Origin of the sequence: Mesorhizobium sp. M8A.F.Ca.ET.181.01.1.1, assembly GCF_004792025.1 — a bacterium.
GTDB lineage: Bacteria > Pseudomonadota > Alphaproteobacteria > Rhizobiales > Rhizobiaceae > Mesorhizobium.
This window is the reverse complement of record NZ_SRTV01000002.1, coordinates 340066-452629: the sequence shown is the minus strand read 5'-3', so window position 1 is coordinate 452629 and position 112564 is coordinate 340066. Positions and strand designations below refer to the sequence as shown.

General features: G+C 63.5%; 108 protein-coding genes and 1 pseudogene (2 of these 109 running past the window's edge). 40 read left to right on the top strand and 69 right to left on the bottom strand.

The window, feature by feature from the left end:
• Positions 1–43 carry the beginning of a hypothetical protein gene (locus tag EN824_RS10525; RefSeq protein ID WP_127278656.1) on the bottom strand. The gene continues 359 nt to the left of window position 1, outside the view, so 43 of the gene's 402 nt are visible here — the first part of the coding sequence; the start codon lies at positions 41–43; its stop codon lies beyond the left edge, outside the window.
• Between the two features lie 71 nt (positions 44–114).
• A complete protein-coding gene (locus EN824_RS10520; RefSeq protein WP_127278655.1) occupies positions 115–801 on the bottom strand; it encodes a D-lyxose/D-mannose family sugar isomerase in 687 nt (228 codons plus the stop codon).
• A gap of 178 nt (positions 802–979) precedes the next feature.
• Here EN824_RS10520 and EN824_RS10515 point away from each other — a divergent pair.
• A pseudogene (locus tag EN824_RS10515) lies at positions 980–2029 on the top strand (D-TA family PLP-dependent enzyme); the annotation flags it as partial.
• Positions 2030–2041: 12 nt separating this feature from the next.
• Here EN824_RS10515 and EN824_RS10510 read toward each other — a convergent pair.
• The 8 genes from EN824_RS10510 to hutI form a co-directional block, all read right to left on the bottom strand.
• Entirely contained in the window at positions 2042–2803 is a 762-nt protein-coding gene (locus EN824_RS10510; RefSeq protein ID WP_135863963.1) for a heme ABC transporter permease, read from the bottom strand.
• 99 nt (positions 2804–2902) lie between these two features.
• A complete protein-coding gene (locus EN824_RS10505; RefSeq protein ID WP_127278652.1) occupies positions 2903–4675 on the bottom strand; it encodes a glucan ABC transporter ATP-binding protein/ permease in 1773 nt (590 codons plus the stop codon).
• A gap of 372 nt (positions 4676–5047) precedes the next feature.
• Positions 5048–13633, bottom strand: a complete 8586-nt coding sequence (locus EN824_RS10500) for a glucoamylase family protein (RefSeq protein WP_135932206.1) — start codon at positions 13631–13633, stop codon at positions 5048–5050.
• A gap of 289 nt (positions 13634–13922) precedes the next feature.
• Positions 13923–14501 (bottom strand): HutD family protein, encoded by a 579-nt coding sequence (locus EN824_RS10495; RefSeq protein WP_135932205.1) that lies wholly within the window; start codon positions 14499–14501, stop codon positions 13923–13925.
• 11 nt (positions 14502–14512) lie between these two features.
• Positions 14513–16183, bottom strand: a complete 1671-nt coding sequence (gene hutU, locus EN824_RS10490) for a urocanate hydratase (RefSeq protein ID WP_135932358.1) — start codon at positions 16181–16183, stop codon at positions 14513–14515.
• Positions 16184–16211: 28 nt separating this feature from the next.
• Positions 16212–17027 carry an N-formylglutamate deformylase gene (gene hutG / locus EN824_RS10485; protein ID WP_127869666.1) on the bottom strand — a complete coding sequence of 272 codons (816 nt, stop codon included), beginning with the start codon at positions 17025–17027 and terminating at the stop codon, positions 16212–16214.
• The gene (hutH, locus tag EN824_RS10480) at positions 17024–18559 is read right to left on the bottom strand and encodes a histidine ammonia-lyase (protein WP_135928972.1); all 1536 of its coding nucleotides are present in this window, start codon (positions 18557–18559) and stop codon (positions 17024–17026) included. The genes hutG and hutH overlap by 4 nt, the downstream gene beginning before the upstream one ends.
• On the bottom strand, positions 18556–19788 hold the full coding sequence (hutI, locus tag EN824_RS10475) for an imidazolonepropionase (RefSeq protein ID WP_135928973.1): 1233 nt from the start codon (positions 19786–19788) through the stop codon (positions 18556–18558). The genes hutH and hutI overlap by 4 nt, the downstream gene beginning before the upstream one ends.
• Positions 19789–19885: 97 nt before the next feature.
• Between hutI and EN824_RS10470 the strand changes: the two genes are divergently transcribed.
• Positions 19886–21241, top strand: a complete 1356-nt coding sequence (locus EN824_RS10470) for a formimidoylglutamate deiminase (protein WP_135932204.1) — start codon at positions 19886–19888, stop codon at positions 21239–21241.
• Positions 21242–21252: 11 nt separating this feature from the next.
• Positions 21253–21993 (top strand): histidine utilization repressor, encoded by a 741-nt coding sequence (hutC, locus tag EN824_RS10465; protein WP_135932357.1) that lies wholly within the window; start codon positions 21253–21255, stop codon positions 21991–21993.
• A gap of 181 nt (positions 21994–22174) precedes the next feature.
• Here the strand turns inward: hutC and EN824_RS10460 are convergent, their stop codons facing one another.
• Positions 22175–22519 carry a RidA family protein gene (locus tag EN824_RS10460; protein WP_135883628.1) on the bottom strand — a complete coding sequence of 115 codons (345 nt, stop codon included), beginning with the start codon at positions 22517–22519 and terminating at the stop codon, positions 22175–22177.
• A 227-nt stretch (positions 22520–22746) separates the two neighbouring features.
• Here EN824_RS10460 and aztA point away from each other — a divergent pair, with 227 nt between their 5' ends.
• The 6 genes from aztA to EN824_RS10430 all read left to right on the top strand — a co-directional run bounded on the left by aztA (position 22747) and on the right by EN824_RS10430 (position 26824).
• Entirely contained in the window at positions 22747–23559 is an 813-nt protein-coding gene (aztA, locus tag EN824_RS10455; RefSeq protein WP_135883627.1) for a zinc ABC transporter ATP-binding protein AztA, read from the top strand.
• Positions 23559–24434, top strand: a complete 876-nt coding sequence (aztB, locus tag EN824_RS10450; protein ID WP_135932203.1) for a zinc ABC transporter permease AztB — start codon at positions 23559–23561, stop codon at positions 24432–24434. The genes aztA and aztB overlap by 1 nt, the downstream gene beginning before the upstream one ends.
• Positions 24435–24460: 26 nt before the next feature.
• Positions 24461–25402, top strand: a complete 942-nt coding sequence (aztC, locus tag EN824_RS10445; protein ID WP_135932202.1) for a zinc ABC transporter substrate-binding protein AztC — start codon at positions 24461–24463, stop codon at positions 25400–25402.
• A gap of 153 nt (positions 25403–25555) precedes the next feature.
• The gene (locus EN824_RS10440) at positions 25556–25978 is read left to right on the top strand and encodes a YeeE/YedE family protein (RefSeq protein WP_127279828.1); all 423 of its coding nucleotides are present in this window, start codon (positions 25556–25558) and stop codon (positions 25976–25978) included.
• 2 nt (positions 25979–25980) lie between these two features.
• Positions 25981–26418, top strand: coding sequence for a DUF6691 family protein (locus EN824_RS10435; RefSeq protein ID WP_135932201.1), 438 nt, complete (start codon positions 25981–25983; stop codon positions 26416–26418).
• 67 nt (positions 26419–26485) lie between these two features.
• Positions 26486–26824: a TIGR01244 family sulfur transferase gene (locus tag EN824_RS10430; protein ID WP_127279826.1), complete on the top strand. Its 339-nt coding sequence runs from the start codon at positions 26486–26488 to the stop codon at positions 26822–26824.
• Here the strand turns inward: EN824_RS10430 and EN824_RS10425 are convergent.
• On the bottom strand, positions 26821–27288 hold the full coding sequence (locus EN824_RS10425) for an Lrp/AsnC family transcriptional regulator (protein WP_032933331.1): 468 nt from the start codon (positions 27286–27288) through the stop codon (positions 26821–26823). The genes EN824_RS10430 and EN824_RS10425 overlap by 4 nt on opposite strands.
• Positions 27289–27427: 139 nt before the next feature.
• Between EN824_RS10425 and hppD the strand changes: the two genes are divergently transcribed.
• From hppD to EN824_RS10410, 3 genes are all read left to right on the top strand, one after another.
• Complete coding sequence (gene hppD / locus EN824_RS10420; protein WP_127279825.1) at positions 27428–28540, top strand: 4-hydroxyphenylpyruvate dioxygenase; 1113 nt, start codon at positions 27428–27430, stop codon at positions 28538–28540.
• A 72-nt stretch (positions 28541–28612) separates the two neighbouring features.
• The gene (locus EN824_RS10415; protein WP_127869671.1) at positions 28613–28837 is read left to right on the top strand and encodes a type II toxin-antitoxin system prevent-host-death family antitoxin; all 225 of its coding nucleotides are present in this window, start codon (positions 28613–28615) and stop codon (positions 28835–28837) included.
• Positions 28834–29211, top strand: coding sequence for a type II toxin-antitoxin system VapC family toxin (locus EN824_RS10410; protein WP_127281272.1), 378 nt, complete (start codon positions 28834–28836; stop codon positions 29209–29211). Before EN824_RS10415 ends, EN824_RS10410 begins: the two co-directional genes overlap by 4 nt.
• 18 nt (positions 29212–29229) lie before the next feature.
• Here the strand turns inward: EN824_RS10410 and EN824_RS10405 are convergent, their stop codons facing one another.
• The 4 genes from EN824_RS10405 to hmgA form a co-directional block, all read right to left on the bottom strand.
• The gene (locus tag EN824_RS10405; protein ID WP_127869672.1) at positions 29230–29766 is read right to left on the bottom strand and encodes a DinB family protein; all 537 of its coding nucleotides are present in this window, start codon (positions 29764–29766) and stop codon (positions 29230–29232) included.
• Positions 29767–29788: 22 nt separating this feature from the next.
• Complete coding sequence (locus tag EN824_RS10400; protein WP_127281206.1) at positions 29789–30802, bottom strand: fumarylacetoacetate hydrolase family protein; 1014 nt, start codon at positions 30800–30802, stop codon at positions 29789–29791.
• An 89-nt stretch (positions 30803–30891) separates the two neighbouring features.
• A complete protein-coding gene (locus tag EN824_RS10395) occupies positions 30892–31746 on the bottom strand; it encodes an MBL fold metallo-hydrolase (protein WP_189343644.1) in 855 nt (284 codons plus the stop codon).
• An 11-nt stretch (positions 31747–31757) separates the two neighbouring features.
• Complete coding sequence (gene hmgA / locus EN824_RS10390; RefSeq protein WP_135932200.1) at positions 31758–33071, bottom strand: homogentisate 1,2-dioxygenase; 1314 nt, start codon at positions 33069–33071, stop codon at positions 31758–31760.
• Between the two features lie 86 nt (positions 33072–33157).
• Here hmgA and EN824_RS10385 point away from each other — a divergent pair, with 86 nt between their 5' ends.
• Entirely contained in the window at positions 33158–33595 is a 438-nt protein-coding gene (locus tag EN824_RS10385; RefSeq protein ID WP_189522170.1) for a MarR family winged helix-turn-helix transcriptional regulator, read from the top strand.
• A 51-nt stretch (positions 33596–33646) separates the two neighbouring features.
• On the opposite strand, the gene tdh is transcribed toward EN824_RS10385, so the two are convergent.
• The 3 genes from tdh to EN824_RS10370 are packed head-to-tail and all read right to left on the bottom strand — an operon-like array spanning position 33647 to position 36186.
• On the bottom strand, positions 33647–34681 hold the full coding sequence (gene tdh, locus EN824_RS10380) for an L-threonine 3-dehydrogenase (RefSeq protein WP_127869678.1): 1035 nt from the start codon (positions 34679–34681) through the stop codon (positions 33647–33649).
• Positions 34682–34726: 45 nt separating this feature from the next.
• On the bottom strand, positions 34727–35914 hold the full coding sequence (locus EN824_RS10375; RefSeq protein ID WP_127869679.1) for a glycine C-acetyltransferase: 1188 nt from the start codon (positions 35912–35914) through the stop codon (positions 34727–34729).
• A 2-nt stretch (positions 35915–35916) separates the two neighbouring features.
• Complete coding sequence (locus EN824_RS10370; RefSeq protein WP_127280017.1) at positions 35917–36186, bottom strand: hypothetical protein; 270 nt, start codon at positions 36184–36186, stop codon at positions 35917–35919.
• Between the two features lie 35 nt (positions 36187–36221).
• On the opposite strand from EN824_RS10370, the gene EN824_RS10365 reads away from it, so the two are divergent.
• Positions 36222–38294, top strand: a complete 2073-nt coding sequence (locus EN824_RS10365; protein WP_127869680.1) for an EAL domain-containing protein — start codon at positions 36222–36224, stop codon at positions 38292–38294.
• Between the two features lie 73 nt (positions 38295–38367).
• Positions 38368–39108, top strand: coding sequence for a polysaccharide deacetylase family protein (locus EN824_RS10360; protein WP_127869681.1), 741 nt, complete (start codon positions 38368–38370; stop codon positions 39106–39108).
• 18 nt (positions 39109–39126) lie between these two features.
• Here the strand turns inward: EN824_RS10360 and EN824_RS10355 are convergent, their stop codons facing one another.
• On the bottom strand, positions 39127–39453 hold the full coding sequence (locus EN824_RS10355) for a MarR family transcriptional regulator (protein ID WP_245512027.1): 327 nt from the start codon (positions 39451–39453) through the stop codon (positions 39127–39129).
• 247 nt (positions 39454–39700) lie between these two features.
• On the opposite strand from EN824_RS10355, the gene EN824_RS10350 reads away from it, so the two are divergent.
• Positions 39701–40108 (top strand): hypothetical protein, encoded by a 408-nt coding sequence (locus EN824_RS10350; protein WP_127280021.1) that lies wholly within the window; start codon positions 39701–39703, stop codon positions 40106–40108.
• 100 nt (positions 40109–40208) lie between these two features.
• Here EN824_RS10350 and EN824_RS10345 read toward each other — a convergent pair whose 3' ends face one another.
• Positions 40209–42254 (bottom strand): NADH:flavin oxidoreductase, encoded by a 2046-nt coding sequence (locus tag EN824_RS10345; RefSeq protein WP_127869682.1) that lies wholly within the window; start codon positions 42252–42254, stop codon positions 40209–40211.
• A 56-nt stretch (positions 42255–42310) separates the two neighbouring features.
• Here EN824_RS10345 and queF point away from each other — a divergent pair, with 56 nt between their 5' ends.
• Positions 42311–42772 carry a preQ(1) synthase gene (gene queF / locus EN824_RS10340; RefSeq protein WP_127869683.1) on the top strand — a complete coding sequence of 154 codons (462 nt, stop codon included), beginning with the start codon at positions 42311–42313 and terminating at the stop codon, positions 42770–42772.
• Between the two features lie 7 nt (positions 42773–42779).
• On the opposite strand, the gene EN824_RS10335 is transcribed toward queF, so the two are convergent.
• From EN824_RS10335 to EN824_RS10305, 7 genes are all read right to left on the bottom strand, one after another.
• On the bottom strand, positions 42780–43655 hold the full coding sequence (locus tag EN824_RS10335) for an alpha/beta fold hydrolase (RefSeq protein WP_127869684.1): 876 nt from the start codon (positions 43653–43655) through the stop codon (positions 42780–42782).
• Between the two features lie 28 nt (positions 43656–43683).
• On the bottom strand, positions 43684–44292 hold the full coding sequence (locus tag EN824_RS10330) for a hypothetical protein (RefSeq protein WP_127280282.1): 609 nt from the start codon (positions 44290–44292) through the stop codon (positions 43684–43686).
• 4 nt (positions 44293–44296) lie between these two features.
• The gene (locus EN824_RS10325; RefSeq protein WP_127280283.1) at positions 44297–44773 is read right to left on the bottom strand and encodes a DUF3828 domain-containing protein; all 477 of its coding nucleotides are present in this window, start codon (positions 44771–44773) and stop codon (positions 44297–44299) included.
• Between the two features lie 124 nt (positions 44774–44897).
• The gene (locus EN824_RS10320) at positions 44898–46007 is read right to left on the bottom strand and encodes a mandelate racemase/muconate lactonizing enzyme family protein (protein WP_127869685.1); all 1110 of its coding nucleotides are present in this window, start codon (positions 46005–46007) and stop codon (positions 44898–44900) included.
• A 52-nt stretch (positions 46008–46059) separates the two neighbouring features.
• Positions 46060–48042, bottom strand: a complete 1983-nt coding sequence (locus EN824_RS10315) for an FAD-dependent oxidoreductase (RefSeq protein WP_127869686.1) — start codon at positions 48040–48042, stop codon at positions 46060–46062.
• A gap of 117 nt (positions 48043–48159) precedes the next feature.
• Positions 48160–49809: an ABC transporter substrate-binding protein gene (locus tag EN824_RS10310; protein ID WP_127278233.1), complete on the bottom strand. Its 1650-nt coding sequence runs from the start codon at positions 49807–49809 to the stop codon at positions 48160–48162.
• Positions 49810–49854: 45 nt separating this feature from the next.
• Entirely contained in the window at positions 49855–51405 is a 1551-nt protein-coding gene (locus tag EN824_RS10305) for a trimethylamine methyltransferase family protein (protein WP_127278232.1), read from the bottom strand.
• 92 nt (positions 51406–51497) lie between these two features.
• Between EN824_RS10305 and EN824_RS10300 the strand changes: the two genes are divergently transcribed.
• Both EN824_RS10300 and mutL read left to right on the top strand, forming a co-directional pair.
• Positions 51498–52400, top strand: coding sequence for a LysR substrate-binding domain-containing protein (locus tag EN824_RS10300; RefSeq protein WP_127278231.1), 903 nt, complete (start codon positions 51498–51500; stop codon positions 52398–52400).
• A gap of 68 nt (positions 52401–52468) precedes the next feature.
• Positions 52469–54358, top strand: coding sequence for a DNA mismatch repair endonuclease MutL (gene mutL / locus EN824_RS10295; RefSeq protein ID WP_127278230.1), 1890 nt, complete (start codon positions 52469–52471; stop codon positions 54356–54358).
• 22 nt (positions 54359–54380) lie between these two features.
• On the opposite strand, the gene EN824_RS10290 is transcribed toward mutL, so the two are convergent.
• The gene (locus EN824_RS10290; RefSeq protein ID WP_127869687.1) at positions 54381–55142 is read right to left on the bottom strand and encodes a hypothetical protein; all 762 of its coding nucleotides are present in this window, start codon (positions 55140–55142) and stop codon (positions 54381–54383) included.
• A gap of 134 nt (positions 55143–55276) precedes the next feature.
• Positions 55277–56170, bottom strand: coding sequence for a DMT family transporter (locus EN824_RS10285; protein ID WP_127869688.1), 894 nt, complete (start codon positions 56168–56170; stop codon positions 55277–55279).
• A 91-nt stretch (positions 56171–56261) separates the two neighbouring features.
• Between EN824_RS10285 and EN824_RS10280 the strand changes: the two genes are divergently transcribed.
• Entirely contained in the window at positions 56262–57188 is a 927-nt protein-coding gene (locus EN824_RS10280; protein WP_127278227.1) for a LysR substrate-binding domain-containing protein, read from the top strand.
• Positions 57189–57300: 112 nt separating this feature from the next.
• Here EN824_RS10280 and EN824_RS10275 read toward each other — a convergent pair whose 3' ends face one another.
• Positions 57301–57894: a hypothetical protein gene (locus EN824_RS10275; protein ID WP_127278226.1), complete on the bottom strand. Its 594-nt coding sequence runs from the start codon at positions 57892–57894 to the stop codon at positions 57301–57303.
• 114 nt (positions 57895–58008) lie between these two features.
• Between EN824_RS10275 and EN824_RS10270 the strand changes: the two genes are divergently transcribed.
• Positions 58009–58242 (top strand): DUF2093 domain-containing protein, encoded by a 234-nt coding sequence (locus tag EN824_RS10270; protein WP_127278225.1) that lies wholly within the window; start codon positions 58009–58011, stop codon positions 58240–58242.
• Here the strand turns inward: EN824_RS10270 and lpxK are convergent.
• The 6 genes from lpxK to EN824_RS10240 all read right to left on the bottom strand — a co-directional run bounded on the left by lpxK (position 58239) and on the right by EN824_RS10240 (position 63831).
• Positions 58239–59264, bottom strand: a complete 1026-nt coding sequence (lpxK, locus tag EN824_RS10265; protein ID WP_127869689.1) for a tetraacyldisaccharide 4'-kinase — start codon at positions 59262–59264, stop codon at positions 58239–58241. The genes EN824_RS10270 and lpxK overlap by 4 nt on opposite strands.
• A 1-nt stretch (position 59265) precedes the next feature.
• Positions 59266–60582, bottom strand: a complete 1317-nt coding sequence (waaA, locus tag EN824_RS10260; RefSeq protein ID WP_127869690.1) for a lipid IV(A) 3-deoxy-D-manno-octulosonic acid transferase — start codon at positions 60580–60582, stop codon at positions 59266–59268.
• Complete coding sequence (locus EN824_RS10255; RefSeq protein ID WP_127280825.1) at positions 60579–61370, bottom strand: lysophospholipid acyltransferase family protein; 792 nt, start codon at positions 61368–61370, stop codon at positions 60579–60581. The genes waaA and EN824_RS10255 overlap by 4 nt, the downstream gene beginning before the upstream one ends.
• 5 nt (positions 61371–61375) lie before the next feature.
• On the bottom strand, positions 61376–61621 hold the full coding sequence (locus EN824_RS10250; RefSeq protein ID WP_015318348.1) for a DUF4170 domain-containing protein: 246 nt from the start codon (positions 61619–61621) through the stop codon (positions 61376–61378).
• 76 nt (positions 61622–61697) lie between these two features.
• Entirely contained in the window at positions 61698–62501 is an 804-nt protein-coding gene (locus tag EN824_RS10245; RefSeq protein WP_127280826.1) for a 3'(2'),5'-bisphosphate nucleotidase CysQ, read from the bottom strand.
• Positions 62488–63831: a TldD/PmbA family protein gene (locus tag EN824_RS10240; protein ID WP_127869691.1), complete on the bottom strand. Its 1344-nt coding sequence runs from the start codon at positions 63829–63831 to the stop codon at positions 62488–62490. Before EN824_RS10240 ends, EN824_RS10245 begins: the two co-directional genes overlap by 14 nt.
• A gap of 174 nt (positions 63832–64005) precedes the next feature.
• On the opposite strand from EN824_RS10240, the gene EN824_RS10235 reads away from it, so the two are divergent.
• The gene (locus EN824_RS10235) at positions 64006–64422 is read left to right on the top strand and encodes a VOC family protein (protein ID WP_127276730.1); all 417 of its coding nucleotides are present in this window, start codon (positions 64006–64008) and stop codon (positions 64420–64422) included.
• Positions 64423–64448: 26 nt separating this feature from the next.
• On the opposite strand, the gene epmA is transcribed toward EN824_RS10235, so the two are convergent.
• Entirely contained in the window at positions 64449–65495 is a 1047-nt protein-coding gene (epmA, locus tag EN824_RS10230) for an EF-P lysine aminoacylase EpmA (RefSeq protein WP_127276733.1), read from the bottom strand.
• A gap of 186 nt (positions 65496–65681) precedes the next feature.
• On the opposite strand from epmA, the gene efp reads away from it, so the two are divergent.
• The gene (gene efp, locus EN824_RS10225) at positions 65682–66251 is read left to right on the top strand and encodes an elongation factor P (protein WP_127276735.1); all 570 of its coding nucleotides are present in this window, start codon (positions 65682–65684) and stop codon (positions 66249–66251) included.
• Positions 66252–66332: 81 nt separating this feature from the next.
• Here the strand turns inward: efp and EN824_RS10220 are convergent, their stop codons facing one another.
• The 5 genes from EN824_RS10220 to EN824_RS10200 form a co-directional block, all read right to left on the bottom strand.
• Positions 66333–67199: a patatin-like phospholipase family protein gene (locus EN824_RS10220; RefSeq protein WP_127276737.1), complete on the bottom strand. Its 867-nt coding sequence runs from the start codon at positions 67197–67199 to the stop codon at positions 66333–66335.
• Positions 67196–68572 (bottom strand): pitrilysin family protein, encoded by a 1377-nt coding sequence (locus tag EN824_RS10215; RefSeq protein ID WP_127276739.1) that lies wholly within the window; start codon positions 68570–68572, stop codon positions 67196–67198. Before EN824_RS10215 ends, EN824_RS10220 begins: the two co-directional genes overlap by 4 nt.
• A 2-nt stretch (positions 68573–68574) precedes the next feature.
• Positions 68575–69963, bottom strand: coding sequence for a pitrilysin family protein (locus EN824_RS10210; protein ID WP_127276741.1), 1389 nt, complete (start codon positions 69961–69963; stop codon positions 68575–68577).
• 119 nt (positions 69964–70082) lie between these two features.
• Positions 70083–70637 carry a 16S rRNA (guanine(966)-N(2))-methyltransferase RsmD gene (gene rsmD, locus EN824_RS10205; RefSeq protein ID WP_127276744.1) on the bottom strand — a complete coding sequence of 185 codons (555 nt, stop codon included), beginning with the start codon at positions 70635–70637 and terminating at the stop codon, positions 70083–70085.
• Positions 70634–72643, bottom strand: coding sequence for a pseudouridine synthase (locus tag EN824_RS10200; RefSeq protein WP_127276746.1), 2010 nt, complete (start codon positions 72641–72643; stop codon positions 70634–70636). The genes rsmD and EN824_RS10200 overlap by 4 nt, the downstream gene beginning before the upstream one ends.
• A gap of 180 nt (positions 72644–72823) precedes the next feature.
• Between EN824_RS10200 and EN824_RS10195 the strand changes: the two genes are divergently transcribed.
• Positions 72824–73273: a nucleoside deaminase gene (locus tag EN824_RS10195; protein WP_127276748.1), complete on the top strand. Its 450-nt coding sequence runs from the start codon at positions 72824–72826 to the stop codon at positions 73271–73273.
• 36 nt (positions 73274–73309) lie between these two features.
• On the opposite strand, the gene EN824_RS10190 is transcribed toward EN824_RS10195, so the two are convergent.
• The 3 genes from EN824_RS10190 to EN824_RS10180 form a co-directional block, all read right to left on the bottom strand.
• Positions 73310–73987, bottom strand: coding sequence for a hypothetical protein (locus EN824_RS10190; RefSeq protein WP_127276750.1), 678 nt, complete (start codon positions 73985–73987; stop codon positions 73310–73312).
• A 432-nt stretch (positions 73988–74419) separates the two neighbouring features.
• On the bottom strand, positions 74420–77404 hold the full coding sequence (gene ileS, locus EN824_RS10185; RefSeq protein ID WP_135932198.1) for an isoleucine--tRNA ligase: 2985 nt from the start codon (positions 77402–77404) through the stop codon (positions 74420–74422).
• A 284-nt stretch (positions 77405–77688) separates the two neighbouring features.
• On the bottom strand, positions 77689–78501 hold the full coding sequence (locus EN824_RS10180; protein WP_127276754.1) for a MipA/OmpV family protein: 813 nt from the start codon (positions 78499–78501) through the stop codon (positions 77689–77691).
• Positions 78502–78678: 177 nt separating this feature from the next.
• Between EN824_RS10180 and EN824_RS10175 the strand changes: the two genes are divergently transcribed.
• Positions 78679–79233: an HdeD family acid-resistance protein gene (locus EN824_RS10175; protein WP_127869696.1), complete on the top strand. Its 555-nt coding sequence runs from the start codon at positions 78679–78681 to the stop codon at positions 79231–79233.
• Between the two features lie 31 nt (positions 79234–79264).
• Here EN824_RS10175 and EN824_RS10170 read toward each other — a convergent pair whose 3' ends face one another.
• A complete protein-coding gene (locus tag EN824_RS10170; RefSeq protein ID WP_135929173.1) occupies positions 79265–80245 on the bottom strand; it encodes a bifunctional riboflavin kinase/FAD synthetase in 981 nt (326 codons plus the stop codon).
• A 6-nt stretch (positions 80246–80251) separates the two neighbouring features.
• Entirely contained in the window at positions 80252–81112 is an 861-nt protein-coding gene (locus EN824_RS10165) for a TIGR01459 family HAD-type hydrolase (RefSeq protein ID WP_127281228.1), read from the bottom strand.
• A gap of 260 nt (positions 81113–81372) precedes the next feature.
• Between EN824_RS10165 and EN824_RS10160 the strand changes: the two genes are divergently transcribed.
• A complete protein-coding gene (locus EN824_RS10160) occupies positions 81373–83358 on the top strand; it encodes a TadE/TadG family type IV pilus assembly protein (RefSeq protein ID WP_189522154.1) in 1986 nt (661 codons plus the stop codon).
• 121 nt (positions 83359–83479) lie between these two features.
• The gene (locus tag EN824_RS10155; protein ID WP_127278888.1) at positions 83480–84112 is read left to right on the top strand and encodes a LysE family translocator; all 633 of its coding nucleotides are present in this window, start codon (positions 83480–83482) and stop codon (positions 84110–84112) included.
• 12 nt (positions 84113–84124) lie between these two features.
• Here the strand turns inward: EN824_RS10155 and EN824_RS10150 are convergent, their stop codons facing one another.
• Entirely contained in the window at positions 84125–85033 is a 909-nt protein-coding gene (locus EN824_RS10150; protein WP_245520969.1) for a dienelactone hydrolase family protein, read from the bottom strand.
• Positions 85034–85037: 4 nt separating this feature from the next.
• The gene (locus tag EN824_RS10145; protein WP_127278889.1) at positions 85038–85862 is read right to left on the bottom strand and encodes a DUF2189 domain-containing protein; all 825 of its coding nucleotides are present in this window, start codon (positions 85860–85862) and stop codon (positions 85038–85040) included.
• Positions 85863–86113: 251 nt separating this feature from the next.
• Between EN824_RS10145 and EN824_RS10140 the strand changes: the two genes are divergently transcribed.
• Together EN824_RS10140 and EN824_RS10135 are read left to right on the top strand one after the other, a co-directional pair.
• Complete coding sequence (locus EN824_RS10140; RefSeq protein ID WP_135863901.1) at positions 86114–87337, top strand: TadE/TadG family type IV pilus assembly protein; 1224 nt, start codon at positions 86114–86116, stop codon at positions 87335–87337.
• Between the two features lie 78 nt (positions 87338–87415).
• A complete protein-coding gene (locus EN824_RS10135) occupies positions 87416–87931 on the top strand; it encodes a CAP domain-containing protein (protein WP_127869699.1) in 516 nt (171 codons plus the stop codon).
• Between the two features lie 44 nt (positions 87932–87975).
• Here EN824_RS10135 and EN824_RS10130 read toward each other — a convergent pair whose 3' ends face one another.
• The 4 genes from EN824_RS10130 to EN824_RS10115 form a co-directional block, all read right to left on the bottom strand.
• Positions 87976–89511, bottom strand: coding sequence for a DHA2 family efflux MFS transporter permease subunit (locus EN824_RS10130; RefSeq protein ID WP_127278892.1), 1536 nt, complete (start codon positions 89509–89511; stop codon positions 87976–87978).
• A 309-nt stretch (positions 89512–89820) separates the two neighbouring features.
• Positions 89821–90999 (bottom strand): HlyD family secretion protein, encoded by a 1179-nt coding sequence (locus tag EN824_RS10125; protein ID WP_135932197.1) that lies wholly within the window; start codon positions 90997–90999, stop codon positions 89821–89823.
• Positions 90996–91475 (bottom strand): MarR family transcriptional regulator, encoded by a 480-nt coding sequence (locus EN824_RS10120; protein WP_135863897.1) that lies wholly within the window; start codon positions 91473–91475, stop codon positions 90996–90998. The genes EN824_RS10125 and EN824_RS10120 overlap by 4 nt, the downstream gene beginning before the upstream one ends.
• Before the next feature lie 149 nt (positions 91476–91624).
• Positions 91625–92611, bottom strand: coding sequence for an iron ABC transporter permease (locus EN824_RS10115; protein ID WP_135864282.1), 987 nt, complete (start codon positions 92609–92611; stop codon positions 91625–91627).
• A 153-nt stretch (positions 92612–92764) separates the two neighbouring features.
• Between EN824_RS10115 and EN824_RS10110 the strand changes: the two genes are divergently transcribed.
• Positions 92765–93598 (top strand): AraC family transcriptional regulator, encoded by an 834-nt coding sequence (locus EN824_RS10110; protein ID WP_135863895.1) that lies wholly within the window; start codon positions 92765–92767, stop codon positions 93596–93598.
• Between the two features lie 8 nt (positions 93599–93606).
• Here the strand turns inward: EN824_RS10110 and EN824_RS10105 are convergent, their stop codons facing one another.
• From EN824_RS10105 to EN824_RS10090, 4 genes are all read right to left on the bottom strand, one after another.
• Positions 93607–94542, bottom strand: coding sequence for a helix-turn-helix domain-containing GNAT family N-acetyltransferase (locus EN824_RS10105; protein WP_127869705.1), 936 nt, complete (start codon positions 94540–94542; stop codon positions 93607–93609).
• A 170-nt stretch (positions 94543–94712) separates the two neighbouring features.
• Entirely contained in the window at positions 94713–95858 is a 1146-nt protein-coding gene (locus EN824_RS10100) for a DSD1 family PLP-dependent enzyme (protein ID WP_127279705.1), read from the bottom strand.
• On the bottom strand, positions 95855–97135 hold the full coding sequence (locus EN824_RS10095) for a D-arabinono-1,4-lactone oxidase (RefSeq protein ID WP_135863892.1): 1281 nt from the start codon (positions 97133–97135) through the stop codon (positions 95855–95857). Before EN824_RS10095 ends, EN824_RS10100 begins: the two co-directional genes overlap by 4 nt.
• A gap of 5 nt (positions 97136–97140) precedes the next feature.
• Positions 97141–98328: an MFS transporter gene (locus tag EN824_RS10090; RefSeq protein ID WP_135932196.1), complete on the bottom strand. Its 1188-nt coding sequence runs from the start codon at positions 98326–98328 to the stop codon at positions 97141–97143.
• A 125-nt stretch (positions 98329–98453) separates the two neighbouring features.
• Here EN824_RS10090 and EN824_RS10085 point away from each other — a divergent pair, with 125 nt between their 5' ends.
• Complete coding sequence (locus EN824_RS10085; RefSeq protein WP_127280207.1) at positions 98454–99080, top strand: TetR/AcrR family transcriptional regulator; 627 nt, start codon at positions 98454–98456, stop codon at positions 99078–99080.
• 69 nt (positions 99081–99149) lie between these two features.
• Here the strand turns inward: EN824_RS10085 and EN824_RS10080 are convergent, their stop codons facing one another.
• Positions 99150–99917 carry a hypothetical protein gene (locus EN824_RS10080; RefSeq protein ID WP_245520968.1) on the bottom strand — a complete coding sequence of 256 codons (768 nt, stop codon included), beginning with the start codon at positions 99915–99917 and terminating at the stop codon, positions 99150–99152.
• Between EN824_RS10080 and EN824_RS10075 the strand changes: the two genes are divergently transcribed.
• From EN824_RS10075 to groL, 4 genes are all read left to right on the top strand, one after another.
• A complete protein-coding gene (locus EN824_RS10075; protein ID WP_245464485.1) occupies positions 99876–100868 on the top strand; it encodes a class I SAM-dependent methyltransferase in 993 nt (330 codons plus the stop codon). The two genes, EN824_RS10080 and EN824_RS10075, sit on opposite strands and share 42 nt — an antisense overlap.
• 241 nt (positions 100869–101109) lie before the next feature.
• Positions 101110–102033: a hypothetical protein gene (locus EN824_RS10070; RefSeq protein WP_135897763.1), complete on the top strand. Its 924-nt coding sequence runs from the start codon at positions 101110–101112 to the stop codon at positions 102031–102033.
• A 255-nt stretch (positions 102034–102288) separates the two neighbouring features.
• Positions 102289–102585: a co-chaperone GroES gene (groES, locus tag EN824_RS10065; protein ID WP_006203049.1), complete on the top strand. Its 297-nt coding sequence runs from the start codon at positions 102289–102291 to the stop codon at positions 102583–102585.
• 64 nt (positions 102586–102649) lie between these two features.
• Positions 102650–104305, top strand: a complete 1656-nt coding sequence (gene groL / locus EN824_RS10060; protein WP_135883582.1) for a chaperonin GroEL — start codon at positions 102650–102652, stop codon at positions 104303–104305.
• Positions 104306–104550: 245 nt separating this feature from the next.
• On the opposite strand, the gene EN824_RS10055 is transcribed toward groL, so the two are convergent.
• Positions 104551–105159, bottom strand: coding sequence for a TetR/AcrR family transcriptional regulator (locus EN824_RS10055; protein ID WP_127280611.1), 609 nt, complete (start codon positions 105157–105159; stop codon positions 104551–104553).
• A 98-nt stretch (positions 105160–105257) separates the two neighbouring features.
• Between EN824_RS10055 and EN824_RS10050 the strand changes: the two genes are divergently transcribed.
• The 3 genes from EN824_RS10050 to EN824_RS10040 are packed head-to-tail and all read left to right on the top strand — an operon-like array spanning position 105258 to position 107146.
• Complete coding sequence (locus EN824_RS10050) at positions 105258–106271, top strand: NAD(P)-dependent alcohol dehydrogenase (RefSeq protein WP_135928994.1); 1014 nt, start codon at positions 105258–105260, stop codon at positions 106269–106271.
• 33 nt (positions 106272–106304) lie between these two features.
• Positions 106305–106739 (top strand): OsmC family protein, encoded by a 435-nt coding sequence (locus tag EN824_RS10045; RefSeq protein WP_135928995.1) that lies wholly within the window; start codon positions 106305–106307, stop codon positions 106737–106739.
• A gap of 20 nt (positions 106740–106759) precedes the next feature.
• Complete coding sequence (locus EN824_RS10040; protein WP_127280614.1) at positions 106760–107146, top strand: nuclear transport factor 2 family protein; 387 nt, start codon at positions 106760–106762, stop codon at positions 107144–107146.
• A gap of 9 nt (positions 107147–107155) precedes the next feature.
• Here EN824_RS10040 and EN824_RS10035 read toward each other — a convergent pair whose 3' ends face one another.
• The 7 genes from EN824_RS10035 to EN824_RS10005 form a co-directional block, all read right to left on the bottom strand.
• Entirely contained in the window at positions 107156–107767 is a 612-nt protein-coding gene (locus EN824_RS10035) for a LysE family translocator (protein WP_135863877.1), read from the bottom strand.
• A 77-nt stretch (positions 107768–107844) separates the two neighbouring features.
• A complete protein-coding gene (locus EN824_RS10030) occupies positions 107845–108168 on the bottom strand; it encodes a YkgJ family cysteine cluster protein (protein WP_189343643.1) in 324 nt (107 codons plus the stop codon).
• A 52-nt stretch (positions 108169–108220) separates the two neighbouring features.
• Positions 108221–108388: a hypothetical protein gene (locus EN824_RS10025; RefSeq protein ID WP_135863872.1), complete on the bottom strand. Its 168-nt coding sequence runs from the start codon at positions 108386–108388 to the stop codon at positions 108221–108223.
• A 1-nt stretch (position 108389) separates the two neighbouring features.
• The gene (locus tag EN824_RS10020) at positions 108390–108797 is read right to left on the bottom strand and encodes a hypothetical protein (protein WP_056562978.1); all 408 of its coding nucleotides are present in this window, start codon (positions 108795–108797) and stop codon (positions 108390–108392) included.
• Positions 108797–109024, bottom strand: coding sequence for a hypothetical protein (locus tag EN824_RS10015; RefSeq protein ID WP_127280426.1), 228 nt, complete (start codon positions 109022–109024; stop codon positions 108797–108799). The genes EN824_RS10020 and EN824_RS10015 overlap by 1 nt, the downstream gene beginning before the upstream one ends.
• Positions 109025–109367: 343 nt before the next feature.
• The gene (locus tag EN824_RS10010) at positions 109368–109577 is read right to left on the bottom strand and encodes a cold-shock protein (protein WP_010915421.1); all 210 of its coding nucleotides are present in this window, start codon (positions 109575–109577) and stop codon (positions 109368–109370) included.
• A 264-nt stretch (positions 109578–109841) separates the two neighbouring features.
• Positions 109842–110495 (bottom strand): glutathione S-transferase family protein, encoded by a 654-nt coding sequence (locus EN824_RS10005; RefSeq protein ID WP_135883578.1) that lies wholly within the window; start codon positions 110493–110495, stop codon positions 109842–109844.
• 151 nt (positions 110496–110646) lie between these two features.
• On the opposite strand from EN824_RS10005, the gene EN824_RS10000 reads away from it, so the two are divergent.
• Positions 110647–110835 carry a CsbD family protein gene (locus EN824_RS10000; RefSeq protein ID WP_167531207.1) on the top strand — a complete coding sequence of 63 codons (189 nt, stop codon included), beginning with the start codon at positions 110647–110649 and terminating at the stop codon, positions 110833–110835.
• 33 nt (positions 110836–110868) lie between these two features.
• Here the strand turns inward: EN824_RS10000 and EN824_RS09995 are convergent, their stop codons facing one another.
• Positions 110869–112002, bottom strand: a complete 1134-nt coding sequence (locus EN824_RS09995) for a metallophosphoesterase (RefSeq protein ID WP_189522153.1) — start codon at positions 112000–112002, stop codon at positions 110869–110871.
• Positions 112003–112118: 116 nt separating this feature from the next.
• Between EN824_RS09995 and EN824_RS09990 the strand changes: the two genes are divergently transcribed.
• On the top strand, positions 112119–112454 hold the full coding sequence (locus tag EN824_RS09990) for a hypothetical protein (RefSeq protein WP_245520967.1): 336 nt from the start codon (positions 112119–112121) through the stop codon (positions 112452–112454).
• 62 nt (positions 112455–112516) lie between these two features.
• Here EN824_RS09990 and EN824_RS09985 read toward each other — a convergent pair whose 3' ends face one another.
• On the bottom strand, positions 112517–112564 hold the end of the coding sequence (locus tag EN824_RS09985; protein WP_189343625.1) for a TetR/AcrR family transcriptional regulator. It continues 582 nt past the right edge of the window; only the last 48 of its 630 coding nucleotides appear in the window; the start codon falls outside the window, past its right edge; it ends in the stop codon at positions 112517–112519.

The window sequence follows — 112564 nt, the reverse complement described above, 5'->3', positions numbered from 1 at the left end:
CCGCCGCCAAGGCGGCAATGGCTAGAACTAGAGCTGATTTCAAGATCTATTCCTCGTCGGACTTGGTTGCTGGCCGGCAAATCAGGGGGCGAATCGGCATAAAGGGCGGAAGCCTCAACCCAGCCATTTGTCGTAGTCGGCCACCAGCAGGTGCAGCGGCGGCGTGTCTTCCTCGATATCGGCGAAACGGCCGATCGGCTCACGGAAGACGTTGTCCGTGCGATCGTCATTGACGGTCGATACCTCGCCGATCAGCACGTCCTTGCCCTCCGCCCAGAAGGCGTGCCACACGCCGGGCAAAAGCGTTACGCTCTGGCCCGGGTCGAGCTTCAACAGCCCGCCCGCCGGCAGCCTGTGGATGGTTCCGTCGACAGGCACCGACACCTCGGCCCTGGGGTCGATGCCGCCGTCGCGGTCATGCATGAACAGTTCCAGCACCAGCTTGCCGCCGCCGCGGTTGATGATGTCCTCGGCCTTGATGTTGTGGCGGTGCATCGGCGACATCTGCTCCTTGCGCGAGATCATGATCTTCTCGGCATAGAGCATGCCCATGCCCTTCTTCATGTCCTCGTAGCGGCCGTTGCGAACGGTGAACAGGAACAGGCCGAGATCGTCGAACTTGCCCTGGCCGTAGTCGGTGATGTCCCAGCCGAGCCGTGAGGTGAAAATGGCCGAGGAATCGACCTGGCGCGCCTTCATCTCTTCCGGCGACCAGTAGGCGAAGGGCGGCATGATATAGCCGAACGAGCGGATGAAGGCGTCGGCTTCGCGGATGATGTCGTTGATGGCGGAGCGTTTCATGATCGTGACCCTTCGTGTCGATTTTTCCGACAAATCGCATAGCCGAACGCCGGTGCGGTGTCGATCCATTCTGCCTGTTCGAGCCCTGCGCCCATGGCCCACCGATCGGGTTCGCGTGCGGCGTGACATCGCGTGCTTTCCGGCTCATAACCCCTGCGAATTTTCACAGAGACAACCGATGCCGACCATCCATGATCTCGATACGCCGTCGATCCTGATCGACGTCGCACGCGCTGAAGCCAACATCGCCCGCGCGCAGGCCCATGCCGACAAGAACGGACTGAAGCTCAGGCCGCACATCAAGACCCACAAGCTGCCTTATTGGGCGAAGAAGCAGGTGGCAGCCGGGGCCGTCGGCATCACTTGCCAGAAGATCGGCGAGGCCGAGGTGATGGCCGACGCCGGGCTGACGGATATCTTTCTTCCCTACAACATCCTTGGCCGCGCCAAGCTCGCCCGGCTGAAGGCGCTGCACGGCCGCGTGACGCTGTCGGTGACGGCCGACAGCGCGCAGACGCTGGAAGGGCTCGCCGCGACCTTCACCGATGCCGGGCATCCGCTGTCGGTATTGGTCGAATGCGACACCGGCATGGGGCGCTGCGGCGTGCAGACGGCCAATGAAGCGGTTGCGCTGGCGAGGGTGATCGACAAGGCGGGCGGCCTTGCCTTTGGCGGACTGATGACCTATCCGGCCGCCGGCCGGGCAGTGGAGGCCGAGGCCTGGCTTGCCGACGCCAAACAGGCGCTGGCCGCTTCAGGGCTCGCCTGTGAGCGTGTCTCCAGCGGCGGCACGCCCGATATGTGGCGTTCCGCCGATGCCTCCGTCGTCACCGAATACCGGCCCGGCACCTATATCTATCTCGACCGCTACCAGGTCGCCAAAGGCGTCGGCGGCCTCGACGATTGCGCGCTGACCGTGCTGGCAACCGTGGTCAGCCATCCGACAGCGACGCGCGCGATCCTCGATAGCGGCAGCAAGGCCCTGTCCAGCGATACGCTGGGGCTAAAGGATTTCGGAGAGTTGATGGGCGTCCCGGGGGCGCTGGTGACGGGCTTGAGCGAGGAGCACGGCACGGTCATGCTTTCCGGCGACGGCAAGCTGCGCATTGGCGAGCGCGTGCGCGTGGTGCCGGACCATTGCTGCGTCGTCACCAATTTGTTCAACGAGGTCAACCTGATCGACGGGGAGACGGTGCTGGACACGCTGCCGGTGGCAGCGCGCGGACGGAGGGGTGAATATTTAAGCCGGACGTTCCGCCTGCCGCGCCGCCACCCGCCGCATGGCAATAACCCGTCGGCGCCGGATTTCGGTGCGCATGGCCATCAGATGCAGCGCGAAGAACAGCACGGTGAAGCCGACGGCCATCACCAGCAGCGGCCAGAGCAGGCTGGGATCGATGGTCGGACCACCGAGCCTGAACACCGAAGCCGGCTGGTGCAGTGTGTTCCACCAGTCGACCGAGAATTTGATGATCGGAATGTTGATGAAGCCGACCAGCGTGATGATGGCGGCGGCCCAGGCGGCGCGGCTGGCGTCATCGAGCGCGCGGGTTAACGCGATGATGCCGAGATACATCAGGAACAGCACGAAGACGGAAGTCAGGCGGGCGTCCCAGACCCACCAGGTGCCCCACATCGGCTTGCCCCAGATCGAACCGGTAATCAGCGCCAGCGCGGTGAAGACGGCCCCGATGGGGGCCGCTGACTTCAGTGCGACGTCGGCCAGCGGATGCCGCCAGACCAGTGTGCCCAGCGCAGAGACCGCCATCAGCGTGTAGCACATCATGGCGAGCCAGGCGAAAGGCACGTGGATGTACATGATGCGCACCGTGATGCCTTGCTGGAAATCCTCGGGCGCGGTGAAGCTAATATAGAGGCCACCAGCAAGGACGAGGGCGGCGAGCGCCGCCAGCCACGGCACAAGCTTGTCGGCCAGCCGGACAAACCGCGTCGGATTGGCAAGATCGGTCCAGCCGCTCGGGCGTGAGGTGGTGTCACTCATGCGGCTTTACATAGACCGCCGGCGCGTTTGGAGCAATCAAGCGGCGGTGTCGCAGGTTCTTCCTTCTCCCATTCGGGAGAAGGCAGAACCATCAACTGCTCAGGCGGCCTCGCCCTGCACGGAGCGGCTGAGGCGGCGGACTTCCTCGTCGTTGAGCAGGCCGCCGGCACGCAACAGGCTGGCGAAACGGCCGTTGCGCAGCGACAGTTCGGCAAAGCCACCCATCTCGACCACCTTGCCCTTGTCCATGAACACGACCAGATCGGCGTCGCGGACGGTGGTCAGGCGGTGGGCGATGATGAAGGTAGTGCGGTCGCGGCGCAATTCGTCGATCGCTTCCTTGACGCGGTCCTCGGTCTCGACGTCGAGCGCGCTGGTCGCCTCGTCGAGCACCAGGATCGGCGCATCCTTCAGCACGGCACGGGCAATGGCGATGCGCTGGCGCTCGCCGCCAGACAGCTGGCCGCCACGTTCACCGACCACCGTGTCGTAGCCATTGCTCTTGGCCAGGATGAAATCCTGCGCCGCGGCTGCGGTGGCTGCGGCATGGATCTCGTCGTTGGTCGCATCGGCACGGCCGACCCGGATGTTGTCCTCGATCGAGCGGTTGAGAAGCCCGGCATCCTGGAACACGGTGGCGATCGAATGGCGCAGCGACTTGCGGGTCACGGTGCGGGTATCGATGCCGTCGATCAGGATACGGCCGCTGGACGGCGAGAAGACGCGCTGCAGCAGGTTGATGAGCGTGGTCTTGCCCGCACCCGTCGGCCCGACGATGGCGACGGTCTGGCCGGCCTGGACCTCGAAGGACACGTCGCTGACGCCCTGCCCCGAATTGGCGAACTCGAAGCTGACATCCTCGAAACGGACATGGCCGGTGACGTTGGCCAGGTCGCGCAGGCCGTCCGGCTCGGCGGTATCGGCGGCCGAGTCCTCGAGCTTGTAGAAATCCTCGAGCTTGGCGCGGGCCTCCGAAATCTGGTTCGCGAAAGCCGACATCTGGTCGAGCCGCGAGATCAGCAGCGTGGCGAAGCCGGTGAAAGCGATGACGTCGCCGATGCGCAGCTGGCCGTGGGTGACCAGATAGGCGCCGATCAGAAGCACCACCATCATCGAGATCGTCGACGACAGGCGATTGAGCGCATTGGCGATCGCCCACCAGTCGAGCACCGGGTTCTGCGCGTCGAGCAGGTTCTTGACGTAGCTGCGCAGCGCGTCGGCTTCGTGGCCAAGACGGTTGTAGCTCTGCAGCACGGCGACGTTGCTCACCGAGTCAGTCACGTGCGCGAAAACCTTGTGATAGTGGCGCTCGACGGCGGCCTGGCCTTCCTTCGTGCGCTTCATCACCAGGCGGCCAATGCCGACATAGAGAACGCCGAGGACGAGCAGGACCATCGACATGCGCACGTCCATGCTGAGGGCCGTCGGAACCAGCAGGACGAGCGCAACAGCGGTGGACAAATGCTGGCGCATGAATTCGAGCCAAAGGCTGAACAGCGTCTCGACGGCGCGCAGCAGCGTGTGGAGAGCATTCGAGGTGCCGCGCTGATGATGCCAGGCGAGCGGCATGGTGATGACGCGCTCGAAGGACTGGCAGAGCACTTCGCTGCGCCGGGCGTGCGCGAACCGGTCGGCACCGCGCGCCACCAGCACGAAAGCGAGAACGTTGAAGGCGCCGATGCCGGCCCACACGGCAAGCGTGGAGAAGACCGAGCCTTTCGTGGAAATCGCGTCGATGACCCGGCCGAACAGGATCGGCTCGAGGATCGCGATGGCTGCCAGAGCGACGTTGGCCGCACAGATCAGCGCGACGCGCTTCTTGTCGGCAGCCAGATATCCCAGCGCTCTCCAATAGATCTGCAGAAGTGACACTTCAGCTACTCCGCCAACTCTCTATTGTGCCCAACACCAATATTGTGCACTGCACCATTTCCTGACACGTAACGGTTGATGCGTCGCAAAACAATGCCCGTCTATCGCTTCCGTTCCCATTTAGCGAACAAAAGATGACGACGATACGAAATCTGACGTGATCACCTAACGGTTTGAGATAAAAGGTGAAATGTCAGCCTTGCGGCAAAATCATGGCAGTAGCCGAGCACTGCCACATTTTTAATCACGGCAGGCTGAAGAGGCCCGGTTTCAAGGCGCCCAGCCGGCGCCGCCACGGATCACGCGCAAGTAACGAGGCGCTGCTTCGCGCGTCCCGAAGGACGCGCGATCCGGTGATCCAACCTGTTGATTTTACGCCGGTATCTTGACCACGACCTCGGTCTGGCCACCGGCCTTGGGCTCAAAGGACGCCGATTTTGTCTTCGAACCATTGACTTCGAGCGAGATCGTCTTGGTCTTTTTGTCGCGAATGACCTGCACCTTGATCTCGGCGCCCAGCATCTTGAGTGAAGCCTGATAGCCCTCCCAATGACTGGGCAGCTTCGGCCGGAACGTGATCTGCTTGCCACGCCGTTCGATGCCCAGGATGCCTTCGACCGCGGCCCGGTAAAGCCAGCCCGCCGAGCCGGTGTACCAGGTCCAGCCGCCGCGCCCTCCCTTGTCGTCCCCGGCATAGATGTCGGCCGCCACCACATAGGGTTCGACGCGGTAATGCTCGGTCGAGGCCTCGTCGAAGGCGTGGTTGACCGGGTTCAGCATCGAGAAGCAGCGATAGGCTTCATCGGTCTGTCCCATCTCCGCCAATGCAATGACGAACCAGGTGGCGGCGTGAGTGTACTGGCCGCCATTCTCGCGCACGCCAGGCGGGTAGCTCTTGATGTAGCCGGGATCCTTGTCCGTCTTCGAGAAGGGTGGCGTGAACAGCTTTACGATCTTGAGATGATCGTCGACGAGCAGCTTCGTCGCCTGCTGCATCGCCGTGGTCGACCGCGCCGGGTCGCCCTCGCCCGAAAGCACGCTCCAGGACTGAGCAATGGAGTCGATCTTGCACTCCTGCGATGTGCGTGATCCCAAAGGCGTGCCGTCGTCAAAGCTGCCGCGCCGGTACCATTCGCCGTCCCATGCCGTGCTTTCGAGTGCCCGCTTCAGGGCTTCGGCATGCTTTGCCCAGGCCTGCGCGCGCTTGGTGTCGCCCTCGGTCTTGGCGACCGCGGCGAAGTCGCCCAGCGTCTTCAGCAGGAACCAGCCCAGCCACACGCTCTCGCCCTTGCCATGCTCGCCGACACGGTTCATGCCGTCGTTCCAGTCGCCGCCGAGGATCAACGGCAGGCCGGCTGGACTGCTGCGCTTGATGGCAAGGTCGAGCGCACGCGCGCAGTGATCGTAGAGCGACACCGTCTTCTTCGAGATTTCCGGAGTGAAGAAGGCGTCGTGCTCGCCTTCACCCAGCGCCTGTCCGTCGAGGAAGGGCAGTTGCTCCTTCAGGATTGTGGCGTCGCCGGTCACCATGAGATAGCGGGCCGTGGCGTGGGCGAGCCACACCACGTCGTCGGAGATCAGGGTGCGTACGCCGGCGCCGGTGCGCGGCAGCCACCAATGTTGCACGTCGCCTTCCGGGAACTGCCGCCGCGCGGCATTGAGGATCTGGTCGCGCGCCAGCGTCGGATCATGCGCCAGCAGGGCGAGTGTGTCCTGCAACTGGTCGCGGAAGCCGAAGGCGCCGCTTGCCTGATAGAAGGCCGAGCGGGCGCGGATGCGGCAGGCAAGGCTCTGATAGGGCAGCCAGTGATTGACCATGGCATCGAGTGCCTTGTCCGGCGTCTCGACCTGGATGGTGTCGAGGAAGGCGCGCCATTCGCGCTCATTGTCGGCCAGGCGCTGGTCGAAATCCTTGCCCCGGTGCTTCTGCACCAGCGCGCTCGCCTGCGCCGGAGACTCGGCGTCGCCGAGCAGCCAGATCAGCGTGACGTCGCCACCAGCGGGGATTTCGATGTCGCGGGCGATCGCCGCGCAAGGATCATCTCCGGCTTCGACGCGACCCGACAGGGCCGAACCGCTCAGCACTGCCTGCGGCAACTCGCTGGACCCGTGCCGGCCGAGGAACTCGGCCCGGTCAGTCGTCACCGAGTGGACACCGGTGTCGGCGGCGAGGAAGGCCACGCGCTCGCTGAAATCGAGCCCGTAGGGATTTTGCGCGAGCAGCGCGCCGGTGGCACCGTCACGGGATGGCACTATGGTTGCCGCGGTGCGCGACCGATGCCCGCCAAGAACCCATTCGGCATAGGCATAGACGCGCAGCCGGGCAGGTACCGGGCCGGAATTCTGGATGCGCAGCCGCGTGATCTTCACCGGATCGATGGGATCGACGACGTGCGTCAAGTCCATCGACAACGGTCCGCGCTTCGAGCGGAAGGTCGAGAAGCCCTGGCCGTGCCAGGCTTCGTAGGTCATCGAGGGATCGCGCACCACCGCGGCGATCGGCGAGAACGCCCTGCCGCTGGCCTGGTCGTAGATATAGATGCCCTCGCCCGGTCGGTTGGAGACCGGGTCGTTCGACCACGGCGTCAACTGGTAGTCACGGCTGTTGCGGCTCCAGGTGAAGGCCGCGCCCTCGGCCGAGGTATGGAAGCCGAACGAGGCGTTGGAGACGACATTGATCCAGGGCTGCGGCGTGGTGCGTCGGCCAGCCAGGCGCACCACATAGTGCCGCCCGTCACCGTCGAAGCCGCCGAAACCGTTCCACTGGCTGAGGCCGGAGCCATCGGCGCTGACATCGGCCACCGCCTGCGAGGCGAATGCATGCATCTGTACGGGCGCAGGAATTTCGCGCGGGCCTGGAAATCCTGCCGGCTGCAGGCCATCGCGCGCCTGCAGTGCGGCCGCCTCGGCTCGTTCGATCTGGTCGAAGATGGTGCCGTTGCGCGTATGCAGCACAACCCGGGCGACGGCGAGCAGCGTCTTGTAGGTGGTCTCCTCCATCAGGTCGCGGCGCACCGCGAAAATGTGCTGGCGGGGTCCGAGTTCCTTGCCGCGCAAGCGGCTGTTTTCGCACAGCGTTTCGACCGCGCGCTGCAGATCCTGGACATAGGACGAGGCCTGCTCGTTGACGACGACGAAGTCGATCATCATACCGCGGGTGCGCATATATTCCTGGAAGCGCAACGCCTGGGCAACGATCTCCAGATCGGCGACGTCGCCGATCCTGACCAGGAAGATCGGGTAATCGCCCGAAATGCTGGTCGGCCACAGGCTCGACTGCTTGCCCAATCCGGAAGCGATGGACTCGGCCGGCAGCCGCAGGAACGGATCGGGATAGATCAGATAGCGCGCCAGTTTCTGCACATTGGCCGCATCGGTCAGGCTGAGGCCCATATGGCGGGTCTGCACCTGGCTGCGCGTCCAGGCAAGCATGGCCTGGCGGGCAAAGCTCTCCTGATGGTCGAGCCGGTTTATGGCCTCCTCCAGCTCGGCGCGGTTGGCCCCGACGACGGTCCAGAAGGTCAGCGATATCTTCTTGTTGGCGGGCACGCGCACCTGACGGCGCAGCGAGGCGATGGGATCGAGCGTGAAGCCGGAATGGCCGCCCAGCCTGGCGCCTGGATCGAAGGCGGCGGCATCGACGATGGTGCGGCCACGGCCGATGAAGGCGCGCCTGTCGGTCTCGGCCTCGGCATCACGAGCCGGCCCCGACGGATCGGTGACGAAATGCACCAGGGCGACATCGGGCTCGCTGGTTTCGCGCTTGCGTCGCGTGGCGAAGATCGCGCCATTGTTGGCGGCGATTTCCGTTTCCACGAACATTTTCGAGAAGGCCGGATGCGCGTTGTCGGAAGCCTCCGATCCCAGAACCAGCTCGGCAAAGGACGTCACTTCGATGTGACGGTCGGATGTGCTCTCATTGTAGAGCGTTATGCGGCGGCCTTCGCCATTGCCTTCGGAAACGACGATGCATTCGACCTCCGAGCGTAGCGTGCCGGCCGATTTGACGAAGCTCGCCTTGTCATCGGAAAACAGGGTCTGCGTCTTTTCCTCGGGCGCGCGCCTTGGCTCCGCCGTTGCCGACCACCAGTCGCCAGTGCTGACGTCACGCAGGAAGATGTATGAGCCCAGGCGGTCCTCGACCGGATCCGGCTGCCAGCGGGTCACTGACAGATCGCCCCAGCGGCTGTAGCCGGAGCCGGTCGCGGTCACCATGACGGAATAGCGGCCGTTCGACATCACATTGGTCGAACGCAGCGCCCGCACGGGATCGAGCACAATGCGGGTGTCAGGGCTCTCGGTTTCGGTCTCGTCCTTGGAGCGCTCGTCGGCCTCGGTGCGGACGGTGGCGGTCGGAATGTCGCGCGGCGCCCTCTCCTGCAGCAGCAGTTCGGCTGATTCGATGACTGGATCGCTGTGGAAGCGATCGCGCAGGCGACCTTCGAAAATGGCGTCGGCGACGGCGGCGATCGACATGCCCGAATGGTGGGCATAGTAATTCAGCACGACCGCGTGGTTGGTGCCTTCCGGCACGCGCTGCGGGGTGAAGTCGACCGCATCATAATAGCCATGGCGGCCAAGCGCGCCGATCTCGCGCAGCCGAGCCAGATTCTGCACCGCTTCGCGCGGGTTGAACTGCGCCGCCATGATCGTCGCGTAAGGTGCGATCACCGTGTTCTGGCCAAGGCCGCGCTTCAGCCCCAGCCCCGGCACGCCGAAATTGGTGTACTGATAGGTCAGTTCGCGGTCGCGGGCATTGTAGGCTGCTTCCGAGATCCCCCACGGCACGTTCTTCTGGCGGCCGTACTGCATCTGGCGCTTGATGATCAGCTTGCTGGTCTGGTTGAGGATCGAGCCTTGCGGTTCCTTCATCACCAGCGGCGGCATCAGGTACTCGAACATCGAGCCGGACCACGACATCAGCGCGCCCTGGAAGCCGATCTCGACGATGGGGCGGCCGAGCCTAAACCAGTGCTCGGTCGGCAGATCGCCCTTGGCGATGGCGAACAGGCTGGTCAGCCGCGCCTCGGAGGCGAGAAGGTCGTAGCAGCTTTCGTCGAGCTGATGTTCCTCGACCCGGTAGCCGATCGACAAAAGCTTGCGCTCCGGCCGCATCAGGAAGGCGAACTCCATCTCGAAGGCGAAACGACGGGTGCGCTCGCGCAAGGTGAGCAGCTTGGCACGCAGAGCCTCGACCGCGTTTTCGTCGCTGTGGGCGTCATGGACGTGCGCCTCGCAGGTGGCTTCGAGCCTTGCCGCCCAGTCGACGATGACGTCACTCTGCGGCGATGCGGCCTCGGTGTGAATGGCGGTGGCGAGCTTGCGGATTTCACCGGCCAGCACCGCCAGGTTGATGGTGCGGATCGAGGCCATTTCCGGCTGTGCCTTGATCGTGTCGACGGCGCGCCGCATGCCGTCGAGGCGATCGACGAGGCGTTGGCGCAATGGGCGCAACTGACGGCGATCGTCAGGCAATTCATCTAGGCTTTCGCTCAGGATGGTCACGGTGTCGAGAATGCCTTCGAAATCACCCTGCAGGTGGACGGAAGGGGCTTCCGCCCATTCGGCGCAGGCCGCCGCCACCGCCACCAGGTGACCGGCGAGATTGCCGCTGTCGACAGCCGAGATATAGAGCGGGTAGAGCGGCTTCAGGGTCGTGGTGTCGTACCAGTTGAAGAGATGGCCGCGGCTGCGCGGCATGCTCTCGATGGTCGTCATGGTGGCATCGATGCGGGTGATGGCATCGGACAGGCTGATCCAGCCGAAATCGCGCGCCGAGACGACCGAGAGCAGGTAGACGCCGACATTGGTCGGCGAGGTGCGGGGCGCCACGACGGGCGCGGGGCTCTCCTGGAAATTGTCCGGCGGCAGATTGTGATGTTCGGCCGTCACGAAGCTCTCGAAATAATGCCAGGTGCGCCGCGCCACGGTGCGCAGGGTGTGAATATCGGCCTGCGATATACGCAGCCGGTCCTCGGTTTCGGCGGAGCGGCTGATCCAGCTGGCGATCGCCGGCGAGCCGATCCAGAACAAGGCAAAGAAGAAGGCGACGAAGGCACCGGTGGAATCGGCCAGCACCGGAATGGCGAGGCCGACAAAGCCGATGATCACGGCGCCATACATCATGCCGTAGTAGGAGCCGACGTCGTTGTCGCCGGCCTTGTGCGCCTGCGAGGCGGTGCGCCATTCCAGGAGGTTCTGCCGGCTGACGAACAGCCGGTAGAGGGTGCGCACGATGGCGTCGCCCATCATCCAGGCGTTGTGTGCCATCAGCACGATCTTCAGTGCCACCATGGCGGTGCCGAAGGCGACGTCGCGCGCCAGCGCCGAGAAATGGCCGCGCGGCGTCTGGTCGCCGCTCTTGGGCAGGATGGCGTTGACCACGTCGAAGGTCGGCGCCATGAACAGGCTGAGGATCAGCAAGGCCTGCCACTGCGCGGCCTGCGTGAAGGGCAGCAAGGTCCAGCCGGCGATCGCCGCCATCACCCAGAAGATCGGCGTCAGCGAGCGGCGCAGATTGTCGACCATCTTCCAGCGCGACAAGGCCGGAACGCCGGAACGGGGGTTGAAGATGTATCCCAAAAGTTGCCAGTCGCCGCGCGCCCAGCGATGGTGGCGCGAGGCGTCGACCGAGTAGCGGGTCGGGTAGTCCTCGACCAGTTCGACGTCGGTGACGAGTGCGGCGCGCGCCAGAGCGCCTTCGAGCAGATCGTGGCTGAGGATGGTGTTTTCCTCGATGCGGCCCTGCAAGGCGGCCTCGAAGGCATCGACATGATAGAGGCCCTTGCCGGTGAAGGACCCGTCGCTGAAGACGTCCTGATAGAGGTCCGAAACAGCGAAGACGTAAGGATCAAGGCCGCGATTGGCCGAGAACACGCGCTGGAAGAACGAGGCTTCGTCGCCGCTGGTGAGTGAAGCGGTGATACGCGGCTGCAGGATGGTGTAGCCGGCGGTTACGACACGCCTGGTGGCGTCGAAATGCGGGCGGTTGAGCGGATGGCAAAGCTTGCCGACAAGGCTCGATACGGCATCGCGGGTGGTGCGGGTATCGGCGTCGAGCGTCATCACATGGACGACTTTTTCAGGCAGCGGCACTTCGAGTGGTAGGAAGGTGGTATCGCTGTCGCCGCGCAGCAAGAGGTCGAGCTCGTGCAGCTTGCCGCGCTTGCGTTCCCAGCCCATCCAGCACCCTTGAGCCGCATTGTAGAGCCGGCGGCGGTGCAGGATATAGAAGCGCGGGGCGCCTTCGGAGGGATAGCGTGCGTTGAGGCGAGCGATTTCGGCGCGGGCGAAGTCGAGAATCTCAGTGTCCGCCGCATCGATCTCGATCTTGCTGTCGGGCCAATCCGAAAGCAGCGCGAAATGGATCTCGTCCGCCAGATTGGCAAGATAGTGCACTTCGATGTTGCGGATGTTTTCCTCGACATCGTCACGCGAGCCGATCAGCGACGGCACGACCACCAGGGTGCGCGCCTCGGGCGGCACGCCGTGCCTGTAGTCGTAACCGATCAGGCGAGTCGGCTTGAGGAACAGCGAGACCACGGTGTTGAAGAAGGCGAGCGCGCCTTCGCTGGCTGGCACGGCAAACAGAGCCAGCATCAGCACGATCGACGGCACCGACAGGCCGAGATTGGAAAGGGCGTTGCCGGACAGGACGAGCAGCAGGGCGGTCAGCGCGAAGACGGGGAGCACGATGCCAAGCCAGCCCGTCTTGGCGAAGGTCCGCTTGACCGTCTGGCTGACCGTAGGCCGGTACTCGATCGCCTTTTCCAGCTCCAGCCGGCGCGGGCCAACGAGATAGAAACCGACGTCGGTATGAGCGGATGCTGCCTGGGCATCCACCCCTTCAACGCCCTCCGCGACGGTTTCACCGGCGGCGTGACCGGCCAGTTCGATGGCTTTTTCGGCGACACGGTACTCCGACAGGTTCGAGCGGCGTGCCAGTTCCTCGATCGCGGTGCGGTACTGATCGCGCGAGAAGAAGTCGAGCGCGGCGAAATCGGTGCGCTCGCGCAGCACGGTATCGATGCGGCTGACGCCTTCGAACCACACCGTCCAGTCGACGTCGTTGATGAGGCGCAGACCGCGCACGATGTTGCCGGTGGTCACATTGCCGCTGGACAGCGTCTGGTGCTCGGAAATGATGATTTCCTCGGCATCCGAGCCGGTCTTTTCGAGTTCGCCTTCCAGCCACTCCAGCGCCTTGCCGGCGTTCTGCGATCCGTCACGCAGGCGATAGAGAAGCTGAGTGGCGAAGGTGGTGTCCTGCGCATGCGCGCTGAAGTTGGCGAGAATTGCCTGCCGATCCGGATTGTCGTCGGTCGCAAGCACCTTGTCGGCCACGTCGTTGGCGATCTGGCGCATCTGACGGGTGCGGTTGACCCTGACCGCCAGGCGGCGGAGGTTCTCGATCAGCACGAAGCGCAGCAGTGACGGCAGGGCCCAGAGTTCGCCGATCTTCAGCGGCTCGACCGACTGAAAACCCTGGACGATGGACTTGAACATGGTCGCCGAGACGGAACTGTCCGAATGCGCGACATAGGTCCAGGCCAGCGCCAATGCGCGCGGCACGGTGCCGTCGTCGGGCAGTTTCAACGTCGGCAATTGCCGGTAGAAGCGGCGCGGCAGGTCGCGTTTGACCTGGAAAATGGTTTCCTCGATCAGGTAGTTGTTGTCGAGCAGCCATTGCGCGGCCGGCGTGATGGTTTCGCCCCTCGCCTGCGCGGCGTTGGTCGACCGGTAGACTTCGAGGATCTTCTTGGCGCTGTCACGGATGCGGGCCTGGAAGTCGAATGGTATCAGTCCGAACAGGTCCGTCAGATCGCCCTTGGCCAGGCTTTCGCCGAGCAGCCGGAGCCGTTCCTCCGGCAGGAATGTCGATCTTATCGGCTCTTCCGTGATGGCTGGGAAGCTCGCGCTTGTCTTCTCGATCTGGGCTGGGTTCGTCTGAATATTCATTGAAAATTCCGTAAGCGGGCACTCAGCGGCATCACCGCCACGGCAATGGCCCTAAAACCGGTTCAAATGCAATCGGTTGCATCAACCCCTATGCCGAAAGTTTGTTTCCGCACCACGACAGGGCGTCATCTTTCGAGCAAACTCAAAGACGAGCGCCCCTCGCTCCCGTCAGGACCGATCGACGGGGAGGATTCGGGCTTTTTCGTGATGCCACCGCCAGCTTACGCTATATTTCGCCGGCGTCGCGATCATGTTTGGAAACAGGCGGTAACCGTTGGCGCCAAACGCGTCAGGCGGCAGCGATTATCCGGATCACGAAAAGGATCGCATCCGGTGCGGGCTGAACCCGCAAGACAGAGGCATCAGGTCCGAGCAGCAGGGCGTCGAGCGGCCCGAGACGAATGGGCGCGGCGCCGGGGAAAATGGCATGGCCCCTGTGACAAAGGATGAGAGTGGGACCGGCCTCGGTCGGGATTTCCACGGGCGTCGAAATCGCCAGACGCTCGACCTGATGCAACATGCGGCCGCGGCGGGTCATGACGTTGAGATCGGTGATCGGGCCGGCGATCAGCGCGGCACGCGTCGGCTGGTCGGCTGGAAAGGAAAATGGCTGGGAAGCCGCTGTCATCCGCTCCGGCGGACGGCCCGCGACATCAAGCACGATCCCCTCGCCCTCCAGCACCGACAGCGTGCGGTCGATGCCGGCAAAGCTGGAGAACGGCCCGCTGCCTTCGACCCGGGCCATCGAGACGCGCCAGTCGAAATCGTCGAGCCCCGCGCCGTCGGGCGAGACGGCGATCTCGGTCGTCGTGCCGCCGCCGTTCTTCCACGGCATGACGCGGTAATCGGCGGCGCGAAGGATGCGCATCACGTCAGCCGCTACCCGAGAATGCCGGGCAGGTTGAGCTGGTGCTCCTTGGCGCATTCGATGGCGATGTCATAGCCGGCATCGGCGTGGCGCATGACGCCGGTCGCCGGGTCGTTCCACAGCACCCGCTCCAGACGTCTTGCCGCGTCAGGCGTGCCGTCGGCGACGATGACCATGCCGGCATGCTGGGAGAAGCCCATGCCGACGCCGCCGCCATGGTGCAGCGACACCCAGGTGGCGCCCGAAGCTGTGTTGAGCAGCGCGTTGAGCAGCGGCCAGTCGGAGACCGCGTCGGAATCGTCCTTCATCGATTCCGTCTCGCGATTTGGCGAAGCGACCGAACCCGAATCGAGGTGATCGCGGCCGATGACGACGGGCGCCTTGAGCTCGCCCTTGGCCACCATCTCGTTGAAGGCAAGACCCAGCCTGTGCCGGTCGCCGAGACCGACCCAGCAGATGCGCGCCGGCAGGCCCTGGAAGGAAATGCGCTCGCGCGCCATGTCGAGCCAATTGTGCAGATGGGTGTTGCCGGGAGTAAGTTCGCGTACCTTGGCGTCGGTCTTGTAGATATCCTCCGGATCGCCGGAGAGTGCAGCCCAACGGAACGGGCCGATACCGCGGCAAAAGAGCGGACGGATGTAGGCCGGCACGAAACCGGGGAAGGCAAAGGCGTTCTCGAAACCTTCGTCCTTGGCGACCTGACGGATGTTGTTGCCGTAGTCGAGCGTCGGCACGCCGGCGTTCCAGAACGCCACCATCGCCTCGACATGCTCGCGCATGGAGGCGCGGGCCGCCTTCTCGACCGCCTTGGGGTCGCTGACACGCTTTTCGCGCCACTCGGCCATCGTCCAGCCCTTCGGCAGATAGCCATTGATGGGGTCGTGCGCCGAGGTCTGGTCGGTGACCATATCAGGGCGGATGCCGCGCTTGAACATTTCGGGCACGATCTCGGCGGCGTTGCCAAGCAGGCCGACGGACTTCGCCTCGCCGGCCTTAGTCCAGCGCTCGATCATTTCCATGGCCTCGTCGAGCGTCTCGGCCTTCTCGTCGACATAGCGGGTGCGCAGGCGGAAATCGATCGAATCGGGATTGCATTCGATTGCCAGACAGCAGGCGCCGGCCATGACGGCAGCCAATGGCTGGGCGCCGCCCATGCCGCCAAGGCCGCCGGTCAGGATCCATTTTCCCTTGAGATTGCCGCCATAATGCTGGCGGCCGGCCTCGACGAAGGTTTCGTAGGTGCCCTGCACGATGCCTTGCGTGCCGATATAGATCCAGGAGCCGGCCGTCATCTGGCCGTACATCATCAGGCCCTTCTTATCGAGCTCGTTGAATTTCTCCCAGGTCGCCCAGTGCGGTACCAGGTTGGAGTTGGCGATCAGCACGCGCGGCGCGTCCGGGTGGGTGCGAAACACACCGACCGGCTTGCCGGACTGCACCAGCAGCGTCTCGTCCTGGCCAAGCGTCTTCAGCGACGCAACGATTTGATCGAAATCGTTCCAGGTGCGCGCCGCCCGGCCGATGCCGCCATAGACGACCAGTTCGTTGGGATTCTCGGCGACATCAGGGTCGAGATTGTTCATCAGCATGCGCAGCGGCGCCTCGGTCGTCCAATACCGGGCGTTGAGCTTGTCACCGCGCGGCGCGCGCACTTCGCGGATATTGTGGCGAGGGTTGTTCATCATTGTCCCTTTCGGATGAGGCGGCGCGTCAGCGCCCGGCCCAGTCAATGGCGGTTTGGAGAATCTGCGTCAGCGTGGCACGGATCGGCGCGGCGAACGCCGCATCGTAGGGTACCGGCCAATTGTCCGGCGTGCCCTTCCCTTCGGGCTCGCGCATATAGCCGCGGTTGGAGAGTTCCATCTGCAGCGCATGCACGCCCTGAAGAGGCTGACCGAAATGGCGCGTGATCCACCCGCCCTTGAAGCGGCCGTTGACGACAAAGGTTTCGCCGGTTTCGGCCATGATCTGGCTGACCGTCGCCTGCAGCATCGGATCGGCGCTCTTGCCGTCATTCGTGCCGAGATTGAACACCGGCAGTCTGCCCTGGAACAGCCGTGGCAGCACCGAGCGGATCGAATGGCAGTCGTAGAGGACAATCTTGCCATGCAAGGCGCGCAACCTGTCGATCTCGGCCCGCAAGGCGGCGTGATAGGGTGCAAAGAACTTCTCGCGGCGCTCGTCGATCTCAGACGGGCCCGGCTCTTCGCCGTCGCGATAGAGCGGATCGCCGTCGAAGGTTTCGGTCGGGCATAGGCCGGTGGTTGCCTGACCGGGGTAGAGCGAGGCGCCGGAAGGATCGCGGTTGACGTCGATGACGGTGCGCGAGATCGCGGTGTGCACGACCGTGGCGCCGAGACCGGCGGCGAAATCATAGAGATTGTCGATCCACCAGTCGCAATCGCGACGACCGAGCCATGGCGACACCAGCCGGTTTTCGAGGCCGGCGAGGTCGATGCCGGTGTGTGGGATCGACACAAGCAGCGGTGCCGTGCCTTGTTTTATTGTCAGCCAGGAAGGTGTCATCGCGCAATCCCCGGCAGCGCCACCGCGCCTGCCGCCTCCACGGCCGCGCCGCTGCGCACCATGGCGATCGCCTTTTCCATGTCGGGGTGGAAGTGCCGGTCATTGTCGAGATGCGGCACCTCGGCGCGAACCAGCTTGCGCACGGCTTCGAGCGCTGCGCTCGAGGCCAGCGGCTGATGGAAATCGCAGCCTTGGGCGGCGGCCAGCAATTCGATTCCGATCACCGCAGTCGCATTCTCGACCATGCCGATCAGCCGGCGCGCGCCATGCGCGGCCATCGAGACGTGGTCTTCCTGATTGGCCGAGGTCGGGATGGAATCGACGCTTGCGGGATAGGCTTTCTGCTTGTTTTCCGAAACGAGTGCCGCCGCCGTCACCTGCGGGATCATGAAGCCGGAGTTGAGGCCGGGCTTGGGCGTCAGGAAGGCGGGCATGCCCGACAGCGCGGGGTCGACCAGCATGGCGATGCGGCGTTCCGACAGCGAGCCGATCTCGCAGACGGCCAGCGCGATCATGTCGGCGGCGAAAGCGACCGGCTCGGCGTGGAAATTGCCACCGGAGAGTGCCGTGTCGTCCTCGGCGAAGATCAGCGGATTGTCGGTGACGCCATTGGCCTCGGTTTCGAGCGTATCGGCGGCCTTGCGCAGGACATCGATCGCCGCGCCCATGACTTGCGGCTGGCAACGCAAGCAATAGGGATCCTGCACACGCTCGTCGCCGACCCGGTGCGACTCGCGGATGGCGCTGCCGGCCATCAAATTGCGCAGTGCGTCCGCGGTCTCGATCTGGCCGCGATGCTTTCTCAACAGATGAATGCGAGGATCGAAGGGTGCGTCGGAACCCTTTGCCGCGTCGGTCGAGAGCGCGCCGGCGACAAGCGCCGACTGGTAGAGCACTTCGGCCTCGAACAGAGCGGCCAGCGCATAGGCCGTCGAAAACTGCGTGCCATTGAGCAGCGCCAGACCTTCCTTGGCGCCCAATGTCACGGGCTCCAGCCCGTGCGAGACGAAGGCGACCTTGGCCGGAAAACGGCCATGCGGGGTAAAGCATTCGCCGACACCGATCATCACCGCCGTCATGTGCGACAGCGGGGCAAGGTCGCCGGAGGCGCCGACCGAGCCTTGCGCCGGCACCACCGGGATGACGTCGTTGACGAGCATCGCTTCAAGCAACTCGATGGTTTGCGAGCGCACGCCGGACGCACCCTGCGCGAGGCTTGCAAGTTTCAGCGCCATCATCAGCCGGGCAACGGCGACTGGCATCGGCTCGCCGACGCCCGCGGCATGCGACAGAACGATGTTGCGCTGCAGGGTCTCGAGATCTTCGGCCGGGATGCGCACACTGGCCAGCTTGCCGAAGCCGGTGTTGATGCCATAGACCGGCTCGCCCTTGGCAACGATCCTGGCAACGGCCTCGGCGCTTGCCTTGATCTTTGGCCGGCAGGCGTCGTCCAGTTTGGGCACGGCGCCACGGTAGATGGCGCGCCAGTCGGCCAGCGTGGCATTGCCGGGCTTCAAGGTCAGTTCGGTCATTGTCCTCTCCAGATGCGTGCATGCAGCGGGTTGAAGCCCATGCGGTAGACGAGTTCGGCGGGGCGCTCGATGTCCCAGATCGCCAGGTCGGCGGATTTTCCGGCTTCCAGCGTGCCGGCCTCGTCGAGCAGGCCCAGCGCACGCGCGGCCTCGCGGGTGACGCCGGCAAGGCATTCGTCGACCGTCATGCCGAACAGGGTCGCCGCCATGTTCATGGTCAGAAGCAACGAGGTCAGCGGTGAGGTGCCGGGATTGTTGTCGGTGGCGACCGCCATTTTCACGCCGTGCTGGCGGAAGAGGCTAATCGGCGGCTTCTTGGTCTCGCGGATGAAGTAATAGGCGCCGGGCAGGATCGTCGCCACGGTCCCCGCCTTGGCCATCGCCATGGCGCCCGCCTCGTCGGTGTATTCGAGATGGTCGGCCGAAAGCGCACCATAGCGGGCGGCAAGTTCAGCGCCGTGCAGGTTGGACAACTGGTCGGCGTGGAGTTTGACGGGCAAGCCAGCCGCCTTGGCGACATCGAAGACCCGCGCTATCTGCTCGGGCGAAAAGGCAATGCCTTCACAGAACCCGTCGACGGCATCGGCCAAGCCTTCTGCGGCGACGCCGGGAAGAATCGTTTCGGCGACGAGATCGATGAAAGCGTCCTTGTCGCCCTTGGCTTCGGGCGGCAGCGCATGGGCCGCGAGACATGTGGTGCGGACCGTCACCGGGCGTTCATTGCCCAGCTGTCGCGCAGCGCGCAGCGATTTCTTCTCGTTTTCGAGATCGAGTCCATAGCCCGACTTTATTTCTACGGTGGTGACGCCTTCCGCCATCAGCGCATCGAGGCGCGGCAGCGTCTGGGCGACCAGGTCGCTCTCGCTGGCGGCACGCAAGGATTTGACCGACGAGACGATGCCGCCGCCTGCCCTGGCGACTTCCTCATAGGAGGCGCCGGCCAGCCGCATCTCGAATTCGTTGGCACGGTTGCCGGCATGGACGAGATGGGTGTGGCAGTCGATCAGGCCGGGTGTGATCCAGCGGTCTTCGCAATCGATGATCTCGCCTTGGGCAAGCCCCGAGGGCATCTCGGATTCCGGACCGGCATAGACAATGCGGCCATCACGCGCGGCCAGCGCACCATGCTCGACGATACCAAGATCGGCAGAATTCTCGGCCATGGTCGCCAGGCGCGCATTGCGCCACAGGCGAAGCCCCCCTGCCCGGCTTTTGCTCTCTACAGCCATCATCTTTTCCGTTTCAATCGGTGGCGATTATGTATATACATATTGAAACGCACTGCAAGTGCCATCATCGCATGCGAGACCGGGAAGTGGAGAGAAAGTGACCTATATCTTTGCGGAACAGGCGCTTCTCCCCAATGGCTGGAACGACAATGTGCGTATCACTTTCGCCAACGGGCGCATTACCGCCGTGGAGCCGGGGGGCACCGCGTCGGCAGGTGACGAGCGCCATGCCATTCTCCTGCCGGGCATGCCCAATCTGCACAGCCACGCGTTCCAGCGCGGCATGGCCGGGCTTGCCGAGTTGCGCGGTCCCTCCGCCGACAGTTTCTGGAGCTGGCGCGAGGTGATGTACCGCTTCGCGTTGTCGATGACTCCAGACCAGGTCGAGGCGGTGGCGGCGCAGCTCTATGTCGAAATGCTGGAGGTCGGGTTTTCCCGTGTCGGCGAGTTTCACTATCTCCATCATGACCGCGACGGAAAACCTTACGCCAACCCTGCCGAGATGGCCGAGCGCATCGCTGCCGCGGCCGGCGAAACGGGTATCGGCCTGACGCTGCTGCCGGTGTTTTACGCGCATTCCTCCTTCGGTGGTGCCGCGCCAAACGAGGGCCAGAGGCGATTCGTCAACGAAGTGGACGAGTTCGCCCGGCTTGTTGAGAAAAGCCGCGAATCGGTTCGCGCGTTGAATCAAGCTGTCGTCGGCGTCGCCCCGCACAGTCTACGCGCCGCGACGCCAGACGAACTCACGACGGTTGCCGCCATGGCGCCAGACGGGCCGATCCACATCCATGTCGCCGAGCAGGTCAGGGAAGTGGAGGACTGCCTCGCCTGGTCCGGCGCGCGCCCGGTCGAATTTCTGCTTGGGGCTGCCGATGTCGATCAGCGCTGGTGCCTGATCCACGCCACCCATATGACGGACGCCGAAACCATCGGCATGGCCAAGAGCGGCGCCATCGCCGGCCTTTGCCCGATCACGGAGGCCAATCTCGGCGACGGCACCTTTGCCGCGCCGTTGTTCAGGGAGCATGGCGGCCGCTTCGGCGTCGGTTCCGATTCCAACGTGCTGATCGGCCTGCCCGACGAATTGCGCCAGCTCGAATATTCGCAGCGCCTCGCGCATCGCGCCCGCAATGTGCTTGCGGTAGCCGGCGGCTCGACGGGCCGCGCGCTGTTCGACGCAGCGCTCGAGGGCGGCAGCGTCGCGCTTGGCGCCGGCGCATCGCAAATCGCGCCTGGTTCATCCGCCGATCTCGTCTCGCTCGACGCCAAGAACCCTTCGCTGGCCGGCAAGACCGGAGACGCGATCCTCGACGCCTGGATTTTCGCCAATGGCAGCAAGGTCGATTGCGTCTGGGTGCATGGCAAGAAACAGGTCAGCGGCGGCAGGCATGCCAGGCGCGAGGCCATCGCCGAACGGTTTGGCAGCGTGATGACGGCGCTTTCCGAGGGATGACCTAGATGACCATGGCCGAACCGACGGAGATCGACGACAGCGAGACCGTGTCGCTGCATCAGCGCATCCTTTCCGATATCCGGGAAAAAATCCTGTCCGGCACCTGGGCGCCCGGCCACCGCATCCCGTTCGAACATGAGCTGACCGCCGAATACAAATGCTCGCGCATGACCGTCAACAAGGCTCTGTCACAATTAGCCAAGGCAGGTTTGATCGAGCGCCGTCGCCGGTCGGGCAGTTTTGTCAGCCAGCCACAATCACAGGCAGCCGTGCTGGAACTTCACGATATCAGGATCGAGGTCGAGGCGCTCGGCCTGCCCTACCGCTACGAGCGGCTGGAACGCCTGAAGCGACGTGGCAATGCGGAGGACAGGGCGATGCTCGGACTGTCCGCCGCAGGTTCAGTGCTATGGCTCGAGGGCCTTCATTTTGCCGGCGAACGGCCATTCGCACTCGAGCGACGCCTGATCAATCTTTCAGCGGTTTCGGAAGCCGGGGACGAAGAGTTTCTGGAAATCGCCGCCGGGCCCTGGCTGATCGGCCGCGTGCCGTGGAGCGAAGCCGAGCATCGCATCCGCGCCATGGCTGCCGACGAGACTATCGCCGACGCGCTCGACATCGATCCCGGCGCGCCCTGCCTGGTGGTCGAACGCCGCACCTGGAGCGCCGAGCACCCGGTTACCCATGTGCGCTTCATCTATCCAGCGGAAAGCCATACGCTGGTGGCAAGATTCACGCCGTCGCAGGGCTGAGTAATCTCCCCACTCGTGGGGGAGAAGGCCGGCAGGCCAGAGGGGGGCGCTGTAGAGCGCGAACCTTGACTGGTCTGCCAGGATTTATGCCGAAATTGAGAGGCTGGCGTTCGTTCGCGCCCCCCTCTGCCTTGCCAGGCATCTCCCCCACGAGGGGGAGATCGGCAGCTGCACTGTCGGCTTAAATCGCAGCTGTAATAATGATCTCGACCAGATATTCGGGGCCGGCAAGCTTTGCCTCGCCGGTGGCGCGGGCGGGCGTGTGGCCCTGCGGTACCCACTTGTCCCATTCGGAATTCATCTCGGCGAAGGTGCCCATGTCGGCCAGCCAGATGATCGCCTGGACGATCTTGGTCTTGTCGGTGCCGGCCTTAGCCAACAACCCATCGATGGTCGCAAGGATGTCGCGGGTCTGCGAGGCGACGTTGCCGCCGGGTTCGCCGACCTGGCCGGCCAGGTAGACTGTGGTGCCGTGGATGACGATCTGGCTCATGCGCGGGCCAACATCGATGCGACGAATGCTCATTGCGAGGTTCCTTCCGTTGTGGTCGCGCCTCTTTAGAGTCGCCGTCCGCTTCGAGCAAGGCCGCCTGAACCGAAACCGTTTGAGCCAATCGCTCCATCCAGGGCCAGGCGCGTACACGGCGAGTTGACCACCGCGTCGCAGTTCCGCCGGATTGGCTTGTTGACTAATGTAATAACATCACATATCCAAGCGACCTGCCTGCAGCCGCGTTTGGCCAACGGAACGATATGACCCAGACCTGCCTGACATTCCGTGACCTGACGCTGGGCTACAACAGCCATCCGGCGATCCACCATCTCGATGGGGCAATCCGCAAGGGTTCGCTGACGGCCGTGGTCGGCGCCAATGGTTCCGGCAAGTCGACGCTGATGAAAGGTATAGTTGGGGTGTTGAAGCCGATGGCCGGCGAGGTTATCCGCGCGCCGGGCGTGCGGGCGGCCTACCTGCCGCAGCAATCGGAGCTTGATCGCTCCTTTCCCGCCCGCGTCGTCGACCTGGTCTCGCTCGGCCTGTGGCCGAAGCGCGGCATGCTTGGCCGCTACACCCAGGAAGATCGCGAGGCCGTCAGCCAGGCTTTGATGGCCGTCGGCCTCGGCGGCTTCGAGAAGCGGCCAATCGACACGCTGTCGGGCGGCCAGTTGCAGCGCACGCTGTTTGCCCGCGTGCTGTTGCAGGATGCCGACCTGATCCTGCTCGACGAGCCCTTCAATGCGGTCGACGCCAAGACGGTCGGTGACCTCATTGCCCTGATCAAGCGCTGGCACGGCGAAGAGCGCACCATCATGGTGGTGGTCCATGATCTGGATCTTGTGCGCCAGAATTTTCCCGAAACACTGCTGCTTGCCCGCCAGCCGGTAGCCTGGGGCGAGACCCGGGAGACGCTGAAGCCGGAGAACCTGTTGCGCGCGCGCCGCTTCCACGAAGCCTGGGAAGAGAACGCGCCCTGGTGCGAGCCTGACGAGCACGCTCATGATCATGATCATCATCATGACGGCCACGATCACGACCATCACCATGGCGCCGGACCGAGGGCTGCCTGATGGACGCGCTCTACGGCCTTTTCATCGCGCCATTCGCCGATTTCGGTTTCATGCAGCGGGCGCTTTTCGGCTCGCTGATGCTGTCGCTCGGCGCCTGCCCGATCGGCGTCTTCCTGATGCTGCGGCGCATGAGCCTGTCGGGCGACGCGATGGCGCACGCCATCCTGCCGGGGGCGGCCGCCGGCTTCCTGTTCTACGGCCTCGAAATCCTGCCGATGACCATTGGCGGCCTGATCGCCGGCATCATCGTGGCGCTCGGCGCCGGCGCCGTCTCGCGCTTCACCATTCAGCGCGAGGACGCCTCGATGGCGGCCTTCTACCTGATTTCGCTCGCCATCGGCGTGCTGATGGTGTCGATCCGCGGCTCCAGCGTCGACCTCATGCATGTGCTGTTCGGCACGGTGCTGGCACTCAACAACGAGGCATTGACGCTGATCGGCGGCATCGTCGCGGTGACGCTGGTCAGCCTTGCCGTCTTCTGGCGGGCGCTGGTCGCGGAATGCCTGGACCCGCTGTTCCTGCGTTCGGTCAGCCGCATGGGCAGCCCGGTGCATTTCATTTTCCTCGGTCTCGTCGTCCTCAACCTCGTCGGCGGTTTCCAGGCGCTCGGTACCTTACTTTCAGTCGGATTGATGATGCTGCCGGCGGCAGCGGCGCGCTTCTGGACGGCGCGCGTCGAGCCGATGTGCGCGCTGGCCGTGCTGATCGGCTTTGCCTCCTGCATTGCCGGGCTGCTCCTGTCCTATCATGCGTCGTTGCCGTCAGGCCCGGCCATCATCCTGTCGGCCGGCGTCGTCTATTTCGCCTCTATCCTGTTTGGCACGCGCGGCATTCTGCGCGCCCGCATCGTCCATCACCGTCACAGAACGGCCTGATCCCCCGCCCCAAAGGAGACCCAACCATGCTGAAATCACTCTGCGCCGCCCTGGCGATGAGCGTTATAACATTAACAGCCTTTGGAGCTTCATCGGCCTTCGCCGAGCCGCTGAAAGTGGTCGCCAGCTTCACGGTCATAGCGGATTTCGCCAAAAATGTCGGCGGCGACCGCGTCGACATCACCACCATTGTCGGGCCGGACGGCGATGCCCATGTCTATGAGCCGAGCCCCGCCGACGCGGTGGCAATGGCCAAGGCCGACATCGTTCTGGTCAACGGCCTGCATTTCGAAGGTTTCCTGCAGCGGCTGGTCGATGCCAGCGCCACCAAGGCTTCGATCATCACCTTGACCAAGGGCGTGACGCCGATCGACTTCAAGCCTGAGTTCGCCGACGCCGACGCGGCGGAGGGTGCCGGCACCGGCGACGGCAAGACCGTCACCGATCCGCACGCCTTCCAGTCGATCGCCAATGCCAGTATCTATGTGAAGAACATCGCCGAAGCCTTCTGCGCGGCCGACAGCGACGGCTGCGTCTCCTACCAGACCAACGCGGCCGCCTACACCAAGAAGCTCGATGCGCTGGAAGGCGAAGTGAAGGCGGCGATCCAGTCGATCCCCGAGGCAAAGCGCGTCGTCATCACCTCGCATGACGCCTTCGGCTATTTCGAGCATGAATACGGCCTGACTTTCCTTGCCCCGCAAGGCATCTCGACCGATTCCGAGCCGTCGGCCGCCGATGTCGCCAAACTGGTCGAGCAGGTGAAGCAGGACAAGGCGTCGGCGATCTTCGTCGAGAACATCACCAATCCGCGCCTGATCGAACAGATCGCCAGCGAGACCGGCATCAAGGTGGGCGGCACGCTCTATTCGGATGCGCTGTCGCAGCCCGATGGCCCCGGCTCGACCTACATCGACATGATGCACAACAACATCCGCCAGATCAAAGGCGCCATTCTCGGCAGCTGAGAAGAGCGTTCTCGAAAGGCGGAGCCAGTCTCCGCCTTTTTTCATTCCCCTCTGGGCAATCCGAGTCAGAATCTTCGCTGGCAACGTCCATCTGCGCTATGATGTCGATCCGCGCGGGACGCGCATGAAGCGCAGATTGAGGCCGGCACTGCCATGACAGATTTCACGCCCTTCCAGTCGCTGCTCGGCGGTGCCCTCATCGGCCTGTCGGCGGTGCTCCTGATGGCGTTGCATGGACGGATTGCCGGGATGACCGGTATCCTAACAGGGGTCATTCCGCCGCTTGCCCCGGATTGGGGCTGGCGAGCCGCGTTTCTCATTGGCGCAGTCGTGGCGCCGCTCCTCTATCGGACTGTTGGCGGACATATTGCCTTCAGCGTGCCGCTGCCAACGCTGTCCCTCGTTGTCGGTGGCTTCGTGGTCGGCATCGGCGTGCATTTCGGCGGTGGCTGTCCGAGCGGGCATGGCATTTGCGGCATTGCGCGCCTGTCGCCACGCTCGATGGCCGCCGTCGCGACCTTCATGGTCACCGCATTAATCACCGTCTTCATCATCCGCCACGTCGTCGGGGGCTAACCATGAACAGGCTCGTTTCGGCATTCCTGATCGGCGGGATTTTCGGCCTCGGCATCGCTGTTTCCGGTATGATAAATCCGGCCAAGGTGCTGAATTTCTTCGACATTGCTGGCACCTGGGACCCCAGCCTGATCTTCGTCATGGGCGGCGGCTTGGCTGTCGCCTTTATCGGTTACCGACTGGTGTTCGGCCGGTACAAGGCCCCGGTGTTCGAAACCGAGTTTGCGCTGCCGACGAAGCGCGTTATCGATCTGGAATTGGTTGGCGGCGCCGCCGTGTTCGGTATCGGATGGGGCATTGCCGGCTTCTGTCCGGGCGGCGCCATTCCGGCGCTGGGCCTCGGCTATTCACGGACGCCGATCTTCGTCGCTTCGGTGATCGCAGGCATCGTCGTGGCGCGTTTTGCCCGGGCGCGCATCGCTCAGCCGGCCACGGCATAGGAATTGGTTGCCGGCCACGTCAGGGAGTGGCAAAACTCCTGCCAAATCAGATCGCGAGGACATCGTCATGGAATACCGCGAAATCAGCGAGGACTATTCGGTCTCTGGCCAGATCCAGGCCGAAGATGTCGCCGCCATCAAGGCCGCCGGCTTCAAGAGCGTCATCTGCAACCGGCCGGACGACGAACAGCCCGGCCAGCCTTCGGCCAAAAGCATCGGCTCGGCGGTCGAAGCCGCCGGCCTCGCCTTCCGTTACATCCCCGTGATCAGCGGCCAGATCACAGCCGAGAATGTCGAGGACCAGGCCGAGGCGCTGGATGAGCTCGAGGGCCCGGTGTTCGCCTATTGCCGCTCCGGCGCCCGATGCACCAATCTGTATGGGCTGATCCAGCAGTCGAAGGGTTAGATCGGCAGCGCGCCGGTCTCCTTCAGCGTCTCCAGCACGATCGCCGTCTTCACATGCTGCACGGATTCATGCGGCAGGAGCACGCCGTTGACGAACTCGGACAATGATTTGAGGTCGGGCGTCACCACCTTCAGGATATAATCCATCTCGCCGGTCAGCGCATGCGCCTCCTGCACTTCCGGCAATCGCGCCACCAATTCGCCGAAGCGTCGCGCGTTGTCACGGTTGTGGGTGGCCAAGGTCACCGAGATGACGTTGACCAGTGAGAAGCCGAGCTTGTCGCGGTCGAGTACGGCGCGATAGCCCTTGATATAGCCATCCTCCTCCAGCCGCTGGCGGCGGCGCGAGCATTGCGACGCCGACAGGTTCACCCTTTCGGAAAGGTCGTTATTGGTGAGCCGGGCATCGCCCTGCAAAAGAGCCATTATCTTGCGGTCAAACTGATCGATGCGCGTCTCATCCATGGTTTTTTCTCTAATCATGCATGCTTCACGCATGACATCATCATTTCAAGCGTTTGAATGCAAGCACCATGCACAGGCTCCACGCTATCATGGTTTCAAATGGCCCTTTCAGGCCAAACGAGATTTTCGGAGGAATATCATGGGTCCCTTCCCGCACGACGCCCCGCCCGCCACGATCAGCAGGGACAACCCTGCCGGCACCGATGGGTTCGAGTTCGTCGAATTCGCGCATCCCGAGCCGCAGAAGCTGGCCGAGCTCTTCACTCGCATGGGCTATGTGGCGGTGGCCAGGCATCGCACCAAGGACATCACCGTCTGGCGGCAGGGCGACATCAACTATGTCGTCAATGCCGAGCCCGGCTCGCACGCGATGAAGTTCGCCGACAAGCATGGCCCTTGTGCTGCCTCGATGGCCTGGCGGGTGGTCGATGCCAAACATGCTTTCGAGCATGCCGTCTCCAAGGGCGCCACGCCTTATGAAGGCGACGACAAGGCGCTCGACGTGCCTGCCATTGTCGGCATCGGCGGCTCGCTGCTTTATTTCATCGACAGCTACGGCAAGAAAGGCTCGGCCTATGACGCCGAGTTCGGATGGCTCGGCGCGCGCGACCCGCGGCCGCAAGGCGTCGGCTTCTATTTCCTCGACCACCTGACCCACAATGTCTATCGCGGCCAGATGGACAAGTGGTGGGACTTTTATCGCAATCTGTTCGGCTTCAAGCAGATCCATTTCTTCGACATCGACGGCAAGATCACCGGCCTGGTCAGCCGCGCCATCACCTCGCCTTGCGGCAAGATCCGCATCCCGCTCAACGAATCCAAGGACGAGACCAGCCAGATCGCCGAATACCTGAAGAAGTACAATGGCGAAGGCATCCAGCACATCGCGGTTGGCACGGACGAGATCTACGCCGCCACCGACAAGCTCGCCGAGAACGGGCTGAAATTCATGCCCGGCCCGCCCGAGACCTATTACGACATGTCGTATGACCGCGTGAACGGCCATGGCGAGCCGATCGAGCGGATGAAGAAGCACGGCATCCTGATCGACGGCGAGGGCGTGGTCGATGGCGGCATGACCAAGATCCTGCTGCAGATCTTTTCCAAGACCGTGATCGGGCCAATTTTCTTCGAGTTCATCCAGCGCAAGGGCGACGAAGGCTTTGGCGAGGGCAATTTCCGCGCTTTGTTCGAGTCGATCGAGCAGGATCAAATCAAGCGCGGCGTGATCAAGGTACAGGCGGCGGAATAGGCCGGTCTAACACGGGAACTCTTGCGGTTCGGTCGATTATGACCTAAATTCTAGTCATAAAGGATCGAGCACATGAATGTTTCCATCGCCGAAGCCAAGGCCAAACTGTCGGAACTTGTCAGCCGCGCGGAAGCAGGTGAGGAGATCGTTCTTACGCGCCACGGCAAGGTGGCGGCGCGCATTGTACCTCCGGCGGTGGCCGAACCTCTGCCGCGTATCGGCGCTTTGAAGGGCAAGATCTGGATTGCGGATGATTTTGACGAACTCGGTCCTGAATGGGACGAGTTCGTAAAATGACGGTCGGCCCCTTCCTCGCCGACACACATATCATCCTCTGGTCAATTTCGGACGACCGACGTCTCAGCGAGCATCACCGCGGCATCCTGGTTTCGGAAGCGGTGGTGTTCGTGAGCGCGGCGAGCGTTTGGGAAATTGCCATCAAACGTTCGATCGGAAAGCTCAACGCGCCGGACGATCTGCCGGCGCTGCTTCCAAGGATGCGATTTCAGCCGCTCACCGTAACCTTACAGCACGCGAACGCCGTTGGTGGCCTACCTCGCCACCATGGTGATCCGTTCGACAGACTGCTGATTGCGCAGGCGCAAGTGGAAAATCTGACCATCCTCACATCCGACCCGCATTTCGCCCATTATGATGTGGCTGTGACATGACTAGCGAAGGACCTGGTCTCACAACCGAAGCCTCTCAACCTCGTCCCGCCTAACCCTGACATCATAATCGAGCAGGAACTCGTCGAGTTGCGGCGGCGCGACGGAGGTGCCGGACAGCATGGCGTGGACCTGGCCGCGATGGTGGATGTCGTGCAGGAAGACGTGCGCCAGGATATTGCCGATCTTTTCCGGGATCATGCCGTCCTCGCGCCGGTCGGTGATGACGCGGCGATCTAGATCGCTTTCCGACAAGCCATCGCAGAAGGCAATCAGCCGCCGGTCGGCCGCGACCTGCGCGGCAAAAAGCTCCTGTGGTTCGTCGAAAGGCACGAAGTCATCATGGGCAGCGGCACCGACGCCGCCCTCTTCGAGAAAGTCCAGATAGAGATAATCGACCGCAAGCACATGGTTGAGCGTGGCCTTGACCGACGGGAAAAAGCTGGTGCGCTCAGCCTCGAACTCGCCGGGCTTCAGAGCAAGCACTGCGCGATAGAGCCGGTCGTTCGACCAGAGATTGTTGCCCGCCATGCGGCGCAGATGATCCAGAAGATTCATCGCTGAAAATCTGTCCTAGCCTCTATCTCGCGTAGTTCTCGACCTTCTGCTCGATGGCACCGAAGATCGAATGCCCGGCCTTGTCCTTCATCTCGATGCGTACCGTGTCGCCGAAGCGCAGGAACGGCGTCTTTGGTTCGCCGCTCGCGAGGGTCTCGATCATGCGCAGTTCGGCGATGCAGGAATAGCCTGCGCCGCCGGCCGACACAGGCTTGCCCGGGCCGCCGTCGAGCTTGTTGGACACCGTACCCGAGCCGATGATGGTGCCTGATACCAGCGGCCTTGTGCGGGCGGCGTGAGCGATCAGTACCGGGAAGTCAAAGGTCATGTCGACACCGGCATTGGCGCGGCCGAACGGCTTGCCGTTGATGTCGGCGAGCAGCGGCAGGCTGACCTTGCCGCCATCCCAGGCGTCGCCCAGTTCGTCCGGCGTCACCGCGACCGGCGAAAAGGCCGAGGACGGTTTCGACTGGAAGAAGCCAAAACCCTTGGCGAGTTCCGGGCCGGTCAGCGCGCGCAGCGTGACGTCGTTGACCAGCATGACCAGCCGGATCGCGGCGCGCGCTTCATCGAGGCTGGCGCCCATCGGCACATCGTCGACGATGACGGCAATTTCGGCCTCCATGTCGATGCCGAAGGCTTCGTCGGCCATGCGGATCGGATCGCGCGGCGCAACAAAGGAGTCCGAGCCGCCCTGATAGATCAGCGGATCGATCCAGAAGCTTGCCGGCATCTCGACGCCGCGCGCTTTGCGCACCAGTTCGACATGGTTCACATAGGCGGAGCCGTCGGCCCATTGATAGGCGCGTGGCAGCGGCGAATGCGCGTCGTGCTCGTGGAAGCGAGCCGCCGGCATCGCACTGTTCTCCAGCGATTCGGCGATTGTCGCGAGATGCGGCGAGATCCTGCGCCAGTCGTCGAGTGCCGCCTGCAGCGTGCGCGCCAAGAACGAGGCGTCTGTGTACTGTGTCAGGTCGCGCGAAACGACAACGAGTTTTCCATCGCGCGTCCCATCCTTCAGTGTGGCAAGCTTCATGCGGTTCCCTCTCCTGAGGCGGCCTTGGCGCCGCTTTGGCTTTTCTTACGCATGATCTTTTTCCGAAAACCGGTTTCCACTTTTCGGGATCATGCTAGCTCCACAACAAGGCCGTCGCGAGCGATCGTCAAGTCGCCGGCCCATGTTTTCCTGACGGCAGCAGTCCAATCGGTCTCGCCAATCTGGGGGTCGTCGGCCGGAATGAGGTGGTTGAGCACCAGTCTCTTCACGCCGCCATCGCTGGCGATGCGGCCTGCCTCTTCGGCAAAGCTGTGGCTGGCGAGCAGGTGTTCCCTGAGCCGCGCGCCATTGCCGGTCCTGGCAACCAGCCGCTCGATCCCCTCCTCCAGCATGGCTTCGTGGACGAGGATATCAGAGCCTTCGGCGAAATCGGCGAGCGGTGGGAAGAAGGCTGTATCGGCCGAAAACACCACGCTCTTGCCGCCATGCTCGAAGCGCAGCGCAAAGCAGTCGGTCACCGGCGGATGGTCGACGCGCAGCGCCGTCACCTTCAGGCCGCGCTGCTCGACCACATGGCCTTCGCCGAATTCTTCGACAGAAACCAGCTCGCGAATATCAGGCCGGCCCTCGTCGACGATGCGGATTTCGATGTCGAATTCCATCGCCTGACAAAAGCGCCGCCAGTAATGGCCGGTGCCGGGCGGGCCGAACAGGCTGACCGGCGTCGCCAATCCGGCCGTCCAGGCGGTGTGGATCAGCGGACCCAGTTCCAGCACATGGTCGGAATGCAGATGCGTGATGAAGATCAGGTCGAGCGCCTTCAGGCTGACACCGGCATCGACAAGGCCGCGCGTGACGCCGAGCCCGCAATCGACGACGATGGCCCGCCCGCCGATCTCGAGCAGCGACGAACTCGGCCACGGCCCGCCCGGCCGTAGCGCAGGGCCGCCTTTGGAGCCCAACAGCACCAGCCGATCCGGCATTGAATTACCGCTCAAGACCAGTCGCCCTCGGGCATGCCGTTGAAGCGCTTCTTCAGGTCGGCCCAGCAGTCGATATAATTGTCCTGCCGGGTTTCCAGTTCGGCACCGTATCGGGTCAGCATCTGCGGATAGCGGGTCTCGAACATGAAGGCCATGGTGTTGTCGAGCTTGACCGGTCTCAGGTCCGCGCGCGAGGCCTTTTCGAAGCCAGGCGCATCCGGGCCGTGGGCCAGCATCAGATTGTGCAGGCTTATGCCGCCGGGAACGAAGCCTTCCTCCTTGGCATCGTACTGGCCGTGGATCAGACCCATGAACTCGCTCATGATGTTGCGGTGATACCAGGGCGGCCGAAACGTATCTTCCGCCACCAGCCAGCGCGGCGGGAAGATGACGAAATCGATATTGGCCGTGCCCTCCTCGCCGCTCGGCGCGGTCAGCACGGTGAAGATCGATGGATCGGGATGGTCGAACAGCAGCGCGCCGACCGGCGAAAACGTCGCCAGATCATATTTGTAGGGGGCGTAGTTGCCGTGCCAAGCCACCACGTCGAGCGGCGAATGGCCGATCTCGGTGACATGGAAATTGCCGCACCATTTCGCGATCAGCCGGCACGGCGTCTCCTTCTCCTCGAACCAGGCGCAGGGCGTCTTGAAGTCGCGCGGGTTGGCCAGGCAATTGGCGCCGATGGGGCCGCGGTTAGGCAGTGTCAGCTTGGCGCCGTAATTCTCGCATACATAGCCGCGCACTTCGGTGTCGGCCAGTTCGACCTTGAAGACGAGGCCACGTGGCAGCACGGCGATCTCGCCGGGTCGAAGCTCGATGACGCCCATCTCGGTGACCAGCCGCAAGCTGCCCACCTGCGGGACGACCAGCAATTCGCCGTCGGCATTGAAGAAATGATCATCGACCATCGAGCGATTGGCGACATAGACATGGGCGGCCATGCCGGTCTGCCCGAGCACGTCACCGGCCGTGGTGATGCTGCGCATGCCCTGGATGAAATCGGTCGGCTCCTTCGGCATCGGCACCGGATTCCAGCGGTACTGGCCAAGCGCCAGTTCGTGGTCGCCGACATTGGGGGCAGTCTTCCACAGCGGGTAGCCGGCTGCCTTGAAGCGGCCGGTGTGCTTGACACTTGGCCGGATGCGATAGAGCCAGGAACGCTCATTGGTGCCGCGCGGCGCGGTGAAGGGCGAGCCGGAAAGCTGCTCGGCATAGAGGCCGTAGGCCGGCCGCTGCGGCGAGTTTCGCCCCTGCGGCAGCGAACCGGGCAATGTCTCGGTCTCAAAATCGTTGCCGAAGCCCGGCATGTAGGAAAAGGCCATCGCTTCCTCCCGGATTGACCAAACTGGTTTCATTTGTAACCATTGAAAATGTAACTATCAATCTTCCGTTTTTCCGGATGCGGACAATGGACATTCTCGAACTCGAAAGCTTCCTTCCCTACCGGCTCTACCGGCTGGCCGACGCGGTCAGCCGCGAATTCTCGAAGGTCTATAAGGACCGCCATGGCCTGACCCGGCCCGAATGGCGCACGCTATCCGGACTTGGACAGCGCGGCACGATGACCGCGACGGCGCTCGGCGAACAGTCGGCCATGCACAAGACCAAGGTTTCGCGGGCCGTGGCTGAGCTGGAACGAAGGCGATGGCTGCTGCGCAGGCCAGACGAGAACGACCGGCGTGTGGAGCATCTGGCTCTGACCAAGGCCGGGCTTGCCGCCTATCGCGAGATGGTGCCGCTGGCGAAGGCGTTTGAGAAAGAGTTGCTGGCCAAACTAAGCGTGGACGAACGTGCGGCGATTATGAGCGGAGTGGCGGCGCTGGAGATGGCGTTGGAAGGAAAATAGAGCTGATAGACTGGCGGGACAGCGAAGGAACTACGTCTCTATCGACGCGTCTCACCAATCCATCACCACCTTGCCCGAACTGCCGCTGCGCATCGCGTCGAAACCCGACTGGAAATCATCGATACCGATGCGATGCGTGATCAGCCCGGTCACATCGAGCGGGCCTTGCACCAGCGCGATCATCTTGTACCAGGTCTCGAACATCTCGCGTCCATAGATGCCCTTCAGATGCAGCATCTTGAAGATGACCTTGTTCCAGTCGATCTCGAAGCCGGTCGGCGCGATGCCGAGGATGGCGATCTTGCCGCCATTGTTCATGGTGTCGATCATGTCGCGGAAGGCGGGCGCGGCGCCCGACATTTCCAGCCCGACGTCGAACCCCTCGGTCATGCCGAGCGCCGGCATGACGTCGCGCAGTTTTTCCTTCGAGGCGTCGACGACGTGCTGGACGCCGAGCTTCTTCGCCAGCGCCAGCCGCACCGGGTTGATGTCGGTGATGACGACCTTGCGTGCGCCGACGCACTGCGCCACCAACGCCCCCATGATGCCGATCGGCCCCGCGCCGGTGACCAGCACATCCTCGCCTACCAGGTCGAAGGACAATGCGGTGTGGACGGCATTGCCAAGGGGATCGAAGATGGCCGCGATCTCGTCCGGCACGTCGTCGGGGATCGGCACGACATTGTGCTGCGGAATGGCCAGATATTCGCCAAAGGCACCCGGACGGTTGACGCCGACGCCGAGCGTGTTGCGGCACAGATGCCCTCGCCCAGCGCGGCAGTTGCGGCAATGGCCGCAGACGATGTGGCCTTCGCCCGAGACGCGCTGGCCGACCTTGTATTCGGTGACCGCGGCGCCGAAATCGGCGACGGTGCCGACGAACTCATGGCCGGTCACCATCGGCACCGGCACCGTCTTCTGCGCCCACTGGTCCCAATTGTAGATGTGGACGTCGGTGCCGCAGATCGCCGTTTTCTTGACCTTGATCAGCACGTCGTTGGGGCCGATTTCCGGCACCGGCACCTCTTCCATCCAGATGCCCGGCTCGGCCTTGGCCTTCACCAGCGCCTTCATCATGTTCGACATTCTTTTGTCCCTTGAATCTCTTGATCCGGAATCGCTTTTCGACGCTCAGGAAATCACGCCCAATTCCTTGCCGACGGCACCGAAGGCCTCCACCGCGCGGTCGATGTCGGCGCTGGAATGCGCCGCCGACATCTGGGTGCGGATGCGTGCCTGGCCTTTCGGCACCACCGGGAAAGAGAAGCCGATGACATAGATGCCGCGCTTCAGCATGCGCGCGGCCATCTCCTGCGCCAGCGTCGCATCGCCCAGCATCACCGGTATGATCGGATGATCAGCCCCGGCCAAAGTAAAGCCAAGCTTGCCCATTTGAGACCGGAACCGCGCCGCATTGGCATATAGGCGCTCGCGCAAGGCATCGCCATTGCGGATCAGCTCGAACACCTTGATCGAGGCGCCGGCGATCGCCGGCATCAGCGTGTTCGAAAAGAGATAGGGCCGCGAGCGCTGGCGCAGCCAATCGACCACCTGCCTCTTGCCCGAGGTATAGCCGCCGGAAGCACCGCCAAGCGCCTTGCCGAGCGTGCCGGTGATGATGTCCACCCTGCCCTCGACGCCGCAATGTTCCGCCGAGCCACGACCATTCCTGCCAACGAAGCCGACCGCATGGCTGTCATCGACCATGACCATGGCATCATACCTTTCGGCGAGATCGCAGACGCCCTTCAAATTGGCGATGATGCCGTCCATGGAAAACACCCCATCGGTGGCGATCAGCCGGAAGCGGCAATCCTTCGCTTCCTTCAATCGCGCCTCCAGATCGGCCATGTCGTTGTTGGCGTAGCGGAAGCGTTTGGCCTTCGACAGCCGGACACCATCGATGATCGAGGCGTGGTTGAGCGCGTCGGAAATGATCGCGTCCTCCTCGCCCAGCAGCGTCTCGAACAGGCCGCCATTGGCATCGAAGCAAGAGCCATAAAGGATCGTGTCGTCCAGGCCGAGAAAGGATGAAATCGTCGCCTCGAGCTGCTTGTGCTCCTCCTGCGTGCCGCAGATGAAGCGCACCGACGCCATGCCGTAGCCGTAGCGGTCGAGCGCCTGCGTGGCCGCAGCGCGCAGGTCCGCGCTGTCGGCGAGGCCGAGATAGTTGTTGGCGCAGAAATTCAGCACTTTCTCGCCGCCCACCTCGATTTCGGCCGACTGCATCGAGGAAATCACCCGCTCGGACTTGTAGAGGCCGGCGGATTTCAGCCCTGCAAGCTCACTGTCGATATGGGAGAGAAATGCTGCGGTCATGATCAGGCCTCGTTTGACGTGGGCAGACTGTCGTCCGGCCCGCGCAAAAAATCCATCGCAAAAGCGACCGGATCAGGTGGCCGGGCAGCATCAGGGGGACGCGATGGACATTGCCCAAGCGACCATCCGGCACGCATGGATTGACGAATGCTCAAATGCGGGCCGGCCGCGAAAGAACCCGATAACCATTTCGCGATCTTTCCGCGCCTCCCCCTTGCCGGCCAGCCGTCGACTTCCGGTCCTGTTAACGTTTGCAGTTCAATGGTGCTCATACAGAAATCCGTTGGCGAGAGGGCCGCCCCCGAACATGTCTCAGCAGCCGGTGCAAACCGTTTCAGGCAAGCTCATACTGCTGATCAAGGCTGGCTACTGGCTGGCGCTGCTGATCATTGCCGCCATGGTGGCAGCCTCCTTCGTTTTGCTGCAGCAGACGATGGCCACGCAGCAGCACAACAACACCTTGCTCGACATCGTCGGCACGCAGAAGACATTGTCGCAGCGCATCGTCTTCCTTGCCAGCGCGACAGGCGTCGCCTCGCGCGACAAGCAGCCGGCGCTGGTCAGCGCGCTGAAGCAGGCCACGGCGGAGTTCGAGACGAACTACGATCTGCTGCTCAAGCAGACAGGCGCGGATCCGCAATCGCCTGCCAAGCTCGATCCGAAGTCGATCGAGAGCGTGCTTTTCGCCAAACCCTTCCATCTCGACTATTTCTCGGTTGGCCTGATCGCCAACGGCGATCGTCTGATCTCTGCACTGGAATCGCAGCTCAACCTTGGCGACAATGGCGGCTACAAGGGCGGCGCCGAACGCGTCAACCTCGATGCCTCTGTCGCCAATGCCACGCTGTCGGGCTATGCCGCGCTCGGCCAGCGCATCAGTGCCGACGCCGACGAGCGCTCCGAAAAGTTGCTCACTCTCCACCGCACGCTGTTCTATGCCACCCTCGGCGTCATCCTGCTGGTGGCGCTGTTCATCTTCAGGCCGATGTCCAACGCGATCCTGCGCAAAACGCGTGAATTGGTCGACGCTCGCAATTCGATGGCCTTCATCGCGGTGCATGACGGCCTGACGGGCCTGCACAACCGCACCTTCCTGACCGACCATTTCGAGACGCTGATCAAAGGCGCGCATCGCCGGCGCGAGCGCCTGGCCGTGGTCCAGCTCGACCTCGACCGCTTCAAGCAGATCAACGATACGCTGGGCCACGCCGCCGGTGACTATGTCCTGGTGGTGACGGCACAGCGCATGCGCGATTCCTGCCGGGCGTCGGATCTGTGCGCGCGGCTTGGTGGCGACGAATTCGTGATGATCCTCAACGGAGCCGGCAGCACCGAGGACATCAACATGCTGGCACGGCGCATACTGGTGCACATCAACGAGCCGATCGTGTTCCAGGGCACCACCATTCTTCCGGGCGCCAGCGGCGGCATCGCCGTCTATCCAATCGACGCCGACAATGCGCAAGACCTGCTGGTCCACGCCGATCTGGCGCTTTATTCCGCCAAGAAGATGGGTGGCGGCAACTTCTCGTTCTTCTCCGAGGAACTGCGAAGGGAACTCGACTACCGCAAGCAGCTCGAACACGACATCAAGGTCGCCATTTCCGAAAAAGCGTTCCAAGTCTATTTCCAGCCACAGGTTTCGCTAACCGACGGCACCATCAGCGGCATAGAGGCCCTCGTGCGCTGGAACCATCCCGAGCGCGGCATGATCTCGCCGGGCGAATTCATCCCGGTCGCGGAGAAATGCGGCTTCATGCCGGAGATCGGCCGCATCGTGATCAGCAAGGCGATCAACGAAGCCGCCGAATGGAACCGTGCCGGCATTGCCTTCGGCCGGCTTGCCGTCAACGTCTCGGGCACCGAGTTGCGTGAGCACGATTTCGATGCGTTTCTGTTCGACACGCTGGAGAGAGCCGGGCTGCCGCCGCAGAAACTGTCGCTGGAAATCGTCGAATCCGTCATCCTCGACGACGAGAAGACAGGCATCGCGGCCAAGCTGCGGCACATCCGGGCGGCCGGCGTCCATCTGGAACTCGACGATTTCGGCACCGGCTATGCGTCGCTCAGCCACGTCAATCCCAACGAGATCGACCGGCTCAAGATCGACCGCCGCTTCGTCCAGAACATCCACGAAAATGGCGACAACTCCAAGATCGTGCGCGCCATCACCGAACTTGCACGGGGTTTGGGCATCTCCATCGTCGCCGAGGGCGCCGAAACCGAGGCGGAGCTCGACTCGCTGATGGCGATCGGCTGCGACCAGGTGCAAGGCTATTCCATCGCCTTCCCGATGCCGCATGACAAGGCGCTGGAATGGCTGACCGCCCGCATGCCGAAGAAGGCCAGGCTGACGGTATTGCAGGGAAGCCTGGCGTAGGCGGAGCCGGGCCTGGCTTGACAACCAGCCGATGAAATGGCGGCCTGTCCTGATCGCAAACGGGTAGTGGCCCATGACATTCTTTCGGCTTGCCCTGGCAGCCATGTTGATGTCGGCGTTGCCGGCCCATGGCGCGGATCGCACCATCTACCTCACCTTCGACGACGGTCCTCTGAACGGCACAAGCAACATCCTCGACGTCTTGGAGGCGGCGCAGGTTCCGGCAACGCTGTTCATGGTCGGCATGCATGCCGAGGCCAGTGCGTCCAACAAGACGTTGGTGCGGCGCGCCAAGGCGATGCCGCTGGTGACGATCGGCAACCACAGCTACAGTCACGCCTACAATCACTACCGGCATTTCTATGGCGATACGGAAGGCGTGGTTGCCGACATGCTCATGGCCAATGCCGTTCTGGGCCTGAAGTCCGCGGTGCACGCCCGCCTGCCGGGGCGCGACGTGTTCCGGCTGCCTTCGATGTCGAAGAACGACAATTCGCTTGGGCAAGCGCAAGCCGGGCGCGAAGACCCCGACTATGAGTTCGTCGCAGCGTCCGGCTTTTATCTCTATGGATGGGACCACGAGTGGGTGCACAAGGACAGCGGCGAGCCGGTCCAGAGCGTCGATCATCTGGTCAGCGAGATCGATCATTTGTTCGGCTACGGCCACTTTGCCAAGCCCGGCAAGCTGATCCTTTTGATGCATGACCAGATGTTCCAGGACGGCTTTGACGGCAAGACGCAACTGACCAAGCTGATCACCGCACTGAAACTGCGCCACTATGCGTTTGGAACAATCCCGAGCTATGATAACTAAGCCATCAGGTCGGCACTCCTAGCTCTCCACATTCTCCCGCAATACGGCCAGCACCCGCGCAAACTCCGCGAGACGTTCGTCGGGTAGTCCTGTGCGAAGCCGCTTGTCGAAGACAAGTGCTGCTTGCCGCAACGTTTCGAACAGCGCTTCTCCCGCCTCCGTCAACCGGACCAGATGAACCCGGCGGTTGAGGGGATCGCGCTGCCGCGTCAGCAGGCCCTGCGCCTCCATCGCATTGAGATGATGGGTCAGCGTCGCACCCTGGATGCCGATCATGCCGGCAAGTTCGCGTTGATTGGCGAGCTCGCTCGACTTGACCGACAGCAGCGTGAGCCAGACCGGCAATGTGCCGCCTGCTTCAACCAAGGCGGCGTCGAAAGCCTGTGCGACAAGCTTGGCGGTACGGCCAAGGTTCATACCAACCGGCGGGCGTTCAAACGGTGTCATGATCTGACAGTAGAGCAAGCAGTGGGAACGTGAAACTCGGCTTCATGATTGACATCTAACCGTTAGATATCTAACTTTGTCTTATTGATGGCATCGCGGCATGGTTGCGGCGCGCAGGCGGCGGGCGAATGAGAGGAATGCAGTCATGCAATATGTTTATATCGTCGTCATCGGCCTGCACGTCATGGCCGGCGTATTCTGGGCTGGCACGACCATCGCGGTTGCCCGCGATCCGGACATCCGAGCAGAGCGGTTCTTCCGGCCGCAAATGGGCGCGGCCGGTTTGGCTTTTCTGACCGGATTGCTGCTCTGGTATTTCTTTCATGAGGGTGCTTTCGGCTCGATGGAGAAGGTACTGGCGCTCGGCATTTTGACGGCGCTAATCGCCGCCGGTGTGCAAGGCGCGCTTGTGGGCTCCGCCAGCAGGCAGCTCGCTGGCGCCGATGCAGCGACCCAAACGGAGCTGCGCGCGAAAATGACCAGGGGCGAACGCATCGCCGGCGGACTGCTGGTCATCACCGTACTTTGCATGGCGACCGCCAAATTGTTTTAGAATCGCACGGCCGGTGAAAGCCGATCATGCGCGGCGCGCAACGGACCAGAGCGGCAGGTGGCTCTCCTTGCAAAGGCCGTTGCGCGCCACCTGATCGTAATCAAATCCTGATCCCGAACCTGATCCCGTCATAGATGGCGGCGTGGATGTTGCGGGAGGCAACCGCGTCGCCGATGCGCAACAGCACGAAGCCCCCTTCGGGGTTGCGTTGGGGAAAAACGTCGCCTCCATTGACCAGACGTTCGTAGTCGACCGCCCCAGTGTTCTTCGACAACGGCTTCAGCGACAGATACAGATCGTCGAGCGGCAGCGTGCCGTGTTCGACCACAACCTGGTCGACCCTGCGTTCGCCGTGCCAGCCATCGGCAAAGTCCGAAGCGAGTTCAGCGACCAATTGATTGCCCTCGCGCCGCACCGAGCGCAGGCGCGTGTTGATGGTGATGGTGACGCCCTTTTCCTGGAAGGCCCGCATGTACGGAACGTGGTTCATGCCGCCCATTTCGGGGGCGAAGAACCGCTCCGGTGAAACCAGTTCCAGCTTCGAGCCGCTGTTGGCAATCAGTTCGGCCGCGCCCATGCCCTGATGGCCGCCATTGTCGTCAAAGAGAAGAACATTCTCGGCCGGCTTGACGCTGCCGGCCATGATGTCCCAGCTCGACGTGACGAGATTGTCACCGGAGGCCAGCGGCGGGTTCTGCGGCAGTCCGCCGGTGGCGACGACCACCACGTCAGGGGCCAGGGCCAGGACGTCGTCCTTCTCTGCCCATGTGTCGTAGCGGATCTCGACGCCGAGCCGGTCGAGTTCGGCCAGACGCCAGTCGATGATACCGATCAATTCCTTACGGCGCGGGTTCTGGGTCGCCAGACGGACCTGCCCACCCGCTTGTGATGATGCTTCCAGGATCGTTACTTCATGGCCGCGCTCGGCCGCGACCCGCGCCACCTCCAGTCCGCCTGCCCCTGCGCCGACGACCACGACTTTACGCTTGGGCCCTTCCGTCTTGGCGATCACGTGCGGAATATCCGCCTCGCGGCCGGTCGCCGCATTGTGGACGCACAGCGCCTCGCCGCCCTCGTAGATGCGGTCGAGACAATAGGTGGCGCCCACGCAGGGACGGATCTCGTGCTCGCGGCCCTCCATCACCTTCTTGATGATGTGCGGATCGGCGATGTGGGCACGCGTCATGCCGACCATGTCGAGCTTGCCGGTGGCGATCGCGTGGCGCGCGGTGGCGACGTCGGAAATGCGCGCAGCGTGGAAGGTCGGGAATTTCGTCGCCGCCCTCACCTCGCCGGCGAAATCGAGATGCGGCGAAGACCGCATGCCAGTCACCGGGATGACCTTGGTCAGTGCCGCGTCGGTCTCGATCGAGCCACGGATGATGTTGAGGAAATCGACCTTGCCGGAGCCGGCCAGTCGCCTGGCGATCTCGACGCCCTCCTCCTTCGACAGGCCTTTCTCGAAATCCTCGTCGGCGACCATGCGGATGCCGACGACGAATTTGTCGCCAACCGCCGCCCGCACCGCATCGAGCACCATGTTGGTGAAGCGCAACCGGTTGTCGAGCGAACCGCCATACTCGTCGTCGCGATGATTGGTGGCAGGCGACCAGAAGCCGTCCATCAGATGGCCGTAGGATTCGAACTCGATGCCGTCGAGACCGGCTGCCTGGCAGCGCTGGGCGGCCGATGCATAGTCGGCGACGATGCGCTCGATGTCCCACTCCTCTATGGTCTTGGGGAAAGCACGATGCGCCGGCTCGCGCACAGGCGAGGCCGAGAGCACCGGCAGCCAGTCGGCCTTGTTCCAGCCGGTACGGCGGCCGAGATGGGTGATCTGGATCATCACCTTGCAGTCATGCTCGTGGCAGGCGTCAGCGAGTTCGGCCAGCCACGGCACGATGCGGTCGTCATAGACGTGCAGATTGCCGAAGGCGGCCGGACTGTCGCGCGAAACGATGGCCGAGCCGGCGGTCATGGTCAGCGCCATGCCGCCCTTGGCCTTTTCGGCATGGTAGAGCCGATAGCGCTCCTTCGGCATGCCGTCCTCCGAGTAGGCCGGCTCGTGGCTGGTCGACATCACCCGATTCTTCAGCGTCAAATGCTTGAGCTGGTAGGGTTGGAGAAGCGGGTCGTTGCTCGTCATCGTCTTCCTGCCGTTTTAATTTGTGCTAATGAGCGGCAAATCCAAGGAAACCGCTCATGATCGATACCAAAAATCTCACCCAACTCGGCACGCACGTCGAGACGCCACAGAGTCCCGAAGCTGCGGTCCTGGAAACCGTGCCGTTTCAGCGCGGTGACGGACCGCCGGCGATCGTGCGTTTCACCGTCCCGGAATTCACCTCGCTCTGTCCGGTGACCGGACAGCCGGATTTCGCCCATATCGTCATCGACTACGCACCCGACGCGGCCCTGGTGGAATCGAAGTCGCTCAAGCTGTTCATGACCTCGTTTCGCAACCATGGCGCTTTCCATGAAGACTGCACGGTGATGATCGGCCGTCGCATCGTGGCCGCGACCAAGCCGTTGTGGTTGCGCATAGGCGGCTATTGGTATCCGCGCGGCGGCATTCCGATCGATGTCTTCTGGCAGACCGGCACTCCGCCCGAGGGCGCCTGGCTGCCGGACACCGGCGTCGCCCCCTATCGCGGGCGCGGCTGAGCTGATGTCAGCCATTGCCGGCACCGGTCCGGCAAAGGCTTGTTGCAAGGAAGGGGAGGACAGCATCGCGATAGCGCGGCTGGTCGTAGCGCAGCAGGTCAACGTGACCTGCCCCTTCGAACCAGACCAGTTGAGAGCCGTCGGCAGCATTCCGCAGCGCCAGTACCTGACCGCGATCGATGAAGGGATCGATGCTACCTGCGAGCAGCATCAGCGGCCTGCCGATTTTGCCGAGACGGTCGACCGGCCTGACGTCATCGGCGCTCAACCCGAGGCGAAGCGGCATCTGCGCCAGCAGGACGTCGGCCTGGAAACCGCGCCAGAAGTGGAAAGGCATTCGCCAAGCCGTTGTTTCGCGCAAGGTCGCGTAGAGCTGCTCCAGCACATAGGCATCGGCAGGCGCTTGCGGGGCGGCAAAGACGAGAGCGGCGGCACCAAGCGATGAGCCGACGGCGCCAAGCTTCTGGTCGGGAAACCTTTGCCTGGCGAAGGCCATGATGCGGATCGCATCCTGGCCTTCACTGTAGCCAAAACCTTGAACGGCCCCGCCGCTCTCGCCGTGCCCCGACAGATCGAACAGGATGACGGAATAACCGGCGTCGAGCAGCAATTTTGCCCTTTGCACCAAAGCGAGCCTGTTGGCGCCGCGGCCGTGCAGTAGAACGATCGTACCGCAACTGCCCTTTCGATCGGCCACCCAGCCAACCAGTTCGGGCGCGCCGGGCTGGTCGAGCACGACGCGCTCGACGGGCAAGTCGCCGGGCAGCGCCAAAGCTTGCCAGGGTTCGCGGGCGATCAGCATCGTGCCGATCCGCCAATCGACGACGCAAGCGGCAGCGCCGAGTCCGACTAGCGCTATCGCGAGCAAACCGCCAAGCTTCATTGCCGACCACCCGGAAGCTGACGACGGCTCATTCGCACTGGTACTGGCTGAGCGCCCATTCGCCGGTCACCGACAAAAGGTCCGATATCTTCCATTCGCCGTCGACCTTCTTGAACTTCCATTCAAGGCGGTGCGGGTTGCCGGCGACGACGAAGGCGACGATGACCTTGGCCTGATCGCCATTGATTGATTCGAGCGTCTTCAGGCTCTTGTCGATCTCGGCCTTGTCATAGTCCGCATTGTCGAACGCCATGTTGGGGTCCAGGCACTCGCCCTGCCCGGATTTGCGCAAGGCATCGCTTTTGTCGAGCACGGTTTTCGCCGGGTCGATGAAATGGCCGCGCTGAGCCGGATCGATCTCCAGGCCGACCTGATCGTAGAACGGCCGCACAACCGCTGTCGGCGATCCCGGCTGGATGGGGGTGGCGGGCCCGCTCGGCGGCCATGCGACAGGTGGCGTCGCCGGCTCCGCAGCTCCGCCAGGCGCGGTCGCCGGCGGCGTGCCGCTGTCATCGGGCGCGGTCCCGGCCGGAGCATTTGCCGGCGGCGCGCCTAACAGGCCCTGAGCAGCCGCGCCGTTCAAGCCAGCCGCCAGCAGGCACATGGCCGACAATAACAGGAGCGCGCGACCGGCCATTGCATCACTCCGGATCTTGGCCTGCCATGCATTCGAGCTGGCTCAGCGTCCAGGCGCTGGTCTTCGATGCAATGTCCGATATCTTCCACTTGCCGTCGACCTTCTTCAGCGACCAGTGCATTTCGCGCTGCGAATCGTCTCCTTCCGGCAAGAGACTGAAATTCGCCACCACTTGTGCCGCGTCGCCATCCACCGTCTCGGACAATTTCAAGGTCTTGGAGATGGTCTTCTGGTCGAAATCCTGCGCGTCGAGGCCCGGGTCGAAGTCGATGCAGGCGACCTGGTCCGGATTCTTCTTGGTCGCCTGGTCGTTGAGGTCGAACAGTTTCGTCACCGGCTCGGTGAAGCGATCGCGGTATTGCGCGTCGGCCTCGAACTTGACCTGCGGGACATAGAAGAACTTCACGGCGTCGGACGCCGGACCGGCCAATGCGGCGGCTGGTGCGGCAATCGACAAGACGGCGGCGAGCAGCAGTTTCATGGATTTCCCCGAATGTTTGGCTGCGGAAAGCAATCAATACCACGCATCGTGCATATCGGCTTTTTTGCGGCTCATGAAGCCTTCGGGTGGCTCGTCTACTTGCATAGATCACATCCAACGATCCTTAGTCTCCGAAAGTAGCGATCGGCGCGTTGAGTTGGGAGCGCTCAGGCCTGACGCCGAGCCCTGGGATCTGCGGGACGCGTATATGCCCGTTCTCGATCACGATCGGGTTTACGGGATCGGTATGCCCTTCGATGTATTCCTGCGCGATCCAGGCTCCCTCAAAACGTCTCGGCTCGACGGTAGCGGCGAGGTGCACGCAGGCCGCGGCGATGACGTCTCCGCCCCAGGCGTCGTCGCAACTGTGCGGAAGAGATCGTATCGCACACAGGTCGCGGACCGTGGCCATCTTGGTGAGGCCGCCGAGGCGGGTGACCTTCAATCCGAATCCATCCGCGATACCTGACGAAACTGCCCGCAACACGGCATTCAAATCCTCGGTATTCTCATCGAGATAGATCGGATGTGTAACGCGTCCCTTGAGACCCGCCACTTCCTCCATGGTGTTGCAAGGCTGTTCGAACACGAATGGGATTGCCTGGCAAAGCCGATCGATGTGCAGCGCCGCGGCAGCGGTCAGGCCACGATTGGCGTCGACGGCTATCCGGGCCTTGAAGCCAACGGCCTCCCATACTTTGTGCACGGTGGCGACGTCCTGTTCGAGATCCCGCCCGCCGATCTTGATCTGAAGCCGTGCATATCCGGCGTTGACCTTATCGGCGGCAATACGCGCGGTCTCGTCGGGAGCACCGACGATCGTCGAGTAGTAAGACGGCACACGATCGGTGAGCGCACCACCGAGAAGGGCTGAGACCGGGACGCCCAGCCGCTGGCCGGTGAGGTCGAGGAAAGCTATATCCAAGGCCGCCTTGGCATAGTTGTGCCCGTTCAGCCGCTCGTCCATTCTTTTGGCGAGGCGGCGCATGGACGTTGTATCCTCGCCGACAAGTCCAGGCGCTATTTCGGCAATTGCCGCTCTCGCGCCCAGCGCATGTTGGGGCTGATAAACAGGGCCGATCGGGCACGTCTCACCCCAGCCTGACAGTCCATCCTCGGTGGTCACTTCAACCAGCGTGCTGTCCAAATTCCGCACGCTATCACTGGCCATCCGGTAGGCACCGCCTTTGACAGGCAGAAGCACCTGATAGACTTTGATTGACTGGATACGCATTCAGACATCAGCCCCGTTCATGCCTTGCCTGGTCCGGCGCCTTTCGCGATCATCAAAGACCAAGCGCCACCTTGCGCCCGTCATGAATGGCAAATGCCGCCTGTCTGGAGGCGGTACAATCGCCGATGGAGGTATGCGCAATTCCGCGCCGTTCGAGCTCGATGGACAGGCTGTGCTGCGCCATGCTGGTGGCGGCGAAGACCAAAGCGTCGGCCTCGACCTCCTGCTCGGTCCCGTCGAGCAGCGAAGCAATCCTGGCCATCCTGCCATCCCAGTGCACGATGGCGCTCTCGGTCACGAACCGCACGCGCAGTTTGGCGAGCGCTCGGCGCAGCGGCGCGTCGACGGCCATTCGCTGAAGCTCTTTGCCGACCAGGGCGTCCGGGGTCACAAGCGTCACATCGTGACCGTCCTCGGCGAGTTTCCAGGCGGTGCCGCAGCCTTTCCAATTGCCGCCATCGTCCAGCAACAGAACATTTTTTCCCGGCCTCGCCTCACGAGCCATCACCGCCTCGGCCGAGAGCACCGGGCCACCGCCCGGAATGCTGTCCCACTGCGGCAAGGCCCGCTGGAAAGCGCCGTCTGGCGGCATCGAGCCGGTGGCGATGATGACGTGATCCGCGCCTTCGTGCTCGACATCATCGGCTTCGACATACTGCCCGTAACGGATGTCGACCTGAAGCTGGCCGAGCTGACGCTCGTACCAGCTAATCAGATCCAGAATCTGGGCACGGCGCGGCTGCAGTCCGGCAAGACGGAACTGCCCCCCAAGGCGGTCGGAAGCCTCGGCCAGTGTGACGCGATGACCGCGCTCGGCCGCGGCGCGCGCCGCTTCGAGGCCGGCCGGGCCGCCGCCGACGACCAGCACGCGCTTCGGCTGGGCGGCCGGAGCGAAGCGATCTCCGCCCCACTCCCATTCCCGCCCCGCCGAGGGATTGACGACGCAGCTGATCCAGTAATCGCGGCTGCGCCGGCCCCAGCACATCTGGTTGCAGGACAGGCAGCCGCGAATGTCCTGCGGCCGTCCGGCGGCAGCCTTTGCAGCCAGATGCGGATCGGCGATCTGCCCGCGCACGATGGAAACGAGGTCAGCGCGGCCTTCGCTCAGCACGCTCTCGGCGTTCTCGGGGGTACGGATATGGCTTTCGGCGGTGATCAGCGCGTGGCGCACGGTGGATTTGAGCACCGCCGCAAGATCCGCGCCGAGCTTTTCGGGATAAACAAAGGTCGGCATGATCTTGTAGAAATCGAAGTAGGAACCCGTTCCACAAGTCACATAGTCCATCAAGGCATCGCGGTCGTGGAGGTCGATTATCTCGGCCAGCGCTTCGCGCTTCAGCGCCACTTCGACTTCCGGTTCGTCATTGACCGCAAGACCGATGATGAAATCATCGCCGCATTCCCGGCGAATCCTGGTCATCACCTCACGGCTCACCCGCGTGCGGTTTTCAAGGCTGCCGCCCCACCGGTCGTCGCGGCGGTTCGACCAGGGCGTCCAGAACTGGTCCAGCATCGAATGGTACGCCGCCCAGACCTCGACGCCGTCGAAGCCGGCCTCGCGGCAGCGGCGCGCCGCCTGGACAAAGCCGTCGATCGTTTCCTCAATCTCGGCTTCGGACATCCGATGCGAGCCGTCGGAGTCGTGATAACTCGGCAGGCCGGAAGGCGACCAGCCGGCATGGAACGAGTTGTCCGCGTCCGCGTGCTGACCGACATGATAGAGCTGCTGGATGGCGACGGCGCCGTTGCCGCGGATCGCCTCTGTCACCTTGCGAAAATGCGGGATGACGCGGTCATCGGAAGGGCTGAAGTTGCCGCGTGTCAGCACGGCGGCCCGATGCACGGGCATCGGCTCGACCACGATCATGCCGGCGCCGCCGATGGCGCGTTCCGCGTAATAGCCGACATGCCGCGCGGTCGGCAGCCCCTCCACCGCCATATTGGCGGTGTGGGCTCCGAACACGATCCTGTTGCGCAACGTCTTGCCGCGCAGAGTAGCCGGCGTGAACAACCGGTTGAAGACCCGCCCAGACATGCACCGCTCCTTCAAAGCCTTGGCGGCGGCACCCGGGCGCCAGCGCTCGCAACCCAAGTCGCTCTTTGCCGGAAAGCCGACACCTCGGGGGTGCCGGCTTTGCCACGATCCTTGAAGCTAGGCGTCCAGCCAGACGTTCTGGAGATCCATTTCGAAGGTCTGGTGGACACCGTAGTTCTTCACCTTCTTGTTCGTATGGCTGTAGAGCTTCTGCCAGAACGGCTGGATGATGACGCCGGAGTCCTGCAGGATCTGCTCGACATCCTTCATCACCTCCTTGCGCTTGGCGACATCGATCAGCGAGAGCGCCTGCTTGAGCTTGGCGTCGAAATCGGGATTGGAATAAGCCGATTCGTTCCACGCCTCGCCGGTGCGGTAGCCCAGCGCCAGCACCTGGACGCCCAGCGGGCGCATGTACCAGATGGTCATCGAATAGGGATATTTCGTCCAATCGTTCCAGAAGGTGGAGCCCGGCAGCACGGTGCGCTTGACCTTGATGCCGGCGTCACGCAACTGGCCGGCGATCGCATCGCCGGTGTTCTTCTGCCAGTCGTCCTCGATGGTAATCAGTTCATGCTCGAAGTCGGCCTGACCAGCGTCCGCCATCAGCTTCTTGGCGCCGGCGGCATCGCGCTCCTTCTTGGGGAGCGGATAATATTCAGGATGGATCGGGCTGACATGGTGGTTCTCGCCGACCGTGCCGCGCCCATTATAGCCGAGCTGCAGCACCGCATTGTTGTCGACTGCCATCTGCAGGGCATTGCGAACGCGCTGGTCGTCATAAGGCTTGTGCGTGATGTTGGTGCGGGCAACCAGCGTGGTGGCGGTCGCGACCTCCGATTTCTGCAGCCCCATCTTGTCGAGAATGTCGATGAAGTCGGCGGGCGACTCGAAGTTGAGGTCGATTTCACCGGAATCGAATGCATTGACCGTAGCGTTGAAGTCGGTGCCGTAATCGATGAATTCGATCCCGTCGAGCGGCGCCTCGCCTCCCCACCATTTGCCGTTCTCGCGGCGCTTGACCACCGCCTTCTGGCCGACGTCGTAAGACACCAGCTCAAACGCTCCCGTGCCGATCGGCTTCTTGATCGGATCGGCGCCATCGGCGTCGAAATTGCGGTGCACGACGAGTGCCGGATAATCGGTGAAATTGGGTATCAGCGAAATGTCGGGCTCGCTGAGCTTCAGCTTGACCGTGTTGTCATCGACCTTGGTGATGGCGCCATCCCTGGCCTTGCCGGTCTTGGCATCGATCAGCGCACCGACGCGCGCCGCCATCGAGTTGCCGGCGACGCCCTTCTCGCACCAACGCGTCACATTGTGCACCACGTCATCGGCGTTGAAGGCATCGCCATTGTTCCAGGTGACGCCCTTGCGCACATGCAGCGTGTACTCGGTGGCGTCGTCGTTAATGTCCCAGCTTTCGAGCAACACGGGCTCGAAGGTAAACTGCTTGGTATAGCGCACCAGCGGCTCCAGCCAGGTCCGCGAGATGTTGGCCAGTTCCACCCAGTCGTAAGTGCGCGGATCCTTCTGCGCCTTGACCGACATCGAGACGTGCAGCGTCCCGCCCTTTTTCGGCTCCTCGGCCAAAACCTGTGTCGGCGCGGCAAGGCCGATCATGCCATAGGCAAATGCCGTTGATGCCCCAAGCGCGCTGGCCAGCGCCAGGAATTCGCGCCTGTCGACACGGCCTGCTTGCGCCTCCGCGGCCATCGCTTCGATAGCCTGCGGCACACGATCGCCGTTGCTTTTGAAAATCGTCATGTCCATTCCTCCCTTGTTGTTCCCGTCGGGTCTTTGCCCGTTCCCTCAACTAACGCTGTCGGGCAATTTTTCCTCGCGCCGCGCGATCAGATCCTTGAGACCATCGGCGATGCCCTCATCGAGTTTCGGCTCCTCATAATCGGCGAGCATGTTGCGCGCTTTCTCGCGGCCGCGCGTGTCATGGTCCTTTGCTCCCTCGGCCTTCCACTGTTCGAACGAATTGAAGTCCATGATACTGGGCATGAAGAACGCGGACTCGAAATGGTCGAGCGTGTGCTGGGTGCCGAGGAAATGGCCCTGCGGCCCCACCTCACGGATTGCCGCCATGGCCTCCTTGAAATCGTCGAACGGCAGCCCGCCCGCATATTTGTACCAGCCGACAAGCTGTTCGCAGTCGGTGGCGAATTTTGAATAGCCGCAGGTGAGACCCGCTTCCAGCCATCCTGCCGAGTGCCAGATATAATTGGCGCCGGAGAGAATGGCGGCATGCATCAGCATGTTCGCTTCGTAACCCGCCTGGGCGTCGTTGAGCTTCGAGCCGACATGGAAGCCGGACGTGCGCCACGGCAGTTTGTATTTCCGCGCCAGCGCACCCATCAGATACATCATCTGGGCGGCCTCCGGCGTGCCGCCCATGGGAGCGCCGGTCTTCATGTCGACCGTGACCATGAACTGGCCGTAGATCTGGGGCGAGCCCGGACGGATGAGCTGGGTGAAGGCGACGCCGGCAAGCGCCTCGGCATTGACCTGCGCGACCGCGCCGACGGCGGACGCCGAGGTCGAGGCGCCACAGAGCGCGAAGGGCGCCAGGATCAGCGGCTGGTTGTGGCGCGCATACACCCTCATGGCGTCCAGCATGGTGGCGTCCCAGACCAGCGGCGAATTACAGTTGGTGATGGCCACCAGCACCGGATTGTCGCGGACGAACTCCTCGCCGAACACGATGCCGGCCATCGCCATGGTATCTTCCGCCCGCTCCTTGGAGGTCACGATGCCCATGAACGGCTTGTCGGAATATTTCAGCGCCGAATGGATGATGTGCAGGTGCCGCTTGGGCACGGCAATTTCCATCGGCTCGCAGATGATCGAGCTCGACGAGTGCAGCGCCGGGGCCATGTAGGCGAGCTTGTGGAAATTATTGAGGTCGGCGAGCGTGCCGTAGCGCCTGTTGTTGTCGAGGTCGCGCACATAAGGCGCGCCATACATCGGCACGAAGATCGAATTCTTGCCTCCGACGCGCACGGTGCGCTCGGGATTGCGCGCGTTCAGCGTGAACTCGGAGGGAACCTTGGCGACGAGTTCCATCAGCAGCGCGCGATCGATGCGGACCCGCGTTTCCCGGACGTCGGCGCCGGCCGCCTTCCATAAGGCAATGGCCTCGTCGTCGCGGAATTCGCAGCCGACCTCTTCCAGGATCGAAAGCGACTCCTCATGGATCAGTTCCACCGCCTCGTCCGGAACCATCTGATAGACGGGAATCTGCCGTACCAGGGTCGGAAAGGAGGCAATTGGTGCGCTGCGGAGCGCCTTGCGCCCGAGACGGCCGCCGCCACGGCGGTGGGTCTGTTCGGTCAATTCAGCGGCCGGTGCGTTCATGGAGCCTCCATCCCTTCGATCCTGATCAACTTAGCGAGGGGAAATATAGATGTGACGCTGGAAAATCCTGATCTCTTGTATAAGCTGTGCTTATGCGAAGCCTGCGCCATCTATTGCCCTCCGCCGGCAGCCTGATCGTCTTCGAGGCGGCAGGCCGGTTGTCGAGTTTCACTGCCGCCGGGCGCGAGCTCGGCATGACCCAGGCCGCCGTTTCCTATGCGGTGCGCGGGCTGGAAGAACAGCTCGGCGCCCAGCTCTTCCAGCGCCGCCATCGCCAGGTGCTCCTGACGGAGGCCGGCGAGCGCTTCCATGCCGATGTGTCGCTCGGCCTGTCGCATATCCGCAAATCCGCGGAGGACCTTCGCCTGCAGGCGACCGGCGGCCATGTGACTTTAGCTGCCTCGACCGCCTTCGGCTCGTTCTGGATGATGCCGCGCCTGCAGCAGTTCCGCGACGAACTGCCGGGCGTCGATCTGCGCATCCAGACCGCCGATCGCGACCTCGACATCATCGCCGAGGGGATTCCGCTCGGGGTGCGCGGCGGCGTGCCGCGCGACTGGCCGGATTATCATTCGCTGTCGCTCTCGGACGAAGAGATCTTTCCGGTCGCCGGCCCCAGCTATCTGGCGAAATTCGGCAGGCCCGAGACCGTGGAACAACTAGCGACACACCGCCTCATTCATCTGGAGGAGCCATATCGCGAGGCCCCGAACTGGGACGAATGGTTCCAGTCGGCCGGAGCCAGTCTCCGCAATGCCGAGCGTGGCTTGCGCATCAATGATTATGCGATTGTGATCCAGGCCGTCATGGAAGGGCAAGGCATCGCGCTCGGCTGGCGCCACCTTGTCGAGCGGCTGCTGTCGACGGGGCTGCTTGTGCCGGTCACCGACCACGTTATGAAGACAGGCACGGCATTCTACGTCATCTGGCCGAAGAACCGCGAGCTCAGCGACAATGCGCGCAAGGTAAGGGATTGGCTGCTGGCGCAGGCGTGAAGTCGTTTCACCGTTTCGGCCGCAGTTCGCCCTCGCCCGCACGACACGAATCCGCCTATACTATCGTCATGCCCATCCGCCAGCTTTCCGAAACGATGATCAACCAGATCGCCGCCGGCGAAGTCATCGAGCGTCCGGCGAGCGTGGTCAAGGAACTGGTCGAGAACGCGCTCGATGCCGGTGCAAGCAAGGTAGAGGTCGTCACAGCGGGCGGCGGGCTGAACCTGATCCGAGTCACCGATGACGGCTTCGGCATTCCCGAACAGGAACTGGCGCTGGCCATCGCGCGCCATTGCACCTCCAAGCTCGCCGAGGATATCCATGACATCCGTTCGCTCGGCTTTCGCGGCGAAGCATTGCCGTCGATCGGCTCGGTGTCGCGACTGTCGATCCGCTCGCGCACCGCTTCGGGCGACAGCGCCGCCGAGATCGGCATCGACGGCGGCCGCGTCCTGCCGGTCAAGCCGGCGGCCGCCAATCGAGGCACCACGGTCGAGGTGCGCGACCTGTTCTTCGCCACGCCGGCGCGGCTGAAATTCATGAAAGGCGAACGCGCCGAGAGCTCGGCCATCAGCGACATCGTCAAGCGCATCGCCATCGCCTTCCCCACGGTGCGTTTCACGCTGGCCGGATCCGACCGCACGACGCTGGACCTGCCGGCGGCCGAGGACAGCGCGGACGGCAGCCTGCGTCGTGTCGCGCAGGTGATGGGCGCCGACTTTCCCGACAATTCCATTGCCATCGACGCGATGCGCGAAGGCGTGCATCTGACCGGCCATGTGTCGATCCCGTCCTTCACCCGCGCCAACGCGCTGCAGCAATATGCCTATGTCAATGGCAGGCCGGTGCGCGACAAGCTGATCGCCGGCGCCATTCGCGGCGCATTCGCCGATGTCCTGCCGCGCGACCGCCACGCCGTGACCGTGCTGTTTCTTTCGCTCGACCCGGCCATCGTCGACGTCAATGTCCATCCGGCCAAGGCCGATGTCCGCTTCCGTGATCCGGGTCTCGTGCGCGGGCTGATCGTCGGCGCAATCCGGCAGGCGTTGGCCGAGGCCGGCATCCGCTCCGCCACCACGGGTGCAGCCGGCATGATGGCTGCGTTCCGTCCGGGCGCCGCATCTTATGATCACGGTGGCCCGACAAATGGCCATCGCAGCTACGAAGCGGCTTTCCATGCGTCCGGCCCCACGGGCTTCGACCCTTCGCGCTCGCCGCAGCGGCCGCTCGACATGCAATTCGCAGGCGCAGGCTTTGAACGCGGCAACGCAAGAACCGGCGGCTTCGGCGAGAGCGACCAGGCGGCATTCGATGCCGGCCCGCTCGCCAGCGCCGATGCGCGTGCGGGGCAGAATGAGGCAACCGAGACGCTGCTCGGCGCGGTGCTGGGTGCGGCACGCGCCCAGGTGCACGAGAACTACATCGTCGCCCAGACCAGGGATTCACTCGTCATCGTCGACCAGCACGCGGCGCATGAACGGCTGGTTTACGAGGCGCTGAAGAACGCCCTCCACTCGCGGCCGGTGCCCTCGCAGATGCTGCTTCTGCCCGAGATCATCGACCTGCCGGAAGAGGACGCCGAGCGCCTCGCCATGCATTCCGAAACACTCGCCCGCTTCGGCCTCGGCATCGAGCGTTTCGGCCCGGGCGCGGTTGCCGTTCGCGAGACGCCGTCGATGCTGGGCGAAACCAATGTCGGTCAACTGGTGCGCGACCTCGCCGACGAAATCGCCGACAACGATACGGTCGAGACACTCAAGGAACGGCTGGACACGATCGCGGCCACCATGGCCTGCCACGGCTCGGTGCGCTCCGGCCGGCTGCTCAAGGCCGAGGAGATGAACGCGCTGCTGCGCCAGATGGAGGCGACGCCCGGCTCGGGCACCTGCAACCACGGCCGGCCGACCTATATCGAACTCAAGCTGGCGGACATCGAGCGGCTGTTCGGGCGGCGGTGAACCGGTTTCAACGGCCCAGTCCTCACTTGCTCTGCTGATATTTCCTTGTTCGTGAATTGAAGACGTAATCGACCGCGGTTCCGGCGCCGCCGCCTCGAAAATTCACGGAAATAATGTCCTTGCCTCGCTCCACCCATTTCTCGACGTTCATGTAGATGGTCGTCATCAGCATGCCGGCACTGCAAGCGTCGTCATCGGCGAAGGCAATTTCCTGGACAACCTTGCGGCTGCTCTTTTTGATGACCTGCATTTTTTCCATGCAAAGGCCGGCGCTGGTATTCGTGTAAACTCCCGAGAACCTGTCGGTGGCTGTCTGCGCCCAGAACGGAATCTCGACGGTGCCGTCGATCTTTCCCTCGCCGGTGTCATCCAGGCTCGCAATTTTCTTGAGGGTGACGGGATATCTATCCGTGCCCTTGCTCCAGCTTCCTGTCGCAACGCCTTCATTGAGGTCAAGGGAGAACGGGCACCTCGTGGTGTCGACAGGGGGTCTCGGTCCCTGCACCATTATCCGATAAAGCTCCTTATCGTCTGTAATCTCGCACAGTACGAACCTGGTACCGCTGACGATGCCATACAGCGCAATCGGGATTTGCTTCGCGTCGTAGAAGTAGCTTCCATCGACCCTTGGCGCGCTGCCCAAGCTGTCATATGTCTGTATGGAGAAATGGATAGGAGACGACCCGAGGAAACCCTCGTAGTTTTCCACGTGATACCAACCCGCAACGGCTTTTGCGTTGAGCAGCAACAAGCAAACGACCGTTGAGATAAAACGTCTTCCCATCCCAACCTCGCTGCGCTCCGCGATGACAATCCGCCAAGACCACGTGACGGTTGCCTTGCGTTGGGGCGGCCGTCAACTGGCGATGAAATCCGCGGTTCTTGATACGAGTCAGGGAAAGACCGCAACCTTTTGATTTAGCGTTTCAAATTCACCACGATAACGCCGCCGAGCGCCAGCGCGCCGCCGAGGATGCCGAGCAGCGTCGGCACTTCGCCCAGCCAGAAGAAGCCGATCAGCGCCGACATCGGCGAGACCAGGTACAAGAAGTTCGAAGCACGCGCCGCGGGCAGGCGCGACAGCGCGGTCGCCCAGGCCGCATAGGCGATCAGGCTTGGCACGATGCCGAGATAGATGACGGCGCCGAGGCCGGCGGTGTTGGCGACGGCGGCTTGCTGGAGAGCGGCGGGCAGGAAGGGCGCCAGGCAGAGCGCGCCGAGCACCATGTTGGACGCCGCGATGGTCAGCGGATGATGGTGGGCAAACAGCGGCTTCTGGACGATGGTGTTGACGGCCGAGCAGAGTGCCGAGCCGAGCACCAGCAGCGCGCCGGCATTGAAATGCAGGCCATGCCCGTCGGCGATGGCAATGATGCCGATGCCGGCGAAGGAAATGACCGTACCGATCCAGGCTATGCCGGAGAAACGCTCGCCAAGCAGCGCCATCGCCATGATGGCGGTGAAGATAGGGCTGACATTGATGATGAAGCCGGCGGCTCCAGCCGAGACGGTCAGTTCGCCGAAATTGAGCATCGCGGTGTAGAGCGCGACGAAGATGGCGCCGCCGAAGGCGAGGCGCCACAAATCACCGATCCGGGGCAGTGCCGGGCGCTTGACGGCAAGGTAGATCGCCGCCGGCACGGCGGCGATAGCAAAGCGCAGGGCGCCAAGCTCCAGCGGCTGGAAGGTGGCGAGTCCGGCACGGATCGCCGGGAAGGCGGAAGCCCAGCCGATCACCGTCAGCGCCACGGCGATGGCGGCCGTGGTGTCCATCCGCTGTGTCGAATTCAACGTGCCTGTCGTCGTGCTCATCTCTGTGCCCTCGGAATCTTCGAGTTTCGAGAGCAGAAAACGCCTTTCCGGGTCGATTGACAAACGACCAAATCGAGGGTCACCTGTGAGCATGGATCACAGCTCGAACACTATGCTGCCGCTGGAGACATTGCGCGCCTTCGACGCCGCGGCGCGCACGGGAAGCTTTTCGGCCGCCGCCGAAAAGCTCAACCTTACCCATGGCGCCGTCAGCCGGCAGATCGCCAAGCTCGAGGACTGGCTTGGTCTGAAGGTGTTCGAACGTGGCGCGCGCGGCGTGACGCTGACCAACGAAGGCAATCGCCTGCATCTCAGGACCACCGAAGCTTTCGCCCTGATCTCGGTCGATTCGGACCGCTGGGTGGAGCCGCGTGGCACCGCGGTGGTGCGTCTGGCCTCCATTCCATCGGTGAGCGGCCTATGGCTGATGCCGCGCATGGCAACGCTGGAAAACGACCCTACCCGCCTGCGCATCGTGCTCGACGTCGACAACCGTCAGGCCGATCTCGCCGACGAAGGCATCGATCTTTCGGTCCGCTGCGGTCGCGGCCGCATCCCGGGCCGCGTCTCGGTGCAACTGTTCGAGGAACATCTCTTCCCGATCGCCTCGCCAGACCTTGCACGGGAGATCGGCGGTGGTGACCCGGCCCGGCTGCTCAAATTCCCGCTGATCAACGATTCCGACGCGTCGGGCTGGCGTGCCTGGTTCGCCGCGCAGGACGTGGACTACCGGCCGCGCCCGCAGGACCGCCGCTTTGAGGACTACAATCTGGTACTCGATGCAGCAGCCCATGGCCTCGGCATCGCGCTGGCCCGGCCGCCGCTCACCGAGCACCAGATAGAATCGGGGCGCCTCGTCGCCGTCGACGATCGCACCACGCTCAATCCGGTTTCCTACTGGCTGGATCGTCCGGTCGGCCGGCCGCGCGCGGCCGCCGCCGATCTCGCCAGGCGCATTGCCGAACAGGCCGGGCTTGCTTCGGCAAGGCTGGAAGCTTTCCTGCAGGATGACGATTAGGCTCGAAGGCATCCGGCCATCGCCGGCCCGCTTTCAGGACATATGTACTTCAGTGCAATTCCCCAGGGGAAAATGCGTGGCGGCTCCCTGTCGGAAATCGCGTGAACCCTGCCTAACGGAACAGCAAGAGCACGATCATGGTGGTCACGGCCGAGACGATGGCCGTCACGATCGATATGGTCCACAGCGACAACGGAGCTGGCTCGGATCGTGGCGCATGGCCAGCCGGACGGATGGAGGCGCCGCGCGGTTGCGGCGCGTTGGCATTGGCCGCGACCAGGACCGCCGCGGAAGCGACGGCCGGCGAAAATGTGGACAGGGCCGGCGCCAGTTTGGGTGTGCTGTCGGTGGCCGTTGTCTGCGACGGCGCGAAGCCGCGCGAAGCCTGATCGGTATCCGCCCCTGCCCCACCCGCCGAGGCTCGGGCCGGTGCATGGTGGACGGCGTCAGGTTCCATGACGGCCCGGTAAGCATCCTCGATCTCGGAGGACGACAGGCGTTGCGAGGTTTGAGCGGCCGGTCGCGGCAGCGAACTCTGCAGCACCTGGGTGGCGAACTGCGCCGATTGCACCATAGCGGGCGCCGGCGGCTGGACGAGCTCCTTGACCAGCGCCGCGGTCGCCGGATCGGCCTTGGGCGAAGGAACCGGCTGGGGCGTGAGCGCTTCTTTCAGCAAAGACGGCACGCTTGCATTGGCGATGTCCATGGCGCTTCCTGACAACCATTGTGCCATAGGGCAATATTACATGAGCATTGCGCCAAGCTTGACCTTGCCGACGATTTATGGCGATTGAATCCCGATGAACTCAAGTGCCATTGCATGATGAACCGTTTCGAAGGCCCCGGCGGCAAGGAAGCCCGCATCCGCTACCTCGATGGCGATTTCCAGGTCACCAGCCCCGGCTCGTTCGTGCGCTGCGCGGTGACGGGCGAAAACATCCCATTGGACGAGCTGAAATATTGGAGCGTCGCCAGGCAGGAGCCTTATGTGAACGCCACTGCCTCGCTGCGCCGCGAAATCGAGATGCACCCGGAGTTGCGCAAACGGGGCTAGCCTTTCAGCTTGCGCTGCCGCCAGGCATCGAGCGTCTCCTCGATGATGCGTTCGGGCACGTGATCAAGCTCGAACACGGTGTCGATTTCCAGCACGTCAAGACGGTCGAGAAAATCCCGCGGGGCGCCGTGGCGCAACCGGGCGGCGTCCTTGGCGGTGGTGATCAGCCCTAGGCCTTCGGTCCGCGCCGTCGCGGCCAGTTCGGCGAGCTCGTCCTCCGCGTAGAAGTGATGATCCGGAAAGGGCCTGGACAGGATCACTTCGCCGCCGGCCTCGCGCACCGTGTCGAAGAACTTTTCGGGATGACCGATACCGGCAAAGGCCAGAAACCGCTTTCCAGCAAGCCCGGCCTTGCTGCTCGGCTCGGTGTGGGCCTCGAAGATCGGCCGGCCGGCACGCGCTGCCCGGCGGACCACGGCATCGGCAGCGGTGCCCTCGCCCATCTTGAGCAGCCCGCTGGTGAAGACCAGCTGGTCGACGATCTTGGCCCTGAGAGGACCGCCCGGGATGACGCGGCCATTGCCGATCCCGTAACGGGCATCGACGACGACCAGCGCATAATCGATATGGATGCGCGCGCTCTGGAAGCCGTCGTCCATGATCAGGAAATCGCAGCCGTGTTTTTCCAGCAGCAGCCGGGCGCCGGCGGCTCGATTGGGCGTCACCGCCACCGGAGCATGTTCGGCCAGCAGCAGCGGTTCGTCGCCGACATGTCTGGCGCTGTCATGGCTGATATCGACGACATGCGGCTCGGCAAAGGAGCCGCCATGGCCGCGCGACAGGAAACCGGGCTTCAGCTGCATGCGCCTGGCCTGTTGGGCGAGCGCGATCGCCACCGGCGTCTTGCCGGTGCCGCCAACGGTGAAATTGCCGACGCACAAAACCGGCGCGTCGATCTTCTCGCGCCGGGCCCTGCGCATGCCGCGGCCGGCGGCCAGCGCGTAGACGGTCGACAGCGGCGACAGCGCCAGGACCTTCCAGTCCGGCTCTTCCCACCAGAAGGGCGGTGCTTCGGTGGCCACGCTAACGCCCGTTCGCGCCTTTCAGGCGCGCCTTGACCACCAGCGGCTGGATATATGGTTCGAGCGATTTGAGCGTACGTGCCAGTGCGCCGCGCATCTCGTCGACGGTCGCGATCCCCGCCGCCATCATCTCGTGGCGCGCCACTTCGTTGGTCAGGAGGAAATTGACGGCGCCAGCCAGCATGTCGCGGTCGCGCACCAGCTTGGCGCCGCCGCTGTCGAGCAGGCGCTGATAGGCCTCGCGAAAATTCTGCACGTTGCGCCCGGCCAAAACGGCGGTGTCGAGCATGGCCGGCTCGAGCGGATTCTGGCCGCCTTCGGAGGTCAGCGAGCGGCCGACGAAAGCGATTTCGGTCAAGCGGAGGTACAAGCCCATTTCGCCGATCGTATCGCCAAGCAGGATATCCGTGTCGGGTCCGATACGGTCGCCCTTGCTGCGCCGCGCGACCTTCAGCCCCATGCCGGAAATCTGCGCGGCAAGGGCTTCGGCCCGATCGGGGTGACGCGGAACGACGATCGTCAAAAGGCCGTGGTGACGCTTGTGCAGCGTCGCGTGGACTTCCGCCGCGACCACTTCCTCGCCATCATGGGTCGAGATCGCCGCCCAGGTCGGCCGATCGCCGATCTGCCGCTGCAAAATGCCGAGCGCGCGATCGTCGACCGGAGGCGGGTTGGTGTCGACCTTGAGGTTGCCCGACACCGTGACCGGCCGGGCGCCGAGCGCGCGAAACCGCTCGCCGTCGACGTCGGACTGGGCAACGACATGGGCCAGATTCTCGAACAGCGCCTCGGCGATGTTGGCCCGCTTCTTCCACGACGTGAACGAGCGATCGGAGAGCCTGCCATTGACCAGCACCTGCGGCACGTGGCGAGCACCGAGTTCGAGGATGGTCATCGGCCAGATCTCGGATTCGGCGATGATCGCCAGATCCGGTTTCCAGTGATCGAGGAAGCGGCTGACCGCCGGCTTCAGATCGAGCGGCACATATTGGTGGATGATGCGGTCGCCGAGCCGCTCGTCGACGACCTGGGCGGAGGTTACCGTGCCGGTCGTCAGCACGATGTTGACGCCGTAGTCGAGGATGCTTTCGACCAGCGGCACGACGGCCAAGGTCTCGCCGACGCTCGCGGCATGGATCCAGATCACCGGCCCCTCGGGGCGCGGCCGGCCGGCGACGCCGTAGCGCTCGCGGCGGCGGTTGCGGTCTTCCTTGCCGCGCGAAGTGCGCCAGGCGACATAGGGTCCGACCAGCGGATAGGCGGCCGCGCCGGCAAATCGATATGCCGACAGCATGGTGCGGGCCCAGCGGCCGCTCATCGAGGACCGTCCACGAGACGGTAGGCCTCGGCGGTCGCGGCGTTGAGGGCGGCCGTCACTTCCAGGCGCTTGCGTTCCATTTCGGCGTCGTCGGCATCCGCCGCCACGAAGATCGGCGCGCCGATGGTCACGGCGGAGCGGCCGAAGGGCAGGTTGATGGTGGTCTTGTCCCAGCTCTTTTCCAGCACCTTGCGGCGGCTGGTGGCTATGGCGACGGGCAGGAGCGGCCGGCCGGAGAGGCGAGCCAGGAGAACGATGCCGAGCCCTGCATCGCGCGGGGTACCGTGGGGAATGTCTGCGATCATGGCAACGTTCTTGCCTGCGGTGAGCGACTTTTTGAGGGCGATCAGCGCCTTGGCCCCACCCTTGTCCAGATGCCTGGCATTGTCACGCCCACCCGAACCGCGCACCGCCTCGATGCCGAACTTCTCCAGCATCAGCGCGTTGAGTTCGGCATCAGCGCTGCGCGACACCATGGCAACCAGGGGTTTGCGCTTGGGGTAATAGGCCGGTGTCAAAAGATGCTGGCCATGCCACAGAGCAATGATACCCGGCTCGAACTCGGCGTAGGCGCCGCCCGAAAAGCGCGCCGATCCGGCGACCAGGGGGCTGGTCAGGCGAACCAGCCGCACGAACTGCGCGAGCAGGCTGGCAATGGCGTTCTTGACGAATCGAGACTGCGCGAGCGGCTCGCGAATGCGGCGCCAGAAGGCTTTGGTCGTGCGGCTGCCGCCCCTGCCCGTGGGCGCGGCCTCGCTGGCTGGCTGTTTCGCCAGATCATGCTCCATCGAGGTCAACCGGCGGCCTTGCTATCAGGATCCAGCAGGCGGTGCAGATGAACGACGAAATAACGCATATGAGCATTGTCCACGCTGGCTTGCGCCTTGGCTTTCCACGCAGTGTGCGCGGATTGATAGTCGGGATAGACGCCGACGATGTCGAGCGCGTCGAGATCCCTGAACTCGGTACCGCCAAGCTTCTTGAGTTCGCCGCCGAACACCAGATGCAAAAGCTGTTTCTTTCCGTCTTCCGCGGCCATGTCGGTCCTTCACATATCGTGAGTTTGTGACAGGTCTAGACCAAAGCCGCCGACTTTGGAACCTTCGAAAACGCTTTCAGGCATCCAGCCCGGCGATGACATCGACAAGCACCGCCAGCAGGTCCCCGCTGCCGGCGGCGAGCGCGCCGTGGCGGATCACCTCGCCGGCGTAGAGCGGCGCGCGGCCATTCGGGTCGAGCAGTTGACCGCCCGCCTCGCGCAGGATGAGATCGGCGGCTGCGATGTCCCAGTCATGCGCGTTCGGCTTGACGAACGTTGCGTCGAGCGTCCCGTTGGCGATCATCGCCAGGCGGTAGGCGAGCGAGGGGATGTAGGGTGCCCGCTGCAGCCGCTGCTGCCAGGCGGCAGGCACCAGGTCGATCAACTGCTTCAATCCTGAAATTTCAGCCTTGTCCCCAGGCTTGCGCACCGCGATGCGCTTGTCGTTGCGGAAGGCGCCCTGAGCGGGCAGCGCCGAGTAGGTCTCATCCATCGCCGGACATTCGAGCACCCCGGCGAGCGTGCGGCCATTCTCGACGACGGCAACGCTGACGCACCATGTCCGCTGGCCTTCGAGGAAGCCGCGCGTGCCGTCGATCGGGTCGACAACGAAGGTGCGGCGCGCCGAAAGCCGTGCCGGATCGTCGGCCGTCTCTTCCGACAGCCAGCCATAATCCGGCCGTGCCGCAAGCAGCGTCTGGCGCAGATACGCATCGGCGGCATGATCAGCTTCGCTGACCGGCGAGGTGCCGCCCTTCATCCAGACCTGCGGATTGTTGCCGAAGTAGCGCATGGCGATAAGACCGGCCTCGCGGGCGGCGTCACGCAGCAGCGGCAAGTCCTGATCGGCACCGGCAGTGGTCAGGTCATGCTCCGGCAAGGGTCATGCCTTCTATCAGGAGCGTCGGGGCCGCGGTGCCGAAATTGCGGTCGAGGTCATTGGCCGGCACCATGTTGAGGAACATCGTCTTCAGGTTCGAGGCGATGGTGACTTCGGCGACCGGATAGGCGAGCGCGCCATTTTCGATCCAGAAGCCCGAGGCGCCGCGACTGTATTCGCCGGTGAGCATGTCCACGCCTTGGCCGAACACTTCGGTGACGTAGAAGCCGGTCTTGAGCGAGCCGATCAAATCCTCCGGCGAGCGCTCGCCCGCCTCGATGGCAAGGTTCGTCGACGACGGCGAGACGGAGGAGCCGCCGCGCGCGCCGCGACCGTTGGTGACAAGGCCGAGCTCCCGCGCCGCCGACGTCGACAGGAACCAGTGGTTGAGGACACCCTTTTCAATCATCAGGAGCCTCTCGCCCTCGACGCCTTCGCCATCGAATGGACGCGAGGCCTGGCCACGGCGCCGCAACGGCTCGTCGGTGACGGTGATGGCGGCAGCGGCCACCTGCTTGCCCATCATGTCGCGCAGGAACGAGGTTTTTCGCGCAACGGAAGCACCGTTGATGGCGCCGGCGATATGGCCGGCAATGCCGCGCGCGACGCGCGGGTCGAACACCACGTCGACCGGTCCGGTCGCCGCCTTGCGCGCGCCAAGACGACGCACGGCCCGTTCGCCGGCCATGCGGCCGATATCCTCGGGCGCGTCGAGATCGGCAAAATGCTGGCGCGAGGAGAATTCATAGTCGCGCTCCATGCCGGTGCCCTCGCCGGCAATGACGCTGGCCGAGCGCGAAAAGCGCGAGGCGACATACTGGCCGAGAAAACCGTGCGAGGTGGCCAGAACCATCCCGCCCAGCCCGGCGCTGGCATTGCTGCCGGACGAATTGGTCACGCCCTTGACGGCGAGAGCCGCCGCTTCGGCCGCAAGGGCCGCTTCCTTCAACTGGTCGGCCGACACTTCGGTCGCGTCGAACAGGTCCAGGTCGCGCGTCTGCCTGGCGAGCAGCGCAGGGTCGGCAAGACCCTGGTAGGGATCCTCGGGAGACACCTTGGCCATGGCAACGGCACGCTCGGCAAGCGCCTTCGGATCGGACGCGGCGGTGGCCGATACGCTGGCCACACGCTGGCCGACGAAGACCCGCAGCGAAACATCGTCGCCCTCGGATGCTTCGGTGTTTTCGACCTTGCCAAGCCGCACCGAAACACCGGTCGAGCGGCCACGCACCGCGACGGCGTCCGCGGCATCGGCGCCAGCGCGTTTGGCGGCCTCGACCAGGGCCGCGACGCGGTCCGTCAATTTCGCGGCGTCGAGCTTGTCGGTCATGCACTTGATCCTGTTTCTTCAGCCTGTCCGGAAGGCAGGTGCTGCCGCACCATCTATTGTTCCAATGCCGCTTGTGCAATGGCAGAAGGGCAATCAGGATGTCGCGACCAAATCGCCATCGAAGCGCCCGCCAGGAGCGGACGCCGCAGTTTTTGCCTATCTGGAGCCTTCGCCATGACGCCTTTCCATCTTGCCTTTCCGGTTCGTGATCTCGATGAAACGCGAACTTTCTATGGCGAGGTGCTGGGCTGCGCGATCGGCCGCTCGTCGGCGACCTGGGTCGATTTCGACCTTTATGGCCACCAGATGTCGGCGCATCTGCGGCCGCAGGCCGCGCAAGCCGCCAGTGACGGCAAGGTCGACGGCATTTTGGTGCCGATTCCGCATTTCGGCGCCGTGCTCTTAATGGATGACTGGCAGCGCCTGGCGACGCGGCTGGAAGCGCGCGACGACATAGACTGGCTGGAGCGGCCAATGGTCCGCTTCCAGGGCGAGCCCGGCGAACAGGCGACGCTGTTTATTCGCGACCCATCAGGCAACGCCCTGGAATTCAAGGGTTTTCGCTCACTGGAGCAGGTTTTCGCGCATTGAAAAGAGAGCCTGGTAGCGGCTCTCGTTCAAGATGTCGCGACGGGTGTCCAGATAACGGCCTCGATCTTCTGCGCGCCGGTCGCCAGCATCGCCAGGCGGTCGAAGCCGAGCGCGATGCCGCTGGCCTGCGGCATGATGGCAAGGGCAGCCAGGAAATCCTCGTCCAGCGGGTAGCGCTCGCCATAGATGCGCTCCTTCTCGTCCATCTCGATGATAAAGCGCCGGCGCTGCTCGGCCGCGTCGGTCAACTCGCCAAAGCCGTTGGCGAGCTCGACACCGCAGCAATAGAGTTCGAACCGTTCGGCGACGCGTGGATCCCCGGGGCTCGGACGGGCGAGCGCCGCCTCGGCGACCGGATATTCGCACAGGATGGTCGCCCGCCCCTGCCCGAGGAACGGCTCGATCTTTTCCACCATCACGCGGCTGAACAAATCCGCCCAGGTGTCGTCGGGCGCTGTGCGCAGGCCGGCTTGGACCAGCGCGGCATGAAGCGCGTCCCGGTCCGTGCCGCCGTCGACGGCGACCGTGGCCAGCAGATCGATGCCGGCATGGTGGCTGAAGGCGTCCGCCACGGTCAGCCGCTCCGGTTTGGCGAACGGATCGCAATCGCGGCCACGGAAGGAAAAGCGCGTGGCCCCTGCCCGTGTCGCGGCCAGCGCCAGCAGATCGGCGCAGTCGCGCATCAGGCTTTCGTAGGTTTCGCCCACCCGGTACCATTCGAGCATGGTGAATTCGGGATGGTGCAAAGGACCGCGCTCGCGGTTGCGGTAGACCGGACCCAGGCTGAAAATGCGCTGCTCCCCCGCGGCAAGCAGTTTCTTGCAGGCGAATTCCGGCGAGGTGTGGAGATAAAGCGGCGAGCGGACGCCATCCGGCCCTACCGCTTCCGTGGCGAAAGCCGCCAGATGTGCCTCGTTACCGGGCGAGACCTGCAGCGCCGCCGTCTCCACCTCGATGAAGTCGTTACCGGCGAACCAGTCGCGCAAGGCCGCCGTCAGCTTGTTGCGCAGCATAAGGCGCGGGCGGCGATCGGCGTGGACATGCGGCGTCCACCAGGGCGACGCGGCGGTCATGAGCGGATTGAAGGCATGGCGGTGCGCCCCATGTCAGTTCGCCCCCCATGCCAGTTCGCCCCATGCCAGTTCGCCCCATGCCAGTTCGCATTGGGGGGCTGGCGGTTCGCGCCAAGATGCGCTAGGCCCCCATCCAGCGCCGCACAAGCCGGCAAACGCCAGTCAACTCTTGCAGGATTTAAAACCGTGGTGAAAGTCATCGCCAGTTCGCTCCGCAAAGGCAATGTCGTCGACAAGGACGGCAAGCTTTATGTGATCCTCTTTGCCGAAAACATTCACCCAGGCAAGGGCACGCCCGTGACCCAGCTCGACATGCGGCGCATCGGCGACGGGGTGAAGGTGTCGGAGCGCTACCGCACCACCGAGCAGGTGGAGCGTGCCTATGTCGAGGAGCGCGAGCACACCTTCCTCTACGCCGACGGCGAAGGCTATCACTTCATGAACCCGGAAACCTACGACCAGGTGGCGGTGACGGAAGCCGTGGTCGGCGACGCAGCCCCCTATCTGCAGGAAGGCATGCCGGTGCAGGTGTCGCAGTTCAACGGCATCGCGATAGCCCTGGTGCTGCCGCAGCGCGCCACCTTCGAAGTGGTCGACACCGAGCCGACGACCAAGGGCCAGACGGCGTCGTCCTCCTACAAGCCGGCCGTGCTTTCCAACGGCGTGCGCACCACCGTGCCGCCGCACATCGCGCCTGGCACCCGCGTGGTGGTGATGACCGCCGACGGGTCCTATGTGGAGCGGGCGAAGGACTGAGGGTAAGCCCTCGGCACTGCTTCACCGCCGAGGCGGCACAAACAACCCTCACGGTCTTGCAGACGTAGTCGCTGATAGCGATCACGCTTTGGCTGCAACCCTTCTTTTTTTCGCTTTGGCGGCGCGCTGTTCAACTGCGGCCTCCACCTCGCGCTTCAGCCGATCCTTGATTTCAACCGTCTCGTTCATCAGGGCGTCGATCTTCAGGAAATCGAGCACCCGGTATTTGGACACCGCCGGGCGGACCAGTATGTCGGGCTGGCACTGTTTCAGCTTGTTGGCGATGATCGACTGCATCATCAGCTGCGTGGCGCCGAACATCAGGTCGACTGAGGTCGGCTGTTTGCGGTCGGCCTCTTCCGGCGCGCCGACCACGTCGACGCCGATGATGATGTCGGCATCCTTCTCGATCAGGTCGAACGGCACGGGGTTGTAGATGCCGCCGTCGATCAGCAGCCTGCCGTCGCGCGTCACCGGGCGGAAGACGGCGGGAATGGCGGCCGAAGCGGCAAGGGCCGAGTGCAGGTCGCCGTCGTCGAAGACAGCGAGCTTGTGGCCGAAATAGTCCGTCGCCGTCACCTTCAGCGGGATTTTCAATTCGGCGAAGGTTTCGGGAATGGCCTCGGGCAGAAACGCCTTGAGGATGCGTTCGACATTGAACTGGCTGACGCGGATACCATTTTGCATGGCCTCGGCGATCGTGCCCGGCCGCGCCCGCCACATGCGGCTCGCCACCTCGGCGCGGCGGCCAAGGATCGAGCGGGCATAGTCGTGGATATCCTTGCCGGTCATGCCGGCGGCCATGCCGGCGCCCATGATGGCGCCGATCGACGAGCCGGCTATCGCCACCGGCTTGATGCCAAGCTCGTCCAGCGCCTCGATGACATGGATATGCGCCAGGCCGCGCGCGCCGCCGCCGCCGAAAGCTATGCCAAAGGTGGGGCTCATCCCTTGCCTGCTCCCGCCAGTGGAGGCCCGATCACCATGATGGTCGGCTCCGCCGTCAGTAGCTTCTTCGCCGCCGCCTTGACCTGATCCAACGTCACCGCGTTGATGTAACCGCTGCGGCGCTGCATGTAGTCGATGCCGAGATCGTCGAGCTGCAGCTCGACCAGCGTCGCGGCGATGGAACTCGACGAATCCAGATTGTTGATCGCATAGGCGCCGATCATATATTTCTTGGTCGCCGCCAGTTCGGCCTCGGTCGGGCCGTCCTCGGCCAACCGCTTGACGACGTCGCGCACGATGCCGAGCGTCTCGGCGGCGCGGTCGGAACGCGTTCCGGTGGTGACGATCAGCGCGTCGGCGTGGTCCTGGTTTACCAGCGAGGAATTGACGCTGTAGGCCAGCCCGCGCTTTTCGCGCACCTCCTGGAACAGACGCGAGGTGAAGGTGCCGCCGCCAAGGATTTCGTTCATCAGCGCGGTCGGGAAGAAATCCGTCGCGTTGCGCTTCACGCCTGGCCAGGCGAGCTGCAGCGAGGTCTGCGGCAGGTCGTAATTGACCTCGATATGCTGCGCCAGCCTGGGCTCGATATCGACGACAGGGGCGAGCGCCTGGCTCGGAGGCAGGTCGCCGAATACCATGTCGAGCTTCTTCTTCAGCGTCTCGGCGTCGATGGCGCCGACCACGGCGACATGCAGGCCGCCGCGCGCGAATACCGCCTTGTGCAGGGCCTTGAGATCGGACTGCGTGATGGCGGCGATGCTCTGCCTGGTGCCCTGATCGGAGCGCGAATAGGGGTGGTCGCCATAGACGGCGCGCGCCCATCGGTTCTGCGCCACCGTGTCTGGGTCGTTCTCGTTGGCGATGATGCCGGACAGGACCTGGGCGCGGATGCGGTCGATAGGCGCCTGATCGAAGCGCGGCTCGTTGATCGCCAGCCGCAACAGGTCGAAGGCTTCGTCACGCTGTTCGGCCAGCATGCGCATGGAGCCGTAGATGCCATCGCGGGTCTCCTCGAAGCTCATCTCGGCGCCGGCATCGTCGAGCCTGATTTGGAAAGCTTCCGAATCGAGAGTGCCGGCGCCTTCGTCGAACAGACCGGTCATCAGATTGGCCAGCCCTTCCTTGCCCGGCGGATCCTGAGTCGAGCCGCCGCCAAAGACGAGGCGGATGGCGACAACCGGCACGGAATAGTCCTCGACCAGCCAGGCCGTGACGCCCTTCGGCGAGGTGACGGACTGGATCTCCATGGCGCGGGCGGAAAGCGCCGGCAGGACCAGGAAGAGGATGGAGAGGAAGAGGGTCGCGAGGGCGTGCAGGGCCTTCCTTTCTCCCCTTGCGGGAGAAGGAAAAGCGCGGAGATGCTCGTTCATCATCATCAATTCCCCGCCTGTTGCTGCGGCAAGAGATAGCCTGACGTCGAGCGGGCCGGCACAAGATAGCGCGCGGCCACGGCCTTGACCTCGTCGGTTGTGACCTTGCGGATGCGATCCGGCCATTGCTGCACGTCCTGGACATTGCCGCCGGTGGCGAGCGTCGAGCCATAGATGTTGGCCATGGAATCCTGCTTGTCGCGGGCAAAGATCATCGACCTGACATAGCGGTCCTTGGCTTTTTCGAGCTCATCCGATGTGACGCCGTCGCTGGCGATGCGCGCCACCTCCGCATCGACCGCGGCTTCGACGTCGGCCAGCTTGGCGTCGCCGCGCGGCGCGCCATAGACGGTGAAATTGGTGTCGTCGAGCATGGTGCCCTGGAAGTAAGCGCCGGCGCTGGAAGCGATGCCCTGCTTGACGACAAGCGCCTGGTAAAGCCGGCTGCGGTTGCCGCCGCCAAGAATCTCGGCGAGCAGATCGAGCGCTTCGGCCTCACCCGGCTTGGCGGTGTGATAGGAAGGCACGACCCATTGTGTCGAGAAACTCGGCACGCTGACGCGGGCGTCGGAGAGCGTGACGGTGCGCCTGGTATTCTGCTCCGGTTCGACCGGGCGCACCCGCGGCGGCAGATCCGGCCCGCGGGCCACCTTGCCGTAGGTCTTCTCGGCCAGCGCCTTCACCGTTTCCGGTTCGACGTCGCCGGCCACGATCAGCACGACGTTGTTGGGCCGGTAGTACTTGTTGTAGAAGGCGACGGCGTCGGTGCGGTTCAACTGCTCCATCTCCTGCATCCAGCCGATGACCGGAATTCGATATGGCTGGTTCTGCCACAGTGTGGCATCGACCTCCTCGTCGAGCACGGCCTGCGGATTGTTGTCGATGCGCGAGCGGCGCTCCTCCAGGATCACGTCGCGCTCGGTCTTGATGACGTCGTCGGTGAGGATGAGGTTGCGCATGCGGTCGGCTTCGAAGCTCATCATCAGCTCGAGATCCGACGGGGCCACCGTCTCGTGGAAAGCGGTGTAGTCATAGGAGGTGAAGGCGTTGTTGGAGCCGCCAATGTCGGAGACGGCGCGATCGAACTCGCCGGCCGCGTGATGAGCTGTGGCCTTGAACATCAGATGCTCGAAGAAATGGGCGATGCCGGATTTGCCCGGCGGCTCGTCGGCGCTACCGATCTTGTACCAGACCATATGGGTGACGATCGGCGCGCGGTGATCGGGAATGACGACCACTTCCATGCCGTTGTCGAGCAGGAAATCCGTGACCTTGAACTCGGCCGGCAGAGTCTTGGGCGACGCAGAACTGTCGGCCAGGACAGGCCCGGCGATGAACAAGGCCAGCGAGGTCGCCAGCAGCGCCGGCCGCAGCCATTCAGTCCTGGATGTCATCGATGGCTCCGGTTTTCATGCAGCGACGATAGGCAAGGCGCTGGCGACAAGCAAAGTGAATTGTTGGTCATCTTGCCGGCAAAGGCGGCGGCAAAGAGGCCACTGCTGAAGCGGTCCTGTCAGGCAGCCTCGATGAAGCGGATGACGGTCTCGCCATAGTTGCGCTCATCGAGCACGGAAAAGCCCGGGCCTGGCTCGAAGGGAACCGCCGCCGTCTCCTCGACCACACAGAGCGCGCCGGGGCGCAGCCAGCCGCCATCCTTGGCGGACCGCAGGGCGCGCTCGCCAAGGCCCTTGCCGTAGGGCGGATCGGCAAAGACGAGACCGAACGGCGCCAGCGTGCCCGCCTCGCCAAGGCCGGTTGCATCGCGGCGGAAGATCTTGGTGCGTCCGGTCAGGCCGAAGGCCTCGACATTGTCGCGGATCAGGCCCCGGCCTTCGGCCGATTCCTCGATGAACACGCCATAGGATGCCCCGCGCGACAGGGCTTCCAAACCAAGCGCGCCGGTGCCGGCGAACAGGTCGAGCACGCGCGCGCCCTCCACTTGCCCGGCGAAGCGATGCGCCAGAACGTTGAAGACGGCCTCGCGGGTCCGGTCGGTCGTCGGGCGGATAGCGCTGCTGCGGGGCGTCGCCAGCGGACGCCCGCGAAACTCACCGCCGACGATTCTCATCTTGTGCGGGGACCCTTGGGGCCGCCGCGCGGCCGCTCACCGCCACCGGCGCCTCCTGGACGCTCGCCACGCGGCTTGCCGAACGGCTTCGTACCGCCTGGTTTGTCGGCGGGCTTGCCATATGACGGCTTGAACGAGGCCTTGCGCGCTTTGTTCTCGGCCGCCTTGGCCGCATCGGCCTCCGCCCTGCCCTTGCCGATCGGCCGGGCTCCCGGCGCCATCCAGACATTGGCCTTGCGCTGGCCTGGCGGCTCGATCGGCCGTTGCTCGCGTTCGGATTTCTTGCCGCCGCGAGGCTTGTCACCGAATCCGCCGCGCGGCTTGTCGCCGAAACTTCCACGCGGCTTATCGCCAAAGCCGCCACGCTCCGGTCGCGGACCGCGATCGCCGAAGCTCTTTTCTGCTCTCTCGCCTCTGTCGGGACTCGTCGACAGTTTGCCGAGCGCCTCGTCGCGGCTGCCTTCCCGGCGTTTGCGGTTCTTGATCAGCCCGCCCTCGCCGATCGGCCGTCGCTCGCCGTCTCGCGTAAACTTCGGCCGTTCGGGCTCGGCCTCGCGGACTTCGGTGCGCCGCACGGGCTGGTTGGAAAACGGTTTTGTTATCTCGGCGTCGAAATTGGCGCCGGATTCCTCGACTAGGCGCTCGCCAAGCTGGTCGCGCAGCACTCGGCCCTTGATCTCCAGCACATGACCTTCGGGGAGATCCTCGAGCTGGAACGGGCCGTAGGAGATGCGGATCAGCCGCGTGACGTCGAGGCCGAGCGCGCCGAGGATGTTCTTGACCTCACGGTTCTTGCCCTCGCGCAAGCCGATCGTCAGCCAGGCGTTGGAGCCCTGCTCGCGATCGAGGCTGGCTTCGATGGCGCCGTAGAAGACGCCGTCGACGGCAATGCCTTCGCGCAGGCCGGCAAGCGCGCTTTCCTCGACCTTGCCGTGGACGCGCACGCGATAGCGGCGCAGCCAGCCGGTGACCGGCAGTTCGAGCACGCGCGACAGGCCGCCATCATTGGTCAGCAGCAGCAGGCCTTCAGTGTTGATATCGAGCCGGCCGATGGTCATCAGCCGCGGCAGCTCGGCCGGCAGCACGTCGAAGACGGTCTTGCGGCCTTCGGGGTCGCGGTTGGTGGTGACGACGCCGGCCGGCTTGTGGAACAGGAACAGGCGTGTGCGTTCGATCGGCGGGATTTCCATGCCGTCGAGATGGATGATGTCATTGGGCATGACGTTGAACGCCGGCGAGGCCAGTACCCGGCCATTGACCTTGACACGGCCGGCGGCGATCAGTTCCTCGGCATCGCGGCGCGAGGCGAGCCCGGCGCGTGCCAGCCGCTTGGCGATGCGCTCGCCGGCTTCTTCCGTTGCCTCGGCTGGTCGCGGACGTGGCTTGAAACCACCGCCCGATGCACCCTGGGGCCGATCACCGAAATCACGCTTGGGTCTGTCGCCTCCAAAGTCGCGCTTTGGACGGTCAGCAAAATCCCGCTTCGGACGATCCGCGAAATCACGCTTGGGACGGTCAAAGCGCTTTTCGCCGCCGTCGGCCGAAGCAGAAAACGGACGGTCGCCGCGCGGCGCGTAGGGTTTGCGCGGCCCTTCACGCTTCTCATAAGGCTTGCGCTCGCCTTCGGCGGCCATCGGACGCTCGCCGCGCGGGGCATAGGGCTTGCGCGGCCCCTCGCGCTTTTCATAAGGCTTGCGCTCGCCTTCGGCCGCCATCGGACGGTCGCCGCGAGGCGCGTAGGGCTTGCGCGGGCCTTCGCGCTTCTCGTAAGGCTTGCCTTCTGGGCGCGGTCCCTTGCTGAACGGCCTGTCACCGCCCTTGAAGTCCCGCTTCGGCCGGTCCCCATCGGCGGCCATCGGCCGATCGCCACGCGGAGCATAAGGCTTTTTCGTACCAAAGGACGGCTTCCCGCCCTTGCTGGCGTCGCGGCCACGTGCACCTGCCGATTTCGGGCCACTCCTGCCCGGGCCGCCTTTGCGCGGAGATTTCTTGTCGTTGTCGTCCATGTGGCCTTTGTCCGTTTGCGCTGCTACAGCGTGGCACATCCGTTCGGCGCGCAACGAACGCTGTAGCATTTTTGATTTGGCGCATGATCATTCCCGAAAATCGAGTCCGATTTTCGGGTTGATGCGCTCCATAACAGGATCACCGCCGGGTGGCGAGGATATAATGGGAAGACAAACCGCTTGAAGAGGCCGGATTTCATGGCGCTGGCGCTGCAGGAGGCCGAAGCTGCGGCCTTGCGCGGCGAAGTGCCGGTCGGCGCGGTGATCGCCAATGGCGGCACGGTCATTGCCAGTGCCGGGAACCGCACGCGCGAGCTTGCCGACCCGACGGCGCACGCAGAGATGCTGGTGATCCGTGAAGCCTGCGGCAAACTCTCGAGCGAGCGGCTCACCGGCCACGATCTTTATGTGACACTGGAACCTTGCGCCATGTGCGCCGGAGCCATCTCCTTCGCCAGGCTGCGCCGTCTCTATTTCGGCGCCGCCGACGAAAAGGGCGGCGCCGTGGTCAACGGCGTACGCTTCTTCACTTCTTCGACCTGCCATCACACACCCGATATCTATCCGGGCATGGCCGAAACCGAAGCGGGCCTGCTGCTGAAGGATTTTTTCAGGGGGCGTCGAGACTGAGCCAAGGCCGCGCACGACAAGGCGGCGCGACTGTTCTTACAGCGACGGCAACCAGTCGAACCAGCCGCCCTTCTTGCCCTCGGCCTTTGCCTTGAGGCGGCGCTCCTTCTTGTACTCGTCTTCGCCGAGTTCGTTCTGCGGCGCGGCATCGGAGGCGACACGGTAGGGCAATGGCGGCTCGCTGAGATATTTACGCGTATTGGGGTCGCCCTGCTTGCTTTCGGCAAGGCGGCGCTGGATCTCGGCAGCGCGGCCCTTGTCGGAATCGGCGGGTTTCCACGCCGGCGGGTGGCTAGATCCTGATTCAGCCATCGCCCTTTTCACCGAAGCCGGATCCGTCTGCACGTCGTCGACGATCTCCGCCTGGTAGGCTGGGTCATTCTGGTGCGCGGTGGCGTCGGCGCGCAGGCGCGCGCGGCGCTGCTCGGGCGACTCGGGCCAGCCGGCGTTCGCCGTCTGAATGCTTTCCTGCGGGGCAGGCAGCGCTTCCTTCTGGCCGGGTGCCGGCTTCACCAGAGTGGGACGCGGCTTGTAGTCGATCGGGTCCTTGTGCTTCGGCGCGAAGGACACGGCACCTGTCAGATCGCCGGCCAACTGTTCGGCAGCGGTCTTGTCGGTGCCATAGGTCGGAGAGCCCATGCAGCCGGACAAAGCGAGGCCCGATACGACAAGCGGCGCCAACAGCGCAAGGCGCGCGTTATATCTCTCGGTCATGCCAAAAAGTCCCACTCTAGACAGCCTCTCGATCGCACCGGCTTTGTATCCGGTCCCCATCTTGCAAGCACTTGCGACGGAAATCCGGCGACAATTTGTCTTCCGGAGTTTCGCGTGTTTACCTCAACCACTCGTTAAGGGCAACGCACGGGCGGATCTGCGCCGTTCGGCGTGGCATTTGTGCACTTCTTTGATCTGGTGCCTGTCGTTTGTCCCAAAACCGCTGCGCACTTTTGGGCGACAGGCACGCGCTTGATCTGGTGCCTGTCGTTTGTCCCAAAACCGCTGCGCACTTTTGGGCGACAGGCACGCGCTTGATCTGGTGCCTGTCGTTTATCCCAAAACCGCTACGCACTTTTGGGCGACAGGCACGCGCTTGATCTGGTGCCTGTCGTTTATCCCAAAACCGCACGCACTTTTGGGCGACAGGCACTAGAGCCTTCCCAGCGCCTTCAACTCGTGCAGCACGGCGGCATCACGTGCCGAAACATCCGGGAATTCCGGATCCTGCCCGACATCGGCCGTGTAGCGCCAGGAACGCGCGCATTTGACCAGTCCGCGATCCTCCGCTTTCTCGACCACCACGGCGACGCCCTTGACATCGTCGAGGGCAAAGGCGGTTTGCGGCGCCTGGCCATGGGCAATGACCAGATCGCTGGTGATCGCCATTTCAGCCATGTCGACGTCCGATATCGCCGCCTCGAGCGCCGCGTCGTTGATCGTGACCACCGGTACAGCCTCCAGCGAGGAGCCGATCACCTTCTGGGCACGCGCAATCTCGAGCGCGCCGGTGACGACGCGACGCACCTGCCTGACCTTGCGCCATTTCTCCGCCAGCGCCTCGTTCTTCCAATTCGCAGGGATGTGCGGGAACTGGTCGAGATGTACCGAGACCGCATCGGGATGACGGTCGAGCCAGGCCTCTTCCATGGTAAAGGGCAGCATCGGCGCCAGCCATCTCACCAGGCAGTCGAAGAGATGGCGCACCACCTGGACCGAGGCCTTGCGCTTCACGCTCGACGGGCCATCGCAATAGAGCGCGTCCTTGCGAATATCGAAATAGAAGGCCGACAGCTCGACCACCATGAAATCGAGCAGTGCGCGCGTGATGCGCTTGAACTCGAAGGCGTCGTAGCCCTGGCGCACCACCTCGTCGAGCTCCGCCAACCGGTGCAGCATCAGCCGCTCCAGCTCCGGCATCGTCTCCAGGGGCACGTCCTCACCATCGTCATGGGCGAGCGTGCCCAGCATCCAGCGGATGGTGTTGCGCAGCTTGCGATAGGCATCGATGTTGGTCTGCAGCACGTTCTTGCCGAGCCGCTGGTCTTCCCAATAGTCGGTCGTCACCACCCAGAGCCGCAGGATATCGGCGCCGGACTGCTTGATCACATCCTGCGGCACGACCGTGTTGCCGAGCGATTTCGACATCTTGCGGCCATCCTCGTCCATGGTGAAGCCATGGGTGACGACGGTGTCGTAAGGCGCCCTGCCCCTGGTGCCGCAGCTTTCGAGCAGTGAGGAGTGGAACCAGCCGCGATGCTGGTCGGAGCCTTCGAGATAGACATCCGCCGGCCACTTCAGGTCGGGCCGGTCGTCCAGGGTGAAGACATGGGTCGAGCCCGAATCGAACCAGACGTCAAGAATGTCCATCACCTGCCGCCATTTGGAGGCATCGTGATTGCCGAGGAAGCGCTCCTTGGCGCCGGGCGCGAACCAGGCGTCGGCGCCCTCCGCCTCGAAGGCGTCCATGATGCGCTGGTTGACCGCCTCGTCCTTCAGCACGTTGCCGTCCTCGTCGGCGAAGACGGCGATCGGCACGCCCCAGGCGCGCTGGCGCGACAGCACCCAGTCGGGGCGCTCCTCGATCATGGCGCGGATACGGTTCTGGCCGGCGGCCGGGACAAAGCGCGTCTCGTCGATCGCCTTCAGCGCGCGGCTGCGCAACGTGGTGCCATCACCGAGGTCCTTGTCCATGTAGACGAACCATTGCGGCGTGTTGCGGAAGATGACCGGCTTCTTCGAACGCCATGAATGCGGGTAGCTGTGCTTCAGCCGGCCGCGCGCGAACAGCGCGTTGCGCTTGATCAGCTCGTCGATGACCGCCTGGTTGGCGTTGCCCTTCTTGCCGTTGTCGTCGATGACGCGCGCTGGTCCGCCTTCGCGGTCCGGGCCAAAGCCCGGCGCGTCCTTGGTGAAGAAGCCGGCATCGTCGACGGTGAACGGGATCTCGGTGTCGATGCCGCGTTGGCGCAGCGCCGGCGCGGCATCCATCCAGGCATCAAAGTCCTCGCGGCCATGGCCGGGAGCCGTGTGCACGAAGCCCGTGCCGGCATCATCGGTGACATGCTCGCCGGCGATCATCGCAACCGGGAACTCGTAGCCGCCACCGAGGCCCTTGAAGGGATGCGAAAGCACAAGATTTCCAAGCTGTTCTGCGCTGATGCCGTGAAGGCGCTTCAACGTGACCTTGGCCTTGGCCTGGCTTTCCTCGGCCAGGGCATCGGCAAAGATCAGCTTCTCGCCCGGCTGCGGGCCAAACGCATTCTCGGCCGCCGTCACCTCGTAGAGGCCATAGGCGACGCGCGGCGAATAGCTGACGGCGCGGTTGCCAGGGATGGTCCATGGCGTCGTCGTCCAGATGACGACATGGGCATCCAGCAGGTCAAGCGAGCGCCCGCTCAGGTCCGGATCGAGCTCCGCCGGCTGCCCGTCCACAACACTGGCGAGGACGAGATTGGCCACCGGAAACTTCGCCCAGATCGTGTCGGACTCGTAATCCTGGTACTCGATCTCGGCCTCGGCGAGCGCCGTGCGCTCGACGACGCTCCACATCACCGGCTTCGAACCGCGGTAGAGCTGGCCAGACATGGCGAATTTCAGCAATTCGCCGGCGATGCGCGACTCGGCGTGGAAGGCCATGGTCGTGTAAGGGTTCTTGAAGTCGCCGATGACGCCAAGCCGCTGGAACTCGCCACCCTGCACCGAGATCCAGTGCGCGGCGAATTCACGGCATTCCTTGCGGAATTCGTTGACCGGCACCTCATCCTTGTTCTTGCCCTTGGCGCGGTACTGTTCCTCGATCTTCCATTCGATCGGCAGGCCGTGACAATCCCAGCCGGGCACATAATTGGAGTCATAGCCGCGCATCTGGAACGAGCGGGTGATGACATCCTTGAGGATCTTGTTCAGCGCGTGGCCAATGTGGATGTTGCCGTTGGCGTAGGGCGGGCCGTCATGCAGCACGTATTTCGTGCGCCCGGCCGCGCTCTCGCGCAGCTTGCGGTAGAGGTCCATGTCCTGCCAGCGCTTGACAAGCACGGGCTCCTTCTCGGGCAAGCCGGCGCGCATCGGAAACTCCGTCTGCGGCAGGTAAAGGGTCTTGGAATAGTCGATCGTTGATTGGTTTTGGTCGGTCATTGGTCTGCCATGTGCATGCCGGGCCACGTGGCTTGCGGCTTGGAATTTTACTTTATACGCATGCCGTTTTCCCAAACCGGGCCACTTCTGGGCGACATGCCTTGATGATCTGGAAAAGTGCGAGAGGCCGCGCGCAATAGTCCCGGCTGCTCCAACAGCCTTCAGGCTGCCGGGAACACCGGGCTGGTAATTCGTATCGTCGGCGCGCGAAGGCGCGAAAAGCTCGTCATTGCTGGGCTTTTAGCGGAGAAGAGCGCAGGAATAAAGCGTCTCGTTCGATTCACTTACATCTTGAAGTCGAAGCGATAGGTGGTCGACACGCCGACCATGAACTGGTTGCGGTCGCCGCGCTCCTTGACCAGGCTGGAATCGGCCGCCGGACCTTCGAGGCGCGAATATTCGCCAAACAGGCTGGCGGTCATCGGATCGGTCACCTTCCAGGTCACGGCGCCGCCGAGGCCGACGGATTTCAGGCCGCCGCCGGGATTGTACTGGCTCAGCCCCGAGGCCACGGCTTCCTGCGCGTTGACGCCATAGTAGGCATCGAAATAGTTAGCCGAGGCAAAAGACACGCGTGGGCCGCCCGAAATCCTGACCGTCGGCGTGACGTCGTAGAAAGCATCGGCGGCGATATCAGCGACAAAGCCATTATGGGCACGGATGCCGTGCCGCAATTCGGCACGTGCGCGCATCCAGTCCGTCGGGTAGAATTCGAAGAAGCCGCCGACCTCGCCGCCCCAGCGAACCGGGTCCAGCCCCTTGAGTTCGTCGGCATCGCCATCGTCACGCGAGAACAGGAACTTGCCGGTCAGGCCCGCGCGGACGCCGCCATCGTCGACGAGCGCCAGCGAAATATTGTCGTTGCGGGACGTGAAACGCGCCTGGGGACCGGCCTTGCCCAGCGAAATGATGGGCTGGGCGCTCAGCATGTACTTCTTGCCGCCCTCGAAATTGGGCGCCACCATGCCGGTCGCGCCGACTGTCAGATACCAATCGCCGGACAGCCAGCCGAAAGCGCCATCGCCGGCCTCGGCCGCGCCTGACGTAGCCAGCATGACGGTAGCCAAGGCTGCAGAAATCTTCCCGACCGGACTCATGGCCACTCCACTAACGCGATACGGCGACAGCTTTGACGAGGCTTTGGTAAAATTTGATTTAAGGACGAGACAACCGGCTCGCATTGCCTGCACCATCGCGTCCGCGACCGGCTGGACGCGGGTTGGCGCCGAGGGTAACGTCCTTGCATGCTGGCGGCCCTCAATGGAGGCATGGACATGACCTTGCACGGCGATACTCTGAAGAACGCGATCGGCCAGACGCGCGACAAATGGGGATGGTTCGTCGGCCTGGGCGTGGTGCTGCTGATCCTCGGCGGCATCGCCTTCGGCAATCTGTTCATCGCCACGGTGGCTTCCGTCTATGTCGTTGGATGGCTGATGCTGGTGGCCGGCATCATCGAGATCATGCATGCTTTCGGGGTCAAGACCTGGGGACGCTTCTTCTACTGGCTGCTCAGCGGACTGCTTTATGCGGTCGCCGGATTCTTCGCTTTCGACAATCCGCTGCTGGCCTCGGCGGTGCTGACCTTCCTGCTGGCCGTCGCGCTCGTCGCTTCCGGCGCGCTGCGGGCCTGGGTCGGCTACAGCCACCGCCCGGAGCGCGGCTGGGGCTGGATTGTCGCGGCGGGTCTCATCAGCGTGCTCGCGGGCCTGATCATCGCCATGGGCTGGCCGGTCAACAGCCTGTGGGTGCTCGGACTGTTCCTGGCGATCGACCTGATCTTCCAGGGCTGGACCTTCATCGCCGTCGGTCTTGCATTGAAGAGGTAGGAACTCGCCTTCCCCATTTCGGGGTCATGCTTCAGAACGCCACCGCGGCGTCCAGGCTGGACAGCGGCTTGACGCCGCCAAGCAGCGCGCGTGCCTCGGCTTCATCGCGCTTCATCTGCGCCACCAGCGCATCGAGCCCGTCGAACTTGATCTCGCTGCGCAGGAAGCCGAAGAACGACACTTCGCAAGTCTCGCCATAGAGATCGCCGGAAAAATCGAAGACGAAGGTTTCCAGGAGCGGTGCGCCGTTGTCGTCGACGGTCGGGCGGCGGCCAAAGCTGGCGACGCCGTCGTGCAGCGTGCCGTCGGCGCGCCGGAAGCGGACGGCGTAAATACCTTCCTTGAGCGTGGCTGCCGCCGGAAGCCTCATGTTGGCGGTGGGAAAGCCGAGCGTTCGCCCGAGTTGTTGGCCGCCGACAACCTCGCTTTCCACCGTGAAGCGATAGCCGAGCAGACCGGCGGCCCCGGCCGCCTCGCCCTCGCAAAGCAAGGCACGGATGCGGCTCGACGAAACCACCTCGGCGCCTTCGTCGCGAAAGGCGTCGACGAGTGTGACACCGAAGCCATGGCGCTCGCCGGCAGCCATCAGATAGGCCGGCCCGCCCTGGCGGTCCTTGCCGAAATGGAAATCGAAACCGGTCACGGCATGGGTGATGCCCAGCGTCCTCTCCAGCACATCGGTGACGAAGGCTTCCGCCGACAGCGAGGCGAAATCGCGCGTGAAAGGTTGCTCGACGAGCGCGGCAAAGCCCAGCAGCGACAAGAGCCGCGCCTTCATCGGTGGCGGCGTCAGCACGAAAAGCGGCAAATCAGGCTTGAAAACCGTTCGCGGGTGCGGTTCGAAGGTCAGCACCAGGGCCGGCACGCCACGCCGCTTGGCCTCCGCCAATGCCCGTTCGAGAACGGCCTGGTGGCCACGGTGGACGCCATCGAAATTGCCTATCGCAACGACGCCGCCTCGCAGATCGGCGGGCAGCGGCGCGGTTGTCGCAAGATGCTGGAACGCGACCATTGCCACCTACTGCAGCCTTGCGATGACGGCCACCGGACGATAGCCGTGCCGCTCCAGGAAGAGCCCAAGCCTTGCCGGATCCGGCCGGGATGGATCGCCGTAGTCGCGGGCGTGAATGCCGCCGGAGACATAGAGGACGTCGAAACCATTGTCGGCCGCGCCCTTGACGTCGGTCATCATGCCATCGCCGATCGCCAGTATTTGCGAACGCTCAACCGGCCGGCCGAGGATCTCGGCCACCTCCTTCATCGCGACCTCGTAGATCGGCGCATAGGGTTTTCCGGCGATCAGCGTGCGGCCGCCGAGCTGCGCGTAGTCGCGTGCGAGTGCACCGGCGCACCAGATGATCCGTTCGCCGCGCTCAACCATGATATCGGGATTGGCGCAGATGAATGGCAAGTTCCTGGCGCGCAACCGGCGCAGCAAGTCGGCATAATCCTCGGGTTTTTCAACCTCGTCGTCGAACAGCCCGGTGCACACGACGCCGGCGGCCTCGAATTCCTCGACGAGTTCGACATCGAGGCCATCGTAAAGGGTCAAATCGCGGTCGGCGCCGATGTGGAAGACTTTGCGTGGGCCCTCCGCGATCAGGTCGCGGGTCACGTCGCCCGAGGTCACCACACGGTCATAGGCTGACGGCGGAACGCCGATCACGCTCATCTGTGCCACGACATCAGCACTGCGGCGTGGCGAATTGGTGATCAGAACGACAGGAGTGCCGGTCGCCCTTGCCGCCGCCAGCGCGGCCGCGGCCGCCGGAAAATGCCACTCGCCATTGTGCACCACGCCCCAGACGTCGCAGAGAATTGCCGAATAGGCTTTCGACACGTCTTCGAGCGAGCCGACGATTTCGGGCGAATCCGCCATGCCGTTTCCTTCAGTATGATCGTTGCGGGTGCGGCGGCCGACGGTTCGCCGCAGCCGGTTCGAATTATCCGAACCGGCCCATGCTGTCACCAGCTTTCACCCGCATCGGCACGAATTGCGGCGCAAGCCGCGGCCTTTGATTGGTTAGCGGTTGGTGAAGCGCCAACCAAGCAATAGAGCGGTTTCCCAAACCCGTCCTTCAGCGTTCTGTGGGAAGCTCGCGCCGACCGAGAATTCGTCGGCGGGGGCCGCTTCAAGACATGCATGAAATCTGGCGTCAGTTCCGCCGCGACAGGCGCGGCAACTATGCTCTTATGACGGTTGTGGCGATGGTGCCGCTGATGGGCGGTCTGGCGCTCGCTGTCGACTTCACGGAAATGAACCGCGAAAAGCAGATGTTGATGAACGCGCTCGACGCCGCCAACTTCGCTACGGCCCGCCGGCTGACGGAAGGTGCGACCGACGACCAGTTGAGAGCCTATGCGCTCGACTTCTTCAACGCCAATTTGAACGATATCGATCCCGCCAGCGCCACGCTCAACGTCATCTTGCCAAGCAACACCAGCGGCGGCGGCCTGCTCACCATGACCGCCCAGCTCAACTACAAACCCTATTTCTACCCCGCCTTCGCCCAATTCGTCGGCAAATCGGCGACCGATGCGAACCAGAGGCTCAGCTTCAACGTCAGCTCGCAGGTGCGGCTGAAGAACACGCTGGAAGTTGCCCTGGTGCTCGACAATTCCGGATCGATGACCACGCTCGGCACGGGCTCGGGGCAAAAGCGCATCGATCTTCTCAAGACTGCTTCCAAGCAGCTGGTCGACACGCTGGCCCAGCAGGCGATCATGATCAAGCAGGTCGACAAGCCGGTGCAATTCGGCCTCGTGCCTTTTGCCGCCTCGGTCAATGTCGGCCCCGGGAATGGCAACGCGTCGTGGATGGACACCGAAGGGTTGTCGCCGGTGTCGAACGAGAATTTCGACTGGTCGACGCTGAACGCCGCCAACAAGTACGCCCAGCAAACCAACGGCATCTGGTACAAGCGCGGGACCGGCTGGGGAACCGGGGAAGGCCAGATGCTGACCCGGTTCTCGCTCTACCGCGACATGCAGGTCGTCACCAACCACGAGCGGGTCGTCAACAGCAAACGGGTCGTGTGCGACCAATACAATTCGAACAACACCTGCAAAAGCAGCCACGACGAATATGACTATATCGATTCCTATGGTCCGTTCGCCAGTTGGCAAGGCTGCGTCGAGGCCAGGCCCTACCCCTACAACATCAACGACGCCACGCCGTCCGGTGGTTCGGCCAACACCGGCATCGGCGTCGGCGATCCGGCAACGATGTTCGTGCCCATGTTCGCCCCCGACGAACCGGGCAATCACTGGAAGCTCACCCAGGATCCCGACGAGGCCGCGCCGGCAACCTATGGCGCCGTCAACAGCTGGTGGAACGACGATCCATCGAGCAGCAGCGGCCAATCGCGGCTGCGCAACATGGCCAAGTATTTCCAGCCGCGGCCGATCGATGCGCCGGCGCTGCCCGCCGGGAACGGGCCGAATTACAGCTGCACCACCAACCCGATCACGCCGCTGACCGATGTCAGCGTCGCCGACGGGCTCACCTCGATCAAGGCGGCGATCGACCTGATGCAGCCGAATGGCGGCACCAACGTCCCCGAGGGCATGGCCTGGGGCTGGCGGGTGGTTTCGAGCGGAGAGCCGTTCACGCAAGGGCGCCCAGAAACCGAAAGAGGCAACGACAAGGTGGTGATCGTGCTGACCGACGGCGCCAACACCTATTACACACCTTCCTCGCTGGGCTACTCGGATCCCGCCAATTCGAAATCGACCTATGCGTCCTACGGCTATCTCAACCCCGGTTACAACGGCACTTCGGTCGGCCGCCTGTTCATGGGCACGTCGAGCGCCATCGGTCAGTTGGACTATTCGAACGGCAACTACACCAACGCGCTCAACGAGCAGATGGCCACGCTTTGCAACAACGCCAAGGCAGCCAACATCATGGTGATGACGGTGGCGCTCGACCTGTCGACGACGAAGGCCAGCGACAAGCTGGCGATCGATGCGCTGAAATCCTGCTCGTCGAATTCGCGCTTCCGCAAGGATGCGACGGATCCGAGCAAACCGGCGAAGCTGTTTTGGAATGCGACCGGCGCCAGCCTGGCAAACGATTTCAAGGAAATCGGCAACGAACTGTCGAACCTGCGCGTGGTCGGCTAACCAGGATCGTTCCTGGCGCAACGCCTGGCGGCGTCAAGCCCTTGCAGACGCCCGCCGTGACGGGCACAGATTGACCGCCCGCGCGGTCCCTCATCCATCGCGGCACGCTGGGGAACGAACAATGCCCGACACCGCCAACCATCTCGCCTTCGCGCTGGTCTGCCTCGGCATGGTGCTGACGCCAGGCCCCAACATGATCTACCTGATCTCGCGCTCGCTGTCGCAAGGGCCGAAGGCCGGACTGATCTCGCTTGGCGGCGTTGCGGTCGGCTTCCTGTTCTACGTGCTGTCGGCCGCGTTCGGCATCACGGCGCTGCTGATCGCGGTGCCCTATGCCTATGACGTGTTGCGCTTTGCCGGCGTGCTCTATCTCCTGTGGCTGGCCTGGCAGGCGGTGAAACCCGGCGGGCGCTCGCCGTTCCAGGTGCGCGACCTGCCGAAGGACCGGCCGCGCAAGCTGTTCGCCATGGGATTGATGACCAATCTGCTCAATCCCAAGGTGGCCGTTCTCTATCTGTCGCTGCTGCCGCAGTTCATCAGTCCCGGCAAGGGCCATGTCCTGTCGCAGCTCCTGGTGCTGGGCGCGACGCAGATATCGATCAGCCTCAGCGTCAATGCCATCATCGCGCTGACCGCCGGCTCGATCGCCACCTTCCTCGCCGGACGGCCGCTATGGCTGGTGATCCAGCGCTGGATGATGGGAACCGTGCTGACGGCGTTGGCGCTGAAGATGGCGACCGACGCGCAGCGTTGAGGCCGCCTGGCGTCAATCGCCGAAGGCCTGCTTCAGGAAGGCGTGCACGTCGCTTTCCGATCGATCGGCCGCAGCCGCATTGTACTCGACCCGGTGGCCGTAGGCCTCGACGCCGGTCTTGAACTCCTCGGCGTCGAACGCGTGCCGGGCACCCTCGTAGACGTTTAGCTGCACCGGGCTTCCCTTGTCCCTGCGTTGCGCCACCATCTCCCGGCATTTCTGGGCGGGGCTGAAATCATCAAGCTCTCCAATCAGGATCAATGTCGGCACAGCCATGTTACCGCTCGCCACCGAACAGTTCGGATAGTAGGCGATCGCCACGCTGAATTTGTGCTGCATCAGCCGCTCTGCGCCACCAAGCTGGACCGCCTCGAGCGTTGCGATGCCGCCGGCGGAGAACCCCATCAATGCGATGCGTCGCGGGTCGACAAAACTGGCTTTCGACAGAAACTCCAGGGCGCCGTAGGCGTCATAGACGCGATCGGAGAGCAGGCTGTGACAGGTATCCTTTGTGCCGCGCGTGCCGAAGCTGTCGACAACGAGAACAACATAACCCCAGGAAGACAGCCGCTGCGGCCAAACCTGCCTGTCATTCGCAAGCACACCAGCGCATCCGTGCAGAGCGACTATAGCCGGGAACGGCCCCTCACCCGGAGGGCGTGTCAGATATCCTCGCAGCGGAATGCCGGGAACAAACTTCGTGGTCTCGCCTCTTTCCTGCGCATTGCGCTCCTGAAACGGCGTCGGCTTCACGGCCGCGCTTTCAAATTGCACCATCTCGTCGGCCCAGGCGGGCGCCGCATCGAAGTCGCCGGCAAGACAAAGGCACGCCAGGCCAACTCCTTTGAGCAAATCCAACACTTTGCCCATCGTCAGCCAGGCTTCGGTTTGTCCTTTGACCGCGTTGACCGGGCCGGACACTTGCTCACATCGGACGGCGCGGGGGCCGGATCTGCGCGGGCTCGACCACCTTGCGGTAGAGGTGCCAGGTCGCGTGGCCGAGGATCGGCATGACGACGGCGAGACCGGCAAACAGCGGGATAGAGCCGATCACCAGCAGCACCGCGACAATCAGACCCCAGAGCGCCATCTGCAGCGGATTTGCCATGACCGCCCGGGCCGAGGTCTCAATCGCCGAAACGGCGCCGACGTCACGATCAAGCAAAAGCGGGAAGGCAACGACCGTGGTCGCCAGCACGACCACCGCGAAGACCAGGCCGGCCGCGTTGCCGAGAAGGATCAGTGTCCAGCCCTTCTTGGTCGTCAGCACATCGCGCAGGAAGGCCCCGACCGAAGCCGGCGGCTCGCTGCCAAAAAGGCTGGTGTAGATCGACTGCGCCGTGAACAGCCACAGCAGGAACAGCGCGAACAGCATGATGCCGATGGCCGCTATCGAGGGCAGCGCCGGTGAGCGGCGCACGTCGAGGGCGTGCCGCCAGTTGGTATTCATGCCGAGCTCGCGCCGGCGGCTGATCTCGTAGAGCCCGATCGCGGCGAACGGGCCGACAAGGGCAAAGCCCGACATCAAGGGATAGACGAGTTGGATGGCGTTGGAGCCGGAGGTCCACCGCGTCAGGATCAGGCCGACAACCGGATAGATCAGGCACAGGAACACGTAATGCGAGGGCTTGGCCCAGAAGTCCTCGGCGCCAAGTCTCAATGCGTCCCAGAGGTCTGGCGTGGAAATGCGGCGGACCGCGGGTTGCACATGCATCCCGTGCGCGTCCGCCATGACATGAAAGCCGGCCATAACCTACCTCCGTTTTTCTCGGGGGGCGGTCACCGCCTAGGGTGGCCGCCCGTAGCTGCCACTTCAAGAACGCTGGCATCATATCCGATCTTCCCGGGATTGTCGCCGCGTCTCGTTATGCCTGCTGGGCGGCCTTGGTTTGGCGAACCACCGAGTTCATCTTAGAATCTATGCATTTTAGCTATTGCTTAAATTACTCGTAGAGACCCCAAGGTGTATCACCTGAGCTTTTCAAACCGTGGCGAGGGGCGATGTTCACGTTGAAGGGCTTCTGGTCTTCGGAGCACGGCAATTTTGCCATGGCGACCGCCATAGCGCTGCTGCCGATAATGGCCGTCGTCGCCGGCACCCTCGACCTGACAGGCACGAGCGATGACGCCGCGCAATTGCAGAACTCGCTGGACGCGGCTGGGCTTGCCGTCGGCACGAAGTACCTGCCCAGCATGAGCGCGAGTGATGTCCAAGGGCTTGGGCTGACATTCTTTGCGGCCAATATGAGCGTCGCCGATCAACAGGAATATTCAGACAGCATCTCCGCTTTTTCGGCCACAGCCAGCGGCGACCCGAGCGCCTATTACATCTCGCTTTCGTCAGGCATCAACCGTCCGAGCTTCATCAATGGCGCGGCCCCCTGGCCAGCTCACCGGTCGGCGACGGTCAAGATGCACCCGGGTGCACAGGCCTGCGTGCTGGCGCTCGATCCGCATGCGTCGGCCGCGGCAAGCCTGCAGGGCTCGACCGACGTCGCCATGAGCAATTGCGTGATCGCGGCAAACTCGGACGCGTCCGATGCCGTCAGCAGAGGCGGTTCCGCTCAGGTTTCGGCGGGTTGCGTCTCGACCGTCGGCGGCACTTCCGGGCTTTTACCGCCCAGTGCCAATCTCGCCTGCGGCGCGCCGCTCGAACATCAATATGCGTCCTTCGATCCCCTGGCCGACATCGTGCCTCCTCCCTACACATTCTGCCTGCCGGTCCCGAACGGCAAAACCTACACGCTGTCGCCCGGCACCTATTGCGACAAGACATTGTCGGGAAATATCACGCTCAACCCGGGCGTCTACATTTTGCGCGGCGTGACCTTGAAACCGGGCGGCAACGGCAGCCTGACCGGCCACGGCGTCACCATATTCCTGATGGAGGGCGCACAGATCTACATAAATGCCAATGAAAAGGTGGACCTTTCCCCGGCCACCAGCGGCCCCTACGCAGGCATCACCATTTTCGAGAACCATGGCAACACATCGGCCTTGACGCTGAATGGCGGCGCGAATTCCGTGATCAGCGGGTTCGTCTATGCGCCAGATGCGGCCATTTCCTTTGCCGGCAACTCGGATATGAGCGGTCAGGGCGACTGTCTGAGGCTTGTTGGCCTGACCGTGCAGATGACAGGCAACTCGTCCATCAAAACCGACTGCACGGCCGTGTTCGGAAATCGCGAGATGTATGCCGGCCGCCTCATCACGCTTGTGAAATAAGCGGCTGACCGCCATTCGATTTCAGATTTTCATCACCCTGCCCGGCAAAAGCCATGATCACGACTATCTCAGGCAGGCATGACCACTTCAAGACTCGAAAGCGACCGGATCGCGAACCTGAATAGGCGCACCTGGCTCAAGACGGCCGGCCTCGCGGCCTTGCTCGGGCTGGCCGCCTGCGGCACCGTTTCGCTGCCGACCGGGCAAGGCGCCGGGGTCTCCTCCTCGGCAACCGGCACGCTGGCCAGCCTGCGCGCGACCGCCGGGCTGGGGCCGCTTGTTTCCGACGCACAGCTTGAGCAAGCAGCACTCCAGCAGGCCGGCTACATGGCGCAGCGTGAAAACATGAGCCACACCACCGGCTGGGGCAAGGATTTCGCCTCGCGCATGAAGGACAACGGCGTACACGGCGCCGCGGCCGAGAACATCGCGGCCGGCCGCTTCGACCAACAGAAGCTGTTCGATATCTGGATGCATTCGCAGGGACACCGGCGCAACATACTCGATCCGGACTTCAGCCGCTTCGGGCTTGCCTATGTCCGTGACGGCCGCGACCCCAACCTGCGCTACTGGTCGCTGGTGCTCGGCAGGTAGCAAAGATATCGCCGGCGGACATCCCCTGGCGAGCGGCCGCTCCATCAGTCCATATGGGCGGCTGGCGCGCCGCCGCCGGCCGGTGCCGTTTTCGGCTTGCGCAACAGAAGCACGAACGGGATGGCGGCCAGCGTCATCATCATCAGTATTTTGAAGTCGTTGACGTAGGAGATCATCATCGCCTGGAGATTGACCATGCGATCGACCTGCGACAGCGCCGTCGGGTCGCCGCCGGCGGCCGCCGGCGAGACAGCCCAGAGATTGGGATTGAACGGGTTGATGAAGGCCGAAAGCTCGGCGTGGTTGATCTGCGTGTTGCGCACCAGCAGCACCGTCACGACCGAGACGCCGATCGACGAGCCAAGATTACGCACCAGGCTGAACAACGAGGTTGCATCGGTGCGGTAGCGGGCATCGAGCGTGGCGAAGGCAACAGTCGACAGCGGCACGAACACCATTCCCATGCCCAGGCCCTGGATCACGCCGGAGCTGAGAATCAGCCAGTTGTCCATCTGTGGGGTGAAGCTGGCCATGGTGTAGAGCGACTGCGCGGTCAGGAGGAAGCCGATGACGACCAGAATTCGGGCATCGATCTTGCCCATGATGCGCCCGACGACGAGCATGGAAATCATCGTGCCTACGCCACGCGGCCCGATGACGATGCCGATGGTGACGGTCGGATAACCGAAGATGGTCGACAGCATCGGCGGCAGCAGCGACATAGAAGCCAGGATCAGCACGCCCATGACGAAGATGAATGCAAGCCCGGTGACAAAATTGCGGTCGAGGAAAATCTTCGGATCGATGAAGGGATGTTCCGATGTCACCGTGTGAATGATGAACACCCAGAAACCGGTGATCGAAAGACCAAGCTCGATCCAGATCTCGACCGAGGAAAACCAGTCGACCTCGCCACCGCGATCGAGCATCAGCTGCAACGCGCCGACGCCGAGCGATATCATGGCAAAGCCGAAGAAATCGAAGCTGCGCACCCGCCGGGCAACAGCCGGCAGATAGGCGGCCATGCCAAGGAAGGCGAGGATGCCGACCGGCAGGTTGATGAAGAACACCCAGCGCCAGTTGAAATTCTCGGTCAGCCAGCCGCCGAGGGTGGGGCCGAGGATCGGGCCCAGCATGATGCCGGCGCCCCATATCGCCATCGCCTGGCCGTGGCGCTCCTTGGGGTTGATGTCGAGCAGGAAGGTCTGCGACAGCGGCACGATCGCGGCGCCGAACACACCTTGCATCAGCCGGAAAAGCACGATGGTTTCCAGGCTCCACGCCAGGCCGCACAACATCGAGAAGATGGTGAAGCCGACCACCGCCGCCAGGAACAGCTCCTTGCGGCCAAAGCGATCGGCGAGCCAGCCGGTGACCGGCGTCATGATGGCGGCGGCGACGATGTAGGAGGTCAGCACCCAGTTGATGTTGTCGGGCGAAGCGCCGAGATCGCCGGTCATGGTCGGGAGCGCGACGTTGGCGATCGTGGTGTCGAGCGCCTGCATGACCGTCGCCAGCATGAGCGCCACCGTGATCAGGCCACGATGTGGCACTTCTTTGAACGGTTCAGGCGTGCTCATGGCGAAGAACTTCCAGACAGTAACAGAAACGTGTACAACGGGTTTCCGGGCGGCGAAGCCTTCCGTCGAGAGACCTTCATCGCGGTGGGACGCGATTGTCGATGTGGGGGTTACATCGACCGAATGTCTCCAGCTGAGCGGACGCTGCCGCCCGGAAACTTGAGGACCGACGGGACCGTGTCGAAGATTTCAGACCTTTGGACAGCTGCCATGCGGCTCGCCCAAACACTGATCTCTTCCCACCCCTCCCATCAGACCAATCCTGCAAACTCGCTTCCACCCGCCCGGTCCCTGCGGGCTTCCGCTGTCTTACCGCGCGGGCTCGCCGGCCGTGGCGTGACCGAAGATCGACGGCCAGCCGCGTGCCACGCCGGTGTCGACGGTGACAGAAGCACTCATGCCGGTGCGCAGCGCCATCCTGGCGTCGGGATCGGTCAGTTCCAGGCGGACCGGAATGCGCTGGGTGACCTTGACCCAGTTGCCCGTGGCGTTCTGGGCCGGCAGCAGCGAGAAGTCCGCGCCGGTGCCGGCACCGATGGCCTTGACGGTCGCCTCGAAGGTCCTGCCCGGATAGGTATCGACCACGATCTCCGCCTTCTGACCCGGCTTCATGTTGGTGAGCTGGGTTTCCTTGAAATTGGCGTCGATCCAGGTGTCGCCGGTCTCGACCAGCGCAAACAACGGTGTGCCGGAGCCGACATACTGGCCGACCTTGAAGGATGCGGCTTGATAGACAAGACCATCGGCAGGTGCTCTCACCGTGGTCTGCGCCAGATCATAGGCAGCCTTGTCGCGCGCGGCGAGTGCCGACATCACGGTCGGATGCTTGTCCGTCTCGATATCGGGATTGCCGCCAAGTGCCGCCTTGGCGCTGACGATGCCCTGATCGGCAACGGCAAGCTGCTGCTTGGCCTTGTCGAGATCATTCCTGGCCTCATCCAGCGAAGACTTGGCATTGATCCCTTTCTGGGCAAGATCGGCGGCACGGTCATATTGCGACTGCGCATAGGCAACTTCGCTGCTGGCGGATTTTTCCTGCGCCAACGCCTGGCTGTAGGCGGCGCGTAGTTGCTCGACATTGAGGCGCGCGGCAGCCACCGCTGCGTCGGCCTGCCCAAGCGCGATCCGGTAGGGCTCCGGGTCGATGGCGAACAGGAGATCGCCCTTCTTCACCGTCTGATTGTCCGATATGGCGACCTGGACGATACGACCGGCCGTGTCGGAGGCGATCGACACCTTGGCCTGTTGCAGATTGGCGTTTTCCGTTTCCTGGTAGCGCCCGCCCGTCACCCAGACATAGCCGCCGCCGACGATCAATGCCGCCGGCAAGGCGAACATCAGGAAGAAGCGACCGATGCGGCGCTTCTTCTTCGGCGCCGGGGCCGGCTGCACGGGAGGTTCGACCGCGACGGGAGCGGCGGCCGGCTGGGCAGGCGCTTCCATCTCCACCTTGGGAGCGTTTTCTTCGACCTTGGCTACCGCGTTCATGCTGCCGCACCTTCCGCACTCTTGATCTTTTCGAGCGACGAAGCTTCGCCGTCCGTCAGATTCTGTACGATCACATCCAGCGCCCGGATCAGGACGCGTCGATCTTCGGGCGAAACGCCGCTGAGCGATTCCTCATAGACCTCGCCAGCAAGGCTCTTGACGTCCGCATAGGCCGCGTTCGCCTTCTCGGTCGGGAAGATCATGCGCACGCGCCGGTCGGCCGCGTCGGAGCGGCGTTCGATCCAGCCGCCCTCCTCCATCCGGTCGACCAGGCGTGAGACGCTGATCGGCTCGATTTCGAGCAGTTCGGCGAGCCGCGCCTGCGCTACGCCCGCCTCCTTGGCAACGCGGACCAGAAGCCGCCATTGCGCCGAAGACAGGCCCAGCCCGCTGGCGCGCACCTCAAAGCGCTTGCGCATCAGGCGCTGCACGTCGTGGATCAAAAATCCCAATCTGTCGATGCCATCTGAAACCATAAGCGATAGATATAATAAGCGTGCTTACTATTCAAGATGCCACAGCGCGATGAAAGCCGGCAAAATGCGCATGGCAGGCCTGCAATCCGATCCTGGTTAGCGGCAGATGAACGTGTACCGGTGCGCAACAACGCTCGGAGGGCACGTCTTCACAGGCGGTTTCGGACAACCATGGTGACGACGAAGAACGCGCCGAGCGAGCTGGTGATGATGCCGATCGGCAGTTCCTGCGGCGGCAGCAAGGTTCGGGCCAGGAGATCGCTTGCCAGCAGCAGCACCGCCCCGAACAGCGCACAACTTGTGATCAGGCGCAGATGCAGTGGACCGGCCAGCGGCCGCGACAGATGCGGTATCATCAATCCGACAAAGCCGATCACGCCGGCGACCGAGACGAGGATTGCCGTCGAGAAAGCGGCCACGAGAAATGTCGTCCTGCGCATGCGCGCCACCGGCACGCCTAGACTCTCGGCGGCGCTCTCACCGGCGAGGAAAGCGTCCAGGCTGCGATGGCTCCACAGCCCGTAGGCCGCGATCGTGCCGGCGCCCACCGCCCCCAGCCATACATTGTCCCAGCGCGCCAGCCCGAGCCCGCCCATGGTCCAGAACAGGACCGAATGAGCCGCGCGCTGGTCACCGGCAAAAACCAGATAATTGGTCAAGGCCGTGAACATGAAGGAAACGGCAAGACCGGCGAGGATCAGCCGCTCAGGACCTTGCCCCCTCACCCGCGCCACCAGCAAAAGCACGATGGAGGCGGCGAGGATGCCGCCAGTGAACGCAGCCACGGGCAAGGTCCAGATGCCGAAACTGTCGCCGAACACGGTAATGACGGAAACCGCGCCGGCGGCGGCCCCCGACGACAGGCCGAACAGGGAGGGGTCGGCAAGATCGTTACGGGTCACCGTCTGCAAAAGCGCGCCGACGATGCCCAGCCCGCCGCCGACACAGATCGCCAGGATCGTGCGCGGCAGCCGCAGGTCGACGACGATCTTGCCGACCGGGCCCGATATCTCAGGCTCGTCCAGTCCGACGGCACGGCCAAGGGCGGCGATGACATCGCTCAGAGGTATCAGCGTCGAGCCATAAGCGATCGACAGCAGCGCGAGAGCGACGAGCGCCACCGCGCCCGCCGTCATGGCCCGAGCAAGCCTGCCGTCGGCATGGGCGCGGACGGACTTTGCGTCCACGCCTGTCAGCGTTGCCGTTTTCGATTTTGCGCCATGCGCAATTTCGATCAAACTGGCCGGGCAACGAGGCGCCAGAGTGAAGACGCCACATGCGAGGAGCACATGAACCCGACCGAGAAAGCGCTATGGTTTGTCGAAAGCCATCTGCCGGAGGCTGTTACGCTCGACGACGTCGCCCACAGCAGCGGCGTGTCGCGCTTTCATGTGACGCGCGCCTTCGGCGCCGCCACCGGCCGTTCCGTCATGGGTTACATGCGCTCGCGCCGGCTGACCGAGGCGGCGCGCAGGCTCGCCGGCGGCGCGCCCGACATACTGTGCGTCGCGCTCGACGCCGGCTACAACTCGCATGAGGCTTTCACCCGTGCCTTCCGCGACCAGTTCGGCACCACGCCGGAACTGGTGCGCGCGCAAGGTTCGACCAAGACACTCGATCTCGTGGAGCCTATCCTGATGGACCATTCCCTGCTCACCAGCCTTGAACCACCGCGCTTCGAGACCAGCCGAGCCTTCCTCATCGCCGGCTTCGGCGAGCGCTACAGCTGCGAATCGAGCGCCGGCATTCCGATGCAGTGGCAGCGTTTCAGCCCTTATATCGGCAACATCCCCGGCGAAGTCCCAGGCGTTTTCTACGGTGTCTGCCTCAATGGCGACGATGCCGGCAATTTCGACTATGTCGTCGGCGTCGAGGTGTCGGACTTCTCCGACCTGCCGAAGGAATTCTACCGGGTGCATGTGCCGGCGCGGAAATACGCCGTTTTCACGCATCGCGAGCACATCTCGACCATCCGGCGCACGATCAACACGATCTGGAACAGCTGGCTCCCGGCCTCCGGCCATGAAATCGCCGACGCGCCGGAATTCGAGCGCTATGGGCCCGAATTCGATGCCCGCACCGGTAATGGCGGGCTGGAGATCTGGGTGCCGGTCAAGGCATAGAGGCGCCGCTACAGCTCCAGATCCCAGTTCTGGCCAACCAGATCCTTGCCGAAGGAATGGTGAGGCTCTTCCTCGGTCAGCTTGAAACCGGCCGCCTGGTAGATGTGCCGGGCCGCGGTCAGAATGTCGTTGGTCCACAAAGTCAGCGTCTTGTACCCCCTGGCGCGGGCAAAGCCGATGCATTCCTCGACCAGCCGTTTGCCGATGCCGAGGCCCCGCGCCGACGGTTCGACATAGAGCAGCCGCAGCTTGGCCACCTGATCCGACTTGCGCACGACGAAGACCGAGCCGACGACCTCGCCTTCCCGCTCGGCGATCCAGCCGCGCTCCCATTTCGGATCGAATTTTTTTACGAACTCGCCGAGGATCTCAGCGACCAGCGCCTCATAGGTTTCGTCCCAGCCATAGTCCTGCGCGTAGAGCATGCCCTGGCGGCGCGTGACCCAGCCGATGTCGCCAACCTCTAGCGGCCGCAGGATGTAAGGCACCTTTGGTTCGGGTCTGTCGCCGAGCAGGTCCTGAACGATGCGCATGGCCTTGACCAGCCGATCCTGGTCGACGGGCGCCAGTCGATCGAGCAGCGCTCGCACCTGGTCGTGCGAATCCTGGTTGAGCGGCGCGAAGGCTTCCCTGCCCGCCGGCGTCAGCGCGATCGAGGCGCGGCGCGCGTCCGCTTCGGTGGCTTCGCGCTCGACCAGACCGCGCTCCTCGAATTTTTTGAGCAAACGGCTGACATAGCCAGGGTCGAGGCCGAGATCGCGCACCAGGTCGCTGGCGACGAGCCCGTCGCGATGGGCAAGCTCATAGAGCACCCGCGCCTCGGTAAGCGAAAAGGTGCTTTTCAGCCAACCTTCGTCGAGCACACCGATCTGGCGGGTGTAGAAGCGGTTGAAGGCGCGCACTGCGTCGATGCGTTCCTTGCCGGGGTGGTCGTGGATCGTCATGGCAGTCCTCCTGTCGTGGACAGGATCAATCATTTAGTTGACTTAGTCAATAAAGTCATTGCAACGAGGCGCTTCACAACTTCGTCATTCTAGGAGAAGGAGCGAAGAGGAGCGCAGCCCCTAGAATCACGACATCGCAAATGCAGGCGCCAGTGGCGAACGCCGAAACGTCACCCCATCGGCAGCACCGGCCAGCGGTCGACGATCCTGCCACGGGAAAGCACCGCGATCGGTCCGAGCTGCTGCAGCACGGCTTCGCTCTGCGTCGGCCGCAGGAACGCATGGTCGCCGGGCCTGACAACGGCCTCGGCGGGCAGGCCCATGAATTGCTGGTTGGAGGACAGGCCAAGCAGGCCGTTCGTCGTCATGCCTTCGGGAAACACCGGTTCGGCCATCCATTTGCCGCCATAGAGATAGCAACCCTTGCGCGGAAACCGGCCGAGCGCCTGGAGCAGACGCGAAACCGCCGGCGGGCCGGGCAGCATCGGCTCGACCACTTTCAGGATCGGCGTCGCAATGAAGGCCGCCGGCTGAAAGCCGTCGAGGCCCGGCGTATCGAAATCGCCGGGCAGCACGAAGGCCGAGCCCATCGACACTTCATTGGCAGCGCCGCCATGATGAAGCAGCGCTGTCTTGCTGCCGCCAATGTTCAAGATATGGCGCTGGTCCATGCCGAGGCGCGCCACGAAAGCGGCGGCTCGTTCCGAGGCTTGCGCCAATGCCCTCGCCGGCCCGCCGAACAGGCCGGGTATATGCGGCGCATGCGCTTCATAGGCCATGACGCCTTCGCAGCGCAGCCGCTTGTGGGCCGGCAGCGCCTTCAACGCCTGCGAGAGGGCTTCCGGTTCGGCGAAGCCGCCGCGATGCAGTCCGACATCGATTTCGAAAGCAATGCGCAGCTCGACGCCGAGTTCGTCGGCGAGCGCGCCATATTCCGTCAGCCTCTGCTGTGTATCGATCAGCCAGCATACCCTCGACCCGGCTGCGTTCCCCTTGGAAAGCGCCGCCCTTGCCGCGCCGACCGGCATCGGCTTGCCGTAGAGGAGGTCCGCATCCGGAAACGCGCTCAGCACCGCCTCGCTGATCGGCGGGTGGAAGGTCATGAAGCGGTGGGTACCAAGCGCCTTGCCAATATGGGCAAGCAACGGCAGGCAAGCGAGCGACTTGTCGACCAGCCGCACGGCGAGGCGGGGATCGAGCCTTTGCTTCACCAGGGCGATGTTGCTGTCCAACCGGTCGCGGTCGAGCAGCAGGCAGGGTTGGAAGATGCCCGCCTGCTTCAGCGCATCCGAAAGCGAGGCGAAATAGGCTTTCATTGGTCGATGCCGAAGAGATCGGCGATATAGGGCGAGACGAAACGGTTGTGCGGGTCGATGTCGCGGCGCACCGCAATCGCATCGTCCCAACGCGGATAAAGCTTTTTCAGGTCGGCCGCTTTCAGGCTGTGCATCTTGCCCCAGTGCGGCCTGCCGCCATATCTGCGGAAGATCGGCTCGGCCGCGCGCATGAATGGCAACGGATCGTTCGCCGCGTCGTGGTGGATGGCGATGGAACAGGTGAGCCTCTTGTGGAAGGGCGAGAGCCAGAATTCGTCCGATGCCACCGACCGCACCTCCATCGGGAAATAGACTTCCGGAAAATGCTTCTCGGTCAGTTCGATGATCTCGGCCAGCGCCTTCGGCCCCTCCTCGAAGGGAAGATGATATTCCATTTCGTTGAACCTGGTCTGCCGGTCGCTGGCATAGACGTTGAGCCAGTCCTGCACATAATCCTCGGCCGGCACCTTGGCGACCGCGCCCAGGATCAGCCGGCGGCGCAGCGACGGCAGCCAGGCAAGCCCGGTGCGCAAGCGGCGCAGCGTGCGCAACGAGCCCTCATCATCGTCGGTCGGGCGCGTCGTCGTGGCCTCGGCGCTGAAGTCGCTGGCGATGAACTGCGCGTAACCGGAAAATGGAATGTAATAGAATTCGGCCGAGCGATGGGCGGCCATCATCGTTTCGAAATCGCGCAGCATGTCGCCGATCGGCAGCACCCATTTGCGGCGGCGCAGCCGGTAGGTCGCGATGTTGTTCAGCGTCACTTCGCTCAAGACACCGAAGGCACCGAGCGCGACGCTGATGGCATGGATCGTCTCCTGATCCCCTTCCCGCTTGAACTCGCGGACCTTGCCAAGCCCGTCGACGATCTGAACCGTTTCCAGCTGCGTGTGATACGCACCGAGCGTCGGCCCCGAGCCATGGGTAGCCGTGCCCAGCGCGCCGCCTATCGCCTGGCGGTCGATGTCGCCCATGTTGGGCAGGCCCTGGCCGATGCCTTGCAAAATGTGCATGAGCGAACCAAGCCGCGTCCCTGCCCGCACGCGCGCCTGATGTTTTTTCGCGTCATGCGAGGCCAGCCCTTCCAGCTTCTCCAGCGACAGGATGGTGCCTTGCGACTTCACCAGCGGCGTGAAGGAGTGACCGGCGCCGACGACGCGGACCGGACCGGGCGCGGTGCGAATGAGATCGCCGAGCTCGCCAGCATCGGCCGGGCTGGCAAGCAGCCGCGGCTCGGCGGTGACGAAGCCCGACCAGTTGCTCCAGCTGCTCGACATGCCGCTCACGCAATAGCCCGGCGACGCCGCGCCACGAGGACAAACAGGCCGAGCAGCGCCACGCTGGCGACGGCGCTCGCGGCGGCGAATTCCGGAACCGGGCGAAAATCCTTGCCGTCGATGAGCAACGACGCCGCGACCGGCCCGATCGCCAGGCCGAAAAGCTGGGCGGCCGGCACCAGCAGCACGGCGGTGCGCGTCTCGTCGGCGGTGATCGCCAGCCGGATCTGGTAGGGCACGATGAACAGCAGGATGAAACCCATGACCAGGGCGGCGACCCAGAATGTCGCGAGGCCAGGTCCACCGGCAAGCACGAGCGAGGCGGCAAGCGCGACGATGCCGATCGCGGCGATGGCAAGGCGATAGTCGATGCGCGCCTCGAACACGGTCGCCGTCATCGCGCCCAGCACCTGCGCCGCGAGGCTGGCCGAGACGATCAGCCCGACGGTGCGGCCATCGATGCCGAATTGGGCGCCGAGAGGTTCCAAAAACGCCCAGACCGCGCCGAAGAACATGAAGTAGCAGAAGACCGACAACAGCGCGGTGATAGAGGGACCCGTCAGCACATTGGCGAGGTTCTCGTCCTTCGGCAGGTCGGCATAGTCGGCGGGGACAATGAAGGCGACCACGAACGACGCGACACAGACGACCGCGAGAACGAGGAAGCCGCCCGCCGATCCGGCGGCGGGAATGACATAGAGCGCCAGCAGCAAGGCAAGAGCGCATTGCGCCAGCGTCTGCATGGTGACGAAAAAACCGCCGATGCGTTCGGCGCGCCGCGAACGGGCGATCAGTTCGGTGGCGACCGCGACAAGGCCACCTTCGGCGAGGCCGGCCAGCGCGCGAGCCGCCATCAGCGTGTTGGCGCCGGCGGCATAGGCCGTCCAGACATTGGCCAGCGCCAAGAGCAGCAGCAGGGCCGCACTCTTCCAGCGCATGTTGAGGGCGGAAAGCAGCATCGCGACGATCGCCGAGCCGATCGCGATGGCGATCATCTCGGCGGTGGCGACCAGTGCCAGCTCGTCACCGCTGACATGGCCCTCGGTATAGAGCGCGCCGAGCAGGACGGGCTGCAGGCCGAGGATGAGCAGGCCGACCGACCCGATCCACAAGGCCGAGGCAAGCTGGCCGCCGGTCGGATTGCCGACCAGCCAGTCGCCATCGCCTTGAAGACCGGTGCTTGTCGAAGTCAAAGGCGCCTCCCAACGTCCTTGCCGCGCGGCAGAAAAGCTGACAATCTGTCAGCATTTAAGAAACTGATACTTGATCATATTTTTTGTCAACCGGAATTCGGGAACCCCGGGCGAAAGATCGGTGCATGACGGAAGCAAGTCGAACGGCCACCGAGCCCAGGCGCAGACCCAAGCAGGAGCGCAGCCGCGAACGAATCGACGCCATCCTGTCGACGACGATGCGGCTGATCGGCGAGAAGGGCATCGACGCCGTCACCATGAAGGAGGTCGGCATGCTGGCGGGCGGGCCGATCGCCACCGTCTACCATTACTTTCCCAACAAGTCGGCGATCCTGGCGATGCTCTATGAGCGGTTCTCGGAGGTCAGCCGGGCGCGCTTCGGCGCGATCATCGCCGAAATCCAGGGGCTGGGCGACGTGACCGGCGCCGCGGACCGCCTGCTCAACGACTACTACAGCCGTGTCGCGGCTGACCCGGCCATTCAGGACCTGCAGAATGCCATCCAGGCCGACAAGGCGCTGCAGCATCTCGACATCGCCGAGACGAGACATCAGTCGAAGATATTCTGCGACCACGTCGGTCCGATGCTTCAGGCGGAGCAGCGCGAGGCGTTCGCACGGCTGGTCTTTCTGATCTTCCAGCTTGCCGGCGGCGTCGTGCGCCTGGCCCTGACGCAAGATGAGGAAGAAGGCCGGCGCACGATCGAGGACTACCGGTCGATCATCCACACCCAGTTGCGGGTGTTCTTGTAAGCCCTGATGATCGTCGTGAAGCCACGCCGAATAAGAGGGTGACTGCCGACATGAATGTCAGGACGCCGGTTATGTGAACTCGCGGATGAGGCCTTCGAAGCCGTCGGCAAGATTGGCATTGCCGGCGGCGAGAAAGGCAGAAAGATTGCTGGCGCCGCCGGGTGTCTTGTTGGCGTCAAGCAGCACCGCCCTGCCCTCGTGCATGACAAAGTCGAACTTGCCATAGTCAAAGCCAAGTTCGCGCCTCAGCGCGCGCAGCTCCTCGGGAACCGGAACCGGCTCACGACGGATCGTGTCGTCGCCTTTGACCAGGCTTTGTGGCGAAACATGGCGGGTGCAGCGCTCGCGCTCCCCGCAAAATGTCCAGAAGCGGGCGCCAAAGCCGTCCGGTTCCGGCTCGGGAATGAACTTTTCGACGACGAGATCCCTTCGGTCGAACACCGCAGGCGCAACATCCGAAAGGGACGTACAGACGTGGTAGCCCTCGATAAGCTCGACGCCGGGAAATGGCTCCGGCTTTCCGGCACGTCGCGATCGCCGGTTAAGCGACTGCTCACGCATTCCCAGATTGTTGAGATTGCTCTTGACGATGACCGGCCCTGGCCAGTCGTCATCCCTGCCGATCACGGCGCCGCTGACACGGCGCTTGGAGATGTCGGCTGCCCCGACGTTCAGGCAGAAGGGAAAAGCGCGCGCGTATTCGACATATTCGGGTGGCGTCACGGTCGCATCGACATGCAGCACCGCTATATCGGCCTCCGGCTTCGCCGACGTTCCTGAGAGTATGCGGACGGAATGGCCGCGCCGTTTCAGTTCTTCCAGCAAATCAAAGAGCATGTAGGGACTGTCGCGGCGCAACAGCGGGCCGCGCCGGCGTTCGAACCTGTCGAACTCATGTGTAATAACCGCGATGCGTGTCATGCGCCCCCCGCACTTGGTTTCATTAGCGTCCTCGATTATGCATTTGAATACAATGCCGGCTTGGGGCCAGGGATGACTGATCATTGGAATGCCATTCGAGGGCACTGGAAGTTGCTCGGACCGCCGCTGCGGCCTCCCGCCGAAGCGGTGGAAACCTACCATCGCGAGCTCGACCTTTCGGAGGCGCATGTCGTTCTGCTCGGTGTGACTCCGGAGCTCGCCGGGCTCGGCGCGACCATGATGGCCGTCGACGAATCCTCCGACATGATCGCTGGAATCTGGCCAGGCGACACTGCGTCGCGAAAGGCTGTCAAAGGCGACTGGCTCGACCTGCCGGTTTCCGATGCAAGCGTCGATGCGGTGATCGGCGACGGCTGCCTGTCGGTGCTCGGGCTTTCTACCGCGCGCCGAGCGCTGTTCGCGGCAATCGCCCGCGTGCTGCGCCCTGATGGCCGCGCGGGCCTGCGTCTCTTCGCTGGTCCCGAGACACCGGACGATCCGGCAGCGGTGCAGGCGCTTGCGCTTTCTGGCGGTGTCTCCACTTTCCACGAGCTCAAATGGCGCGTCGCCATGACCGCGACAGGCCGCGCTCCCGACCATGCGATTCCAGTCAGGACGATCGCGGAAAGGTTCGATGCACTCTTCCCTGACCGCCAGGAACTTTCCGCGCGGACGGGCTGGGACCTGCCTGTCATCGCCACCATCGACGTTTACCGGAACTCCACGGCCATCTACAGTTTTGCACCACCAGCGCAGCTCGTGGCCGAGGCGGAAGCATTCTTCAACGACGTCCGCATTGCTCCAACCGGCGGCTACGGGCTCGCCGAGAGATGCCCGCTTCTGGTGCTGCGGTCGCCGAAAGTTTGAGTCTACAGCAGCGTGCACTGAAAGAGACGGAAATTGCAAAACGCCATGCAATACTCCATGTTCGGCCCCGATGAAATCTATCGATTAGAAACACGGTAAGGAAATGAAGATATCTGGGGCGGTGCTGTCGACCCTATTTTGCGCACTCATTTATTCGCCCGCTTCATCTGAAGCTGACGACGGCCCAACGGCTATTCCATTGACGAAACTAGAGTACCCCGGAAATCCACAGAACATTCACATGCTTTATGTGAATATTATTTCCCTAGGAAATCGGAAAATCGATCAGCCGATTTTGTTGGATACAGGGTCTAGTGGTATGACAATCGAGTGTCTATCGGCGCTCCCCGCCGAACTCTGTTCCGAGGACGGCATTAAGATTACAGAAAGTCGGGAGTTCGATGGGATACTTGTCACCACCAAGAAGGTAGTCATGCATTATGGCACCTACGATGAGTATGGAAATGTGGCTTCAGCGCGCGTGACTTTTGGTTCGCCGGTCTCATCGGCTTCCACGGACAGGCGGGTCTCGTTCCTCATTCGCTACAAGCAAGTCAGACGTGACACAGGTGAAATTGTCGGCGGTCCGCTCTGGCCAAAAGGCATTTTTGGCATCTCGCCCATTGGAGGCGATGGGCCAAATCAGATGATCAGGTCGCCGATGGCCGCTGTAAGCGTAGGGACAGTCCTGCACAGAGGTTATTACCTCTCCCCGATCGGCAGCACGTGGAAGCCATGCACAAACGAGCAGGGCAATTGCCCTGAGGTTCGAGCCTTGCACATCGGCGTTCCGGATGACGTAAAGAAGACTTTCAAGATGCAGAAATGGAAACAGGCCAACCCGCGCTACAATTTCCCAACCTTTGAATCCTGCCTCTCATGGAACTCCAAACCCAATTGTCGGCCAACGCTATACGACACAGGGAACTCAACCATTATGGTCCCGACCGACACGTCCAAACCGTATAGGTCATTAGACGCCGGCACGAAGGTTGCGGTGAAAACCGAAGGTCAGGACGATTGGAATTTTACAACCACCTACAAGCCCGAAGTGGAGATTGTACCGGGTCTTGAACATAACATCGTCGGGATACGGTTTTTCGAAAGGAACAGCCTCCTGGTGGATCTAGAAACCCAGGAGATCGGCCTACGCCTTGGGCATTGAACAATCGATGCCCAGCGCTTCCATCGAACTGACCACCATTCTGCCAGATCGCGGCCGATAACCGCCGCATTCGTCGCGACGATGCGGCAAGAGCAAAATTTCGCGCTGACGCCCCTTGCCGCGCGCCTTGACTCTCGAGGGCCACACGCCTATTTCAGCGCCACGTTAGCACTCGCCCTTGGTGAGTGCTAACCACATGTCCGGCTTCGCCGGATGGAGGAACTGTTTCTCACTGTTCTCATCGAGGAAGAAAAAATGGCAAAGTCGAAGTTCCGCCCGCTTCATGACCGCGTGGTCGTTCGCCGGGTCGAATCCGAATCCAAGACCGCCGGCGGGATCATCATCCCGGATACGGCGAAGGAAAAGCCGCAGGAAGGCGAAATCATCGCCGTCGGCTCCGGCGCCCGCGACGAAGCTGGCAAGTTGGTCCCCCTGGACGTCAAGGCCGGCGACCGCATCCTGTTCGGCAAGTGGTCGGGCACCGAAGTCAAGCTCAATGGCGAAGACCTTCTGATCATGAAGGAATCCGACATCATGGGCATCATCGGCTGATTATCGGCCTCACCCTCAACTTGAATTTTCGGGCTCTTTCCGAGCCCCTGCCAGGAGCTAAAACATGGCTGCCAAAGACGTAAAATTCTCCCGCGACGCCCGCGAGCGCATGCTGCGCGGCGTCAACATCCTCGCCGACGCGGTGAAGGTCACGCTCGGCCCCAAGGGCCGCAACGTCGTCATCGACAAGTCGTTCGGCGCCCCGCGCATCACCAAGGACGGCGTCACCGTCGCCAAGGAAATCGAGCTTGAAGACAAGTTCGAGAACATGGGCGCGCAGATGGTCCGCGAAGTTGCTTCGAAGACCAACGACATCGCCGGCGACGGCACCACGACCGCGACCGTTCTGGCGCAGTCGATCGTCCAGGAAGGCCACAAGTCGGTTGCCGCCGGCATGAACCCGATGGACCTGAAGCGCGGCATCGATCTCGCCGTCACCGAAGTGGTCGCTGCGCTCGGCAAGGCCGCCAAGAAGATCAAGACCTCCGAGGAAGTCGCCCAGGTCGGCACGATCTCGGCCAATGGCGACGAGTCGGTCGGCAAGATGATCGCGGAAGCGATGCAGAAGGTCGGCAACGAAGGCGTCATCACGGTCGAGGAAGCCAAGACCGCCGAGACCGAACTGGAAGTCGTCGAAGGCATGCAGTTCGACCGCGGCTACCTCTCGCCCTACTTCGTCACCAACGCCGACAAGATGGTCGCCGAGCTCGAGGACGTCTACATCCTCCTGCACGAGAAGAAGCTCTCCAACCTGCAGGCCATGCTGCCGGTCCTCGAAGCCGTCGTGCAGACTTCGAAGCCGCTGCTCATCATCTCGGAAGACGTCGAAGGCGAGGCCCTGGCCACGCTGGTCGTCAACAAGCTGCGTGGTGGCCTGAAGATCGCCGCCGTCAAGGCGCCGGGCTTCGGTGATCGCCGCAAGGCCATGCTGGAAGACATCGCCATCCTCACCGGTGGCCAGGTCATCTCGGAAGACCTCGGCATCAAGCTCGAGAACGTCGGCCTCAACATGCTCGGCCGCGCCAAGAAGGTGTCGATCTCCAAGGAGAACACCACCATCGTCGACGGCGCCGGCAAGAAGGCCGAGATCCAGGGCCGCGTTGCCCAGATCAAGCAGCAGATCGAAGAGACCACCTCGGACTACGACAAGGAGAAGCTGCAGGAACGTCTGGCGAAGCTCGCCGGCGGCGTTGCCGTGATCCGCGTCGGCGGTGCGACGGAAGTCGAAGTCAAGGAAAAGAAGGACCGCGTCGATGACGCCCTCAACGCGACCCGCGCGGCCGTGGAAGAAGGCATCGTTGCTGGCGGTGGCGTTGCCCTGCTGCGCGCTTCGGCCAACATCAAGTCGACCGGCGCCAACGCCGATCAGGCCGCTGGCATCAACATCGTGCGTCGTGCGCTGCAGGCTCCGGCCCGCCAGATCGCGTCGAACGCTGGTGCGGAAGCTTCGATCGTTGCCGGCAAGATCCTCGAGAACAAGGGCGCGACCTTCGGTTACAACGCCCAGACCGGCGAATATGGCGACATGATCACCATGGGTATCGTCGATCCGGTCAAGGTCGTGCGCACGGCCCTCCAGGACGCGGCCTCGGTCGCCGGCCTGCTCGTCACCACCGAAGCCATGATCGCCGAAGCTCCGAAGAAGGACTCGGCTGGCGGCGGCATGCCTGGCGGCATGGGCGGCGGCGGCATGGGCGGCATGGGCGGCATGGACTTCTAAGAAGTCCATAAAGCACGCCCATGAATCCAAGTTGCTCAAGCCCGCTAGCGGGCTTGAGTGGCGGCATGGACTTCTAAGAAGTCCATAAAGCACGCCCATGAATCCAAGTTGCTCAAGCCCCCTAGCGGGCTTGAGTGGCGGCATGGACTTCAATCCAGCCAACTTGGCTTTATGCATACGGAAAGGGCGGCAGAAATGCCGCCCTTTTTCGTTTTGGCAGTTAACTCGGCCGGCACCTGCCTTTCTTAAGCGGCGCTCTCGGCCTGCTGCGCCACCTTGCCGGCGAGCACGGCCTGCTCGACGAGTGCAGCCACTTCGTCGGCCACGGCGTTGAGTGACGAGCGGTCGCGGGTGGCGCGGGCAATCACCATCAGGCCTTCCAGCGACGATTCGACCAGCAGCGCCAAAGCATGCGCGCGACGCTCGGGCACCCCTGCCCTGACGAAGGCCTGCCGCAGCAGGCCGATCCACTGCTCGAAAGCTGAGCGGCAGATCTCTTCGAGCTCGGGCACGTCGTTCGGCGCATCGAGCACGACGGGCGCGATCGGGCAGCCGAGCGAAAACTCGTTGTCCTCCAGCATGCGGGCGACAGACTGGTAAATGTGGTGGACTGCGACCGCCGGATCGCTTTCCGTCGCCAGTTGGGCGCCCAGCCGCTCGGTCACGTCGGCCACGCTGGCGCGAGTCACCTCGATGACCAGTTGGTCCTTGCCGCCCGGGAAATGGAAATAGAGCGAGCCGCGCGGTGCGCGGCTGGCAGCCAAAATGTCGTTGAGCGAAGTGCCGTGATAGCCGCGCCGCCGCAAAAGCAGTGCCGTCGCCTCGATCATCCGCGTGCGTGTGTCTGTCGCCATGTCAACCTCTGTCAGGAGCGCGCATTATAGGGCTTGCCCCGAATATGACAATCGGTCTACATAATATGTAAATCGGTCTACATATTTGAGAGGCGACGATGCAAAGCTATCGGCTGGAAGGACAGGACGGCGGCCTCGACAGGCTGGCGATGCGCGAGGACGCGGTCGTCCAGCCGGGTCCGCGTCAGATCCTGATGCGGGTACGCGCCACCTCGCTCAATCGCCGCGACACGATGATCCTCAACGGCACCTATCCGCTGACGCCGCGAGCCGGCATCGTGCCGCTGAGCGATGGCGCCGGCGAAGTGGTGGCCGTCGGCGATGATGTCACCCGCTTTGCCGTCGGCGACCGTGTAACCGGCAGCTATTTCGCCCGCTGGATCGACGGCCGCATCAACGCCGGGCTGATCGACCAGCTCGGCTGCACGCTGGACGGCATGCTCGGTGAATACGCTGTGCTCGACGAGCAATGGGCGGTGCGGCTGCCTGAGCACCTCGACTGGCATGAAGCCGCGACATTTACCTGCGCGGGGCTGACAGCCTGGAGCGCGCTGACGGGCGCGGACGCCCCAAAACCCGGGCAATGGGTGCTGGTTATCGGCTCGGGCGGCGTCGCGCTGTTTGCGCTGCAGTTTGCCAAGCTGATGGGCTGCCGCGTGGCGGCCGTCACTTCCCGCGCCGAAAAATTCGGCCGGTTGCGCGCGCTCGGCGCCGACCTCGTCATCGCAACGGCCGAGACGCCCAATTGGGGCATGAAGCTGCGCGAGGCGACAGGCGGCATCGATTTGACTGTCGAGACCGGCGGGCCTGCGACCTTTATGCAATCGCTGATCGCAAGCTCCCTCTACGGACGCATCGTGCTGCTGACGGTCCAGGACCAGAAGGGCAGATCGGTTGAGATCCCAGCCGCCGTCTACCAGCGCAGTCTTGTCACCATCGGCCGCGTCTTCGTCGGCAGCCGCAGCGGCCTGGAGGCGATGCTTGCCGCCGTCGCGGCGCATCGCTTGAAGCCCGTCATCGACAAGATCTTCCCATTCGCCGAAGCGCGCGAGGCGTATCGGCATTTCATGCAGGGCGACGTGTTCGGCAAGGTCGTCATCGACGGCGCGTGAGCCCCCTATTCACCAACCAGAGGAGAGAAAGCAATGACAGTTCGCGACGCATCGGCCGAATGGCACGGCACGCTCAAGGAGGGATCCGGCCGGCTCAGGCTGGGCAGTGGCGCCTTCGAGGGCGCCTACTCGTTCCCGTCCCGCTTCGAAAACGGTCCGGGCACCAATCCGGAGGAACTGATCGCGGCCGCCCATGCCGGCTGCTTTTCGATGGCGCTCACCGCCGTGCTTAGCCGTGAAGGTCATATCGCAAGCGATATCCACACGATCGCAAAGGTGCATCTGGGCGCCACCGCGGCCGGACCGACGATTACCCGCATCGAGCTTGAGACGGAGGCGAATGTCGCCGGGCTTGCCGCAGCCGACTTCGAGCGGCTCGCGCAGTCGGCCAAGGCTGGATGCCTCGTCTCGCGGGCTCTGGCCGGTGTCGCAGCGATCACGCTGAAGGCGAACCTCGTAACTCACTAAGGACGGAAGGAGAAAATCCAGTGACCCAGGAATTGATCATCGACATCGCCATGGCCAACCGCTCCGGCGAAACGGCTGAAATCATGCGGCGCTATAATGACGTCTTCCAGCGCCACGACCCCTCGGCGCTCGACGAATTGGTGGCGCAGGACTGCGTGATCGAGAACACCACGCCGGCGCCGGACGGCGCACGCCGCGCCGGCAAGGCGGCCTGCGTCGAGCTGTGGTCGGCGATCGCCACCGCGCCCGGCACGCGCTTCGACCTCGAGGAGACTTTCGTGGCCGGCGATCGCGCCACGATCCGCTGGCGCTACTGGATGGCCGACGGCAGTTCGCTGCGCGGCGTCAACCTGATGCGCGTCGCGGAGGGGCGCATCATCGAGGCGATGGGTTACGTCAAGGGCTAGGCCAGTCGATCACCTGTCCGCCAGCGCCAGCTTGGCGCCGAGCATGACGAAGGCGCCGGCAAAAGTCCGGCGCATCCAGGTCAGTACCATTGGCCGCGACACGACATGGCTGCGGATCGAGGCCGCGAAGATGCCGTAGCCGACGAAGACCACGAAGGTCAAAAGCATGAAGACCGAGCTGAGCTCAAGCATCTTCGACAGTGCATTGGGCTCGGTGGTGCTGACGAATTGCGGCAGGAAGGCAAAGAAGAAGATCGACAGTTTCGGATTGAGCACGTTGACGAGGATGCCGGTGGCGATCACCTTGCCGGCCGAACGCGGCGCGACATTTTCCTCGACGCTCAGGCCGCCCTTCTCCTTCAGCGTGTTCCAGGCCATGTAGAGCAGATAGGCGACGCCGAGATATTTCAGGGTCTCGAAGGCGACAGCACTGGTGTGCAGCAGCGCCGCAAGGCCGGTGATGGCGGCCGCCATATGCGGAATGATGCCGAGCGTGCAGCCGAAGGCGGCAATGATCGAGGCCCGGGCGCCGCGCGAAAGCCCGGCGCTCAGCGTGTAGAGAACGCCGGTGCCGGGCGAAGCCACGACGATCAGCGACGTCAACAGAAATTCGATGCTCACGATGATCTCCTCCGGCGCCCTGCCCTGACGCAACCTAGCCAGCAAGCCAGGCGTGCACAAGCGACAGTCATTCGCTGCTAAGAGGTAGAAAATCCGAGCGCCCGGCGCGCCATCAGGCACTCGTCATCGCCAGGCATGCAGGCGCGGCAGACATCCGGTCGCAGTTCATAGATGGTGCAAGCGGTCGACTTGCCGACTTCGCCGGACAGGGCCGAACAGCGCACGCCGTCGCAGCGCATGCCCGACAGGTCGGCGGCCACATGTTTTTCCGGGATCCGGTCGAGCTGCGCATCGTCCTCGGTCGAAAAGCGCGGCCATTCGGCCGAATAGGAGCAGCAGGCCCCGCAGCTCTGGCAATCGAAGACAGGAGCTGACGAAGGCGGACTGCTCGCGGCTAGCACGGCAAACGGCCCCGAAGCGGCAAGGTTGCGATCGGCATCCCGAGGCAAGGCGCTACTTCTTCTTGCCCGTCTTGCCCTTCGGTGCGTCGACCGGCGACTTGAACAGATCGGTCGCTGCCTCGTCGGCCTTGGCCGCCTTCGGCGCCGCAACCGGCTTGGCCGGCTTTGCGGTCGAAGCCGGCGCCGCCGGCTGGTCCTTGGCGGAGAATTTTATGGCCATGTCAGTCCTCGTCGGCGAAACGCGATGATGGTGCGCGCGGATTGCGCAAGCGGCCGATCAGGGCCGAAACCGCCGTGATGTTCATCTCCTCGGGCGACCAGTTCCGCGCTTCCGCGATGTGATGCGGCGCCAGCTCACGATGCGTGCTGCCGCTGTAGGCGGCGTCCTGGTAGGTCACCCGCTCCTGGGTCTTTTTGTCCTCGCGGACATATTCGATCAGGTAGTTCGGGGCTTCGGCGCGGCCGCGCACACCGACGCGCACCTGGGCATCGCCATGGGCGCGCTTGCAGCGTTCGAGTTTTTCCAGCACGCGCCGGACATATTCGACCGGCTTGTCCAGGGTTTCGACCATGTCGGCTATGGTCGCATCGGCCGCGATCGGCGTTGGCGGTACGCGCTTGGTGGCCATCAGCGTTTTCCGGCTCGTTTCGGCAGCGCCGCGAGCGCGGCGGCGGCCGCCATCTCGTCGGCCTCCTTCTCCAGCCGCAGTTCGCGCAGGCGCGCGGTCTTGGCTTCCCGTGCTTCGCTGACGGCATCCCGTTCGGAAATGATGCGGTTGAGCGACATCGACTGGGTTTGCGTCTTGCTGAAAAGCGACACGGCCGGGTCGACGGCTGGCTTCGAATGGGCGGTCAAGATCTTTCTCCTGTCAGGAGCCTGGTACCGATAGGGCGAGACCGGGTCTTCGGTCGGGACCAGTACAAAGCGATGCGGCAGCGGATTCAGAATGCTGCAGCGTCCCTTAGCACGTTCAGCCCAATGCGCAGCGCATTTTCGGCGGCAACAAGCGTAAAATGAAAAAGGCCAGGCACCGCCTGACCTTCCCTGGGAGCCGCCGCGCATCCAACTGGATGCACAAGCTGGCTCCTGATGGGCAGCACAAACCTTGGAAACTCAGGTTTCCCGTGGCAATGCGCCCGAATTCGCCGTTCACCAGTGCCAGTACATCCGTGGTCACCGGGACGGCTGAATTCTTACTTCACGCCGCCTTCAACTGGTCGGCGGACATCTTGCCCGACTTGTTGTCGCGGACCATCTCGTAGCCGAGCTTCTGGCCCTCGACGATGTCGCGCATGCCGGCGCGTTCCACGGCCGAGATGTGGACAAAAACGTCGGCGGAGCCGTCGTCAGGCTGAATAAAACCAAAACCTTTGGTGGCGTTGAACCACTTAACTGTGCCGGTGCTCATGACGAACCCTTTCCATGGCAAATATTCGTTCGCCGCCGTGCGGATGCACGACGTCGTTTGTCTCGATTTTTGATGTGGGAAGTTCGTCAAAGGCGCGCTCGAAAGCGCGGATAACAAAAGTCAGTCAAACAAATATCGACGAACTTCTTCTACGCGTGTTTCAGACGCCTGTCAAATGTTGCGCCATCGGACCGAAAATCCGCCAGGTGAAAGCTCCTTAGGCGGCCCGCGCCGATCCCTGGGGAAGACCGCTTCGCACAGGCCCTATTCGTCGGGACCCGGCTCCGGCCATGTCTCCCTGGCTGCCTCGGCATACCATTGGCGCATGGCCGGCGTTGCCAGAACCGCGTCGACATAAGCCCTGGTGTCGGGCGCCAGATCGCCGCCATAGGTGTCGAAACGGGTGACGACGGGCGCGTACATGGCATCGGCCGCGGTGAAATGGCCGAATAGAAACGGGCCGTCCTTGCCGTGTTTCTCACGGCACTCGCGCCACAGCGCCTCGATGCGGACACGTTGGATCTCGCCTTCGGCGTCGAGCGGCTTGTGCCCCTTGGGCCGGCGCAAGTTCATCGGCCAGCCATAGCGGACTTCGCGAAACCCGGAATGCATCTCGGTCGCCGCCGAACGCGCCAGCGCCCGGGCGCCGATATCGGCCGGCCAGAGTTTCTTCTCCGGAAAGAGATCGGCGAGATATTCAAGGATGGCAAGGGTTTCCCAGACGATCCTTCCCTTGTGATTCAGGACGGGCACCTGACCGGTCGGCGACACTTTTGCCAGGTTAGCCGCAGTTTCCGGCGTGCGCAGCCGCACGAAGCCCTCTTCGAACGGTATCTCCAGGTACCGCATCGCCACCCAGGGCCTGAGCGACCAGGATGAAAAGCACTTGTTGCCGATATAGAGCGTAAATTCCGACATCTGTCCCCCTTGGCGGTTGCTCCTTGCGGAGTGCGCTGGCCGGCACCCTAGCCCGCCGACCCGGCCGCCGAAAGGCACTTGTCTTGCCGACACGGGCAGCAACTGCTGGAACCGAAACCGTGCCGGCTCGTTTGCCCAGGCGAACCAGGAGATGCGAAAAATGGTGAACAAGGATCAGGTGGCCGGCGTCGCCAAGCAGGTGAAAGGCTCGATCAAGCAGGCTGCCGGCAAAGCGACCGGCAACAGGCAGACACAGGCCGAAGGGATGGCCGACAAGGCCACCGGCAAGGTGCAGAAGGCCTATGGCGACGTGAAGGACAAGGTCAAGAAATCGCTTTGATCGCTGTGGAAGGGCCGCGTCGAGCGGCCCTTTTCACGTCTTCAGCGATTTGCTGAAGGCGTTGGTGAAAATCACATCGCCATGATCGTCGCTGGCTTCACCCAACACGACGTCCAGGCTGTCGTCGGTGACACGTGCCAGAGCAAAGCCACCCATATAGGCCGCTTTCGGCTTGAAGAGATCGAGGCCGTCGCGTTGATAGATCATCGGCACCTCGTGCTGATGACCGTGGAAGATGGCGATGACGTTGTAGCCCTTCAGGGCCGCCAGCAATGCCTGGCGGTCCGCATCGCTCCACCAATGCGACGCTCCCTTGCCTTCGTCGTCAAACGCCCTCCTGGCGGGGTCCCACCGCTCCGTCGAAAAAATATCCCAGCCATAGTGCTGGAACAGGATGACCGGGCGGCCGTCGGCGGCATAGGTCGCCAGGTCCTGCCTGAGCCAAGGCAGGCTGTTGTCGGCGCCATGGCCGGTGTCGCCGGCGAAGCGATGGGTCTGCACCAGATGCAGGCCGCCCCAGTCCCATGAATAGCAGTCGGTGTCGACATCGTAGCTGGTGGCCGGCACCGGCGGCTTGAAGAACACGCCGGCGCGATGATTGACCTCGACATAGTCGCGCATTTCGCGCCGGTACCAGTCAACATGGTGCGGCGGCCCGTTCTGATCGAGGTCGTGATTGCCGAGCCCGACATAAACCGGAACATGCACGCGGTCGGGGCCTATGCCTTGCTGATAGCGCTGGCTGAATTGCAGGAGCTGGGTGCCTTCGCTGGGCTCGGTGATCTGGCCGCCGCCATCGTCGGTGATGTCACCGCCGACGACAAGGCCGAGCGGCGTGCCGATGCGGCCACCGGCCGGCCGCAGACTGGTGGCGATGGCGTTGATCTCGGCTGGCCACTCCTTGTCGGCGATGGCGTTCAACGCCGCGACGTTGCGCAGCAGCGCCGCGTCCGTCTTGCCTTCCAGCCGGCAATTGGGGCTCAAGCCGCTCGCCATGCGGCAGGCATGGACGTCGGCGACGAACAGGAAGGTGGCGTCGACAGGCTGGATGCGCTGCCCGGTCTGACCGAACGCCGGGCGTGAAAGCGCACCGGCGGCGGCAAGACCGGCGGCCTGCAGCAGAAACCCACGGCGCGAGAGCAATATGGAGGAAGGGCGATTCATCATCGGGGATTTCAGCATGGAGGGCGGGCGGCAGTAAAGTTCAGTCCTCGCCACGGCGATCGCCGCATGAAAGAGCCGCCATCGAGGTTTTTCGCGACAGCGAGACGGGTCGGCTGGCAATGATCCCGTTTGCCGATCTGCGAAAACTGTTTCCGCTCAAGGCGGGAGCCAAGAGCACGATCGAGTTCGTCGAGCTGTCGCCCAGCAAGCAGCCAAAGGCCACCAAGACACTGACGCTGGCCGTCAAGGGCAAGGAGACGTTCAGCCTGGGCGACTGCAAATACAATGTGCTCGCCGTCACGGAGACCTTCAAGAACGGAGGCGGAGAGACACTCGACGCCTTCACGGCACTCTATTCACCCGATCTGCAGGCCGCTCTCGCCCGGCGCTACGATGAAGGCACCAGCGCGGAATCAGTGAACGGCTACGAGACGATCAAGCCTTTGGCCGACTAGATCTAGGAACCGGCTGTCCGCGCTCGCCGCGGCATCGCCGCAAAGCTGGGCTGTAGCCTGCCTCAAATGCCGCCGTACCGCCGCAGCACCCTGCGACGTCGCCTCGCCCC

What these genes read in the sequence shown, in the direction of transcription:
- EN824_RS10520 (WP_127278655.1), bottom strand. Translation starts at nt 801, where the DNA reads ATGAAACGCTCCGCCATCAACGACATCATCCGCGAAGCCGACGCCTTC.
- EN824_RS10510 (WP_135863963.1), bottom strand. Translation starts at nt 2,803, where the DNA reads ATGAGTGACACCACCTCACGCCCGAGCGGCTGGACCGATCTTGCCAAT.
- EN824_RS10500 (WP_135932206.1), bottom strand. Translation starts at nt 13,633, where the DNA reads ATGAATATTCAGACGAACCCAGCCCAGATCGAGAAGACAAGCGCGAGC.
- EN824_RS10495 (WP_135932205.1), bottom strand. Translation starts at nt 14,501, where the DNA reads ATGCGCATCCTTCGCGCCGCCGATTACCGCGTCATGCCGTGGAAGAAC.
- hutU (WP_135932358.1), bottom strand. Translation starts at nt 16,183, where the DNA reads ATGAACAACCCTCGCCACAATATCCGCGAAGTGCGCGCGCCGCGCGGT.
- hutG (WP_127869666.1), bottom strand. Translation starts at nt 17,027, where the DNA reads ATGACACCTTCCTGGCTGACAATAAAACAAGGCACGGCACCGCTGCTT.
- hutH (WP_135928972.1), bottom strand. Translation starts at nt 18,559, where the DNA reads ATGACCGAACTGACCTTGAAGCCCGGCAATGCCACGCTGGCCGACTGG.
- hutI (WP_135928973.1), bottom strand. Translation starts at nt 19,788, where the DNA reads ATGGCTGTAGAGAGCAAAAGCCGGGCAGGGGGGCTTCGCCTGTGGCGC.
- hutC (WP_135932357.1), top strand. Translation starts at nt 21,253, where the DNA reads ATGGCCGAACCGACGGAGATCGACGACAGCGAGACCGTGTCGCTGCAT.
- EN824_RS10460 (WP_135883628.1), bottom strand. Translation starts at nt 22,519, where the DNA reads ATGAGCATTCGTCGCATCGATGTTGGCCCGCGCATGAGCCAGATCGTC.
- aztA (WP_135883627.1), top strand. Translation starts at nt 22,747, where the DNA reads ATGACCCAGACCTGCCTGACATTCCGTGACCTGACGCTGGGCTACAAC.
- aztB (WP_135932203.1), top strand. Translation starts at nt 23,559, where the DNA reads ATGGACGCGCTCTACGGCCTTTTCATCGCGCCATTCGCCGATTTCGGT.
- aztC (WP_135932202.1), top strand. Translation starts at nt 24,461, where the DNA reads ATGCTGAAATCACTCTGCGCCGCCCTGGCGATGAGCGTTATAACATTA.
- EN824_RS10440 (WP_127279828.1), top strand. Translation starts at nt 25,556, where the DNA reads ATGACAGATTTCACGCCCTTCCAGTCGCTGCTCGGCGGTGCCCTCATC.
- EN824_RS10435 (WP_135932201.1), top strand. Translation starts at nt 25,981, where the DNA reads ATGAACAGGCTCGTTTCGGCATTCCTGATCGGCGGGATTTTCGGCCTC.
- EN824_RS10430 (WP_127279826.1), top strand. Translation starts at nt 26,486, where the DNA reads ATGGAATACCGCGAAATCAGCGAGGACTATTCGGTCTCTGGCCAGATC.
- EN824_RS10425 (WP_032933331.1), bottom strand. Translation starts at nt 27,288, where the DNA reads ATGGATGAGACGCGCATCGATCAGTTTGACCGCAAGATAATGGCTCTT.
- hppD (WP_127279825.1), top strand. Translation starts at nt 27,428, where the DNA reads ATGGGTCCCTTCCCGCACGACGCCCCGCCCGCCACGATCAGCAGGGAC.
- EN824_RS10415 (WP_127869671.1), top strand. Translation starts at nt 28,613, where the DNA reads ATGAATGTTTCCATCGCCGAAGCCAAGGCCAAACTGTCGGAACTTGTC.
- EN824_RS10410 (WP_127281272.1), top strand. Translation starts at nt 28,834, where the DNA reads ATGACGGTCGGCCCCTTCCTCGCCGACACACATATCATCCTCTGGTCA.
- EN824_RS10405 (WP_127869672.1), bottom strand. Translation starts at nt 29,766, where the DNA reads ATGAATCTTCTGGATCATCTGCGCCGCATGGCGGGCAACAATCTCTGG.
- EN824_RS10400 (WP_127281206.1), bottom strand. Translation starts at nt 30,802, where the DNA reads ATGAAGCTTGCCACACTGAAGGATGGGACGCGCGATGGAAAACTCGTT.
- EN824_RS10395 (WP_189343644.1), bottom strand. Translation starts at nt 31,746, where the DNA reads ATGCCGGATCGGCTGGTGCTGTTGGGCTCCAAAGGCGGCCCTGCGCTA.
- hmgA (WP_135932200.1), bottom strand. Translation starts at nt 33,071, where the DNA reads ATGGCCTTTTCCTACATGCCGGGCTTCGGCAACGATTTTGAGACCGAG.
- EN824_RS10385 (WP_189522170.1), top strand. Translation starts at nt 33,158, where the DNA reads ATGGACATTCTCGAACTCGAAAGCTTCCTTCCCTACCGGCTCTACCGG.
- tdh (WP_127869678.1), bottom strand. Translation starts at nt 34,681, where the DNA reads ATGTCGAACATGATGAAGGCGCTGGTGAAGGCCAAGGCCGAGCCGGGC.
- EN824_RS10375 (WP_127869679.1), bottom strand. Translation starts at nt 35,914, where the DNA reads ATGACCGCAGCATTTCTCTCCCATATCGACAGTGAGCTTGCAGGGCTG.
- EN824_RS10370 (WP_127280017.1), bottom strand. Translation starts at nt 36,186, where the DNA reads ATGAGCACCATTGAACTGCAAACGTTAACAGGACCGGAAGTCGACGGC.
- EN824_RS10365 (WP_127869680.1), top strand. Translation starts at nt 36,222, where the DNA reads ATGTCTCAGCAGCCGGTGCAAACCGTTTCAGGCAAGCTCATACTGCTG.
- EN824_RS10360 (WP_127869681.1), top strand. Translation starts at nt 38,368, where the DNA reads ATGACATTCTTTCGGCTTGCCCTGGCAGCCATGTTGATGTCGGCGTTG.
- EN824_RS10350 (WP_127280021.1), top strand. Translation starts at nt 39,701, where the DNA reads ATGCAATATGTTTATATCGTCGTCATCGGCCTGCACGTCATGGCCGGC.
- EN824_RS10345 (WP_127869682.1), bottom strand. Translation starts at nt 42,254, where the DNA reads ATGACGAGCAACGACCCGCTTCTCCAACCCTACCAGCTCAAGCATTTG.
- queF (WP_127869683.1), top strand. Translation starts at nt 42,311, where the DNA reads ATGATCGATACCAAAAATCTCACCCAACTCGGCACGCACGTCGAGACG.
- EN824_RS10335 (WP_127869684.1), bottom strand. Translation starts at nt 43,655, where the DNA reads ATGAAGCTTGGCGGTTTGCTCGCGATAGCGCTAGTCGGACTCGGCGCT.
- EN824_RS10330 (WP_127280282.1), bottom strand. Translation starts at nt 44,292, where the DNA reads ATGGCCGGTCGCGCGCTCCTGTTATTGTCGGCCATGTGCCTGCTGGCG.
- EN824_RS10325 (WP_127280283.1), bottom strand. Translation starts at nt 44,773, where the DNA reads ATGAAACTGCTGCTCGCCGCCGTCTTGTCGATTGCCGCACCAGCCGCC.
- EN824_RS10320 (WP_127869685.1), bottom strand. Translation starts at nt 46,007, where the DNA reads ATGCGTATCCAGTCAATCAAAGTCTATCAGGTGCTTCTGCCTGTCAAA.
- EN824_RS10315 (WP_127869686.1), bottom strand. Translation starts at nt 48,042, where the DNA reads ATGTCTGGGCGGGTCTTCAACCGGTTGTTCACGCCGGCTACTCTGCGC.
- EN824_RS10310 (WP_127278233.1), bottom strand. Translation starts at nt 49,809, where the DNA reads ATGACGATTTTCAAAAGCAACGGCGATCGTGTGCCGCAGGCTATCGAA.
- EN824_RS10305 (WP_127278232.1), bottom strand. Translation starts at nt 51,405, where the DNA reads ATGAACGCACCGGCCGCTGAATTGACCGAACAGACCCACCGCCGTGGC.
- EN824_RS10300 (WP_127278231.1), top strand. Translation starts at nt 51,498, where the DNA reads ATGCGAAGCCTGCGCCATCTATTGCCCTCCGCCGGCAGCCTGATCGTC.
- mutL (WP_127278230.1), top strand. Translation starts at nt 52,469, where the DNA reads ATGCCCATCCGCCAGCTTTCCGAAACGATGATCAACCAGATCGCCGCC.
- EN824_RS10290 (WP_127869687.1), bottom strand. Translation starts at nt 55,142, where the DNA reads ATGGGAAGACGTTTTATCTCAACGGTCGTTTGCTTGTTGCTGCTCAAC.
- EN824_RS10285 (WP_127869688.1), bottom strand. Translation starts at nt 56,170, where the DNA reads ATGAGCACGACGACAGGCACGTTGAATTCGACACAGCGGATGGACACC.
- EN824_RS10280 (WP_127278227.1), top strand. Translation starts at nt 56,262, where the DNA reads ATGGATCACAGCTCGAACACTATGCTGCCGCTGGAGACATTGCGCGCC.
- EN824_RS10275 (WP_127278226.1), bottom strand. Translation starts at nt 57,894, where the DNA reads ATGGACATCGCCAATGCAAGCGTGCCGTCTTTGCTGAAAGAAGCGCTC.
- EN824_RS10270 (WP_127278225.1), top strand. Translation starts at nt 58,009, where the DNA reads ATGATGAACCGTTTCGAAGGCCCCGGCGGCAAGGAAGCCCGCATCCGC.
- waaA (WP_127869690.1), bottom strand. Translation starts at nt 60,582, where the DNA reads ATGAGCGGCCGCTGGGCCCGCACCATGCTGTCGGCATATCGATTTGCC.
- EN824_RS10255 (WP_127280825.1), bottom strand. Translation starts at nt 61,370, where the DNA reads ATGGAGCATGATCTGGCGAAACAGCCAGCCAGCGAGGCCGCGCCCACG.
- EN824_RS10250 (WP_015318348.1), bottom strand. Translation starts at nt 61,621, where the DNA reads ATGGCCGCGGAAGACGGAAAGAAACAGCTTTTGCATCTGGTGTTCGGC.
- EN824_RS10240 (WP_127869691.1), bottom strand. Translation starts at nt 63,831, where the DNA reads ATGACCGACAAGCTCGACGCCGCGAAATTGACGGACCGCGTCGCGGCC.
- EN824_RS10235 (WP_127276730.1), top strand. Translation starts at nt 64,006, where the DNA reads ATGACGCCTTTCCATCTTGCCTTTCCGGTTCGTGATCTCGATGAAACG.
- epmA (WP_127276733.1), bottom strand. Translation starts at nt 65,495, where the DNA reads ATGACCGCCGCGTCGCCCTGGTGGACGCCGCATGTCCACGCCGATCGC.
- EN824_RS10220 (WP_127276737.1), bottom strand. Translation starts at nt 67,199, where the DNA reads ATGAGCCCCACCTTTGGCATAGCTTTCGGCGGCGGCGGCGCGCGCGGC.
- EN824_RS10215 (WP_127276739.1), bottom strand. Translation starts at nt 68,572, where the DNA reads ATGATGAACGAGCATCTCCGCGCTTTTCCTTCTCCCGCAAGGGGAGAA.
- EN824_RS10210 (WP_127276741.1), bottom strand. Translation starts at nt 69,963, where the DNA reads ATGACATCCAGGACTGAATGGCTGCGGCCGGCGCTGCTGGCGACCTCG.
- rsmD (WP_127276744.1), bottom strand. Translation starts at nt 70,637, where the DNA reads ATGAGAATCGTCGGCGGTGAGTTTCGCGGGCGTCCGCTGGCGACGCCC.
- EN824_RS10200 (WP_127276746.1), bottom strand. Translation starts at nt 72,643, where the DNA reads ATGGACGACAACGACAAGAAATCTCCGCGCAAAGGCGGCCCGGGCAGG.
- EN824_RS10190 (WP_127276750.1), bottom strand. Translation starts at nt 73,987, where the DNA reads ATGACCGAGAGATATAACGCGCGCCTTGCGCTGTTGGCGCCGCTTGTC.
- ileS (WP_135932198.1), bottom strand. Translation starts at nt 77,404, where the DNA reads ATGACCGACCAAAACCAATCAACGATCGACTATTCCAAGACCCTTTAC.
- EN824_RS10180 (WP_127276754.1), bottom strand. Translation starts at nt 78,501, where the DNA reads ATGAGTCCGGTCGGGAAGATTTCTGCAGCCTTGGCTACCGTCATGCTG.
- EN824_RS10175 (WP_127869696.1), top strand. Translation starts at nt 78,679, where the DNA reads ATGACCTTGCACGGCGATACTCTGAAGAACGCGATCGGCCAGACGCGC.
- EN824_RS10170 (WP_135929173.1), bottom strand. Translation starts at nt 80,245, where the DNA reads ATGGTCGCGTTCCAGCATCTTGCGACAACCGCGCCGCTGCCCGCCGAT.
- EN824_RS10165 (WP_127281228.1), bottom strand. Translation starts at nt 81,112, where the DNA reads ATGGCGGATTCGCCCGAAATCGTCGGCTCGCTCGAAGACGTGTCGAAA.
- EN824_RS10160 (WP_189522154.1), top strand. Translation starts at nt 81,373, where the DNA reads ATGCATGAAATCTGGCGTCAGTTCCGCCGCGACAGGCGCGGCAACTAT.
- EN824_RS10155 (WP_127278888.1), top strand. Translation starts at nt 83,480, where the DNA reads ATGCCCGACACCGCCAACCATCTCGCCTTCGCGCTGGTCTGCCTCGGC.
- EN824_RS10145 (WP_127278889.1), bottom strand. Translation starts at nt 85,862, where the DNA reads ATGGCCGGCTTTCATGTCATGGCGGACGCGCACGGGATGCATGTGCAA.
- EN824_RS10140 (WP_135863901.1), top strand. Translation starts at nt 86,114, where the DNA reads ATGTTCACGTTGAAGGGCTTCTGGTCTTCGGAGCACGGCAATTTTGCC.
- EN824_RS10135 (WP_127869699.1), top strand. Translation starts at nt 87,416, where the DNA reads ATGACCACTTCAAGACTCGAAAGCGACCGGATCGCGAACCTGAATAGG.
- EN824_RS10130 (WP_127278892.1), bottom strand. Translation starts at nt 89,511, where the DNA reads ATGAGCACGCCTGAACCGTTCAAAGAAGTGCCACATCGTGGCCTGATC.
- EN824_RS10125 (WP_135932197.1), bottom strand. Translation starts at nt 90,999, where the DNA reads ATGAACGCGGTAGCCAAGGTCGAAGAAAACGCTCCCAAGGTGGAGATG.
- EN824_RS10120 (WP_135863897.1), bottom strand. Translation starts at nt 91,475, where the DNA reads ATGGTTTCAGATGGCATCGACAGATTGGGATTTTTGATCCACGACGTG.
- EN824_RS10115 (WP_135864282.1), bottom strand. Translation starts at nt 92,611, where the DNA reads ATGACGGCGGGCGCGGTGGCGCTCGTCGCTCTCGCGCTGCTGTCGATC.
- EN824_RS10110 (WP_135863895.1), top strand. Translation starts at nt 92,765, where the DNA reads ATGAACCCGACCGAGAAAGCGCTATGGTTTGTCGAAAGCCATCTGCCG.
- EN824_RS10105 (WP_127869705.1), bottom strand. Translation starts at nt 94,542, where the DNA reads ATGACGATCCACGACCACCCCGGCAAGGAACGCATCGACGCAGTGCGC.
- EN824_RS10100 (WP_127279705.1), bottom strand. Translation starts at nt 95,858, where the DNA reads ATGAAAGCCTATTTCGCCTCGCTTTCGGATGCGCTGAAGCAGGCGGGC.
- EN824_RS10095 (WP_135863892.1), bottom strand. Translation starts at nt 97,135, where the DNA reads ATGTCGAGCAGCTGGAGCAACTGGTCGGGCTTCGTCACCGCCGAGCCG.
- EN824_RS10085 (WP_127280207.1), top strand. Translation starts at nt 98,454, where the DNA reads ATGACGGAAGCAAGTCGAACGGCCACCGAGCCCAGGCGCAGACCCAAG.
- EN824_RS10075 (WP_245464485.1), top strand. Translation starts at nt 99,876, where the DNA reads ATGGCCGCGCCGTTTCAGTTCTTCCAGCAAATCAAAGAGCATGTAGGG.
- EN824_RS10080 (WP_245520968.1), bottom strand. Translation starts at nt 99,917, where the DNA reads ATGCTCTTTGATTTGCTGGAAGAACTGAAACGGCGCGGCCATTCCGTC.
- EN824_RS10070 (WP_135897763.1), top strand. Translation starts at nt 101,110, where the DNA reads ATGCTTTATGTGAATATTATTTCCCTAGGAAATCGGAAAATCGATCAG.
- groES (WP_006203049.1), top strand. Translation starts at nt 102,289, where the DNA reads ATGGCAAAGTCGAAGTTCCGCCCGCTTCATGACCGCGTGGTCGTTCGC.
- groL (WP_135883582.1), top strand. Translation starts at nt 102,650, where the DNA reads ATGGCTGCCAAAGACGTAAAATTCTCCCGCGACGCCCGCGAGCGCATG.
- EN824_RS10055 (WP_127280611.1), bottom strand. Translation starts at nt 105,159, where the DNA reads ATGGCGACAGACACACGCACGCGGATGATCGAGGCGACGGCACTGCTT.
- EN824_RS10050 (WP_135928994.1), top strand. Translation starts at nt 105,258, where the DNA reads ATGCAAAGCTATCGGCTGGAAGGACAGGACGGCGGCCTCGACAGGCTG.
- EN824_RS10045 (WP_135928995.1), top strand. Translation starts at nt 106,305, where the DNA reads ATGACAGTTCGCGACGCATCGGCCGAATGGCACGGCACGCTCAAGGAG.
- EN824_RS10025 (WP_135863872.1), bottom strand. Translation starts at nt 108,388, where the DNA reads ATGGCCATAAAATTCTCCGCCAAGGACCAGCCGGCGGCGCCGGCTTCG.
- EN824_RS10020 (WP_056562978.1), bottom strand. Translation starts at nt 108,797, where the DNA reads ATGGCCACCAAGCGCGTACCGCCAACGCCGATCGCGGCCGATGCGACC.
- EN824_RS10010 (WP_010915421.1), bottom strand. Translation starts at nt 109,577, where the DNA reads ATGAGCACCGGCACAGTTAAGTGGTTCAACGCCACCAAAGGTTTTGGT.
- EN824_RS10005 (WP_135883578.1), bottom strand. Translation starts at nt 110,495, where the DNA reads ATGTCGGAATTTACGCTCTATATCGGCAACAAGTGCTTTTCATCCTGG.
- EN824_RS10000 (WP_167531207.1), top strand. Translation starts at nt 110,647, where the DNA reads ATGCGAAAAATGGTGAACAAGGATCAGGTGGCCGGCGTCGCCAAGCAG.
- EN824_RS09995 (WP_189522153.1), bottom strand. Translation starts at nt 112,002, where the DNA reads ATGATGAATCGCCCTTCCTCCATATTGCTCTCGCGCCGTGGGTTTCTG.
- EN824_RS09990 (WP_245520967.1), top strand. Translation starts at nt 112,119, where the DNA reads ATGATCCCGTTTGCCGATCTGCGAAAACTGTTTCCGCTCAAGGCGGGA.